We start from the raw sequence: 115343 nt of genomic DNA, 5'->3' as shown, positions 1-115343 counted from the left end.
CGTAGCCGAAGGAGACCAGTTTCAAGCGCAGCGGCGAGCGTCGGTTCACCTTGCCAGGCTAGTCGACGAGCGTCGCGGTGGCGTGTCAGCGGCCTCGCGGCGCGGGGCGACCACGTTCACCGGGGGCGTGCGGGCCGCGTCGTTCTGGTTGTCGACGCTGGCGATGAGCTGGTCGACGATGGTGTCCGCGGACACCCGGTGTTCGGCGACGGCGATCAGCAGCGTGTCGAGGTCGGGGTAGTCCAGCGCCTGGGCGAGGCTGATCAGGCGCTGCTCGTCGGCCAGCGCCCGGTCCCGGCGGCGCAGGGCCAGCCCGATCGCGGCCCGGCCCAGCTGCAGCCGGTCGCTGACGGTGCCCGCGGCGACCTCGGGCTCGGTGAAGCGGCGGCTGAGCCGCAGCCGCGCGTTGGGCGCCTTGACGAACTCCAGCCACTCCCGGCGCGGGCCGGGATGGTTGCGTGCCCGGCTGACCAGGATGTCCACCACGTCACCGTCGGTCAGCGTCGCGTTGAGCGGGGTCAGCACCCCGTTCACGGTCGCCGCGACACAGCGGTCGCCGGTGCGGGTGCCCAGCTCGTACGCCACGTCGACCGGGCTCGCGCCCTCGGGCAGCAGCAGCTGGCGTCCCCAGGCGAAGACCTGGATCTGCTGCTCGGCCAGGTCGCAGCGCAGCGTCTCGACGAACTGCACCGCGTCCGGGGCGGCCTGCTCCAGGTCCAGCGCGCGGCGCAGCCAGGCGTGCTCGCCGTGCTGGCGCGGGGCGGGCGCGACCTCCCGGGGGGCGGTGCGGCCGTTGAAGACCCGCAGCGCCCCGCTGCGCCGCGACGGGCGGACCGGGTAGCGGAACGGGGCGACCACGCCGTACTCCACCGCGCGGTGCATCTGCTCGGTGCGGATCAGCACCTCGACCATCTGGTCGCCGGGGCCCAGCACCGTGGTGTGCAGCGAGCGGTAGAGGTTGTTCTTGGGCGCGGCGATGAAGTCCTTGAACCGGCCGGGGATCGGCTTCCACTGCTGGTGCACCGCGCACAGGGCGGCGTAGCAGTCGGGGTCGTCGCCGTCGAGGATCACCACGATGCGGGGCAGGTCCATCGGCACCGGGCTGCCCGCCTGCTGGGTGTCCTTCCAGATGGAGTAGTAGTGCCGCGGGCGCGGCTTCACCCGGCCGTCGAGCTTCTCCCGGCGCAGCGCGCCGCCGCCCAGGGTGACCAGGTTCTGCACGTAGTCGTTCCAGTCCGGCCGGTTGGAGACCATGCCGTCGATGCGCTCGTATTCCTCCGGGTCGAGGAAGAGCAGCACCTTGTCCTCGAGTTCGCGCTTGAGCGCCTGGATGCCGAGCCGGTCGCACAGCGGCACCAGCACCTCGCGGGTCGCCCCGGCGATGCGGGCGCGCGAGGCCGCCGAGCGGGCGTCGAGGGTCTGCATGTTGTGCAGCCGGTCGGCGAGCTTGATGACGAGCACCCGGATGTCCTGCCCCGCGGCGACGATCATCTTGCGGATGGTCTCGGCCTCCGCGCGGGCGCCGAAGTGCGCCTTGTCGAACTTGGTGACCCCGTCGACCAGGTGCGCGACGTCCGGGCCGAAGTCCGCGCGCAGCTGGGCCAGGGTGTAGCTGGTGTCCTCGACCGTGTCGTGCAGCAGCGCCGCGGCCAGCGTGGTGCCGTCCATGCCGAGGTGGGCCAGGATCTCCGCGACGGCCAGCGGGTGCGTGATGTAAGGATCGCCGCTCTTGCGCATCTGGCCGCGGTGCATGCGCTCGGCGACCAGGTAGGCGCGGCGCAGCAGGGCGACGTCGGAGCCGGCATGCACCTGGTGGTGCGCCTTGATCAGGGCGGTGACCGGGTCGACGGGCGCGGCGGACCGCTCCCGCGCGTTCGGCCAGCTGAGCATCGCTCGGAGCCGGGTGGTGAGCATGCTCTCACCGGCCCGGCCGGTTACCGGAATCCCCGCTGCCACCGTGGCGGCTTCCGCGTCCACTGAGGACACCCCCCTCACCGCGTGGAGGTGGAGCGCCGTGTGGCACGTACGCGGCTCCGACGCCCCGTCACGACTGCCCACTTCCGAGAGATCTCTGGATATCGCTCCATAGCCTAGTAACGAACGTCGTGGCCGAATGGTCAAGACCTTTCATGCGTTCGGTCAAGTAATGGCCGAACGGGCATGCCGACAGTACCGTCGCGGGGGCTAGCGTGCCGTCTGGAGGAGCATCTTCCAGCGGGCCGCGCCGCGGGCCGGGGAGGCCCAGCCCGACGTGGCCTCCACCAGGCGGGTCTCCGGGCGTTCGAGCCAGTCCAGGATCCGCTCGGTCTCCTCAGGCGTGGCCGCGGGCGTCGGGCCGGGCGCGGCGAGCACCGTCTCGGCGGTCGGCCGCAGCACGTCGAGGGTCCGTCGCGGATGGACGCCCGGCTCCGCGGTCGCCGCGGCGGCCAGCCGGCCCCGCCGCACGATGGCGATCTCCCACGCGTTGCGCTCCGTGCGCCGGGCCGCGATCAGCTCCTCGATCGAGGTGAGGGCGGACAGGCGCTGCATGCGCACGGCCGCGCGCAGGAACGCGGCGAGCCGGTCGCGCACCGCGGCGGCGTCCTCGTAGCGCTGGGCGTCGGACAGCTTGCGGATGCGGGCCAGCAGCGGGTCCACCACCGCGTCCGGGTCGCCGTCGAACGCGGCCCGCAGCGGGGCGGCAGCCTGCGCGTCGTACTCCTCGACGCTGATCGCCAACTGGCAGGGGGCCGGGCACTTGCCCAGCTCGGCGAGCGCGCACGCGGGCGAGGCCTTACGCGCCGACAGCTTCGGCGTGCACTGGCGCAGCGGCAGCGCCTCGTGGATCGCGTCCACCGCGGCCTGGGCCGTGGCCCGCCCGGCGAACGGCCCCAGGTAGGACGCGCCGTCGGCGGTCAGCTGCCGGACCACGGACAGCCGGGGGAAGGCCTCCGCGGTCAGCTTCAGCCACTGCACCCGCTCCGGGTGCTTGGAACGCCGGTTGTACGGCGGCGCGTGCGCCGCGATCAGCCGCAGCTCGCGTACCTGCGCCTCCAGCGCGTGGGCGCACTCGACGGCGTCCACCCGCACTGCCGCGCCGAGCATCTCCTTGATCCGGGCGCGCCGCTCGGCGGCGGTGAAGTAGCTGCGCACCCGGGTGGCGATGTCGTTCGAGGTGCCCACGTAGAGCGGGCGGTCGTCGGCGGCCCGGAACAGATACACCCCCGGCGCGTGCGGGAGGTTCTCGGCCAGGTGCTTCTTGGCGCGCTGGACGGGCGCGACCGCCTTGACGAACTCGATGGTGTCGCCCAGCGTGTGCACCTTGTGCCCGCCGAGCCGGGCGATCAGCGCGTGCAGCACCCCGACGGTGGCCCGCGCGTCGTCCATCGCCCGGTGGTTGGGCTGGTCGCCGACCCGGAAGTAGGCGGCCAGGGTGCCCAGCTTGTTGTTGGGCACCTCGTCGCGCAGCAGCACCCGGCGGGCCAGCGCGACCGTGTCCACCACGCGCGGGTTGGGCCACCGGTAGCCGTGCGCGGCGCAGGCCGCCTTGAGGAAACCGGTGTCGTACGGCGCGTTGTGGGCGACCAGGACCGCGCCGGCCAGGAACTCCAGCAGCGAGGGCAGCACGGCCTCGATCGGGGGCGCCTCGATCGTCATCGCGGTGGTGATGCCGGTCAGCACGGTGATGAACGGCGGGATCGGCACTCCGGGGTTGATCAGCGTGCCGAAGGAGCCCAGCTCCTCGCCGCCGCGGACCTTGACCGCGCCGATCTCGGTGATGCCGCCGCCGTCGGGCGCGCCGCCGGTGGTCTCCAGGTCGAGCACCACGAACGTGGTGTGCCGCAGGTCCAGCTGCAGTGGATCGGCCAGCATGCCGTCGAGGGTCGGCTGTTCGAATCGGTCACTCGGCGCGGCGGGGCGCGCGGACGGCACCTGGGACGGGGACGGCACAGACGGGACGCTAAACGTCCGGTACGACATGGGTGGTCGGCGAGGACGCCGAGCCGCGAACCTGAGCGACAAGATCGGCAAGTCGGTGGAACACTAGGACCATGTCAGCCGCTGAACTTTCGTTCGATGCCTCCTCCGGGGACCCGGTGGGGGCGGCTGACTTCGTGCCCGAGCCGATCCTGCCCGAGCCCATCCGCCAGCGGGTGGTCACCCTGGCCGCGGCGGTGCTGACCGCACTGCCCAACGACGAGATGCCGATCGCGCTACGCAAGGTCGCGAAATTCGCGCCCAACCGCCGGGCGCGGCTGGGCGGGGCGGCGATCGCGGCGCAGCTCACCGCCGACTCGGTGTTCCGGCAGCGGATCAGCACCCGGGTGCTGGCCGAGGCAGGCGAGCTGGGCACGGCGGTGCTCGGCGGCATGGCGCCGGCCGCCGCCGACCCGATCGAGGTCGCCGCGCTGGCCTACCTGGCCCGGCCGGAGGGCTGGCGCGAACTGCTCGACGCCGCCGGCCAGGCGGTCGTCGCCGAGGCGGAGAGCACGGCCGTCGCCGAGCACATCCGCGACGCCGAGACGCGGGCCGCCCGCGCCGAACACGACCGGGCCGTGGCCCGGGTCGAGGCCGACAAGCTGCGCGACGAGCTGGCCCGGGTACGCGACGAGCTGGGCCAGCTGCGCGAGGAGGCCCGCGCGAGCGGCAAGGCGCTGCGCGACACGCAGGCCCAGTTGAAACGCGCCAACGAGCTGCTCTCGGTGGAGAAGGGCCGGGCCGCCAAGGGCCACGGCGACCACGAGGCCGAGTTGCGCCGGTTGCGGGCCAGGCTGTCCGACGCCGAGGCGGCGGCGGGCGACGCGCGCCAGGCGGCCCGCGACACCCGGGCCGTCGACGAGGCGCGGCTGTGGCTGCTGCTGGAGACCATCGGGCAGGCCGCCGTGGGGCTGCGCCGCGAGCTTGCCCTGGACCCGGCGAAGGTGCTGCCGGGCGACACGGTCGCGGCGGCGTACGCCGACATGGCCGGCGCTCCCACCGCGACCAACCGGGCCCAGGACGCCGACGACCCGGCCCGGCTGGCCCAACTGCTGGCCCTGCCCAAGGCGCACCTGGTCGTCGACGGCTACAACGTGACCAAGCGCGGCTTCGCCGAGATGTCCCTGGAGCAGCAGCGCAACCGGCTCGTCACCGGCATGGGCGGGGTGGCCGCGCAGACCGGGGCCGAGGTGACCGTCGTCTTCGACGGGGCCGAGCGGGTGCACGGCCTGCCCGCCCCGCCGCGCGGCGTGCGCGTGCTCTTCTCCCGCAAGGGCGAGACCGCCGACGAGGTGATCCGCCGCCTGGTCCGCGCCGAACCGCCGGGCCGCCCCATCGTCGTGGTCTCCTCCGACCGCGAGGTCGCCGACGGCGTACGCCGCCACGGCGCCTACCCCATGAACTCCGAATCCCTCGTCCGCCGCCTCACCCGCAGCTGACCCGGGTCCGTCCGTCCGGCCGTGCCCGGCCTGCAGTTTCGGGGAAAGTGCCGGAATGCAGGCTTCGATTCGAGCAGTTTCCCCGAAACTGCAGCAAGCCGAGTGGGTGCTGCCCCGGTGGGAGGCGCGGGGTCGGGGTCGTCGGCGGGGGCGGGCTTAGGATCGGGCGATGACGGTGCGGGGTTGGGCCTGGCTGGCGTTGGTCGTCCTATGTGCGGCGTTGGCCGTGGCGGTGCTGGTGCCGTGGCACCGGCCGCCCGCGCCGCGGGCCGACCAGCTCGCCGCGCTCGCCGAGCTGCCCGCGGACCGGGTCGCCAAGGCGCGCGAGCTGCGGGGCGAGCTGCGCTGGATCACGTACCCGGCGATGCTGGTCGGGCTGGCGGTGGCGCTCGTGCTGGGGCTGACCCCGCTCGGCTCCTGGCTGGTGGGGCTGGTGCCCGGACCGTGGCTGGCCAAGGTGCTCGGCGGCGGGCTGCTGGTGCTGCTGACCGCGGATCTGATCACGCTGCCGTTCGCGGCGTGGCGGCACACCGTCGCCGTCCGCTACGGGCTGTCCACACAGGACTGGGCCGGCTGGGCCGTCGACCTGCTCAAGGGGTACGCCGTCGGCGCGGTGCTCGGCGCGGTCGCCCTGCTGGGCTTCTACGGCCTGACCAGACTGGCGCCGAACTGGTGGTGGGCGTTCGGCGCGGTCGGCGCGGCCGCGCTCGTGGTGCTGCTCAGCTTCGTGTTCCCGGTGCTGGTCGAGCCGGTCTTCAACAAGTTCACGCCGATGGCCGACGGGCCGCTGCGCACCGAGCTGATGGAACTTGCCCAGCGCGACGGGGTGCCGGTGCGCGACGTGCTCGTCGCCGACGCGTCCCGGCGCACCACCGCGCTCAACGCGTACGTCAGCGGTATCGGCCCGACCCGGCGCATCGTCGTCTACGACACGCTGCTGCGCGAGGCCCCGCAGTCGGAGGTGGTCGCGGTCGCCGCGCACGAGCTGGGGCACGCGAAACGCGGTGACGTGGTGATCGGCACGGTCATCGGCGCGCTCGGTGCCGCGATCTTCGTGGTCGGGTTGTACCTTCTCGGCGCGTGGACCTGGTTGCTGCACCGGGCCGGGGTCGAGTCGATCGCCGAACCGCGGGCCATCGGGCTGCTGCTGGCGATCGCCACGGTGGGCGGGCTGCTGGCGGGGCCGGCGCAGGCGTACGTGTCCCGATTGATCGAGGCGCGGGCCGACGAGCACGCGCTGGAGCTGACCGGCGACCCGGCCGGGTTCGAGCAGATGCAGGGCAGGCTGTCCCTGGTCAACCTCGGCGACCCGGACCCGCCCACCTGGGAGCAGGCCCTGTTCGGCAGCCACCCCACCACCGTGGAACGCATGGCCGCGGCCCGCGCCTACGCCCGCGACCACGGCCGCTGACCGACCGGTCCGCGCCGCGCTCGCGGGTCTGCGCCGCGCTCGCGGGTCTGCGCCGCGCTCGCGGGTCTGCGCCGCGCTCGCGGGTCTGCGCCGCGCTCGCGGGTCTGCGCCGCGCTCGCGGGTCTGCGCCGCGCTCGCGGGTCTGCACGCGCGCGGGTCTGCACGCGCGCCGGTCTGCACTGCGCTCGCCGGGCCGCATGGCGCTCGCCGGTCGGCGTCTGCTGGGCCGGGGTTGGCGGGGCCGGTTCAAGATCGGCGTTTGGTGTCATGATCTGCGGTCCGGCCGCAGATCATGACACCAAACCGCGATCTCGGCGTTGCCGGGCGGCGATCGCAGGCCCGGTAGGCTGCGCGGATGCGCACGCTGCTGGTGACCAACGACTTCCCGCCCCGCCCCGGGGGCATCCAGCAGTTCCTGCACAACCTCGCGATCCGCCAGCCCGACGGCGAGCTCGTCGTCTACGCCTCGACCTGGCGCGACCCGAAGCCGTTCGACGCCGAGCAGCCGTACCCGGTGGTCCGGGACCGGACCGGGGTGCTGCTGCCCACACCGCGGGTGGCCCGACGGGTCGCCGAACTGGCCCGGGCTGAGGGCTGCGACCGGGTCTGGTTCGGCGCGGCCGCACCGCTCGGGCTGCTGGCCCAGGGCCTGCGCAGGCGGGCCGGGGTGCAGCGGGCGGTGGGCATCACCCACGGACACGAGATCGGCTGGGCGGCGCTGCCCGGTGCCCGCAGCGCGCTGCGCCGGATCGCCGACGGCAACGACGTGCTCACCTACCTCGGCGAGTACCAGCGGGTGCGGCTCGCGAAGGCGCTGGGGGAGCGGACCAGCCTGCAGCGGCTCGCGCCGGGCGTCGACTCGGCGATGTACCACCCCGACGTGGACGGCGCGTCCGTGCGGGCCAGGCACGGGCTCACCGGCCGTCCGGTGATCGTGTGCGTGTCCCGGCTGGTGCCGCGCAAGGGCCAGGACACGCTGGTACGCGCGCTTCCCCTGGTCCGCAAGGCGATCCCGGACGCGGCCCTGCTACTGGTCGGCGGGGGACCGCACCGGCCGACAGTGCAGCGGCTGGCCCGTGAGCTGGACGTGGCCGACCACGTGGTGCTGACCGGCTCGGTGCCGTGGGCGGAGCTGCCCATGCACTACGCGGCCGGGGACGTCTTCGCGATGCCGTGCCGCACCCGCAACGGCGGACTCGACGTGGAAGGGCTCGGCATCGTCTACCTGGAGGCGTCCGCGGTGGGCCTGCCGGTGATCGCCGGCGACTCCGGCGGCGCGCCGGACGCGGTCCGCGAGGGCGAGACCGGCTTCGTGGTGCCCGGCCGCGACGTGGACGTGCTCGCCGCGCGGCTGGTCGAGCTGCTGTCTGACGAGGCGCTGCGGGCCAAGATGGGCGCGGCGGGCCGGGCCTGGGTCGAGCAGGAGTGGGGCTGGGACCTCCAGGCCCGCCGCCTGCGCACTCTGCTCGCCGGAACCGAGGACTAGCCGCCGTCACGACGCGGCAGCCCTCGAAGCGCCGCGCCGAAACCAGCCCGGTGACGCCCGCCAACCCAGCGCCCGCCAACCCAGCGCCCGCCAACCCAGCGCCCGCCAACCCAGCGCCCGCCAACCCAGCGCCCGTCGCCCCGTCCGGCGAGCCGTCCTACCTGCCGCAACTCTTAACGAGTCGCGCCTTCCCGGCACGCCGGAGGCCGCAACTCTTTAAAAGTTGCGGCCTCTGGGGCGGGTGGGCGGTCCGGGCGGGCGGGGTCAGGCGGCGACGTACTCGGCGAGGTGCTTGGCGGTGAGGGTGGTGCGGGCGGCGACGAGGTCGGCGGGGGTGCCTTCGAAGACGATCTTGCCGCCGTCGTGGCCTGCGCCGGGGCCGAGGTCGATGATCCAGTCGGCGTGGGCCATGACCGCCTGGTGGTGCTCGATGACGATGACCGACTTGCCGGAGTCGACGATCCGGTCGAGCAGGCTGAGCAGGTGCTCGACGTCGGCCAGGTGCAGGCCCGTGGTCGGCTCGTCGAGCACGTACACGCCGCCCTTCTCGGCCATGTGCGTGGCCAGCTTGAGCCGCTGGCGCTCGCCGCCGGACAGCGTGGTCAGCGGCTGGCCGAGGCTGAGGTAGCCGAGCCCGACGTCGGCGAGCCGGGCGAGGATGGCGTGCGCGGCCGGGGTGCGGGCCTCGCCGTCGCCGAAGAACGCCTCGGCCTCGGTCACCGACATCGCGAGCACCTCGCTGATGTCGCGGCCGCCGAAGCGGTACTCCAGCACCGAGGCGTCGAACCGCTTGCCCTCGCACTCCTCGCAGACGGTGGCCACCCCGGCCATGATCGCCAGGTCGGTGTAGATGACCCCGGCGCCGTTGCAGGTGGGGCATGCGCCGTCGGAGTTGGCGCTGAACAGCGCCGGCTTCACGCCGTTGGCCTTCGCGAACGCCTTGCGGATCGGCTCCAGCAGGCCGGTGTAGGTCGCCGGGTTGCTGCGCCGCGAGCCGCGGATCGCGCCCTGGTCGATCGACACCACGCCCGCGTCGGCCGGGATCGAGCCGTGTACCAGGGAACTCTTGCCGGAGCCGGCCACGCCCGTGATGACGGTGAGCACGCCGAGCGGCAGGTCGACGTCGACGTCGCGCAGGTTGTTGGCCTTCGCGCCGCGGATGGGGAGGCTGCCGGTGGCGGTGCGCACCTTCTCCTTGAGGGTGGCCCGGTCGTCGAGGTGGCGGCCGGTGAGGGTGTCGCTGGCCCGCAGCTCCGCCACGGTGCCCTCGAAGCAGACGGTGCCGCCGCCGGTGCCCGCGCCGGGGCCGAGGTCGACGACGTGGTCGGCGATGGCGATCGCCTCCGGCTTGTGCTCGACGACGAGCACCGTGTTGCCCTTGTCGCGCAGGCGCAGCAGCAGGCTGTTCATGCGCTGGATGTCGTGCGGGTGCAGGCCGATGGTGGGCTCGTCGAAGACGTACGTGACGTCGGTGAGCGAGGAGCCGAGGTGGCGGATCATCTTGGTGCGCTGCGCCTCGCCGCCCGACAGCGTGCCCGCGGGCCGGTCCAGGGACAGGTAGCCCAGGCCGATCTCCACGAACGAGTCGAGGGTGTGCTGCAGCTTGGCCAGCAGCGGGGCGACCGACGGCTCCTTGAGGCCGCGGACCCAGTCGGCCAGGTCGCTGATCTGCATCGCGCAGGCGTCGGCGATGTTGACCTTGCCGATCTTGGACGAGCGCGCCGCGGCGCTCAGTCGGGTGCCCTCGCAGTCGGGGCAGGTGCCGAACGTGATCACCCGTTCCACGAAGGCACGGATGTGCGGCTGCATCGCCTCGACGTCCTTGGCCAGCATCGACTTCTGGATCTTCGGGATCAGGCCCTCGTACGTCAGGTTGATGCCCTCGACCTTGATCTTGGTCGGCTCCCGGTGCAGCAGGTCGTGCAGTTCCTTCTTGGTGAACTTGCGGATCGGCTTGTCCATGTCGAAGTAGCCGCTGCCGCTGAAGATGCGGCCGAACCAGCCGTCCATGCTGTAGCCGGGGATGGTCAGCGCGCCCTCGTTGAGCGACTTGCTGTCGTCGTACATCGCGGACAGGTCGAAGTCGCTGACCCGGCCCATGCCCTCGCAGCGCGGGCACATGCCGCCGGTGATGCTGAAGCTGCGCCGCTCCTTGGTGGTGGTGCCGCCCTTCTCGATGGTGACCGCGCCCGCGCCGCTGATCGACGCGACGTTGAACGAGAACGCCTGCGGGGAGCCGATGTGCGGCTTGCCGAGCCGGCTGAACAGGATGCGCAGCATCGCGTTGGCGTCGGTGGCGGTGCCGACGGTCGAGCGGGCGTTGGCACCCATCCGCTCCTGGTCGACGATGATCGCGGTGGTCAGCCCGTCGAGCACGTCGACGTCGGGCCGGGCCTGCGTCGGCATGAAGCCCTGCACGAAGGTGCTGTAGGTCTCATTGATCATCCGCTGCGACTCGGCGGCGATGGTGCCGAAGACCAGCGAGCTCTTGCCGGAGCCGGACACGCCGGTGAACACCGTGAGGCGGCGCTTGGGCAGCTCGACGCTGACGTCCTTGAGGTTGTTCACGCGCGCGCCGTGCACGCGGATCAGGTCATGGCTGTCGGCGGCGTGCAGCTCAGACGACGGCGTGTCCGCCTTCTTGGCCTTGCTCATCGTGTCTCCATCTGTCGGGGGCGGGCCGCCTGCGCGGCCGTGGTCGGCGTCACCGGGCTCGATCCCACCGGCGTCGAGCAGCGCGCCTGATCGTCCTCAGCCGCAGACCATACGGCCTGCGGCTGACGGTTTCCGTGAGGCGCTCAGCTGTCCTGGAGCAGCCCGAGCACGTTGCCGTCGGGGTCGGTGACGGTGGCCACCAGCCGGCCGCCGCCCACGTCGTGCGCGGCCTCCTTCAGCGTCGCGCCCGCCGCGGTCACCTCGGCCAGTTTGGCTTCGATGTCGGCCACGTGCCAATAGGCCACCGGCGAGGTCATGCCCTGGGGCCCGCCGCCCGGCACCAGCCCGATCTGCTGACCGGCGGCCTCGAAACCGACGTAGTAGGGCGAATCGGCCGTCGGCTCCATGCCGAGCAACGCGGAGTACACGGCTTTGGCCGCCGCGAGGTCCGACACGGGGTGCAACACGGTCATGATTCCCTGGGTGGGCGAGCCGGTCATGGCATCTCCTGAAGTCGAGGCAGTGCTTACGTCGGTCACTCTAAGTGACCTCGTGGGCGGGCTGCTTCTCGAAACGTGACCGGTTCGGCCCGGCTCACTCCTCGCGGGGCCACTCGTGCACGGGGATGTTCTCGTGCATGTGGCGCATGTAACGCAGCAGCATCTCGCGCAGCGCCTCCGGCCGGTCCATGCCGCCGCGCTCCAGCCGGTGCACGGTGTCGATCTGCCAGGTCGCGCCGTTGCGGCGGAGCAGGCAGCGCTGCTCGATGATGCCCAGCAGCCGGTCGCGCTCGCGCGAGTCGACGCCCCAGCTCTCCAGGCCCTGGTGGGCCAGCGGCAGCAGCCGCCGCAGCACCAGCTCGTACGCGCTGACGTAACCGAGGTCGGGCCAGAACAGGTGGGCGCCGATGCCCTGCCGAGCGCCGGTGTAGAAGTTCTGGTCGGCCTGCCGGAACGGCATCCGGGACCACACCGGCAGCCCGCCCTCGGCCAGCGTGCGCACCAGGCCGAACCAGAACGCGGCGTTGGCCATGGTGTCGACGACGGTGGGGCCGGCCGGCAGCACCCGGTTCTCGACGCGCACGTGCGGCATGCCGTCGGACACGTCGTACACGGGGCGGTTCCAGCGGTAGATGGTGCCGTTGTGCAGGCGCAGCTCGGTCAGCTCGGGCACCTCGCCACCGGCGAGCTGATCGGCGGGGTCGTCCTCGGTGCTGATCGGCAGCAGCGCGGGGAAGTAGCGGACGTTCTCCTCGAACAGGTCGAACACCGAGGTGATCCAGCGCTCGCCGAACCAGACCCGGGGGCGTACCCCCTGGGTCTTGATCTCCTCGGGGCGGGTGTCGGTGGCCTGCTTGAACAGGGGGATGCGGGTCTCGTGCCACAGTTCGTGCCCGAACAGGAACGGCGAGTTGGCCGCGATGGCCAGCTGCACCCCGGCGATGGCCTGGGCGGCGTTCCAGTACGCCCCGAACTGCGCCGGGCTGACCTGCAGGTGCAGCTGGGCGCTGGTGCAGGCGGCCTCGGGGGCGATGGTGTCCGCGGTGACGGTGAGCGGGTCCGGCCCGTCGATGCTGATCCGCAGGTCCTCCCCGCGGGCGGCGAACACCTGCTCGTTGATGAGCGCGTAGCGGGGGTTGGCCGACAGCGACGCCTCGGTCAGGTGCTCCGGCCGCAGCGTCGGCAGGATCCCGATCATCGCGGTGTGCGCGCCGACCGTGCGGGCCTTGCCCTCGGCGGCGTTCAGGCTGGCCCGGATCTGCTCCTCGTACGCGGTCAGCCCGCCTCCGGCCAGCTCCCGCGGCGGGATGTTGATCTCGATGTTGAACTGGCCGAGTTCGGTGACGAAGGCCGGGTCGGCGATGGCGGCGAGCACGTCGGCGTTGCGCATGGACGGGTGGCCGGTCGCGTCGACGAGGTTGAGTTCGATCTCCAGCCCGGTGAGCGGTCGCTCGAACTCGAACTGGGACTCGCCCAGCATCAGCGCGAACACGTCCAGGCACCGGCGGACCTTCTCCCGGTACTGCGCGCGGTCCGCGCGGGTGAAGACGTGCTGCTGCACCTTCTCGCCCATCGGGCGCTCACCGCCCCTCAGGATCTTTCGCTAATGTCCCACAGATCCCTGCCCGGCGGGAGCAGGACGGAAACATGCGGAGCCCGCTGCTGACACGAAAGGGGCCCGGCCGCAGCGCGGTCGGGCCCCTTTCGGGCGTATCGGCTCAGGCCAGGCGGGCCAGTTCGGCCGTGATGGCCTCGCGGAGCTGGTCGTACTCCTCCGCCTTCGGGGAGACGAGGGTGTCGTGCTCCTCGGCGAAGCGCACCTCGTTCGGGTACCTCCACACGGGAGCGTCGCGGAACTCGCGCGCCTCCCACGAGTAGCGGGGGTGGATGTGCGCGTGCAGGTGGTGCAGCGAGTTGCCGAGGATCTCGTAGTTGAGCCGGCGGAACGCGGGGTCGAAACCGTTGCAGGCGGCGAAGACCGCCTCACCGAGCAGGCCCATGTCGGCCAGGAAGTCCGCCCGCTGGGTGCGGGTCAGGTCGGTGAGGTGGTCGGCGCCGTCCACGTCGGACAGCAGCACGCAGTAGCCCGGCAGGTGCTGCGTGTCGCCGAAGACGGCGTACCCGCTGTTGAGCTTGGCCATGACGAGGGGGTTGTCGCCGCGCCGGGCAGCACCCAGCCGGTCGGTCCGCCAGTCGGTGAGCAGCTCGTCGCCGCTGGCGTGGGCGTGCCGCCCCATCAGGACAGGTTCGGGGCGTCGGGCGCCTGCAGCAGGCCGAGGCGCAGCGCGGTCATCAGGGCCTGGGCGCGGTTGGCGGCGCCCAGCTTCTCGTAGAGCTTCGAGATGTGCGTCTTGGCCGTCGACTCGCTGACGAACAGCTGCTTGGCGATGCCGGACACGCTCATGCCCTCGGCGAGCAGCTTGAGCACCTGGCCCTCACGGGGGCTCAGCTGCGGGCCGCTCGGGGTCAGCCGGCGCTTCATGGCCTCGGCCAGGTCCGCGGCGGTGAACGCGCTGGGCGCGCTGGCCGCGTGGCGGGCCGCCGCGACGACCTCGTCGGCCGGGGCGGTCTTGGGCACGAACGCGCTGGCACCGGCCTCCAGCGCACCGAAGAGCTGGTCGTCGCCGGCGTACATGGTCAGCACCACGATGCCCATGGTCGAGCTGGACTTGCGCAGCGTGCGGGTGGCCTCCAGGCCGCTGCCGTCGGGCAGGCGGAGGTCCATGATCACCACGTCGGGGTGCAGGGCGCCGGCCTGGCGAACCGCCTCGGCCGCGGTGCTGGCCTCGCCGACGACCTCGAACTGGCGGTCCCGCTCGAATGCGTGGCGAAGCCCCTTGCGGATCAGGTCATGATCATCGACGAGCAGGACTTTGGTGCGCCCTGTCGGCACAGTACTGGTAGACATGCCCGCTTTTCTCCCCTTCTGGCACCCGCGCTCTGGCTGTGCGGGTGACACACGTTATCGCGCCGCCCGGCCCTCTTGTCGAGAGGAACCGCCCACGACCACGGCGACGGTGGTGCCCACCGGGTCTCGAGGCCTGATCTCGAGTCGGCCCCGGATACGTTCCGCCCTCTCTGCCATGATCGCAAGACCGTAGCGTCCGTCCGTACGCTCATCGGGTATGCCCTTGCCGTCGTCGGACACTTCGATCAGGCCGTACGGCGGGTCAACGGTGCAGGTCACCCATAGATTCGCGGCATTCGCATGCTTTCGGGCGTTGGTGATCGCCTCCTGGGCGATCCGCAGCAGTTCGGACTCGATCGAGGCCGGCAGCCGGCCCGCCTCGTCCAACGACAGGTTCACCTTCAGCCCGGCCTGGTTGCCCGAGATCCGGGCGAACTCCGCGATGGCCGCGGTGAGCCCGCCGTGCCGGTCCACCTCGCTGCGCAGCTCGAACAGGCTCAGCCGCAGCTCGGTGATCACCCGGGTGATCTCAGCCCGGAGCACGCGCAGCTCCTCGGCGGTGTCCTCGGCCCCCTCGGGCAGCATGGCCTTGGCGTTGTCCACGCCGTACCCGATCATCACGAGTTCCTGGGCCACGCCGTCGTGGATCTCGCGGGCCAGCCGCTGGCGCTCCTCGTTCGTGGCGATCGAGCGGACCTCCTCGAACAGCAGCGCGGCCTCCAGCCGCAGCGCCGCCGGGGTGGCCGCGGAGACGATCCGGCCGGTCAGCGCCGGCGGGTAGCCGTTCGTGCCGTCGCGTTCCAGGGCCACCAGGCCCACCGTGCGCACCCCGGCGATCAGGGGCACCACCAGGGCCGAGACCGGCCCGGTCTGGTCGAAGGAGCGCAGCTGGGAGCGCCCGGAGACCTGCGGCTGCTGGCTGGCCCACGCGTCGGCGATGGCCGAGTCGGCGTCGAGGCTGGTCTCCCAGGCGGCCCGGGTCGAGGTGTCGTCGGCCTCCACGCCGAACTGGGCGAGCACCACCAGGCGGCCCGCGCCGCTGGCGGCCAGCACCGCGGCCCGCTGGGGCCGCCCGATCGGGCGCAGCTCCTCCAGCAGGTGCTCGGCGATGCTGCCCGGGTCCAGGGTCGCGCCGGGCAGCTGGCGGGCCACCTGGCGCAGCTGGGTGAGCAGGCGGGTGGCCTCCGCGTACGGCTGGGGGGTGCGGCGGATCAGCGCGGCCCGCTGCATGGCGCCGGTGGTGATGGTGCCGACCGCGGCCAGGATCAGCCACTGCGCGCAGGCCGCCAGGTAGCCGAAGTGGCTCAGCTGCCGGGTGCCGTCCGGCAGCACGGTCAGCCAGCCCGCCACGGCCAGCGTCAGCGCGGCGGCGCTGAGCAGCCCCGCCGACTCCAGCGGGCGGTGGTTGAGCATCGCCGCGGTGATCGGCACGGCCAGGTAGGGCAGGATCGCCGAGGCGCCCGCGCCGTCCGAAAGCGAGTACATCTGGTCGGCGGCCAGCGCGACGGCGCTCGCGCCCAGGCCGACCAGCACCGTCTCGGCGAACCGGCCCAGCGGTGCGAGCACGTTGTGCCGGGGCGTGAGCACGCCCGGCAGCCCGGCCAGCGCCAGCAGGGCGACCCAGCGCAGCTCGGACCAGTCCTTGGTGGCCGCCATGATCAGCACGCCCACCAGCAGCAGCATGGTGCCGCGCACGGCGACCGCGATCAGCTGTGAGGCCGGGATGCGCCGCAGGCGGCGCTTCGGGCGCTCAGCGGTGGTAGATGTCATTGATCTCCTCCGCGTACTCCTTCATCACGACCGCGCGCTTGACCTTCAGCGACGGGGTCAGTTCGCCGGTTGCCTCGGTGAAGTCACGGGGCAGGATCGTGAAGACCTTAATGCCCTCGGCCGCCGACACGGCCTTGTTGGCGTCGGTGACCGCGGCCTGGATCTCGGCGCGCAGGTCGGCGTCGTCGACCAGGTCCGAAACGGGCGTGTCCGGACGGTCGCGTGCGGACAGCCAGCCCGGCAGCGCCTCGGGGTCGATGGTGACCAGCGCGGCGATGAACGGCTGCCGGTCACCGACCACCATGCACTGGCTGACCAGCGCGTGGGCGCGGACCCGGTCCTCCAGCACGGCCGGCGCGACGTTCTTGCCGCCCGCCGTCACGATGATCTCTTTCTTGCGCCCGGTGATGCGCAGGAAGCCGTCGTCGTCCAGCGAGCCCAGGTCTCCGGTGTGGAACCAGCCGTCGGCGTCGATCGCCTCGGCGGTGGCCGCCGGGTTGTTCCAGTAACCGGGGAAGATGACCTCGCCGCGGGCGAGGATCTCGCCGTCGTCGGCGATGGCGACGGTCACCCCGGGCAGCGGCTGGCCGACGGTGCCGATGCGCTGCGCGTTCGCCCGGTTGAAGGTGATCGCGGGCGAGGTCTCGGTCAGCCCGTACCCCTCCAGCACGTTGAGCCCGACGCCGCGGAAGAAGTGGCCCAGCCGGTCGCCCAGCGGCGCGCCGCCGGAGATCGCGCTGTGGCAGCGCCCGCCCAGGGCGGCCCGCAGCTTGCCGTAGACCAGCTTGTCGAAGACCGTGTGCTTGATCTTCAGGCCCACACCGGGGCCGGAGGGCGTCTCCAGGGCCTGGCTGTACGCGATCGCGACGGCCTCGGCCCGGTCGAAGATCGCGCCCTTGCCGGAGCCGTGCGCCTTCTGCCGCGCGCTGTTGTAGACCTTCTCGAACACCCGCGGCACGCTCAGCAGGAACGTCGGCTGGAACGCGCCCAGGTCCTCGACCAGGTTCTTCACGTCGGCGGTGTGGCTGGTGCGCACCCGGCCCTGCACCACGCCGATCTGCAGCAGCCGGGCGAACGCGTGCGCCAGCGGCAGGAACAGCACCGTCGAGGAGCCCGGCTGGAACAGGATGTCCAGGGCCGGGATGGCGTTGCCGATGTCGGAGAGCATGTTGCGGTGCGTCAGCACGCAGCCCTTGGGCCGGCCGGTGGTCCCGGAGGTGTAGACGATGGTCGCCGGGTCGTCGGCGCTGCCCGACTTGCGCCGCGTCTCGATCTCGGCCGCGTCGACGCTCTCACCCCGGGTGACCAGCGTGGACAGGTCCCCACCCTCGATCTGCCACAGCCGCAGCAGGCCAGGGGCCGCCTCGCGCACCGTGGCGGTGTGCGCCGCGGTCTCGGTGAAGCAGGCCACCGCGCCGGAGTCGGCCAGGATCCACTGCACCTGCTCGGCGCTGGAGGTCTCGTAGATCGGCACGGTGACCGCGCCGCACGCCCAGATCGCGTAGTCGATCAGCGTCCACTCGAACCGGGTGCGGCTCATCAGCGCCACCCGCTCGCCGGGCTGCACACCCGCGGCGACCAGGCCGCGCGCCATGGCCACCACCTCGGCGTGGAACTCCGCACAGGTGACGTCCGCCCAGCCGGTCCCCGCGCGGCGGGAGAACTGCACCAGCTGGGGCGTCTGTGCCGCGTTGTCCCACACCGGGTCGGTCAAGCGGTCGGTGTCGTCGACGATCACCGCCGGGGCCTGCGAAAACTGCCGCACCAAACGCTCCTTGAGCTGCTCGTTCGGGCATCTGGCGCGTCCGCGCCGCCCGGCGGCAAGCGCCGCTGCCGCCCCCGGCACTGTAGAACGTCGTCCCGGTCCCACTGCAAACGCTGTCCCTGTTCCGACCGGTTGCCACGCGTCCGTCGTGGCGGGTCGGCTATGCCCCGGCCGCTACGGGTAGCCTGCTGTTCATGGCGGAATCCTCCTCCCAGTCGATCGTGATCAACGCCGACCCGGCTCGCATCGCCGAGGTCATCTGCGACTACCCCTCGTATCCCCGGTGGACCCAGGCCATCAAGGCCGCTGAGGTGCTCGAGGAGTACGAGGACGGTTATCCGGCCACCGTGCGCTTCGTCATCGACGCGGGCATCGTGCAGGACGAGTACACGCTGCACTACGACTACGCCGAGGACATCTCGCGGATCGAGTGGCACCTGGTCGCGCCGTCCAAGATGCAGAAGGCGCAGGACGGGTCCTATGACATCACCGACAACGGCGACGGCACCTGCACGGTGACCTACACGCTGTCGGTGGACCTCTCGATCGGCATGCTCGGCATGTTCAAGAAGAAGGCCGAGAAGGCGATCATGGATACCGCCCTGAAGGAGCTCAAGAAGCAGGTCGAGGCGGCCTGAGCATGGACATCTCACCGGGCACGGCCCGAGAGGAGGCGGAGCGGCTGGTGGCGGCGGTGCTCGCCGCCGCGACGCTGGCTGCCAACGCCAATCCGCACCTGGCCACGGGCTCGCCCGAGTGCTGCGTGTGTCCACTCTGCAAGGTGATCGCGGCGGTCCGCGACCCCGATCCGGAACTGGTGGAGCGGGTCGCGACCGGAGCCGGCGACCTGGCCGCCGGCCTGGCCAGCTTCATGCGCAGCGTGTCCACGCACCGTCCCGGCGATGCGGCATGGCGCGACGCCACGGCGCACCCGGGCGCGGGTGAGGGCGCACCTGCGGGCGGGAGCGCAGCCGCGGATGAGGGTCCGGAGGGTGCCGCCTCGGCGGACGCCCCGCCTGCCCGGCCGATGGCCAAGAAGGCGGTCAAGAAGATCGTCAAGAAAGTTGTCACTAACCCGACACCGTCTGTTTCCGAACCCGAAACACCCCCGTCACCCGTACGGGTTAAAGCAGCAAAAAAGGCCGTTCGCAAGGCTGAGCCGCACCCGCCGCCGGAGTTGTGAGACCGATCTTCGGCGGGCGACGCTCGCCGGGGGTCCTTCCGGCGTTAGGGTGTTGCCCAAGTAGCACGGCGTGGCTCCCCAAAAGCGTCACCGCCGGCAAGCCCAGCAAGAAAGGGTTCGGCCGTGGCACTCACCATCGGCGTGGACATCGGTGGCACGAAGGTGCTCGGCGGTGTGGTCGATCCTGACGGCACCGTGATCGCGACATGCCGTCGCGACACCCCGGCCGGCGACGTCGCCGCGACCCGGGACGTGATCATCGATGTGGTGAAGGATCTGTCCGCCGAGCATTCGGTGGACGCGGTCGGCATCGGCGCCGCCGGATGGATTGACGCGACCCGGTCGACGGTGCTCTTCGCACCGAATCTGGCCTGGCGTGACGAGCCGCTGCGCGACTATGTCGCCAAGGCGGTGAACCTGCCCGTCGTGGTGGAGAACGACGCGAACGTGGCGGCGTGGGCGGAGTTCCGCTACGGCGCGGCGGCCGACGCCGAGGACTCGATGGTGATGTTCACCGTCGGCACCGGCATCGGCGGCGGCATCGTGCTCGGCGGCGCACTCGTGCGCGGCGCGCACGGCATCGCAGCCGAGATCGGGCACATGCTCGCGGTGCCCGACGGTCACGTCTGCGGGTGCGGCCGGCACGGCTGCATCGAGCAGTACGCCAGCGGCAACGCCCTGGTCCGTTTCGCCCGCGCGGGTGCGCAGGCCGAGCCGGAGCGGGCGGCCCTGCTGCTGGGCAAGGCCGACGGCAAGGTGGAGAACATCACCGGTCCGATCGTCACCGCGGCGGCCCAGGCCGGCGACGAGATCGCGATCGACGCGTTCACGCAGATCGGCTACTGGCTCGGCCAGGGCCTGGCTGACCTGGTCCAGATCCTGGACCCGCAGGTCCTCGTGGTCGGCGGCGGCGTCATCGACGCCGGCGACCTCCTGATGACCCCCGCCCGCCAGTCCTACCTCGACAGCCTCGCCCAACGAGGCCGCCTCCCGGTGGCCGAACTCCGCGCCGCCAAGATGGGCAACGTGGCCGGCCTGGTCGGCGCCGCGGATCTGGCGCGCCTGTAGCCGCTTCACCGCGATGATCATGAACTTATGGCAAGGCTCGACGGCGTGTCGTAGCCATAACTTCATGATCATCGTGGCGGGGGTGGGGCATGCTGGGCGGCATGTCGCTGCGGGTTGTGTCGTACAACGTGCATTCGCTGCGGGATGATCTGTCTGCGCTGTCGGCGGTGGTGCGGGAGCTGGCCCCGGACGTGCTGATCGTGCAGGAGGCGCCCCGGCGCTGGCGGTGGCGGACCAAGTGCGCCGAGCTGGCCGCGTCGTTCGGGATGTACATGGCCGCCGGGGGTATGCCCAGCCTGGGTAACGTGATCATGACCAGTCTGCGGGTGCGGGTGCTGGAGCAGTGGTGCATGCGTTATCCGCTGACCCCGGGCCGGCACATGCGGGGGGCGTGCTTCGCGCGGCTGGAGGTGCCGGGGCGGGCGCCGTTCGTGGTGGTCGGGTCGCACCTGTCGACCGACGACGCCGAGCGACCGGCCCAGGCGGCGCTGCTCAAGCCGGCGCTGGCGCTCGACGACCCGGTGATCGTGGGGCTGGACCTCAACGAGACCCCCGACGGCGACTCCTGGCAGCTGCTCACCGATCGGCTGGCCGACGCCGCGGCGCTGGCCGACCTGGAGGACCGGCACACCTTCCCGACCCCGAACCCGAACCGGCGGATCGACGCGATCCTCCTCGACCCGCGCCTGGAGCTGCGGCGATACCAGGTCGACACGTCGGACGCGGCGGACCGGGCCAGCGACCATTACCCCCTGGTCGTCGACATCGTCTAGGAATCCGCGCTTTACAACCTCTGCCGCAAACGGGAAAGATGCTCAGCGTCTTACCTAGTGGTGGAGGTCGTGGGTGACGTATTCGGCCGGTTACGGCGATCCCGAGCAGGGTGCCCCCGCGACGGCGTGGCGGGACGGCTGGCCGGTCTACGACCGCAGCGGCACGGTCTGCGTCATCGGCGCGGGGCCCAGCGGGTTGACCGCGATGAAGAACCTCAAGGAGCACGGGTTCGGCGTCGACTGCTACGAGCGCGACACCAGCGTCGGCGGCGCCTGGAACTGGCGGCACGACCGCAGCCCGGTGTACTCCAGCACGCACCTGATCTCCTCGAAGCCGTTCAGCCAGTTCCCGGACTTCCCGATGCCGGACAGCTGGCCGGACTACCCCAAGCACACCCAGGTGCTGGAGTACCTGGAGCACTACGCCGACCACTTCGACCTCAAGCCGCACATCTGGTTCGGCACCGAGGTCGTCAAGGTCGAGCCGGCCGAGGGCGAGCGCTGGGACGTGACCACGCGCAGCACCGGCGGCTACGGCGGCGAGCGCATCCACCGGTACGCGGCGGTGGTCATCGCCAACGGCCACAACTGGTCCCCGAAGCGCCCCGAGTACGAGGGCCTGGAGGACTTCAAGGGCGAGGTCATCCACGCCGCCCAGTTCAAGGACGCCGCTCAGCTGCGCAACAAGAAGGTCCTGGTCATCGGGGCCGGCAACACCGGTTGCGACATCGCGGTGGAGGCGGCCCAGCAGGCCGCCCGCTGCTGGCACTCGACCCGGCGCGGTTACTGGTACACCCCGAAGTACACCCTGGGCCGCCCGGCCGACCAGGTGAACGACCTGATGCTGTGGCTGAAGCTGCCGCTGCGGGCCCGGCAGTTCCTGGCCCACCGGACGCTGAAGTCGACCGTCGGCGACCTGACCCGGTTCGGCCTGCCCAAGCCCGACCACAAGATCTACGAGACGCACACCATCGTCAACAGCCAGCTGGTCTACCACCTGGGCCACGGCGCGGTCTCGCCGGTCGGCGACGTGGCGCGCTTCCACCGCCACAGCGTGGAGCTCAAGGGCGGCGAGGTGATCGAGCCGGACCTGGTCGTGCTGGCCACCGGCTACCACCCGTCGTTCGAGTTCATCGACGGCAGCCTGCTCGGCGTCGACGCGCAGGGCCGCCCGCGGCTGGCCATGCACGCCTTCCCCAGGCGCCAGCCGACGCTGGCCGTGGCCGGGCTGCTGCAGCCGGACTCGGGGCTGTTCCCGCTGGTGCATTGGCAGATGGTGGCGTTCGCCCGGATGCTGCGGGTGCGCGAGGCGGCCCCGGCGAAGGCGGTCGCGGTGCAGCGCCGCCTGGAGTCGGAGCTGGACCGCCGGTGGACCTCGGCGAAGGTGAAGGACTCGACCCGGCACTGGTTCGAGATCAGCCACACCACCTACCTCAAGGCCATCCAGCGCCTGCTCGACGAACTCAGCCTGGAGGGGGCGAAGTGAAGGTCCTGCGCGCCCGCGAGTGGGCGTTCCCGATCGCGCCGGTACGCCGTGAGGTGCGCCGCGCCACCCCCGAGCTGGACGAGGGCAAGCCGCCCGTGCTGTTCGTGCCCGGGTTCGGCCACGGCGCGTGGGCGTTCGCCGAGCACTGGCTGGAGCACACCGCCGACCGCGGCTTCCCGGCGTACGCGGTGAGCCTGCGCGGCCACGGCGACAGCGCGAAGGCGCCGAAGGCCACGCTGCGGGCGTACGCCCACGATGTGGCTCAGGTCGCGGCCTCCCTGCCGCGCCGCGCGGTGATCGTGGGGCACGGGGCCGGCGCGCTGGTCACCGCGCATGCGCTGGCGCGTTACCCGGCGCGGGCCGCGGTGCTGCTGTCGCCGGTCTTCGGCGGGGCGGGCACCGCGCTGCGCAACCCGATGCTCAGCCTGCCGGCGCTGTTCGGCGGGGGCCTGCGCCTGCCCGCCGGGCAGCTGTTCAGCCGCGAGCTGCCGGCCAACGCCGCCCGCGGGTACGCCGCCCGCCTGGGCCGGGCCTCGACCCGTGCCCAGTGGCAGCTGCTGCGCGGGCGCACCCCGCAGCCGCCGGTGGGCGACCCGCCGGTGCTGGTGGTGGGCAGCCCTGACGACCGCATCGTGTCCGACACCGCGCTGCGCCGGGTGGCCCGCGGCTACGGCGGCGCGCCGCTGCTGTTCCCGGGCATGGGCCACGACCTGATGCTGGACACCCGCTGGCGCGAGCCGATCGACGCGATCCTGGACTGGCTGGAGAAGTCGGCCTGAGGCTGACTTGTTCGAAAAGCCCGCTCCACCACGGAGCGGGCTTTTCGACCTAGACCACAGCGCCGTCGTCGGGCGGCAGCTCGTCGTCCTCGTCGCCGGGGCGCAGCCGCATGATCAGCGCGGTCGCCCCGCCGAGGATGCAGACCAGGGCGAACAGCATGCTCACCCGCTCGTTGAAGGGCAGCAGCCGGGTGTCGAAGAAGAGCACGAACCCGAAGATGATCGACAGCACGGCCACGATCGCGGCGAACGGCACCCGCGGCAGCGGCGGGGGCGGCGGCGGCACGAACTCCTCCGGCGTGTCGTCGGGCAGCCCGCTGCCGAACGAGTCCAGCGAGTCGAGCAGCGACGGGTCGCCGGGGGAGATCCCTCGGGGGTCGCCGGTCAGCGCGGCGCGGTTGAGGACCGGGCCGCCCGCTGGCCACACCGGGCCGGTCGGCGCGGCCGGGGCGGCGGGCGGCTCCTCGCCGGCGGGCCAGGGCCGGGCGGTCAATGGCGTGTCGAAACCGGCGACGATGCGGGCGAACTCCGCATCCACCTGTTCGGGCGTCGCGTCGTTGCCGGACGGCCCGGGACGCGCAGGTTCGGCCGGCGTGCGGTCCGGATCGTCCGTGGCTGGCACCTGGCACACTCCTTGGCGGGATAGGGGCTCGTCGTGGGGCCGGTGGGCATCGCTTCAAATCCTGACACGTGACACCCGTGTTCCGGCAGTAGGCTCTGCGATGCATGCCACAAACACGGTATGTCCCGGCCGGCCCCTCCGAGCCGGATCGTCAAGCGCCACACCACGTTCGCCGATCGACTTGGACGGGACTCAGTGCTCTACTGGCTGCTGAAATACATCATCCTCGGCCCCCTGCTGCGGTTGATCTTCAGGCCGCAGGTCGAGGGACTCGAACATGTGCCGGACCGGGGCCCGGCGATCCTCGCCAGCAACCATCTCTCGTTCTCCGACTCCATCTTCATGCCCCTGGTGGTCAAGCGGAAGGTCACATTCGTGGCCAAAGCGGAATACTTCACCGGCAAGGGCGTCAAGGGCTGGCTGACGAAGATGTTCTTCGTCGGCACCGGCACCATCCCGGTGGACCGCTCCGGCGGGCGGGCCGCGCAGGCGGCCCTGGACACCCAGCTGCGCGTGCTGCGCGCGGGCGGCCTGGCCGGCATCTACCCGGAGGGCACCCGCTCGCCGGACGGGCGGCTGTTCCGGGGCAAGACCGGGGTGGCCCGGCTGGCGCTGGAGAGCGGTGCGACGGTGGTGCCGGTGGCGATGCTCAACTCCGACGTGGTGCAGCCCACCGGCAAGCTCATCCCCAAGGTGATGCGGGTGCGGATCCGTTTCGGGGCGCCGCTGGACTTCTCCCGGTACGCCGGCATGGCCGGCGACCGGTTCGTCGAGCGCGCGATCACCGACGAGATCATGTACGACGTGATGGAGCTCTCCGGCCGCGAGTACGTCGACACGTACGCCGTGAAGATCAAGAACGTCGCGGCGGCCGCGGCTTAACCCAGCAGCCCCTGTGCCCGGTTGCGGGCGGCGAACTCGCGCAGCTCGGCCAGGCCGCCTTCGTCGAGCGTGCCCGCGCGGGCGGCCCAGGCCAGCGAGAGCATCCGGTTGCTGGCGTCGCCGATGCCGGCGAAGATCCCGGCCGCCTCGACGTGCTCGCCCGCGACGGTGGCCAGGGCCGCCCGGACCCACGGCGTACGCCGCGGCGAGCGGGCCAGCATCGCCCGCACCCGCTCCTGCTCGACGGTGCCGAGCAGCGCGGCCGCGTGCCCGGCGGCCGCCACCCACTCGCCGAACGGCAGCATCACCCGGGCCTGCCAGTCCCGCTCCAGCTCGCCGAGCAGCGAGGCGGCCTCCTCGGCGCGGCCCTGCAGCGCCCGGCACAGCGCGGCGGGGGCGGTGGCGCCCCGCAGCACCCGGTGGAAGCCGCTGCGGCGGGCGAAGTAGAGCAGCTTCTCGATGGCGTCGTCGTCGGGCTCCTCGCCGCGCAGCACCCGGATCCAGGACGAGGTGAGCACCGACATGGCGTCCCACTCGGCCGCGTTGGAGCGCATCGTCTCGCTGATCGCCCGCACCTGGGTGTCCCAGTCCCCGGCGAAGAAGGCGTCGGCCGCCTCCCGGTGGAAGTTGGTGGCCAGGCTCAGGCCGCCCGCGATGTCCACCGTGCGCTGCTCGGTCAGCAGCCGGTGGTGCCGGGCCAGGTCGCCCTCCTCCAGGCAGGCCCAGGCGTAGTTCTGCACCGCCCGGCGGCGGCTGGTCAGCCGGTGCTCGCGGCAGTGCTCGGTGAGCAGCTCCAGCTCGCTGAACCCGATCGGGTCGCCCGCGATGTAGCGCGCGGTGGCCGACGTGATGCGGGCGTTGGCGTGCACCTCGGCCAGGCCGAGCCGGTCGGCGATGTCGGCGGCCGCCTCGGCGGCGGCGATCGCCGGCTCGGCCTCGTAGTTCATCATGTGCACCCGGGCCAGCTCCAGCAGCGCCTCGGCCTTCTCCAGGGTCTCCGGCAGCTCCTCGTAGCGCTCGACCGCGGCGTCCAGGTGCGCCAGGGTCGCGGCCCGGTCCGCGCGGCTCCAGGCGACCGTGCCGAGCAGCGTCAGCGCGCGGGCCGCCCCGGCGCGCTCGCCGAGGCGGTCCAGCTCCTCGGCCAGCTCGGCCAGCCGCTGCGGGCCGCCGCTGTCGCCGAACGAGTCCGCGGCGCGGAACAGCTGCAGCTCGGCGGCGAACAGGTCCAGTAGCGGGTCGTTGTCCAGCTTGAGGCTGAACGCGCGGTCCAGCAGCGTCGCCGCGGCGTCCAGGGCGTGCAGGGCGTACGCGCGCCGCGCAGCCCGGTGCAGGGCGGTCCGCGCCGCCGGGGCGTACGGCTCGGGGTCCATGCCCAGCGTCCGGGCGATCTCGTGGGCGGCCCAGCGGTGGTTGGCCAGCACCTCGGCCAGGTCGGTCACCCGGTTGTCGGCGATCTGCTCCAGCCAGTCGGCGGTGCGCTGGTGGCGGGTGACCCGCTCGGCGCGCGGCAGCCGCTGGTAGCAGACGTCGCGGACCAGCACGTGGCGGAACGCGTACTCCGGCTGCCCGGCCATCGCCGAGGTCGGGTGCTCGGCGACCAGGTCGCGCTGCTGGAGCCGCTGCAGCGACCGGATCACCACGTCGGCGGCCAGGCCCAGCGCGCCCGCCACCGCCCCCGGCCAGAACTGGGTGCCCACCACCGCGGCGGCCTGCAGCACCGACCGGTCGGTCGGGTCCAGCAGGTCGAGCCGGTTGGCGATGACCGCCTGCACCGTCTGCGGCATCGGGGTCGCGTCGCCGTCGGCCAGCGCCCAGTTGCCGCCGACCGGGCGCAGCTCGCCCCGCTCGACCAGCATGCGGACGAACTCGTGGGCGTAGAGCGGGTTGCCGCCGGCCAGCTCCACCAGCGGGGCGACCCCGGTGGCGGGGAAGACGGCCTGGCCGAACATCAGCCGGTACATGGCCGCGATGTGCTCGTCGTGCATCGGGCCCAGCGACACCGAGACCGCGCCGCTGACCGCGCTGGTCCAGCCCGGCCGGCGCTCGCGCAGCTCGGGCCGGGCGGTGGCGACCACCAGCAGCGGCACCCCGGGGCCGATGCTGCCGAGCATCTCCACGAAGCGCAGCATGGCCTCGTCGGCCCAGTGCATGTCCTCGAAGACCAGCACGGTCGGGTTGGCCGTGGTCATCGCCAGCAGGAAGCGCCGCCAGGCCGACTCGGTCTCACCCGGGCTCAGCCCGGCGCCGGGCAGGCCCACCAGCGGGCCCAGGGCGTCGCCCAGCCTGGCCGCCTCCAGCTCGCCGCACATGGCCCGCAGCGCGCTCTCCAGCCGGTTGCGGGCGGTCGGCTCGTCGTCGGTGTCGAGGATGCCGACCTGCGCCTTGACGATCTCGGCCAGCGCCGCGTAGGTCACGTTCTCGCCGAACGGCGGGCAGTGCCCGACCCGCCAGCACACGGTGGTCTCCGGGATGCGCTCGGCGTGCCGGGCCAGCTCGCGCAGCAGCCGGCTCTTGCCGATGCCGGCCGGCCCGAACACGGTGACCAGTTGCGGGCTGCGGTCGCGGATGGTCCGGTGCAGCGCGGTGACCAGCAGCCCCCGCTCGTGGTCGCGGTTGACCATCGGGGTGGACTCGTCCCGGTCGCGCCGCTGCAGCCGGGCCGACACCGCCAGGAAGACCCGGCTGCTGGTGCTGCGGCCCTTGAGCGTCTGCGGGGCCTGCTCGTCGTACTCGATGTCGTCGGCGCTGGCACGGGCCGTCTCCGCGCACACCAGCACGGCCCCGGGCATGGCGGCCGACTGCAGCCGCGACGCCGTGTTGACCACGTCGCCGGCCACGATGGCCTGCCCGCCGTCGCGGGCCGCGTCGACGTCGACCAGCGCCTCGCCGGTGGCCACCCCGGCCCGGAAGGTCGCCGCGTCGGCCAGGCTGCCGCGGCCTAGCACCCGCTGCGCCTCCAGCCCGGCCCGCACCGCGCGCAGCGCGTCGGTCTCGGTGGCGACCGGGGCACCGAAGATGGCCATCACCGCGTCGCCGATGTACTTCTCCACCACGCCGCCGAACTGGCGGACCACCTGGCGCACCGCGCTGAAATACTCCTGCTGCAGGGTGCGCACCTGCTCCGGGTCGGACTGCTCGGCGTACGCGGTGAAGCCGACCATGTCGACGAACAGCACGCTGACCTGACGCCGGTCCTCCCGGGCGGGCGGGCCCTGCGCCGCGGCCAGCGGGTTGCCGCAGCCGGTGCAGAAGAGGTCGCCGAAAGCCACCGTACGTCCGCAGTGGACGCATGGTGGCGTGAGGTTAGCCCCGCAGCCGCCGCAGAACCTGTCGTCCGGGCCGGCCGCGCGGGAGCAGTGCGCGCAGGTTGGGGTCTTCACGTCTCCGCCAGGTCGCCGGAGGTCCAGTATGGCCTGACCGCCCGGGTCGTTTCCTTACCGCTGTAGCTAACGCGACAAGGGGTCCGCGCCAACACCGCCGCGCGGCTACAGTTTCGTGCACTGAACAGACCGCGGCAGGTGTGCCGGGGTCTCGTGTGGCGCTGGTGGCGAGTGGTCGGGGGTCCCGCCGGAGGTGGGCCGCCGGTGCGCGTCGCCAGCGGACGCTAGCCAATCGATGGTCGTGCGTGGGAGGCCGAACGATGTTGGTGCGACTGGCGCTCGCCTGGACCGATCCCTTCGGGGTCGCGCACGGCGTGGGCGAGCTTGTGGACATCGACGCGATCACCCTCGCCGAGCTCGAAGAACAGGGAGTGGTGGAGAACATGACCGAAATCCAGCCGACGCCCGACCAGCCGCAGAAGGCATGGGTCGGCCCTGGTGCCCCGCCCGCCGGTGACAAGGCGTGGGTCGGCCCCGGGTCGCCGCCCGCCGAGGAGAAGGCCTGGGTGGGCCCTGGTGCGCCGCCCGCCGACGAGCCGGACACGGAGCCGGACGACCAGCCGTGACCGTCTGACGGCGGCGTCAACGCACCGCCGCCCGGCGGGCGGATCGGATGCGACGACGTGACGCGGAGGGCGGGCCGGGTGATCCGGCCCGCCCTCCGCCGTGTGTTCAGCTCGCGGTGCAGGCCACCCCGTTGAGCTTCACGTTGCTCGGCGCGGTGGACGGGCCGGAGCCGGTGAAGCTGACCGTCCAGCTCTGTCCGGGCGCCAGGTTCGGGGCCCAGCCCGGCGCGGTGACCGTCACCGTGCTGCCGCTGATGGTGAAGGTGCCGTTCCAGCCGTTGACGATCACCTGGCCGCTGCCGAGCGTGAAGGTCAGCACCCAGTTGGTGAACGTGGTGCTGCCGGTGTTGGTCACCACCAGCGAGGCGTTGTAGCCGTTGGGCCAGGAGTTGTCGACCCGGTACACCGCCCGGCAGCTCGTCCCGGCGTTCGGACTGGGACTCGCGCTCGGGCTGGGCGACGCGCTCGGCGACGGGCTGGCGCTGCGGCTCGGGCTCGGGCTGGCACTGCGGCTGGGGCTCGGGCTGGCGCTGGGGCTCACCGACGGCGACGGGCTCGCCGAGCGGGACGGGCTGACGCTCGGCGACGGGTCGACGACTCCGCTCTTGGCCTTCATGTTCAGCGAGTGCTGCCGGAACACGGCGTGCTCGGGGCAGCCCTGGCCGGAGTCGAAGCCGCCGCAGCTGCTGTTCGCGGGGAACCACCAGAACGCGTCGCCGTCGCCGCCGGAGGCCTCCATCTCGGCGTACATCTCGGTCCACCAGGTGGTCTTGTCGTCGTGCACGTTCCACTCGCCGAGGAAGAACGGCTTGCCGACGACCGTGTGCGAGTCGCTGATCCACCGGCGCAGCAGGGCGCGGGCCGTGGCGAAGTTCAGGCCCGCCCAGCCCTCGGTCGGGTACATGTGCCCCGAGGTGAAGTCGATGTACGGCGAGGACTGGATGTACGTCCACGGGCCGCCGGAGTCGCCGCCGTAGCCGTACTTCGTCTCCTGGCCCTCCTGACCGGTGCCCAGCAGGTGGTTCGGGTCCAGGCTCTTGACCAGCGCGCCCATCTCGTCGACCCAGGCCCGCAGGGTCGTGCCGGTGGTGTTCTCGTTGGGCGTGGCGTCGGGGTAGCGGGGCTCGTTCATCAGCTCCCAGGCCAGGATCGTGGGGTCGTTCTTCCAGGCCACGCCGGTGAACGAGTTCGTCCTGGTCAGCGCCTTGGTGACGTAGTTGCGGTACTGCGTGAAGCAGCCGGGGCAGGCGGTCTTGTTGAAGAAGCGCCAGCGGTTGGCGTACCCGGTGGGCAGGCCCTCCCAGGCCAGGCGCTTGTCGATGCCGCCGTACGCCTCCCAGAAGTTCTCGAACACGGGGATGAGCCGGATGTTGTGGTCCCGGGCCGACTTCATGACGTAGTCGAAGAGGATGAACGCCTCCTCGGTGTAGACGCCCTCGGCCGCCTCGAAGCCCATCCAGTCCTCGTGGCTGAACATCCACAGTCGCAGTACCGACACGTTGTCGCTCTGCAGCCGGGTCATGTGGGCGTCGATCTTGGCCTTGTCGACGTACTGCTCACCGGGCAGCCAGTCGTAGCCGAAGGTGAACACGTCGTAGGTGTTGGTGCCGGCGTGGTAGTAGGGCTTGCCGTCCAGGCAGAAGCGGATGCCGCAGCGGGTGACGAAGCTGTCGCGCGGGTCGGCCGCCTGGGCGGCGGGGGAGCCGACGAACGGCAGGGCCAGGGCCAGCGTGGCCGTGACCGCCGCCAGCGCGGCCAGCAGGGCACGCCGTGGGGAACGGGACATGGGGACTCCTTGGGAACGCGGCCGCTCCCAGCGATGCGGGCACATCGCGGGCGATGGGAACAACCGTCAATGGAAGCGCTCCCATAGTAGGGCCGGGCCTCGCTCAGGTAAAGCGGTTCAGTAGAGGCCGAACCCGTTGCGCCGCAACGGCGGGCCGGCTTCCGGGTGCCCGCTTCCGGCCGGGTCGCCGGCGCACCGCGCATGATCTGTTTTTGTGGACGCTGGACGTCGCCATGACCACGTCCAGCGTCCGCAAAAACAGATCAAGGCTCCGTCCCGGGGTGGGCGGAGCCTTGATCCGACGATCTGTGACGTCAGCGGTCCTGCATACCCGCGCGACGGCGCAGGGCGGGAACGTCCATCACCACGATCCGGCGGCCCTCGGTGCGCAGCCATCCCCGGCTGGCGAAGGACCCGATCGCCTGGTTCACGCTCTGGCGCGAGCCGCCCGCCATCTCGGCCAGCTGGCTCTGGTTCAGCTCGATGGTGATCATCGGAGCCTGGCTCTCCCCGGCCAGCCGCACCAGCGTCTTGGCGACGCGGCCGGGCAGGTCGAGGAACACATGGTCGGCGTTCTGCTCGGTCAGCCGGCGGATCAGCGCGCCCAGCGAGCGCATGACCGCGTCGAGGATGCGCGGGTTCGAGTGCACCAGCTCCATGAACGCGCCCCGCGACAGCGCCAGCGCGGTGCAGTCCTCCAGCGCCTCGCACGACGCCGAGCGGGCCGAACCGTCCAGAAGGGACACCTCACCCAGCACGTCCGGCGGGCGCAGCACGGACAGCACCGCCCGCTCGCCGGTCGGGGACGTGCGGAAGATGGCCACCGATCCCCGCTTGAGCACGATGAGGGACTCGCCGGGGTCGTTCTCGACGAACAGCAGCTGCCCCTTGCGGAAGGTGCGCGGCACCGCCGCGGCGATCACCCGTTGCCGTACCTCAGGCTCCAGACCAGCGAACATGTCCACCCCGGTGAGCGCGTCCGCAGCTTCCGGAATGCGAATCTCCACCGCCTACCCCTTCCGTTTCCCACCCCCACCGACGCACACGGTCGTGGCGGTCGGTGCAACCCTGGACAGATCATCGCGTGCGTGAGCCGCCACGTCCACTCCGTGCGTCGCCATCGGAGGCTGTCCATTGACAGATCTGCCGTAACGCAGACACCTCCGACGGATACGACAGCGTGCTGCCACATGTGATAATCCGCCCGTGCTGGCTGACGATACGATCCGCACGACACTTCGTACGGCATGGCACCTTCAGCCGGATGGCTGCACTCCGCTGGACGGTGAGCCGACGACATCGACCAGGACGGTTGCCGCGGGTGACCGGCGGTACCTGGCGGTCCTGGTAGAGGGCGCGGAACGGCCTAGGTTCGAGGCTGGGCTGGCCGCCGCCGAACATCTCGACCGGCGGGGCTTTGGCACGGGCGCCCCGGTGCGCGCCGCGGACGGCGCGCTGTGCGTGCCCGTCGGCGAGCACGTGCTCGCCCTGCTCGACTTCGTCCCCGGCCGTCCACTCGACGGCGCGGACCCGGTGGACCAGCAGTGGTGGGGTGACCGGCTCGGCGCGGCGCACCGCGGGCTCGCCGGGTTCCGGCACCCGGGCCTGCCCGCCTGGCATCCGCTGCGTCCGGACGCGCCGCATCTGTCCGTCGCGGCCTGGCTACGGCCCGCGCTCACCGGCGCGGTCACCGCGCTGACGAAACTGCAGATCACCGACCGGCTCACGGTCGGCCCGCTGCACGGCGACCCGCGCCCGGCGGCGTTCCTGCTGGACCACGGGACCGGCCGCATCGGGCTGGTCAGCTGGGGCCGCGCGCGGTTCGGCCCGCTGATGTACGACGTGGCCTCGGCGGTCCGGCACGCCGGCGGTCCGGGGCAGGCGCGGGAGCTGCTGGCGGCGTACGAGGACAGCGGCCCGGTGCCGGTCGCGGAGATCGAGGGCAGCCTGGAAACCCTGCTGCGCTTCCGCTGGGCGATGGAGGCCGACGCCTGCGCCCGCGCCCTGGCCGCCGGGACCCTCGACCAGCCTGCGGCCGACCGCTGCCGCGCCGCCCTCGACGAGGCCCGCACCGCCCTACTGGACTGATCCACCTCGCCCGTCCGGTCGCGTGCGCCTTTCCGGTCGTGCGTGCGCCCGTCCGTCCTGCCATGCGTCTGTCCGTCCGGCCGTGCGCCCGTCCGTGCGCCCGTGCGCCCGTCCGCGATCCGCCCGCCCGCGCGGGCGGTCAGGAGGCGCGGAGGTGGGCGAGGACCAGGGGGTCGATGTGGCCGGGGACCATGCGCTCCTCGAGGTTCTCGATGCCGGCCCAGCCGGACAGGGCGGCGTCGAGATCGGACGAGGTGTGGCCGCGGGCGGCCAGGAGCGTGTGCACCTCGTCGGCCAGGGTGTCGCGCAGCGGCAGCAGGGTCGCCGGGTCGGGTTTGCCGAACAGCAGCGTGTGGATGTCGAGCAGGCGGGCCAGCTCGGCGCACGGGTCGGGGTGGTCGTCGACGCGCAGGTCGACCACGATGTCGCTGGTGCCGCCGTAGCCCTGGCCGGGGGCGACGACATACAGCGCCGCGCTCTGCCGCCCGCGCTTGTCGCCGCCTGCCCCGTCGCCCGCGCGCAGCGCCGCGAGCAGCCGTCGCGCCAGCTCCGCCGTGGGGTCGCTCGCCAGCCAGGCGGCCTCCATGGCGGCCACCACCTCGGGTCCGGCGAGGATGTTGCCCTGGATCGCGTACCCGTCGCCGGTGCGGCCACCGGCCCAGCCGTGGCAGTCCGCCCCGGTGTACGTCGCGCCGTCGCCGCTGCGGCCCACCACGCCGAGCTGGCGCGAGTCGCGTCCCGGGTCGGCGGCGGTCAGCCCGGCCACCACGTCGGCCGCGGCGGTGCCGGTGCGCAGCAGGGCGAGTCCCTGCGGCCGGTAGGCCAGGTTGGCGTAGGACTGGGTGGCCAGCGCGCCGACGGCGGCCTCCGCGGCGGGCACGGCAGCTCCCACGGCCAGGAACTTGCTGGCTACGGCGACCCCGTGTGCGACCCCGTCGGCCGAACGCGCGACGATCGAGAACGTCATGGCGCTCAGGGTAGGGGCCCGTAGCGCCGGGCGTACAGGAGAGATCCTCACGACAGGGGAAGACGTGGCCTACCGATATTTCTACGACTGCGAGTTCATCGAGGACGGAGTCACCATCGACCTGGTCTCGATCGGCGTGGTCGACGAGTTCGGCCGGGAGTTCTACGCCGTCTCCACCGAGTTCGACCCGACCCGGGCCATCCCGTGGGTGCGCGACAACGTGCTGAACCTGCTCCCGTCCCCGGCGGACAAGGCGTGGCGCTCACGCGAGCGCATCCGCACCGAGCTGCTGGAGTTCCTGACCGAGCCGTTGGCCGGCAAGCCTCAGGAGACCATCGAGCTGTGGGCCTGGTACGGCGCGTACGACCACGTGTGCCTGGCGCAGCTGTGGGGGGCGATGGTGACGCTGCCGCGGGCCATCCCGCGCTTCACCAAGGAGCTGCGCCAGCTGTGGGACGACAAGGGGCGTCCGGTGCTGCCCGAGGCGGCGACGGCCCGGCACGACGCGCTCGTGGACGCCCGCCACAACCTGGCCCGCTTCCGGGCGATGACGGCGCGTAAGCGCAAGGACGCCAAACCGCCCGTGGTGGACGCCGGGTGAAGTGCCGGTGACAGGCCGGGACGGCACGCCCCGGCCTGCCGCGGGCCTGTCACGCACGGGTAACCTTGCCATTGCGACACTGTTGCGCTCGCCTGGTGAGCGCCGTCAGGCCCCGACATGTGGACAGCGGCGGGGCGTGCTGGCCTAAGCCTGGTGATCCCAGTACAGTGCGCATTTGCGGCCCGCCCCGGCCGGCAACGTAGCCGTGATCACTCGTCTCCCGGGGCCCGGCAACTGACTACCCGTAATCGGGAGGACGAGAAAATGCGTATCGGCGTACTCACCGGCGGCGGCGACTGCCCCGGTCTCAACGCGGTCATCCGCGCCGTGGTCCGCAAGGGCGTGGGCACCTACGGGCACGAGTTCGTCGGGTTCCGCGACGGCTGGAAGGGACCGCTGGAGGGCATCACCCGCCCGCTGGGCATCCCGGAGGTCCGCGGCATCCTGCCGCGCGGCGGCACGATCCTGGGCTCGTCCCGCACCAACCCCTTCAAGATCGAAGGCGGCGTGGAGCGGATCAAGCAGAACCTGGCCGACATGGGCGTGGACGCGCTCGTGGCGATCGGCGGCGAGGACACCCTCGGGGTGGCCACCAAGCTGACCGAGCTGGGCGTGAACGTCGTCGGCGTGCCGAAGACGATCGACAACGACCTGGGCGCGACCGACTTCACGTTCGGTTTCGACACCGCGGTCAACATCGCCATGGAGGCGATCGACCGGCTGCACACCACGGCCGAGTCGCACCATCGCACCGTGGTCGTCGAGGTCATGGGCCGCCACGCGGGCTGGATCGCGCTGCACGCGGGCCTGGCCGGCGGCGCGAACGTGATCCTGCTCCCCGAGCAGAAGTTCGACCTGGACAAGGTCGTCGAGCACGTGGAGACCCGGTTCAAGACCAACTACTCGCCGATCATCGTGATCTCCGAGGGCGCCATGCCGACCGACGGTGACATGATCACCCTCAACGGCGAGCTGGACGCGTTCGGCCACGTGCGCCTCGGCGGCATCGGCAACTGGCTGGCCGACCAGCTGGAGAAGCGCACCGGCAAGGAGGCGCGCGCGGTCGTGCTGGGCCACACCCAGCGCGGTGGCACGCCCACCGCCTTCGACCGGGTGCTGGCCACCCGCTTCGGCCTGCACGCGATCGACGCCGTGCACGAGGGCGACTTCGGCAAGATGGTCGCCCTGCGCAGCACGGAGATCGTCCGCGTTCCGCTGGCCGACGCCACCCGCGAGCTCAAGACCGTCCCCCCGCACCGCTACGCCGAGGCTGAGGCCTTCTTCGGCTGAGCCACGACCAACCCTTGAGCGGGTTGATCATGAACTTATGGCACGGTTCGACGGAGTGTCGCGTCCATAACTTCATGATCAACCCGCTTTTCCGTACGTGCAGGAGGGAACAGGGATGTACACCGTTGCGGTGGTCGGGGCGGGGAAGATCGGGGAGGTGCTGCTGTCCGGGCTGGTGAAGGCCGGGTGGCCGGTTGACCAGATCGTCGCGACGGCGCGGCGCGAGGAGCGGGCCGAGCAGCTGCGCAACCGGTACGGCATCAGGGTGCTGGACAACGCCGCGGCGGTGGCCGCCGCCGACGTGGTGGCGATCGCGGTCAAGCCGCAGGACGCCGGCGCGCTGATGGCGGAGCTGGGGCCGCAGATCCCGGCCGGGAAGCTGGTCATCTCGCTCTGCGCCGGCCTGCCCACGGGGTTCTTCACCAAGTGGCTGGCCGAGGGCACGCCCGTGGTGCGGGTCATGACGAACACGCCCGCCCTGGTAGACGAGGCGATGACGGCGATCTCGGCCGGTCCGCACGCGACCGCGCACCACCTGGCCATCGCGGAGGAGCTGTTCTCGCCGCTGGGCCGCACCATCCGGGTCCCGGAGAGCCAGCAGGACGCGGTCACCGCGCTGTCCGGCTCCGGCCCGGCGTACTTCTACTTCCTGGTCGAGGCGATGACCGACGCGGGCATCCTGCTCGGCCTGCCGCGCCAGGTGGCGCACGACCTCATCGTGCAGACCGCGATCGGCTCGGCCATCATGCTGCGCGACTCGGGGGAGCACCCGGTGAAGCTGCGCGAGGCGGTCACCTCGCCCGCGGGCACCACCATCTCCGCCATCCGCGAGCTGGAGAACCACGGCGTGCGCGCCGCGTTCCTGGCCGCGCTGGAGGCCGCCCGCGACCGGGCGAAGGAGATCGCCGACCAGGCCGCGTGACCACGAAGGCGTGACCGCATACCCCCGCAGGATCATTCACGCCTGCGGGGGTTCCTGCTGTTCGGACTGTCGCCTTAGGCTCGGAGCAGGGAGTTTGAGCCGAACCCCCGGCCCCGTAGCTCCGCCCTCGGAGCCACACGCAAGGAGACGGCCATGCGACGCGCCGCAACAGTCATCGGGACCACCCTCGCCGCCCTCATGATCTCCGCCCCGGCCTACGCCTACGCCCACGACAAGGTCACCAACCCCGTGCTGCACGCGATCCTCGACGTGCTCACCCTCGCGGTCGTCACCGCTCCGGTGTGGACCGCCTTCACCTGGTCCCGCGGGCGCCGCTCGGCAGGGCTGATGCTGCTGATCGGGCTGGTGCAGGTCCCCGCGGGCGTGCTGGCGTTCGTGCCCATCCCCGACCCCGTGCTGCACGCGACGGCCCTGGTGACCAGCCTCGCCATCACCGTCACGTCGATCGTCTACGTACGGCGCGAGGCCGAGGTCGCCGCGGCCGTCGAAACGGCCGGCTGAGAGACCCGCTGCCGGGGAGACCCGGCGGACGGAGCGAACCCGCTGTCGGCTGTGTGCGACGAGTCGCGGACGGCCGGCGGCGGTACCGCACAACCGCCCGATCCGGCGCTGCCGGGTCGGGCGGCCGTGCGCAGGGCCACCCGTTCGCCGTCGAGGTCCAGCTCCAGGTGCTCGCCGCGGTGGCGCACCCGCGGGCAGCCCGGGTGCGCCGCGCCCCAGCCCGCGTCGGCACGCCGGTACGCCGTCCACCGGCAGTGCTCCTCGCCGACGTACCCCCAGGCCATGAACAGCTCGACGCCCAGGTAGCGGTAGAGCCCCACGGTGGCGGTGCGCCCGTCCTCGGGCCGGCGGAAGAACTCCCCGGTCAGCCCCGGCACCACGTGCCCTTCGAGGTCGATGTCGGACACGATCCGGTGCGGCGTGTACTCCGCCAGCCGCGGCAGTGAGGTCATATCTGATCAACGAGGCCATCGCCTGGCGGCGACACGTTCGCGCAGGGTGATCTCAGCGGGCGGAATGCGCGACGTCGGCTGCGGCCCGTCGGCGGCGCGGCCTTACCCTTGACGCCATGCGCCATGAATGGCATGAGCTCAGGCACCCCGGTCTCGAACTGGGCGACAACCGGCAGCCCGGCGAGTCCGGCGTCACCATCGGACGGCCCACCAGCCTCGCCTCGGCGGGAGACCTCGGCCTGGACCACTGGCGCACCCTGCCCCGGGCGCAGATGCCGCCGTGGGAGGACTACAGCGAGGTGGAGCAGGTGTGCCGGGTGCTGGACTCGGTGCCCTCCATCGTCGCGCCCTACGAGGTCGACCAGCTGCGCCACCGCCTGGCCCAGGTCTGCGAGGGCAAGGCGTTCCTGCTCCAGGGCGGCGACTGCGCCGAGACGTTCGCCGACAACACCGAGCACCACCTGCTGGCCAACGCCCGCACCCTGCTGCAGATGGCGGTGGTGCTGACGTACGGCGCGAGCATGCCGGTGGTCAAGGTGGCCCGGGTGGCCGGCCAGTACACCAAGCCGCGCTCGCAGGCGCTGGACTCGCTGGGTCTGCCCGCGTACCGCGGCGACATGATCAACTCGTTGGAGCCGACGCCGGAGGCCCGCGTCGCCGACCCGCAGCGCATGATCCGGGCGTACGCCAACGCGGCCGCCGCGATGAACATGCTGCGCGCGTACCTCGGCGGTGGCCTGGGCGACCTGCACGCGGTGCACGACTGGAACCGCGACTTCGTGCGCACCTCCGCCTTCGGGGAGCGCTACGAGGCCATCGCCCGCGAGATCGACCGGGCGCTCGCGTTCATCAAAGCCTGCGGCATGACCGACGAGGAGGCGCTGCGCACCGTCACGCTCTACGCCTCGCACGAGGCGCTGGCGCTGGAGTACGACCGGGCGCTGACCCGCATCGCCGACGGGCGGGCGTACGGCCTGTCCGGCCACTTCCTGTGGGTCGGCGAGCGCACCCGCGACCTGGACGGCGCGCACCTGGACTTCATCTCCCGCATCGCCAACCCGATCGGCGTGAAGCTCGGCCCGACCACCACGCCCGAGTACGCGCTGCGCCTGTGCGAGATGCTCAACCCGGACAACATCCCGGGCAAGCTCACGCTGATCAGCCGGATGGGCAACCACCAGGTCCGCGACGCGCTGCCGAAGCTGGTCGAGACGGTGCGCGACAACGGCGCGAAGGTCGTCTGGCAGTGCGACCCGATGCACGGCAACACCCACGAGTCGTCCAACGGGTACAAGACCCGCCACTTCGACCGCATCGTCGACGAGGTGCTGGGCTACTTCGAGGTGCACAAGATGCTGGGCACCCACCCGGGCGGCATCCACATCGAGCTGACCGGCGAGGACGTCACCGAGTGCCTGGGCGGCGCGCAGGCCCTGGTCGACTCCGACCTGCCCGGCCGCTACGAGACCGCCTGCGACCCCCGCCTCAACACCCAGCAGTCCCTGGAGCTGGCGTTCCTCGTCGCGGAGATGCTGCGCGGCTAGCCTTCCGGCCCATGATCGCTGTTTCCGGTCATGATCTGCGCTCAGACCACAGATCATGACCGGAAACAGCGATCACCTCACGTCGTGCACCTGGGCGAGCGCAGGATGAGCGCCTGCGGGAGCTCCAGCTCGACGGCCTGCGTCAGGCCCAGCACGGTGCGGCGCACCCTGACGGTGCTCCACCAGACACGGGAGCAGGGAGCATCCGGCGCCGGGGCGGCTGAGTCCCCATCCCACGCGAAGGTGGCCAGTAGGACGAGTTCGCCGCCGGCGGGCAGGTCCGTCGGCTGGAACGGCACCGCGGTGGACGTGTCGCAGCAGGCCATGTCCGACGGTGTGGCCGGGATGACGGCGAGCCGTGCCAGCGGCAGGCCGAAGGGTTCGAGGCCCTCGATGCGCACCGGTAGCGGGCCGGTGTTGCGGATCGAGAAGTACAGGTCGTAGCTCCGGTCCATGGCGAACTCGTACTCGACGCCTCGTACATAGGGTTTCTCGTACCGACGCCCGTCCGGCCCGCCGCCACCGAGTGCTCCAGGCGCCAGCTCGTAGCCGACTGCCATGCTCTGCCAGCCGGCCAGCGCCACCACGGCGAGCGACACGACGCCCGCCACGACGAGCAGGGCGGGCCGCGGGCCACGTCGCGTCCGGCGGGGGTCCGGCCCGGCCCGCTCCGGCCGGGCGGGCCGGTCGTCGCGGAACGCGTCGTCGGCGGCTGCCGGGCTGTCGGCGAAGGTGGCGGTGCGCAACGCCTGGTCGGACGGGATAGGCAGGTCCGTCACGCCCCGCAGCGTAGATCCTGACGGCGACTTTCGCCGCCCGGCCCGTGGCCGCCTCATACGCTGCGCCGCGTCGGGGGCCGTCGGTTCTCACGCACGGACGAGTACGCAGGGCCGGTCGGCGTCCGTCCTGCGTGATGCGGTAGGAACGAGGAATGACGCAACTGGTTGATCTTCGCAGCGACACCGTGACCAAGCCGACCGCCGCCATGCGGGCGGCGATGGCCGCCGCCGAGGTCGGCGACGACGTGTACGCCGAGGACCCGACCGTCAACGCGCTGGAGCGCAAGGTCGCCGCGCTGTTCGGGCATGAGGCCGCCCTGTTCGCCCCGACCGGCTCGATGGCCAACCAGATCGCGCTGCAGCTGGTCGTGCCGCCCGCGCAGGAACTGCTGTGCGACGCGAACGCGCACGTGGTGACGTACGAGATCGGCGCGGCCGCGGCGATCGGCGGCATCTCCAGCCGCACCTGGCCCTTCGCGGGCGGCCTCATCGACGTGGAGCAGGTCGCCTCGATGATCCGCCCCGACGGGTATCACGCCGTGCCGACGCGGGCCCTGGCCGTCGAGCAGACCCACAACATGGCCGGCGGCGTCGTCATCGGGCTGGAGACGCTGCGCGGTCTGCGCGAGGTCGCCGACACCGCCGGGATCGCGATGCACTGCGACGGGGCGCGGATCTGGCACGCGCACATCGCCGACGGGGTGCCGCTGGCCGAGTACGGGGCGCTGTTCGACACGCTGTCGGTGTGCCTGTCCAAGGGCCTGGGTGCGCCGGTCGGCTCGCTGGTCGTGGGCAGCGCCGAGAAGATCGCCAAGGCGCGCTGGATCCGCAAGCGCATGGGCGGCGGGATGCGCCAGGCGGGCATCCTCGCCGCGGCCGGCCTGTACGCGCTGGACAATCACCTGGCGCGGCTCGCCGAGGACCACGTACGGGCACGGCGGCTCGCCGAGGCGCTGGCCGCGTACGGCGTGGTGGACCTGGACCGGGTGCGCACCAACCTGGTGATCCTCGACCTTGCCAAGACCGCCCTGGACGCGCCCACCCTGGCCGCCCGAGCCCGCGAGCAGGGAGTGCTGGTCAGCGCACTGGGACCGCGCACCGGCCGCCTCATCACCCACCTGGATGTCGACGACGCGGGTATCGACCGGGCGATCGACGTGCTGGCGGCGGCACTTCGCGCTTGATATCTTTGCGGGAGCTGATTTGATATCAACGTCAGGGGTGGGGCCATGCGCACTGTGATCGACATCGATGACGAGGCGCTGGCTGAGGCCTCGGCTGAACTGGGTACCACGACCAAGGTGGCCACGGTGAACGAGGCGCTGCGGCTCGCCGCGGCTCGCCGCCGCACTGAGGAGTACCTGCAGTTGCTGCGCGATCTCGACCTGACCGAGGAGGACCGCGCGCAGGCGTGGCGGAGCTGATGCTCTTCCTGGCGGACAAGTCTGCCCACGAGCTGGCACGTCGTGACGAGAAGGCGGGACGCGCCTTCGAGACGCTGGCCGTGACGGGACTGCTGGCCACCTGCGCCATGGTGGAACTCGAGATCTTGTACTCGGCGCGCAACCGGGCCGAGCACAAGATCCTCAGGGCCTATCTCCGTGAGCACTGCGTCTGGCTGGAGACGACCGACGCTGTGCTGGTCAAGGCCGTGGATCTGCAGGAGGGGCTGTTCGACCGCGGGATGGGCCGCAAGCCCCTGCCGGATCTGATCATCGCCTCGGTGGCCGTGCACCATGATGCGGTGCTGGTGCACAACGACCGCGATTTCGCGGACATCGCCACCGTCGTGCCGGCCCTGCGGCAGCGATGGATCGTGCCGCCCGGCTGAGCCGACTCACGATACGCGAACGGGCCGCCGCGCGATGCGGCGGCCCGTTCGCGTATCGGGTCAGGCTTCCGGGTGCTCCGTGACGTTCTGGAGGTAGAGGCCTTCGCCGAGGCTCGCGATCAGGCCGAGCTGGGTCTCCAGGTAGTCGATGTGGTGCTCCTCGTCCTTGAGGATGTCCTCGAAGATGTTGGCCGAGGTCACGTCACCGACCGAGCGCATGTACTCGATGCCGAGGCGCAGCCGCTCGACGGCCTCGACCTCGACCTTCATGTCGCACTCGAACTGCTCCTTGACGGTCTCGCCGATGCGCAGGGCGAAGAGCTTCTGGAAGTTCGGCAGTCCGTCGAGGAAGAGGATCCGCTCGGCGAGGCGGTCCGCGTGCTTCATCTCATCGATGGACTCGTGCCGGGTGTACTTCGCGAGCTTCGTGTAGCCCCAGTTCTCCTGCATGCGGTAGTGCAGCCAGTACTGGTTGATCGCGGTGAGCTCGGCGGTCAGCTGCTCGTTGAGGAACTCTATGACTCGGGCGTCGCCTTGCATGGTGAAGTAACCCCCCACGGGAACTCTCGTATAGGGGGTAAATCTACGCGGGTTGTCCGGTTATGCCGCGATTGCCACGAGCGTGTCGGCGTTCTCCTCGTCGATCAGGTCATAGATGCGGTCGATGCAGGAACCGCACCCGGTCCCCGCGCCACATGCCTCGCCGACGGAGTCCTCGCAGCGCGCGCCCGCGCGGATCACCGAGCGCACCTCGCACTCACGAACCCGTTCACAGATGCATACGAACACAGCAGGGACCCTTCGGCACTGGAGGAGTGAGGCTCCGGTCAAGCAAGCCTTGCCTCAGTAAGGGTGCCCTAAAGGAAATGCCTAGCGCAAGCCCCTGAGCAGGGAAATGTCTGCGGCATGGGTCTCACCCGGCGTCTCGACGATGATCGGAACCCCGCTGAGCGCGGGGTGGCGGAACATCTCGGCGAACGCCTCCGAGCCGATCGTGCCCTGGCCGATGGCCTCGTGCCGGTCGCGAGTGGACCCCACCGGGTCCTTGGAGTCGTTGGCGTGCACCAGACCCAGCCGGTCCGGACCGCACACCTGCACCAGGGTGTCCAGGGTCAGCGTCATGCCGCCCGGCTTGGCCAGGTCGTGCCCGGCAGCCCAGGCGTGGCACGTGTCGAAGCACACGCCCAGGCGCGGGTGGCGGTCCACCGCGTCCAGGTACGGCCCCAGGTCCTCCACCCGGGCCGCCAGCGAGCGCCCGCCGCCCGCGCTGGGCTCGACCAGCAGGCGGGGACCGTCGTCGGGCAGCGCGTCCAGCAGCGGCAGCAGCACCTCGCGCACCTGGCGCATGGCCGCTGGGGCGTGCTCGGCGTCGACCGCGGAGCCGGCGTGGAAGACGACCCCCCGGGCGCCGATCGCCGCGGCACGCAGCAGCGCGTGCGTCAGCACCTCGCGGGACTGCTCCACCGTCGCGGCGGTGGGGGAGCCGACGTTGACCAGCAGCGAGGCGTGCACGTACGCGGGGACGGAGCGGGTGTGGCAGCCGGCGGTGAACGCCTCGTCCTGGAGCGGGTCACCGGGCGGGCGGGCCCAGCCCCGCGGGTTGCCCACGTACACCTGCACCGCCGCGGCCGAGACCTTGTCGATGTAGGGCAGGGCGGCCTTGGCGAGCCCGCCGGCCACCGGCGCGTGCGCGCCGACCTGGTTCGTCATCCCAGCTGACATTCGATCACCACATGCTGTCCCGCCTGCACGGCCGTGTTCGGCGCGGGGTCCTGGTTCACGACCTTGAACCAGTTCTTGTCGCCGAGCACGCCGCGGACCTCGACCTGCAACCCCAGCGCGGCCAGGGCCCCCTCGGCGTCGCCGCAGCGCGCGTTGCGCACCTCCGGCATCGCTCTGACGTTCTGATTGTTGCTGACCTGCAGTTTCACCTCGTCATTGGCTTCCGCGCCGGTGCCGTTGGCAGGTGTCTGCTTCACCACGATGTCGTACGGTTTATCCGACTCGACCCGCTCGACGCTCACCCGCAGGCCCAGCTTCTGCAGGATGTCGGTCGCCTCGGCGACCGACTTGCCCTCGACGAACGGCACGCTCAGCGGAGCCTTGCCCTTGCTGACGACGACCTTGACCTCGCTGCCGGGCTTGACCTCCGTGTCGGCCTTGGGATCGGTCGACAGCACGGTCCCCTTCGGGGCGAGGTCGTCGTACTTCTCCCCGGCCTTGACCGGGTTCAGCTTCAGCGGCGCCGCCTGCAGGTCCGCGACGGCCAGCTCCCAGGACTTGCCGACCACGTCGGGCACCAGGTAGCGCTCGGGTCCGTTGGACAGGGTCAGCGTCACCTTGCCGCCGCGCACCACCCGCTCGCCGGGCGGCGGGTTCTGCACCAGCACCACGTCCTTGGGCACGTCCTCGCGGTACTGCGCCTCGGCGTAGACGACCTCCAGGCCGGCGGCCGTCAGGGTGGTCTCCGCCTGTTCCCGGGTCAGGTTGACCAGCTGCGGGGTCACCTCGTACCGGCCGAAGCCCAGCCACCAGCCGCCGGTCAGCACCAGCAGGACCAGCACGACCGCGCCCGCGGTCAGCGCCGTGCGTCCCCGCGGGTCGGCCATGAGCTGCTGGTACTTCGTCTTGATCCGGTCCAGCGGGCTCGTCGGAGCGGGCGCCGGGGCGCGGCGGCGCGAGCGCGGCGCGGGCTGCGCGTCGGGCAGCCGGGCCCAGGACGGGCGCTCGGCGGGCACCACATGGCTGACGATCACGGTCTCCTGCTCGACCGGCCGCATCCGCTGCGTGGTGGTGCTCGCGGTGACGTTCTCCCGGGCCGCCTGCACGGCGGCCAGCAGCGCACCGGCGTCGGTGGGGCGGCCGCCGGGGGAGCGGCGGGTCGCTGCGGCGACCAGCTCGTCCAGCACCGGGGGCAGGCCCGCGACGAAACGCGACGGCGGCGGCACGTCCCGGTCCACGTGCTGCCAGGCCACCTCGACGGGGCGCTCGGCGTCGTAGGGCACGCGGCCGGTGAGCACCTCGAACAGCACGATCCCGGCGCTGTACACGTCGCTGCGCGGGTCGGCGTGGCCGTCGGTGACCAGCTCCGGGGCCACGTAGGCGACGGTGGCCATGAGCTGGCCGCCGCTCGGGTCGTCGGCGCTGGCCTCGACGGCGCGGGCGAGGCCGAAGTCGGCCACCTTCGCGACGGCGTCGATGAGGTTGTGGCTGCCGCCGGTGGGCGCCTCGGCGACCAGCACGTTCTCGGGCTTGACGTCGCGGTGCACCAGGCCGGCGCGGTGCGCCGCGGCCAGCGCCGCCAGCACCTGCTCCATGACGGCCAGCGCTTCGACGGGGGTGAGCCGGCGGCGTTCGGCGAGGATGTCGCGCAGCGTGCGGCCCCGGACGTACTCCATCACCAGGTACGGCAGGCCGGCGTGGGTGCCCTGGTCGTAGACGGCGACGACGTTGGGATGGGTCAGCCGGGCGATGGTCTTGGCCTCGTCGGTGAAGCGGTCGAGGCTGAAGGCCTGGCCGGCGGCGTCGCGTACCTGCGCCGGGTGAATGATCTTCAGGGCGACGGTGCGCTCCAGGCGCTCGTCCACAGCCGTGTAGACGGTCGCCATGCCACCACGAGCCACGCGACCGCGGATGCGGTAGCGCCCGTCGACGAGTGTGCCGAGTAGTGGATCGGCGACCTGAGTGTCCATCGCAGCGCAGTCTAAGTCAGGCGGCGGCCGACGTCGTACACCCGCGCGTGCGACCGCGTCTCGATCGGGCGTTTCTGCAGCATGTCAGGGTGTCTCCGGGTCCTCGTGGGCGTCCGGCGGAACCGGGTCCACCGGCTGCGAGGTGTCCGGCATCACGATCGCGGACGCCGACGCCATCGCGGACGCCGACGCCGAGGGCGAGGCGGACTCGCTGGGGCTCGGCGACGGGCTCGGCGAGGGGGACGGGGTCGGCGAGGGCGACGGGGTCGGCGACGACTCGCAGTCGCACGGGGTCGGCGTGGGTTTCGGCGAGGGCGTACGCCGCGGGCTGGGACCCGGCGTGACCAGCCGGCCCGCCGGGACGTCCTTCACCCGATCGGTGGGACTCGCCGTCGAGTTCGTCTGCCGCCACGGCACCGGCTCCGCCGAGCCCGGAGGCGCCGGCACCCGCGGCAGGCCCCCGGGCGCGCGCTCGTCGCCGACCAGGGCGTCCACCCCGGCCGCGACCGCGTAGTAGCCGCCGACGCCGACCGAGGCGAGCACCAGCGCACCGGCGGCGAGCACGACGCGGTGGCGGGCCCGGGGCGGCTGCGGGTCAGGCCCGCCGCCGACCGCGGGCATCACCGTCGTGTCGTCGTTCATCTTTCGCCGGGCGAGGTCATAGCGCAGCGACCGGCGTGCGCCGTCGATCTCCCGCTTGATCGTCTGCCAGGGATTCATCAAAGGCTCCTCTGCTCGGCCGCCACGGCGGCCGGGACGGGGATGCGGTGGTGGGCCCGGTCGGCGACGTGGCAAGGTGTGGAGGTGGCCGAAACTTCGCACTCGACGACCGACGCACCCACGACCTGGCTGCCCCTGCCGGACGTGGCCGAGCGCCTCGGCCTGTCGATCCTCAAGGTGCACCAGTTGATCAAGGACGGCGCGCTGCTGGCCGTACGCCATGAGGGCGTGCGCCAGGTGCCCGCGGAGCTGGTGGCCAACGACATCGTGCTCAAGCACCTCCCCGGCGTGCTGACGTTGCTGCGCGACGCCGGGTTCAACGACGATGAGGCCGTGCGGTGGCTCTACACCGCCGACGACACGCTTCCGGGCACGCCCGCAGCGGCGCTCGGCGGCGACAAGGCCCGCGAGGTGAAGCGCCGGGCCCAGGCCGTGGCCTTCTGACGGTGTACGCGTACCTGGCGGTGCTGCTCGGCTGCCTGCTGTGCGCGCTGTGGCTGGAGCCGGCGCTGCGGGTCGGGGTGCTGCGCCAGTGGCGGCGGCTGCTCCTGGTCGCGGTGCCCGTGGTGCTGGTGTTCGGTGCGTGGGACCTGCTCGCGATCGCGGCCGGGCACTGGACCTTCGACCACGACCAGGTGCTGGGCGTCTGGCTGCCCGGCGGGATGCCCCTGGAGGAGCTGCTGTTCTTCCTGGTGGTGCCGCTGTGCGCGATCCTCGGCTTCGAGGCCGTGCGCAAGGTGCTGGACCGGGCCGGACGCTCGTGACGTACACCACGGCCGCCGTGCTCGGCCTGGCCGCCGCGGTGGCCGTCGACCTGCTGGTGCTGCGGACCCGGGTGCTGCTGAGCCTCGCCTTCTGGGCGACGTACCCGATCGTGCTGCTGTTCCAGCTGCTCAGCAACGGGGTGCTCACGGGCCGCGGGGTGGTCCGCTACGCGCCCGAGGAGATCACGGGCCTGCGCATCGCGTACGCCCCGGTCGAGGATCTGGTGTTCGGTTTCGCCCTGGTGCTGTTCACCCTGTCGCTCTGGGTCTGGACCGGACGGCGGCGACGATCAGCGCGGCCGTGACCGCGAACGCCCCGACCGCCTTGGTCAGCACCGGCACCCCGAGCCCGTTGGGCAACGTCAGGAATGCGCAGGCCACGGCCCCGATGGCGAGCCACCGCCGACGGCGCGGGTCGGTATCCGCGGCGGCCAGCACCGCCAGCGGCGCGAGCGCGTACCAGGGATAGAACACCGGCCCGAGCAGCGCCGTCGCCACCATCAGCCACCCGCATGCCCGCACCACCGCCCCCGTGTCGTGTCGCCGTCGCCACGCATGCAGCAGCGCCCAGACCCCGGCCGCCGCCAGCGCCACCAGCCCCAGCGCCCGCCCGACGGCCACCGCCGCGTCGACCCACTCGTCCCGCCCGGCCAGCCGCAGCACATACCCCGCGGCCATGCCCACCGCCGTCGGCGGCGAACTCCACTGCACCAGCTCCCCGGTCCCGCGCAGCGCCGCGATCCACCCGAGCCCCAGCCCGCTCACCGCACTGACCCCGACGAACGCGCCAATCCCCGCCGCAGCCGCCGCCCACCACCGCCGCCCCAGCAGCACCAGCACGAACGGCACCGCCACCACCGCCGTCACCTTGACCCCGACCGCCCCCGCCACGACAACCCCGGCCCCGACCGCCCCCCACCACCCCGCCCCCGCCGCCCCACCCCCACCGCGACGATCTTGCGCGGACCGTGGGGACGACACGCCTGAAGCGGGCAAAAGGGCACCAGTTTGCGCAAGATCGTTGGGATCTTGGGCGGCGCGGTGGGCCACGGCCAGGGTCAGGGCGGTGATCACGAGGGTGGCGACCAGGGCGTCGTTGTGGAGCGCGGAGAGGGCGTGGACGGCGGTCAAGGGGGTGAGCAGGGCCAGCCAGTAGGCGGCGGGGACGGGGACGCCGCAGGCGCGGGCCAGGGGCGGCAGGGCGACGGCGAGCACGGCCACCGCGGCGAGGGTGAGCAGGCGCAGGCCCGCCAGCGCGCCGAGCAGGCCGCCGAGGCCGGTCACCGCGCCGGTGAGCAGCACCGCGACCGGGCCGTAGGGCGTCGGCGTGTGCCACCACAGCTCGGGCACCGACGTGGTCCAGGGGCAGCCGCCGTCGGCGACACCCATCGCGTACGGGTCCAGGCCAACGCGCCACAGCCAACCCTGGCAGGCGTACGCGTACGCGTCCCGGCTGCCCAGCGGCGGTGCGACCAGCAGCGGCGCGGCCCACGCCGCCCCGATCGCCAGCACCCGCCACGCCGCGCCGTTGCGTTTCGCGGCCCCGGCGGGGTCCGCTGCCTGCCGGCCGGCGATCATGCCGTCGGCGCGGCCGAGCCGCCACCACGCGGCGGTCCAGCCGGCCATGCCGGCCAGCCAGCAGACCAGTCCCAGCACGAAACTCCCCCGCACCGCGCCGAACCCGCCCAGCCGCAGCCCAGGGCCAGGGTCGCCGCTGGGCAACGCGCCCGCCAGGTATGCCGAGACGGCCAGCAGCACGCCCGAGACGCAGCCCAGGGCGACGGTGGCACGGGTGGCGGCATGGGGGAGCACCCGTTGATGATTCCACGGTCCTTGATCGCGCCCCCGCGACACCGCACACTGCCTGATGTGGACAGGTTCGCGACGCGGCGCAACATCGCGATCACCGCCGTGGTGGCGGTGCTGCTGATCGCGCTCATGGCGCTGGTGGGGTACTGCGCGCGTACCGCCATGGCGCCGTCCGGTGAGAGCGGCCCGCCCGCGGCGTCGGCGGGTGCGACCCCGGTGTCGGGGCTGCCCACGGTGCCCCTGCGCGACCTGCCCAAGGAGGCGGTCGCCACGGTCGCGCTGATCGACGCGAACGGGCCGTTCCCGTACGACAAGGACGGCACCGTGTTCGGCAACCTGGAGGGCATCCTGCCCCGGCAGCCGCGCGGCTACTACCGGGAGTACACGGTGCCCACGCCGGGTTCACGCGACCGCGGCGCGCGGCGGCTGGTGGCCGGCCGCGACGGGGACCTCTACTACACCGGCGACCACTACGAGAGCTTCCGCCAGGTGCTGCGGTAGTTCAGGCGGCCCGGTGCACCGAGGCGTCGGCCAGCTCGCGCAGCATCTCGGCCGCCTCGGGCTCGACCGGTGCGGCTTCCAGCGCGGCGAGCGCCGTCGAGGTCAGCTCGGCGATGTACGCCTCCGTGCGGGCCAGCGCGCCCGACTCCGTGATGATCCGGCGCAGCTGTGCGACACCGGCCTCGTCGAGGTCGGGGGTGCCCAGCGCGGCGGCGAGCGTGTCGCGGTCCGCGGGGGCTGCGTGGGCAAGTGCCATCACGATGAGGTAGGTGCGTTTGCCCTCGCGCAGGTCGTCGCCGGCCGGCTTGCCCGTCGCGACCGGGTCGCCGAACACCCCGAGCACGTCGTCACGCAGCTGGAACGCCTCACCCAGCGGCAGCCCGAAGGCCGAGTACGCCTGGCTCAGCGCGGCGGGCGCGTCGGCCAGCGCCGCCCCCAGCAGCAGCGGGTGCTCGACGGTGTACTTGGCCGACTTGAACCGGGCCACCTGCGACGCCCGCTCCACCGAGGTGTCCGCCGAGGCCTGGGTGAGCACGTCGAGGTACTGCCCGATCATGACCTCGGTGCGCATCAGGTCGAAGACCGGCCGCGCCCGCGCCACGGTCACCGGGTCGAGCCCGGTCGTGTGCAACATCTCGTCCGACCAGACCAGGCACAGGTCGCCGAGCAGGATCGCCGCCGCGGCGCCGAACCCGGCCGCCCCGCCCTGCCAGCGCTCGCGGTCGTGCAGCATCGCGAACCGGCGGTGCACCGCGGGCTCGCCGCGGCGGGTGTCGGAGGCGTCCATCAGGTCGTCGTGCATCAGCGCGCTGGCCTGCACCAGCTCCAGCGCGGCCAGCGCGGACACCACGTCGTCGCGGTCGTCGCCGCCCGCGCCGCGGTAGCCCCAGTAGGCGAAGGCCGGGCGCAGGCGCTTGCCACCGCCCAGCACGAACGCCTCCACGGCGTCGGCCAGCGGGCCCAGGCCGGCGTCGATGCCCGCCATGTGCGCCCGGCGGTCGGCCAGGAAGACCGCCAGGGCCTTCTCGACCCGCGGACGCAGCGCGGCCCGGTCCACCGGGTGAATGGTCATGGGACGAACTTAGTTCACTCCCAGCCGGGTGGATGACCCCGGTAGGTATGACGTGAGCTGGGTGATCAGTTCACTCAACTCACGTACCGCGCGGGTCTGCGGGCGGGCCGCCAGCCGCACCGACAGTTCACGGGTCTGCTCGGCCGCCCGCACCGACCCGGCGCGCACCGCCTCGACCGCCGCGTCCGCGCCGACCGCGCAGGCCTGCTCCACCTCGCCGACGCCGAGCAGGGCACGCGCCAGCCAGCCCGCATAGACCGCCCGGGTACGCGGTTGACCGCGCCGCGGCCGCCGCAGGCCCGGCTGCTCCAGCAACGGCAGCGCCCGCGCCGGCCGGTCCAGCGCGACCAGGCACCGGCCCGCCATCGCGGCCAGTTCCGCCTGGTCCAGCCAGTACAGCCAGGACGGTTCGTGCTCCGGGCGCACCCGGTCGCCGAGCCGCCGGGCGACCAGCAGCCCGTCGGCCGCGGCCCGACCGTCCCCGGCCCGCGCCGCGGCCAGCGCCGCCCGGTGCGCGAGCAGCGCCCGCAGCCCGAAACTGCCCGCGCGGCGCGTGCCCGCCGCGGCGATCCGGGCCAGCCGCCAGGCCGCCCGCGGATCGGCGTCGCAGAGCAGGTGGCTGGCCGCGCCCAGCACGTGCCCGCCCAACGCCGGGTCGTCCGCCTCCATCGCCAGTACCAGCCCCTCCCGGTACGCCCCCAGCGCCGTCGCCCGGTCCCCGGCGTCGGCGGCGGTCCACCCGGCGAGCTGCGCCAACTCCGTCACCGGCCGCAGCAGGCGTCGCCGTTGCGCGCCGTGGGCACGGTGCAGCCGGTCGGCCGCCTGGGACCAGCGCCGGTGCGCCACCGGGGCCAGATCGGCACCGCCGATGAGATCGTCCATCCACCGCAGTTCGGCGATGAGCCGGTCGAGCTGCGCGGACTCCGCGTCGCCAGGCCCCGCGAAGAACCGGCCGACCCCGGGGTGCGCCGATCCGGCGGCATCGCCGGAACCGGTGAGCCGGCGAGCGGCGTGCCACTCCGACAAGTTCCGGGACTCGCCCGGCACGACGTCGCTGTGCACGGTGTGGCGCAGCCACTGCTCGGCGAGCCGGTGCAGCCGGGTGACGCCATCGGCGGGAGCCGGGTGCCCGACCGGCCGCGCAGCGGCGGCCAGCCACGCGGGCGGCAGGTCCAGCACCAGCGCCAGCCAGGCCAGCCACTGCGCGCCAGGCAGCCGGTCACCGCGCTCCCAGCGGCTCACCTCGTGCCTGGTCACCGTGGTGACGCCGGCGGCGGCGCAGAGCAGCGCGGCGAGCCTGGTCTGGCTGTACCCGCGTCGTCGTCGGGTCTCGGCGATCAGTCTGCCCAGCGGCGGACGGGACACAGCGGCCTCCAGGCTCGTCCCACGGCAATACCGGAACAACACCCGACCCCCGGCGCAGGCCCCCAAGCGCCGACCTGATTTCTACCGCCCCTGTACGACACCGCCGCCGCCGCCGACCCGCCGCCGGTCCAAGATCGCTAGTTGGTGTCAGAAAGTGAGGTCAGACCACAGTTTTCGACACGAAACAGCGATCTTTCCTCAGCCGAGCCGGGCGGCGGCGGCCTGGCGGATCTCCGGGGCCTCGGTCGGGTCGTCTTTTCGGGTGGTCAGTGCCTGGCGGGTGAACTTGGAGTCGGGTGCGTGGGCCACCGCGAGGCTGCGGACGTCCTGCTCGCAGTCGAGCAGGCCCAGTGCGAGGGGGCCTTCCGCGCCGACCGGGTCGATTGCCAGTAGTGCGCGCAGGCAGGCGGTGCGTTCGTACGAGTGCGGCGTCTGCCGGATCACCGCTCGCAGCCGCGGGGCGGCGTCGGCGGCCAGGGCCCCGAAGCGCGCGAACCCGTCGGCGAGCCGGTCGAAGCCGCACCAGTCGTCGCTGTCCCACAGCCGGTCCCATACGGCGAGCAGCCGGGGAATGTCGCGTTCTGTGCCGTGGGCCGCCAGCAGGCTGCCGCCCAGCCAGACCAGCCGGTCGCCCGTCACCCACGCGCGGGCATGGTCCAGCGCGGCCGGTCCGAGCGCCATCACCGCGTCGGAGAGGCCAGGGATACCACGCAGTTCCTCGGCCAACCCGAGGAGTCTGCGGTCCGATCCGGAACGGGCCAGGTCGCGCAGGGCGCTTCGCTTGTCGGCCCGCGGCTGCGCGGGGTCGGCCAGCAACGCCAGCAGCTGGTCGGCGTCGGGTGCCAGAGCGGGGGCCGGGCGCGGGGGGCGCGCAGACCGGCGCTGGGCCAGCCGAGCCACCCGTGCGTGGCGTGCCGCCCAGCCGAGCCAGGGCTGCCTGCTGGCGAAGACTTCGTCCGCCATGGCCGGGGTCAGCCGGGCGAGCGCGATGCCGTCCAGGTCGTCCCACGTCGCCCGCGGCCACCGCCGGGCGATCGCCTCCAGCACCTCCAGCCAGCGCACACCGTGGATCACGTAGTGCCGAAGTGCCCGTACGACCTGCTCGTCGCCCGCGAAGCCGAGTGTCTCCAGCACACCGAGTGCCATATCGAAGGTGTTGTCGTCGTCGGATTCGAGGTCCTCGGCAGCGTGCAGCAGGGCGACCACCGCGGTCGGATCCATCCGCAGCTTGAGCATGAGCCTGGCCAGGTACTCCGGCCGCTCGTCGAGCCACCACCATCGGTGGTCGCGCTGGACGCAGGCGAAGACGGCGTCCGGGCCGGCCGCTTCGGCGTGCGCCTTCACCACACCCATGCCGTGCCCTCGCTGGAGGTCCCCGGCAAGAGTGCGGACGGGGTCGTATTGCCAGCGCGGTGCGTCGTCGGCGTCACTCATCACCGCCCAGCCTGGTCATCTGCCCCACCGCTGCCAAATGGTTTACGGCATCGCTCCCTCCGGACGGTGATCGCTGTTTCAGGTCAAAACCTGAGGTCTCGCCTCACTTTTTGCGGCGAAGCAGCGATCTTCGCAACGAGTGGTCCGGGCGACCGCATCTTCCGGCAGTCCGGGGCATTGACGGTCGGTGACCTGCTCCGGCAGGTGGCTCCGGATTCCTGTTGCGGGGATCGTCGCTGCTCACCGCCGTGTAAGGACTCAAGTCCCTCTGGCCCCTCCACATTTCTGCGCTGGCCCCTCCCAGGGCACGGAATCTTCGCTGTGATGGACGGGCTCGCGCTGGTCGACGGCACTCCCAAGGCCGGTGTGAGCCGCCGGGGCGGCGCGTCATCTCCCATGGCCTGCGCCGCCCCGGTGCCCCTCGTCGCGTACACCCTGGAGGGTTTGATGGACCTGCCCCCGATCGACTGGGAGAACCCGCCGCTGGAGCCGCCGGAGCAGGTGGTGCAGCCGCTGATGTGGCGGCTGGCGGCGCGGCTGCTGCACGACCACGTGCCGGGTGCGGGGTTCCGGCCGCCGGTGCACCGCTGCCGGGTGTGCGAGCTGCCGTGGCCCTGCCCGCCGCGGCGGTATGCCGAACGCGGGCTGCTCGCCGCCTGCCGCCATCCGGCGGTGGGACGCGGGTCGGCCGCGTTCACGGACTGGTTCCTCACCGACGAGGAGCCGCGGTGAGCACGGCGGCTGGGGCGGAAGGGACGGGTGAGCACGGTCACGTGCGCGGGGCGCACCACGCACTGGGACGAAACCGCTCTTCAGACCGGTCGGCCGATAGAGTCGGCAGGGTGACGCTGCGTGCTCCATCGACCATGCCGGGACCCCGGCCGACCGTCCGCGAGCTGCTGGCATCGGGGGAGCCGACGTTCTCGTTCGAGTTCTTCCCGCCCAAGACCGCCGACGGCGAACGCCTGCTGTGGCAGTCGATCCGGGAGCTGGAGTCGCTGCAGCCGTCCTTCGTCTCCATCACGTACGGCGCCGGCGGCAGCACCCGGGACACCACGGTGCAGCTCACCGAGCGGATCGCGACCGAGACCACGCTGCTGCCACTGGGTCACCTGACCGCGGTCAACCACTCGATCGGCGAGCTGCGCAACGTCATCGGGCACTACTCGGACGCAGGCGTGCGCAACATGCTGGCCCTGCGCGGCGACCCGCCGGGCAGCGACCCGCAGGCCGACTGGGTCGCCCACCCGCAGGGGCTGCACTATGCCGAAGAGCTGGTGCGGCTGCTGAAGGACAGCGGCGACTACTGCGTCGGCGTGGCCGCGTTCCCGGAGAAGCACCCGCGCTCGGCCGACTTCGCCTCGGACGTGCACCACTTCATCCGCAAGTGCCGGGCGGGCGCCGATTACGCGATCACGCAGTTCTTCTTCGACTGGCAGGACTGGGCCCGGCTGCGCGACGCCACCGCCGCGGCGGGCTGCGACGTGCCGATCATCCCGGGCGTCATGCCGGTGACCAACGTCAGCCAGATCGAGCGGATGGCCCAGCTGTCCGGCGCGGCGTTCCCGCCGGACCTGGCCGAGCGGCTGCGCGCCGTCGCCGACGACCCCCAGGCGGTGCGCGCCATCGGCGTCGAGGTGGCCACCGAGCTGAGCGCGAAGCTGCTGGCCGAGGGCGCACCCGGCCTGCACTTCATCACGTTGAACCGGTCGACGGCCACCCGTGAGGTGTGGCAGCGGCTACGGGTGGGCGCCGCGGTGTAGCTCCCACCCGAGTGGCCTGCCGAGGCAGGCGGACCGGGAGTGGGGCATGGCGGCGCCGACGACGAACACGAGCTGGGACGGTTACGTCTCCGGCTGGTCGAACTCGCACGACGGGTACGACCCGCGCCATGCGGGTCCGCTGCTGCGCAAGTGGCTGCGGGCCGCGTTCACGGTGAGTGGGGTGCTGGCCCGGTTCGGCGCGCGGCCCGCGTACGCGATGACGGCCGCCGCGGCCTGCGCGGTGCTGGTGCCGGTCATCGCGGCCCGGGGCGGTTCATGGCCCGCGCTGGCGGTCCCGGTCCTGGTGCTTGGCCTGGCCGCGGACACGGTCGGGCAGACGCTGGCGGTGCTGCTGGGCCGGACCTCCCGGCTCGCCTCGTTCTACCGCACCATGCTCGACCGGATGAGCGAGGTGTGCTGGCTGGTCGCGCTCGGGGCGCTCGGCGCGCAGCAGACGCTGCTGCTGGCCTGCGGGGCGATGGTGTGGCTGCACGAGTATGTCCGGGCGCGGGCCGGGGCGGTCGGGCTGCGCGCGGCGGGTTCGGCGACCATCGGCGACCGGCCCACCCGGGCTTGGCTGACGCTGCTGTCGCTGCTGCTGGCGGCCACGGCGACCGCGCAGGTCGGCCCCGATCTCGCGGCCGGCGTGGTGACGATGGTCCTGGTCCTGTGGTTCTCCCTGGCCGTGCTGGGCCTCGGCCAGCTCCTCACCGTGGTCCGCAAGGTGCTGACCTGAGGGTCAGTGGGTCATCGGCAGGGGGCGGCCGAGGACGGCGAAGGGGCGGGGGTCGCCGGGGAAGAGCAGGTGGCGGGAGACGTCGACGAAGCCGGTGCGGCGGTAGAGGCGCCAGGCGCGGGAGGCCTGCTCGTCGGCCTCGGGGGTGGACAGCAGCGTGGTCGCCGCGCCGGTCATCGCCAGCAGCGCCCGTAGCTGCGCCTCGCCGAGGCCGTGGCCCTGCGCGGCGGGGCGCACGTGCAGCTCGACCACCTCGAAGCAGTCGGTCAGCCAGCGCTGCCGCGCGCCGGGGTCGAGCACCGCGCTGACCTGGTCGTGCCACCACTGGCCGGGTTCGGAGTGGTAGCCGTAGGCGAAGCCGAGCAGCTGGCCCTGGTCGCTCAGGCTGGCGATCGCCCGGAAGTACGGGCGCTGCAGGTGCGTGGTGATGTAGCCGCGCCGCACGGCCAGGGCCTGGGGGTGGTACGACATGGCCTCGCCGAACACGGTCAGCACGTCGTCCATGCGCCGGCCGAGGTCGTCGGAGGTCCAGGGGACCAGCCTCATGCGACCTCCGCCGGTGTCGCCGAGGTGACCCTCAGCAGCTCCGGGTAGGTGATCGGGAAGACGGCCCGGGGCACCCCGCCGGCCGCCCAGATCTCGCCGTAACCGGCGAGCGCGGTGTCGATGAGGGTGCGCACCGGCTTGGGGTGGCCGAGCGGGGCGACGCCGCCGATGACCTGGCCGGTGTGCTCGCGTACGAACTCGGGTGTGGCCCGGCGCAGTTTGGCGACGCCGAGGTCGGCGGCGACCTTGGCGGTGTCCACCCGGTGCCCGCCGGAGGTCAGCACCAGCAGCGGCTCGCCGTCGACCTCGAAGATCAGCGAGTTGGCGATCTGGGCGGCCTCGACGCCCAGGGCGGCCGCGGCCGCGGCGGCGGTGTGCACGCCGTCGTCCAGGACGATCACGCGGCAGCCGGCGCCGGTGTGGTCCCGGGCGTCGGCGGCGTCAAGCGCGTGCTGGACTGCGATCACGTTCGGGTGCGACAACATCACTCGATCCATGTCTGCCGTTGGGGCGCGGTCGGTCAACGGGCGGTGTGCACGCGGTCGCGTTCGGGCGCGACCGCACGGTCCTCATTCTGCCCCAGCGGCACCGGCTCGATCAGCGCCGCCACGGGTACCCGGGCGGTCTCGGCCAGCGCCACGCCGATCAGCAGCAGCGTGCCGCCGGCCAGCTGCGCCGGGTTGAGCAGCTCGCCCAGGGTGATCCAGGCCACGGCGGCGGCGAGCACCGGCTCGATCATGCCGAGGATGCCGACGCTGGTCGCGGGCAGGTGCCGCAGCGAGCCGGCGATCAGCAGGTACGGCACGATGGTGCCGAGGATCAGCAGGTAGGCGCAGAGCAGCCAGAGCGGTGTGCCGCCGGTGGTGTGCCCGCCGAGTGCGCTCCAGTCGGGGGCGGAGCCGGACAGCGCCCGCAGGAGCAGGCCCGCCACGGCCGACACGCCGAACGCCCAGCCGGTCAGCGAGACCGTGTCGCGGCTGGCCACCCCCTTCGCGCCGAGGACGAAGTACGTGGCGAGCAGCACCGCCGCGCCGAGCCCGGCGAGCACGCCCACGCCGTCCAGGCTCAGGTCGCCCCAGACCTCGGCGACGCAGGCGAGGCCGAGCAGGCACAGCGCCAGACCGGCCCACAGCCGCGGGCGCACCGGTTTGCGCTGGCCGAAGCGGGCCCACAGCGCGACGAACAGCGGAGCGGTGTATTCGAACAGCAGCGCGACGCCGACGGGCATGCGGGCGATGGCCACGAAGTAGAGCATCGGCACGGCGAGGAAACCGGTGATGCCGTACGCGATGAGCAGCGGCAACTGCCGTGCGGTGAGGGCGAACCGGCGCAGTCCGGGGCGCAGCGCCGCGCCCAGCGCGATGAGCCCGGCGCAGGCGCCCAGGGCCCGCAGCGTGGTGAGGTCGGGCGCGCTGACCCCGGCGCGCAGGATCAGCTTGGAGACGGTGCCGTTGACGGCGAACAGCAGGCTGGCCAGCGTGACCATGGCGATGCCCAGGGCGGGACGGGGACGGAACGGCACTGCTCGAGGCTACCTGTTGTCATGTGCAGATTTGAATCTGGTCCTTACCTTTTCGGTCCGGGTGGCGACACGGCGTGGGTCAGGGTTTACAACGCGATTTTTTCGAACTAACGTTCTACTCGTTGTTCGGACAAGTGTTCGATCATGTCTCGGGGGGAGCGGTTCGCAACCGCGAACCCCGGGCCGGTGTTCGCGGCACCGACCCAGGTCAACGGAGATTCGCGGCTCCGGCGACCTACCAGGCGGGTGCCACTCGCTGCCCAACGACCCCCGGGCAGCGGGTGGCCGCCCGACCGGCGAGCCGGTCCGGGCGTGGCGTGGGGAAGCTCCACGCCCGGCCGGCAAGCGCTACACCACGACTTCCTCCGTGGCTCGGAAAGCGGGCGGTCGCCCGGCCCGGAACGAACCGGGCGCGACGTGACAGCCCTGGGCTCGGCCGGGTATAGGCCGACGATGGAGGGAGCCGCCGACATGAACGCCACGACGAAGGTGCCGGCCCATCTGCTGCCGCACCGCACGCCGATCGAGCTGATCGTCCTCGCCCGCCGCGGGCTCGCCGAAGCCCGGGAGACCGAGAGCCCGGCACAGCGCTACGCCGTCGCCCATCTCGCCGCCCTGCGCGCCGCAGCCGCCGTGATCGCCGCCCGTGCGCTGCCCGCACCCGCCCGGCGACGCCAGATCACCAGCGTATGGGTGCTGCTGGCCAAGGTCGCCCCCGAGATGAGCGCCTGGTCGTCGCTGTTCTCGTCCGGCGCGGCCAAGAGGTCCGCCGCCGAGGCGGGCATCGCCCGGGTCACCGCCCAGGAGGCCGACACCCTGCTGCTGCAGGCCGTTCACTTCACCGACGAGGTGCAGGAGGCGCTGGATCTCGCGATCCGGCCCGCGCTCGCCGGGTGAGTTCGGGGCCCGCGGGGGCGGGCCCACCGCGCCCGCCGGGCGCACCCCGGACAGCTCGTCCCCGGCGCCGCCCGCCCGCGGCCCGCCGGGGACGGGCTCCGGGGATCACGACGACGGAATATCCAGGTACGACGGGGGGATGACCGCCATGACGGGGCTGAGCCAGGCCCGGTCAATGGAGTTGCAGCACGCTTCGGTGCGGCGCGCCAGCGACCTCACCGACGAGCACGCCGGCCTGGGCACGGACCGCATGCTGCCGGTGCTGCCCGAGCTGCGCGAGCTGCTGCCCGGCCGAGGGCTGCGCCGGGGCAGCACGATCGCGGTCGCCTCGACCGATGCGCCCGGCTGCGGCGGCACCACCTCGCTGCTGCTGGCCCTGCTGTCCGCCGCCTCGTCCGCGGGTTCCTGGTGCGCCGTGGTCGGGCTGCCGACCCTGGGCATGGCCGCCGCCGCCGAGCTGGGCATCGCCCTGGACCGGCTGGCCCTCGTGCCGCATCCCGGCCCGCAGTGGACCGCAGTCGTCGGCGCGCTGCTCGACGGGTTCGACGTGGTGGTGGCCGCCCCGACCGGGCCGGTCGCCGCGTCCGTACGCCAGCAGCTCGCCGCCCGCGCCCGCCAGCGCGGCAGCGTGCTGGTGCCGTTCGGCGGCGAGTGGGAGGGCGCCGACGTCGTGCTCTCCCCGGTCGAGGGCATGTGGCTCGGGCTGGGGCAGGGACACGGCCGGCTGCGCGCCCGCGAACTGACCGTCTCGGCCCGAGGCCGCGGTGCCGCCGGTCGCCCGCGCCGGGTCACCATGTGGCTGCCCGCACCGTCCGGGCCGGCCGTGCCCGCGTCCGAACCCGTGATCGTCTCGCCGCCGCGCCCGTCGCCGCACGCCGAGGGGCAGAACCGGTCCCACCTGCGGGTGGTGCGCGGGTGACCGCGACGGCGCACCCGCCGGCGGTGCGCTGATGGGCGACGCCGCCCAGCGCACCATGCTCGTCTGGTGTCCGGACTGGCCGGTCATCGCCGCCGACCTGCTGGACGGGGTGCCCGCGCACCGGCCGGTCGCGGTGCTGCACGCCAACCGGGTCGTCGCCTCCTCCGCCGCCGCCCGCGCCGAGGGCGTACGCCGTGGCCTGCGCAAACGTGAGGCGCAGAGCAGGTGCCCGCAGGTGATCGTGATCGACTACGACCCGGTCCGCGACGTACGGGCCTTCGAACCCGTGGTCGCCGCCGTCGAGGAGATCGCCGCCTCGGTCGCGGTGCTGCGGGCGGGCGTCTGCGCGTTCGCCGCCCGCGGCCCGGCCCGCTACTTCGGCGGCGAGGAGGCCGCCGCCGAGCGCATCGTCGAGCAGGTCGCGCAGGAATGCGGGGTGGAGGCCCAGATCGGCGTCGCCGACGGCACGTTCGCCGCGCTGCTGGCGGCCCGCGCCGGGCGGATCATCACCCCCGGGCAGACTGCCGCCTTCCTGGCCGCGATGCCGGTGACGACCCTGGACCGGCCCGCGCTGACCAGCCTGCTGCGGCGGCTCGGGGTGCATACCCTCGGGGCCTTCGCCGACCTGCCGCCCAGCGACGTGCTGGCCCGCTTCGGGCTCGACGCCGCACTCGCGCAGCGGCTGGCCGCCGGTCGCGACGACCGGCCGCTCGCGGTCCGCCAGGCCCCGCCCGAGCTGGAGGTCGAGGAGCGCTACGACGAGCCGGTGGACCGGGTCGACAGCGCCGCCTTCGCAGCCCGTGCGCTGGCGGAGCGGCTGCACGAACGGCTTGCCGGATACGGCATGGCGGCAACCCGGCTGGCCATCGGCGCGGTCACCGCCGACGGCCGTGAGCTGCACCGGGTATGGCGGCACGACGGCGTGCTCACCGCCCAGGCCATCGCCGACCGCACCCGCTGGCAGCTGGAGGGGTGGATCACCCAGCGCCGGATGACCGCCGGGATCATCGCGCTGCGGCTCATCCCCGACGGCCTCGTCCAGCAGGCCGGACTGCAGGCCGGGCTGTGGGGCGACGTCGGGCAGGAACGCGACCGGGCCCACCGGGCGCTGCACCGGGTGCAGGGCATCCTCGGCCCCGAGGCGGTGCTGACCGCGGTGCTCGGTGGCGGGCGCGACCCCGGCGCGCAGGCCACCCTGGTGCCCTGGGGCGACGAGCGGGTGCCGCAGCGGCCCGCCGGCCCGTGGCCCGGCCGGCTGCCGCCGCCGTCCCCGGCCGTGGTGCTGCCCGAGCCGCAGCCCGTGCAGTTGCTCGACGAGTCCGGCAAGGGGCTGCGCGTCAGCGCCCGGCTGGAGCTCAGCGCCCCGCCCGCCCAGCTGGTCTGGGAGGGCCGGAAGATCGAGGTGACCGGCTGGGCGGGTCCCTGGCCGGTGGAGGAGCAGTGGTGGGACGGCCGCCGCACCCACCGCTCCGCCCGCCTCCAGGTCCTCCTCTCCACCGGCCGCGCCCTCCTCCTGACCCTCAACGCCGGCCAATGGTCCACCACCCTCCACTTCGACTGACCCCGCCCTCCCTCCAGGTTGATCATGAACTTATGGCACGGCTCGACGGTGTGTCGCCGCCACAACTTCATGATCAACAGGTTGCGTGGCCGCCTGGGCCGTTGGCGGGGGCCGGGGTTGATCCGTTTGTGTGGACGCTGGAAGTCGCCGGGCGGCACCTGGCGTCAACACAAACGGATCAAGGAAGCGTCACCCGCGGCAGCCCGTCGCCGCGTCACCTCAGGAGAGGTGATCATGAAGTTGTGGCAATGACACGCCGTCGAGCCGTGCCATAAGTTCATGATCAACCGGGACCCGGGATGACCTGGTGAGCTGGGGGTTAGTACAGTTGTTCGAGTGGGGTTCGATAGTCAGGGGCAGTTGCCGTGGGCGGAGCTGGAGCGGCGGATGCGGGGCGGCCAGGTGGTCGATCCGCTGGTGGCCGACGGGGGTGACGCGCCGGGGTTCTCGCGGAAGCGGGAGCCTTATCGGGCCGAGCCGGTCGAGCGGCCGCGCACCACGGTGCCGTATGCGGAGCTGCACTGTCATACGAACTTCAGCTTCCTCGACGGGGCCAGTGATCCGGAGGAGCTGGTAGCCGAGGCGGTGCGGCTGGGGCTGGAGGCGCTGGCGATCACCGATCATGACGGGTTCTACGGGGTGGTGCGGTTCGCGGAGGCGGCGCGGGAGCACGGGTTGCCGACCGTGTTCGGGGCGGAGCTGAACCTGGCCGGACTGCCGCGCGGCGGGGGAGCGCCGGACCCGGCGGGCACCCACCTGCTGGCCCTGGCCAGAGGGCCGCAGGGGTATGCGAACCTGGCCCGCACCCTGTCCGAGGCGCACCTGTTGGGCGGCGAAAAGGGCAGGCCGTCCTACCGGCTGGAGAAGATCGCCGAGACGCTGGACGGGCAGGCGGTGATCCTGACCGGGTGCCGCAAGGGCGCGGTGCCGCACGCCCTGCTCACCGAGGGGGTGGACGCGGCAGCGCGCGAACTGGACCGGCTGAAGGCGCTGTTCGGGGCGGAGAACGTGGTGGTGGAGCTGACCGACCACGCCGACCCGTCCGACACCGACCGCAACGAGATCCTGGCGTTTCTGGCGCAGCGGGCCGGGCTGCCCGTGGTGGCCAGCAACAACGTGCACTACCACGCCCCGGCGCGGCGGCGGCTCGCCACGGTGACCGCGGCGGTGCGTGCCCGCACCAGCCTGGATCAGATCGACGGCTACCTGCCCGCGGCGGCGACCGCCCACCTGCGTTCGGGCGCGGAGATGGCGGCCCGGTTCGCGGCGATGCCGTATCCGGGCGCGGACCGCGCGGTGGCGTACGCCGCGGAGCTGGGTAGGGAGCTGGCCTTCGACCTGCGGCTGGTCGCCCCGAAGCTGCCGCCGTTCACCGATGAGCACGGCAACCGGGTCGACGAGGTGGCTTACCTGCGCGAGCGCACCTACGAGGGGGCCGCGCAACGCTACGGGCCCCGTCAGGCGTACCCGGAGGCGTACGAGCGGATCGACCACGAACTGAAGATGATCGAGCAGTTGGAGTTCCCGGGCTACTTCCTGGTGGTGTGGGACATCGTCGAGTTCTGCCGCCAAAACAAGATCTACTGCCAGGGGCGGGGGTCGGCGGCGAACTCGGCGGTCTGCTACGCGCTGCGGATCACCAACGTGGACCCAGTCGGCGGCGAGGGCGGCCTGCTGTTCGAGCGGTTCCTGGCCCCGGAGCGCGACGGCCCGCCCGACATCGACGTGGACATCGAGTCCGACCGGCGCGAGGAGGTCATCCAGTACGTCTACCGGCGCTACGACCGGCAGCACACCGCGCAGGTCGCCAACGTGATCTCGTACCGGCCGCGCTCGGCGGTGCGCGACGTGGCCCGCGCGTTCGGCTTCTCGGCCGGGCAGCAGGACGCCTGGAGCAAGCAGATCGACCGCTGGCACGGGGTGTCGGCCAAGGACGTCGATGGCATCCCGGAGCACGTGCTGGAGTACGCCAACGAGCTGCTGAACGCCCCGCGGCACCTGGGCATCCACTCCGGTGGCATGGTCATCTGCGACCGGCCGGTGATCGAGGTGTGCCCGGTGGAGTGGGCGCGCATGCCCGGCCGCACCGTGCTGCAGTGGGACAAGGACGACTGCGCGGCGGTGGACCTGGTCAAGTTCGACCTGCTGGGGCTGGGCATGCTGTCGGCGCTGCACTACGCGTTCGACTTCCTCGGCCAGGAGCTGGACCTCGGCGATCTGAAGCCGGACGACCCCGAGGTGTACGAGATGCTGTGCCGCGCCGACACCGTCGGGGTGTTCCAGGTGGAGAGCCGGGCGCAGATGTCGACGCTGCCCCGGCTGCGCCCCGAGCGCTTCTACGACCTGGTGGTGGAGGTGGCGCTGATCCGGCCCGGACCGATCCAGGGCGGCTCGGTGCACCCGTTCATCCGGCGCAAGAACGGGCTGGAGCCGGTCGACATCCCGCACCCGCGCATGCACAACTCGCTGGCCCGGACCCTGGGCGTGCCGCTGTTCCAGGAGCAGATGATGCAGCTGGCCATCGACGTGGCCGACTTCACCCCGGTGGAGGCCGACCAGCTGCGCCGGGCGATGGGCTCCAAGCGGTCCATGGACAAGATGGAGCGGCTGCGCGAGCGGCTGTACGAGGGCATGGCCGGCAACGGGATCGGGCCGGAGCTGGCCGACGACATCTTCGCCAAGCTCGCCGCGTTCGCCAACTACGGCTTCCCGGAGAGCCACGCGATCAGCTTCGCCTACCTGGTGTACGCCAGCGCCTGGCTCAAGCGCTACCACCCGGCCGCGTTCTGCGCGGCGCTGCTCGGCGCGCAGCCGATGGGCTTCTACTCGCCGCAGTCGCTGGTCGACGACGCCCGCCGGCACGGGGTGCGGGTGCGCCGCCCGGACGTCAACGCGAGCCTGGTCAAAGCGAACCTGGAATGGGCGCCGGGGGAGGACCGCGCGGGCAGCCTGCCGGGGGAGCAGCCGTCGCAGTGGGGGCTGGGCGGCCCGGCCGTCCGGCTGGGCCTGGACAGCGTGCGCACGCTGGGGGAGGACGTCGCGACACGGATTGTCGAGGAGCGCGAGCGCGGTGGGGCGTACGCCGACATGACCGATCTGGCCCGGCGGGCCGGCCTGCCCGCGGCCCAGCTGGAGGCGCTGGCCACCGCGGACGCCTTCGCCTGTTTCGGCCTGGACCGGCGGGCGGCGCTGTGGGCGGCGGGCGCCGCCGCCACCGACACCCCGGACCGGCTGCCCGGGACTGTCGTCGGCGTGCACGCGCCGACCCTGCCCGGCATGGACGCGGTGGACAAGCTGGTGGCCGACGTGTGGGCGACCGGGCTGTCCCCGGACGACCACCCGATCCGGCTGGCACGCGAGCGGCTGACGGCGGCGGGGGCGCTGCCGATCTCCCGGCTCACCGGGGTCGAGCACGGGTCCCGGGTGCTGGTCGGCGGGCTGGTCACGCACCGGCAGCGGCCCGCCACCGCGGGCGGGGTGACCTTCCTCAACCTGGAGGACGAGACCGGGATGCTCAACGTGGTCTGCTCGCCCGGCCTGTGGCTGCGATACCGCAGGGTGGCCCGGGGCAGTGCCGCGCTGCTGGTCCGGGGGCGGCTGGAGTCGTCGTCGGGAGTGCGCAACCTGGTCGCGGATCAGCTGGAGACACTGACCGTGGCGACCCCGGTCGCCTCGCGGGATTTCCGTTAGTAGCGTACCGATTACTCGCGGTCCATAAAGGACGACCGTACGTCTTGTGTGGACGAGAAACTGCCGATAGCGTTCGCTCGACCCATCACCCCTGGGACGAACGGACAGCAGATGCGGAAATCGTCGTCGATCGTGGCGAGTTGCGGCCTCTTGCTGGCCACGCTGGTCGCCTCCCTGCCCGCGCAAGCGGCGCCGGACCTCACCGTGGACTGCCAGGTGGCCACCCCTGCCGCCGGGCTCGGCGCGGGCCTGACCGCCGACCGGGCACCCGCCTACGGCCAGTGGCTCGACACCGAATCGGGCCGCCGGGCCAACGAGGCCGTCCAGCTGGCCGCGCGGCAGGCCCTCGGCGTCACCGGGGGCAAGGAGCGGATCGCCGACCAGGTGCGGCGCGGATACATCGGCACCGCGCTCGACCACAACACGCAGACGGTGACCATCGTGGTGACCCCGGAGCAGCGCACCCGCGGAGCCGTCCTCGACAACAGCCTCGCCGCGGCCTCGCCGGCCGCCGACGGGACCACCGGGATCAAGTCGGCCGTCAAGGTCGGCTGCTTCTCGGCCGAGCGCCTGGCCGCCGCCGACGAGCTGCTCACCGGCCGCGCCTGGCACCCCGACGCGGCGCGGGCGACGTTCAGCTACAGCCTGCGCGCGGCGGACTCCCGCTACCAGGTCACCTTCGACCCGCGCTACCCGGCGGCCGCGCAGGCGCTGCGGGACGCGCTGGGCGAGGTCGCCGAGGTCACCCTCGGCGCCACCGCGCGCACCGGCCGGCTCAACGACGGCGAGGCGCACTTCGGCGGAGCCGGCGTACGGGTCAACTCCGGTGCGACGAACACCTGCACCACCGCGTTCGTCGCCAAGCGCAAGTCGGTCACCGGCGACACGGCGGTGTACAGCGGCGGCATCAGCGCCGGGCACTGCTTCGCCAACGGCAACAAGATCTACTCGTCGACGCAGTACTGGGGCGCCGCCTCGCGGGAGAGCGACTACCCGGCGTACGACATGATCTTCGTGGGCTCCTCCGCGGAGACCTACGACAACGTCATCCACACCGACCCGTGCTGCCCGACCCAGCGCAACATCACCGCCAAGCGCAATCCGCTGGTCGGTGACGTGGTCTGCCTGTCCGGCATGGCCACCAAGGCCACCTGCGGCATCACCGTGTTCAGCCTGAACACCGCGATCTGCGACGACGCGGGCTGCACCTACGGGCTCATGGAGGGCGGCCGCGGCGGCGACGTCATCGTGCGCACCGGCGACTCCGGCGGCCCGGTCTACATCAGATCCGGGACCAGCAACGCCATCGCCCTCGGGATGATCATCGGCTGCACCAGCGAATGCCGCGGGGTCGTCGCCGAGCAGCTGACCAACATCGAGTCCCACCTCAACGCCACCATCCTCACCTCGTGAGGCCGGGCCTTCGCCACGGATGAAAGGCTGAACATGAGCGGACAGCGGAGCCGGTCGGCGCGGATCGCCGCGCTCGTGCTCGCCGGCGCGGCCGTCGGGGCGATCACCGGGTGCGCCGCGCGCAACCTGCCGCCCGCGGCCGTGCCGGAGCCCTCGGTCGACGCGGTCGTCGTCACGACGCGGGTGCCGCAGGTGGTGGACCGCGCCATCGGGCTGCTGGACAAGGAGTTCGGCAAGGCCGGGCTGGTGCCGCTGGTCAAGTACGAGCCGGGCCTGCTGCTGGAGCGCGGCGTCGTCGCGGTGACCGACCCGCCCGGCGGCACCACCCTGCCCCGGGGCAGCGTGGTGCGGGTCGTGGTGGCCGGTGAGCCGGCCAGCCTCGACGAGTACGTCCGCGGGCACTGGGAGACGTTCGTCGGCACCGGGGCCGACCCGAAGGGCACCGTCGTGCTCGGCGTGCACGAGGGAAACGGGCTGCCCGGGGTCGTCGAGGGCGTCGAGAGGTACCTGAAGGGCAAGCCCTACCGGCTGGTCACCTGCCCGCATTCGCGGGTCGAGCTGGAGAAGGTCGTCGTCGAACTGGGCGAGCGCCGGTTCCTGCCCACCGCCGCCACGCTGAAGTTCACGCTGAGCATCGACGGGGGAGCGTGCGCCGTGCAGATGCGCGCCGACCTCACCGACGAGGAGACGGCCCAGCTGATGGAGCGTTTCGGCGCGAAGCTCGTGATCGAGCGCGGCCCCGTCGAAGGCAGGCTGCGCGGCTAGACCGGCCGCCGCCGGCGGTCCGTCCCGGCGGGCCGCCCGGACGGCGTGCCCCGACGGCCGTCCACCGGCGGCCGCTAGGCTCGGCGACGTGGAGCGAACTGTGGCGACAGCCCGCATTGCCGGACCCCGTACCGCCGTGATCTGGTCGGTGCTGCGCGGTGAGCTGGCCGGACAGGACGGCCGCCCGCTCAGCATCGTCGACGTGGGCGGCGGCACCGGCGGGTTCGCCGTGCCGCTGGCCGAGGCCGGGCACACCGTGACCGTCGTCGACCCCAGCCCCGACGCGCTGGCGTCGCTGCTGCGCCGGGCCACCGACGCGGGCGTCGCCGACCGGGTACGCGCGCTGCAGGGCGACGCCGACTCGCTCGGCGACCTCGTCCCGCCCGCCGCGGCCGACCTGGTGCTGTGCCACGCCGTGTTCGAGTTCGTCGACGACCCGGACGCGGTCGCCCAGGCGCTGCACGACGCGCTGCGGCCGGGCGGCGCGGCCAGCGTCCTGGTCGCCAACCGGGCCGCCGCGGTGCTGTCCCGGGCGGTCGCCGGGCAGTGGCAGGCCGCGACCGCGCTGCTGGCGGACGCGCAGGCCCGGGTCACCGGGCGGGACACGGTGCGCCGCCGGTTCGACCTCATCGGCGCGGAGGCGCTGCTGGCCGAGGCCGGGCTGCACGTCGAGCAGGCACATGGCGTGCGCGTGGTCGCCGACCTGGTGCCGGGTGTCGTCGCCGACGCCGACCCGGAGGCGCTGCTGGCCTTCGAGCTGGCCGCGGCCGCCGTGCCGCCGTACCGGGACGTGGCCACCCAGCTGCACCTGCTGGCCCGCCGCGGGCACGCCGACAACTGACCTGCCCCCGGGAGGACTTCGTGTTCGTCGCGCCGAGATATGACCAGGGCACGCTCGCCGACGTGCTGCCCGGGGCGCTGGCCGCGCTGGGGGCGCCCGGCGTCACCGACAGGCTGGGCCTGGCCGCCCGGCTCGACGGCGTACGCCGGGTCGCGGTGCTGCTCGTCGACGGCATGGGCCGGCACCAGCTGCCGGCGATGGCCCCGGTCGCCCCGGTGATCGCGGCGACGCTGCGCGGCGAACTCGGCCTGGCGCTGTCGACGACCTGCGGCTTCCCGTCGACGACGCCGACCAGCCTGGTCGGCCTCGCCACCGGGGCGCTGCCGGGCGCCCACGGCGTGCTCGCCTTCAACACCATCGTGCCGGGCACCGACCGGGTGCTCAACCACACCCAGTGGGCTGACGATCCGCCGCCGCGGGAGTGGGTGCCGGTGCCGCCGCTGTACGCCGCCGCGGCCGCCGCCGGCATCGACACCGTGGTGGTGAACCGGCCCGAGTACGCCGGCAGCGGCCTGACCACCGCGACCAGCGCGGGCGCGCGGTACGTGCCCGCAGTCGACGTCGAGGAGCTCGCCACCGGCATGCTCACGGCGCTGAAGGAGGCCCCGGCCCGCGCCCTGGTGTACGGCTACCACCCGCAGCTGGACAAGGCGGGCCACGCGCACGGCCTCACCTCGGCCGAGTGGACCGAAGCCGCCGCCGAGGTGGACGGCCTGTTGGCCCGGCTCGTCGGCGGCCTGCCCGAGGACGCCGCGCTGCTGGTCACCGCCGATCACGGCCAGCTCGACGTGCCCGCGGACCGCCGCATCGACGTGCACGCCGACCCGGCGCTGGCGGCCGGGGTGCGGGTGGTGACCGGTGAGCCGCGGGTGCGCTACCTGCACACCGCGCCCGGCGCGACCGCGGACGTGCTCGCCGCCTGGCAGGCCCGGGCCGGGCACGCCGCCTGGATCGGCACCCGCGACGAGGCGATCGCCACCGGCTGGTACGGCCCGATGGGCGAACGCCACGCCGCCCGCCTCGGCGACGTGGTCGTGGTCTGCCGCGACGACTGGGCCATCCTCGCCACCGCGACGGACGCACCCTCGGTCGCCCGCCTGGTCGCCATGCACGGCTCCCTCACCGAGCCCGAGATGCGCATCCCCCTGCTCATCTACCGCCCCTGACCCCCTCCCCGGGCCGACCTACCCCTTCGCCCACGGACCCCCACCCCCACCCCCACCCTCCACCACCTCCCCGACGCCGAGCCCGCCGAACGCCGAGCTCGGCGTTCGGCCCGCAGTTTCGGGGAAAGTGCGGGAAACGGGGCGCCGGTTCGTGCAGTTTCCCCGAAACTGCAGGACACACCGGGCGGTGGGCCGGGTGAGGGTGTCTTACCCGGGCGGTAGCGTCGCGGGTTGTGGGACGTGCTTCCGGGGGTGGGGCGCCGAAGGGCTTCGGGCCTGACGGCGACGATTCGGGCTGCCCGTTCCTGCACATCGACATGGACGCCTTCTTCGCCTCGGTCGAGGTGCGCCGCCGCCCCGAGCTGCGTGGGCTGCCGGTGGTGGTCGGCGGCACCGGCGGGCGCGGCGTGGTGTCCTCGGCCAGCTACGAGGCGCGGGCCTACGGCGTGCGCAGCGCGATGCCCACCGCGATCGCCCGCAGCCGCTGCCCGCAGGCGATCTTCATCCCGCCCGACATGAACGCGTACGCCGAGGCCTCGCGGGCCGTGATGGCGGTGTTCCGCGACATCACGCCCATGGTCGAGCAGCTGTCGGTGGACGAGGCGTTCCTCGACGTGTCCGGCAGCCGCCGCCTGTTCGGCCCGCCCGCCGAGATCGCCCGGCTGATCCGCCGCCGCATCTCCGAGGAGCAGCAGCTCACCTGCTCGATCGGGGTCGCGCCGAACAAGTTCCTGGCCAAGCTCGGCTCCACCCGGGCCAAGCCGGACGGGCTGCTGGTCATCCCCGCGGACAGGACGCTGAAGTTCCTGCGCCCGCTGCCGGTGTCGGTGCTGTGGGGCGTCGGCGAGCGCACCGAGGAGGCGCTGCACCGGCTGGGCCTGCGCACCGTCGCCGACGTCGCGGACGCCACCCCGAGCCTGCTGCGGGCCGCGGTGGGGCAGTCCCTGGCCGCGCACCTGCACGAGCTGGCCTGGGGCCGCGACCCGCGCCAGGTCAACACCGAGCACCAGGAGAAGTCGATCGGCGCCGAGGTGACCTTCGACGTCGACCTGGGCGATCCGGAGGCGCTGCGCCGGACGTTGCTGACGCTGGCGCAGAAGGTGGCGGGCCGGGCCCGTGCCGCCGGGCAGGCCGGGCGCACCGTGTCGATCAAGGTGCGGTTCGCCGACTTCCGGACCATCTCCCGCTCGCGCACGCTGTCCGGCCCGACCGACGTGGCGCACGAGATCCTCGCCACCGCCTGGGAGCTGTTCGAGGCGGTGCGGGCCCAGCAGCGCATCCGGCTGGTGGGGGTGCGGCTGGAGGGGCTGCTGGCAGCCGAGGGGGCGGTGCGGCAGCTGGCACTCGGCGAGGAGGAGGACGGCTGGCGGGAGGCCGAGGTGGCCAGCGATGCGGTCATCGCCCGGTTCGGCCGCGGGGCCGTCCGTCCGGCCAGTCTTCTCGGTACGACCCGGCGTTCTGGGGGTGCGACGGGGCCGCTGCCACAAAATCCCGCTCCGGGCATGGTCGTCCCGCTTTCCGACCCGCCACCGCCCTCGTAGACTGACGGGTAGCAGTCGTCCGGCTGCAACACGTATTCACGGTTTGGCGATCTTCATCTGGGGAATCGGCGCTCTGTCGCACCCTGGATAAGGGGAACGCCGACCTGGCGGACCGGGGAGGAGAGCCGTGCCGCTATCCGAGCACGAGCAGAGGCTGTTCGAGCAGATCGAACGGTCGCTGTCCGAAGACCCGAAGTTCGCTTCGGCCGTCCGCCACAGCGACCCCAAGTTCCACGCCCGCCGGCGGATCATCATCTCCGCCGTGCTCATCCTCGCCGGACTGGGCCTGGTGGTCTACGGCGTCGCCGACAGCGCGAAGCTGTGGCTGGGCGTCGTCGGCTTCGTGCTGATGCTCGGGGCTGCGGCGTTCTGGATGCTGGCGCACAAGCGCAGCCAGACCGCTGAGCTGCGTTCCGTGGGCGGCACCGCGACCCGCCGCACCCGGGGTGGCCGCAGCGGCCGCAGCGGCGGCTTCATCGACCGCCTCGAGAATCGCTGGCGCGACCGCGGAGATTTCGACCGCTGACCCCTCCACCGGCGCGACCGCCGGTGCCATGACTACGACGAGCGCCGCCCCTGGACGGGGGCGGCGCTCGTCACCTCCGTGCGCGCGACCAGGCGCGCCGTGCCACCGGAAGTGCGGTGGCACCCGGACCTGCAGTGCGTCACCGAACCAGCAGTGCCACCGGACCTGCAGACGGCTCCGGCCCCGCCGCGGGAAGCAGCGGGGCCGGAGCCGTCATCGAATCAGCGTCAGCGCAGCAGCCGCCGGGGTCGCAGTGGCCGCAGCACCCGCACCAGCACCCCGCTGAGCCGGGTCATCCCCGACGACAGTGCGGTCAACCCGGCGTACGCCGCGTTGCGCCACCGCAGCAGCACCGACGGCGGCATCAGCAGCGCCGCCAGGCGCACTCCCCGGTCCGCCTCGCCGGCGATGGCCAGGCGGACCTCGCGCACGGCCGGGGCGAGGCGCTCGGCCGACAGCGGCACCGGGGCGTACCGGGCCCGCTCCTCGGCCAGCCCGAGCAGCCGTGCCTGCTCCACCGCCGCCGTCGCGGGCAGCGCGGTGCCGATCAGCCGCTCGATCGTGGCCCGCGGGGTCTCCGACGGGTCGACCACCAGCCGGTAGTCGATCATCGTGTCGATGAGCTCGTCCCAGGCCGCATGTGCCTGCCGCCGGGCCGCGTCGGCGTCGCCGACCACGGTCATGGCGAGGTCCGCCGCGGACACGCCGACCTCGGCGAAACCACCGCCGGAGGTTGCCGCCACGGCCCGCACGCGCCGCCGCCGGCGCAGCGTCAACCGCCGCAGCGCCGGGGTGATCAGCAGCGCCAGCGCCAGTACCCCGCCGCCGGTCGCCACCCACACCCAGGTGGGTATCTCCTCGGTGATATCGATCGGGCCGATCAGCCCGCCCTCGGGATCGACCGGGTCACGCGACGGTCCGCCGGGACCGTCCGGACCACCGCTCGCGTTGGCGCTCAGCGAGGGTCGCGGCCCGCCCGGGGTCTCCTCCGGGGCGTCCACATCGGGCGCCCACGCCGTGGGGGCCGAGCCCACCACGTACGTGGACGGAGTCGCGTCGAACGGCACCCAGCCGAAACCGGAGAAGTAGACCTCGGTCCAGGCGTGCAGGTTGCGGTTGGTGAGGGTACGCACGCCGTTGTCCGACGAACTGCCCAGCGTGAAGCCGAACGCGACCCGGGCCGGGATGTTCGCGGTGCGCACCATCCAGGCCAGCGCCGCGGCGTACTGCTCGCAGAAGCCCCGCTTGTTGTTCAGGAAGTCGACGATGGCCGCGCCGGAGGTGCCCGCCGGGGCGGCCACGTCGTACTTGAAGCCGTTCTTGGCGGAGAAGTAGTCGTAGAGCGCGCGGACCCGGTCGTAGTTGTTCGCCTTGCCCTCGATCAGCTCGTCCACCAGGGCGCGCACCTCGGGCACCTCCGGGACCCGGCTGTAGTCGCGCTGGTTGGAGTCGGACGTGGCCATGGTCGGCGCGGTGCGCAGTTGGTCGGCCGTGAACTCGGCGCGCACGTAGTCGAACTCGTACGACTGCTCGGCGGAGTTGGCCCGCTGCGAGTACACGATCTGCAGCGTGGGGTCGTACGACCACGCGGCGTCGAGCCCGCGGACCGCCGTCGGCGCCGAGTAGACCGGCAGCAGCGGCATCGCGAAGCTGTCGGTGATCTCGACGCGGGCCGTCGCGGCCTGCGTGCGTACCGCGCTCAGGTCGAGCCCGGACGGGTCGGGCAGGCTGTCGCTGACCGGCTGCCCGGTGGGCTGGTGGCTGGCGAAGCCGCCGCCGCTGATCTGGTCGGCGACGCCGAAGCGCATGTAGAACGGGTCCGGGTCGTTGGTGGTGACCTTCACCATGTCCTGCACGCCGGCCTGCTTGAGCCGTCCGCTCAGCTCGGCGAACAGGTCCACCCGGCCGTTGCCGCGCGGGCCCTTGCCGGCCTGGCCCAGGCCGTCGCCGCTGCCGAACTCGCCGAGGAAGCCGGCGCTCATCGCGGGCACGGCCAGCGGCAGGGCCACCGCCACCAGCACGCCGACCACGGCCAGCCGCCGTCCGGCCGACGCCAGCGGGGACGGTTCCCACACGTCGACGCCGCGGCCCTCGCCGGTGAACCGGCGGCCGAACCGGCGTACCCGGTCGACGTTGTCGCTGACCAGCAGCCACAGGAAGCCGATCGAGCCGACGACGAACGGGATCGGCGACAGCGAGTCCACGTAGACCGCGACCGGCACCGAGTAGATGGCCAGCATCGGCAGGCCCGCCAGCGCCGGGCGGCGCAGCCCGACCGCGCACAGGTCCACCAGGATCGCGACCGCGCCCATGCCCAGCGCGCTGACGAACAGCAGCCCTTCCAGGTCGGGCACCGGCACGTAGCTCTTCTGGACCTCCTCGCCGGCCAGCGCGAACAGGGAGCCGAAGTGCGCGAACGTGTCGGGCGTGGGGATCAGCCCGAGAATGGCGGTGTCCCCGCCGAACAGCCAGGTCAGGCCGATCAGCAGCGCGGCCAGCATGGCCAGCAGCTGGGCCCAGAGCCGTCCGCGCAGCGAGCGCGCGCCCAGCGCGGCCCCGGCCACCATCGCGACCATGAGCCCGCCCTCGAACAGCCAGCTCCAGCCGGCGAAGATGTCCGAGATCGGAGCCGAGGCGAGCACCGTGGCCGCGGCCGCGACCAGGCCCAGATGACGTCGTGAGTTCATCGGCCGCCTCCCATGGTGACCGTCTCGGCCATCGCCGCGCGTACCGCGAAGCCCTGCTGGCCCCGGGCCGCCTGCGGCCACAGCGCGGGCAGCTGGTCGCCGTGCTTGACCCGCACCACCCGCCAGCCGCTCTGCATCAGCGACAGCGCCGCCGCCGCGTGTTCGTGCTCGGCGGCCTCGCGGGCCTGCGCGGGCAGGTTGAGCCAGGTGCTGGCGTCCAGGAAGAACGCCACGCAGGTGGTGCCGCTGCTGCGCAGCGCCGACAGCAGGCGCGCCTCCTCGGCGCTGAGCAGGCCCAGCACCGCGATGATCAGGCCGCCGTCGGCGCGGCGCCGGGTGTGCTCCACCAGGCTGCCGACGTCGCCGCGCGGCGACGACTTCACCTCGGCCAGGTGGTCGAGCAGCATGCCGTCGCCGACGCCCTCGGTGGCGTCGATGTCCGCGCCGGTGTCGGTGACCAGGCGCAGCCGGTATCCGGCCTGGCGCAGGTGCACCGCGATGCTGGCCGAGGCCGACACCGCCCACTCGAAACTGGCCGTCGGGCCCTCGCCGCGGTGCGCGCCCAGCCGCGTGTCGAGCAGGACGGTGGCCCGGCTCTCCCACGGCTGCTCCTCGCGGCGCACCATCAGCTCGCCGACGCGCGCGGTCGAACGCCAGTGCACCCGGCGCAGGTCGTCGCCGCGGCGGTACTCCCGGGTCGCGGCGTCGTCCTCGCCGTGCACGGCCACCGAGCGGGCGCGGCTGTCGCCGGTGCCGGAGTACTCCCCGGCCAGGCGCACCAGCTGCAGCGGCGACACGTTCGGGATGACGGTGAGCTTGTCGGCGCTGGGGAACGAGCGGGTCAGCTCGCACAGCCCGAACGGGTCGGTCATGCGCAGCGTCAGCGGGCCGACCTCGTACCGGCCGCGCAGCTCGGCGCGCACCGTGTACGCCACGGAGCTGGCCTGCTGCGCGCCGAGGCGCTCCAGCACCAGCCGGGGGCGGCTGCCCAGCGCGTACGGCAGCCGGTCCTCCAGCAGCAGGGTTCCGGTGGGCAGGCGGGACATGTTCTGCAGCCGCAGCAGCACCCGCGCGCTGCCCCCGGCCTGCACCCGGTACGGGTCGAGGCTGCGCGTGCAGGCGAGCTTGTAGCGCGCCCGGCCGACGTACGCCGCCGCCATCAGCGGCAGCGCCACCAGCAGCACCGCCACCCGCATCAGGTCCTTCTCGCCGAGGGCGAGCGCGCACAGCAGCGCGGCCGCCCCCGCGGCGAGGAACGAGCGACCGCGGGTGGTGAGCCCGCGCAGCGCCTCACGCATCGCCTCAGCCCCGCCGGTCGTAGAAGGAGTTCGGCGGCGTCGCCGGGCGGGTGTCGTAGGGGGAGCGCCCGCCGCGGTCGTGCGGCACCGGCAGGCGGTGCACCAGCTCGGACAGGATCGCGTCGGTGGTGCGCCGGGCCAGCTGGGCGTCGGCGGTGGGGATGACGCGGTGCGCGAGCACCGGCACCGCGAGGGTCTGCAGGTCGTCGGGCACGACGTAGTCGCGGCCGTCCAGCGCGGCGACGGCCTTGGCCGTGCGCAGCAGCTGCAGCGTGGACCGGGGGGACGCGCCCAGGCGCAGCTCGGGGGCCTCGCGGGTGGCGGTGACCAGCTCCACGGCGTAGCGCTTGACGGCCTCGGCCACGTGCACGCTGCGCACCGTGGCGATGAGCCGGCGTACGGTGCCGCCGTCGACGACCGAGGTGAGGTCCTCGAGGGGGTCGTGGGAGTGGTAGCCGTCGAGCATGGCGTACTCGGCCGCGGCGTCGGGGTAGCCCATCGCGATGCGGGCGGTGAACCGGTCGCGCTGGGCCTCGGGCAGCGGGTACGTGCCCTCCATCTCGATCGGGTTCTGGGTCGCGATCACCATGAACGGGATCTCCATGGTGTACGTGACGCCGTCCACCGTGACCTGGTGTTCCTCCATGCACTCGAGCAGCGCCGACTGGGTCTTCGGCGAGGCCCGGTTGATCTCGTCGCCGACCACCAGGTTGGCGAAGACGGCGCCCGGCTTGAACTCGAAGTCGCGCGTCTCCTGGTTGTAGACGCTGACCCCGGTGACGTCGCTGGGCAGCAGGTCGGGGGTGAACTGGATACGCCGCACGGAGCAGTCGATGGACCGTGCGAGGGCCTTGGCCAGCTTGGTCTTGCCGACGCCGGGCACGTCCTCGATGAGCAGGTGGCCCTCGGCCAGCAGCACGGCCAGGGCCAGCCGCACGGTGGCGGTCTTGCCCTCGATGACCTGCTCGATGTTGGCCACGATGGCATTCGTCGTGGCACGGAACTCGTCGACCGTCATGGGGTCGGTGAGTTCGCCCCCACTGCGTTGCGTGGTCACATGTCCTCCTGTAGTTCGCAACTGCGGGGCCTGGCCCCCGTGGGACGGGCGCTTCCTGCGCTCACCCGGGCCTCCCACCATTCTGCTGATCACTCGCGCCCCGACAGAACGCCGACCTCCGTCGGGGAGGTTGCTTCGCAGGGCAAGTACCTGGGCCGGACGCCCGGCACGACGGGCCGGGCGGCTCGCATGGGAGTGAGAGCCTTGTCCGCAAGTGTTCCGTAGGCGCGCCGCATGCGGCAATGGCGGGATCCGGCCGCCGGGTGGCGTACGGGATCAGCCGGTGTGCGAGCTATGCGAGATGCGGGGCTCGCGCGGCCGGGGGTATCATGCGGTCATGGCTTGGGCCCCGCTGCTCCTTAGTGAGCCGTGCTGACGCGACAGAGCGCGCGTGAGCACGGCGACCCCTCCTGCGTGAGGGGCTTTTTTGTGCCCGCTTGCGGCACGAGACGACGGCTCTGTGTGCCTGGAGCACGCCGCCGACGCGCTGAGGCGTCCGCATACCGCCCGATGACTTTGATCTTGATCTGACTCGTGAGGACCTGGACATGAGCGAGCACGCCGAGACCCCGGCCGACATTCCCCCGTATCGCTACACCGCCGCCACCGCGAACGCGATCGAGGCGCACTGGCAGGACTTCTGGCAGGAGCAGGGCACCTTCCACGCGCCCAACCCGGTCGGCCCGCTGGCCGACCCGGCCCACCCGCGCTCGGGCGCCCCGAAGCAGTTCGTGCTGGACATGTTCCCGTACCCGTCCGGGGCCGGCCTGCACGTGGGCCACCCGCTGGGCTTCATCGGCACCGACGTGTTCGCCCGCTTCCAGCGCATGGCGGGCTTCAACGTGCTGCACACGATGGGCTTCGACTCGTTCGGCCTGCCGGCCGAGCAGTACGCGGTGCAGACCGGCACCCACCCGCGCATCACCACCGAGCGCAACGTCGAGCGCTACCGCGCCCAGCTGCGCATGCTGGGCCTGGGTCACGACGACCGGCGCTCGGTGGCCACCACCGACGTCGAGTTCTACCGCTGGACCCAGTGGATCTTCCTGCAGGTCTTCAACTCCTGGTACGACGCCGAGCAGGGCAAGGCGCGGCCGATCAGCGAGCTGGTCGAGAAGCTGGCCGCCGACCCGGCCTGGGCCGCGAAGTCCGCCACCGAGCAGCGCGCGATCATCAACGAGCACCGGCTGGCGTACGTCTCCGAGGCGCCCGTGAACTGGTGCCCCGGCCTGGGCACGGTGCTGGCCAACGAGGAGGTCACCTCCGACGGGCGCAGCGAGCGCGGCAACTTCCCGGTCTTCAAGCGCAGCCTGAAGCAGTGGATGATGCGCATCACCGCGTACGGCGACCGCCTGATCGACGACCTGGACACGCTGGACTGGCCCGAGCCGATCAAGGCGATGCAGCGGAACTGGATCGGCCGCTCCACCGGCGCGCACATCGCGTTCCCGGTCGACGGCGCGGACCCGATCCGCGTGTTCACCACGCGCCCCGACACCCTGTACGGCGCGACCTACATGGTCGTCGCGCCCGAGCACGAGCTGGTCGACGGCATCGTGCCGGCGGCCTGGCCCGAGGGCACCCACGAGGTGTGGACCGGCGGTCACGACACCCCGGCCGCGGCCGTCGCCGCCTACCGCGCCGAGGCTGCGGCGAAGACCGAGGTCGAGCGCCAGGCCGACGCCAAGGTCAAGACCGGCGTCTTCACGGGGGCGTACGCGACCAACCCGGTCAACGGCGCGCGCGTGCCGGTGTTCATCGCCGACTACGTGCTGGCCGGCTACGGCACCGGCGCGATCATGGCGGTGCCCGGCCAGGACGAGCGCGACTGGGAGTTCGCCGAGGTCTTCGAGCTGCCCATCATCCGCACCGTGCAGCCGACCGAGGGCTTCGACGGCAAGGCGTTCACCGGCGAGGGCCCGGCGATCAACTCCGGCATGCTGGACGGCCTGGGCATCGCCGAGGCCAAGGAGAAGATCATCGCCTGGCTGGAGGCCGAGGGCCACGGCCAGGGCGCGGTGACCTACCGCCTGCGCGACTGGCTGTTCAGCCGCCAGCGCTACTGGGGCGAGCCGTTCCCGATCGTGTACGGCGCCGACGGCCAGGCGATCGCGCTGCCCGAGTCGATGCTGCCGCTGGAGCTGCCCGAGGTCGACGACTTCTCGCCGAAGACCTTCGAGCCCGACGACGCCACCTCGTCGCCGGAGACGCCGCTGTCGCGCGCCAAGGAGTGGGTCGAGGTCGAGCTGGACCTGGGCAACGGCCCGCAGACCTACATCCGTGAGACCAACACCATGCCCCAGTGGGCCGGCTCCTGCTGGTACCAGCTGCGCTACCTGGACCCGACCAACGAGCAGGCCTTCGTCGACCCGGCCAACGAGGCCTACTGGGTCGGGCCGCAGTCGGCCGGCGACTCCGGCGGCGTCGACCTGTACGTCGGCGGCGTCGAGCACGCCGTGCTGCACCTGCTGTACGCCCGCTTCTGGCACAAGGTGCTGTTCGACCTGGGCCACGTCAGCAGCTTCGAGCCGTACCACCGCCTGTTCAACCAGGGTTACATCCAGGCGTACGCGTACAAGGACGACCGGGGCGCCTACATCCCGGCCGAGGAGGTCGCCGAGGAGCAGCCGACCGTCTTCACCTGGAACGGGGAGAAGGTCAACCGCGAGTACGGCAAGATGGGCAAGTCGCTGAAGAACGTCGTCACGCCCGACGAGATGTGCGAGCGGTACGGCGCCGACACCTTCCGCGTGTACGAGATGTCCATGGGCCCGCTGGAGGTGTCCCGCCCCTGGGAGACCCGGGCCGTCGTCGGCGCGTACCGCTTCCTGCAGCGGGTCTGGCGCACCGTCGTCGACGAGCAGACCGGCGGCGTCGCCGTGGTCGACGCTCCGGCCTCCGACGACCTGCGCCGCCTGCTGCACCGCACCGTCGCCGGCGTCCGCGAGGACATGGCCGCGCTGCGCTTCAACACCGCGATCGCGAAGCTGATCGAGCTGACCAACGCGCTGACCAAGGCCGGGGCCACCCCGCGCGAGATCGCCGAGCCGCTGGTGCTGATGCTGGCCCCGATCGCCCCGCACATCGCCGAGGAGCTGTGGTCCAAGCTGGGCCACGACGGCTCGCTGACCTTCGTCGACTTCCCGGTCGCCGACCCGGCGCTGCTGACCGCCGACCTGGTCACCTACCCGGTCCAGGTCAACGGCAAGGTCCGTGGCCGGATCGAGGTGGCCGCCGACGCCGCCGAGGCCGACATCCGCACGGCCGCCCTGGCCGAGGTCGCCGCCACGCTGGCCGGCAAGGACCCCAAAAAGGTCATCGTCGTCCCCAACCGCCTGGTCAGCATCGTCGCCTGACGTTTCGAGAAAGGAAGGGCACCTTCTTAACGCTCCGCGTTCAAGAAGGTGCCCTTCCTTTAGTTGCGCTGGTTGATGATCTGTTTTTGTGGACGCTGGGTGCCCCCATAAGGGCCGTCAGCGTCCACAAAAACAGATCATCAACCGGTCCAGCCTGCGGCCCGCAGGGCGGCACGGACCGTTTCGAGGACTTCGTCCGGATGGTTGCGTATCGCCCAAGCCGGGAACCGCAGCACCCGCTCGCCGCGCACCCACAACGCGTTCTGCCGCTGCATGTCCGCCCAGTACGCCCGCACATCGAGGTGCTGCGCGCCGTCGATCTCGGCGTGGACGCCGTACTGCTCGAACAGGGCGTCCAGGTAGCGCTGCCGCCCGGTTCCGTCACGGCGGCTCACCTGCAGCTTCGGCCGTGGCAGGCCGCCTCGGCGGCACAGCGCCAGGAACTGCGCCTCGGGCAGCGACCCTGCTCCGGCTGCCGCGTCGTTCACCGCCAAAGTGATCACCGGACGCCGCCGTACGGAACTCAGCCGGGCGAGCACGGCGCGCAGGTCCGCGGCGTCCACCAGCCGCTGCTGCACCGCGGCCGCGACGACCGACCGGGCCTCGTCGTCGGAGCGTGCCCACTGTGCCGCGTCGATGACCGAGCGTGGGGGCATCGTGCAGGGCGGGCTGCCGAGATCGTGCACGTCCGACGGCTCCAGTCGTCGGGTGCGGTGGGTGATCACGTCGTGCGGTGTGTCGCGGTCGCGGGCGGCCGACGGCATGAGCAGGTGTATCGCGTGTACGTGAAAGCCTCGCAGGCCGAGCTGAGCCAGCGCGGTGCGGCCCGCGGTCACCGTGCCCGGCGGCCCGGCCAGTACAGCGACCCAGCGCCGCTGGTCGTCGTCATCGGGCGCGTCGCGCAGGACGTAGACGCCGCGCCGCGGCCGTCGCCAGCGGCCGGTGTCCAGCCGATGACGGATGGCTTTCTCGGAGAAATGGGCCAGCGCCTGCGCCCGGGTGAGCACGTCGCTCTGCCGGAACAGCAGGAAGTCGAGATCGGACGAGTCGTCCCGCGGCAGCGCACGCACGCCCGCAGAGCCTAGACCGGCGGCGCAAGATCTGTTTTTGTGGACGCCGACGGCCCCTGGAGGGGCATTCATCGTCCACAAAAACAGATCTTCACTGCCGGCTCCGCCGCGGATGCGGCATCTGTCCAGCCGGATGATCCGCCGCCCGATGCCGGGGCACTGTCAGGCCCTGACGCCGGACATGTCAAGCGGTGGCGGGGCGGCCCGTGTGGCGGGTCTGGTGGCGCCAGTGCAGGGCGGCGGCGGCGCTGATCAGGATGCCGGTCGCGGCCGGGATGAAGGTCAGCCAGCTCAGCGAGTGCGGCGCGATGGCGGCCGCGCCGATGGTGGCGTAGCTGAACGAGGACGGCAGCCCGCCCAGCGCGGTGCCCAGCAGGTAGTGCCGGAAGCGCACCGAGCTGGTCCCGTACGCGTACCCCACCAGCCCGAACGGGGCGATCGGCTGCAACCGCACCACGATGACGGCCAGCAGGCCGCGCCGGGCCAGCCAGCGGTCGAGCCGGGCCAGCCGGTCACCGGCGTGCGCGGCGACGAAGTCGCGCCCCGCCCAGCGGCCCGCGGCATACGTGATGGTCGCGGCCAGCAGCGCGGCGGTGAGCGACCAGGCGGCCCCCGCGACCGCGCCGAACAGGGCGCCGCAGCCCAGCGAGATCGCGGTACGCGGCACCAGCGCGCACAGCAGCACCGCGCAGACCAGCACGGCGACCACGGGCGCGGCCGGGCCGAGCTGGTCCACCCAGGCGGGCAGCTTGTCCAGCGGCAGTTTCCACGCGGCGAAGCCCGCCAGCCCGACCAGCAGGGCGAGCGCGGCCAGTCGCGGCCAGTGCGTGCCCGTCCCAGGTCCGGCCGGTGCCGGCGCGGGCTGGACCGGATCCGCCGACACGGAGTCGACGGAGGGCGAGCCTGAGTCGGGGGAGGGCGAGCCTGCCGCGCCGGGCCGGGGCGGCGCGGCAGGCGTGGCGCCGGTCGGTGCGCTGTCGGGCTCGGTCGAGGTCGAGACCTCGGACGACGCGGTCACACGAGTCCCACGGCGCCGAGGCGCTCGCCGCGCAGCCGGGTGTGCCAGGTGTCGTCGGGGGCGGCCAGGGACTCCTCGCCGGTCGCCCAGCGCAGCAGCAGGTCGGCCAGGGCCGGGTTGCGGGACAGGGCGGGGCCGTGCGAGTACGTGCCGATGACGGTGCCGGACCAGGCGCCCTCGGTCGCGCCGTCGTTGCCGATGCCGGCCCGGACCTTGGCCAGCGGCTTCACCTCGGGACCGAGGTGGGTGCGGCCGCCGTGGTTCTCGAAGCCGGTGAGCATGGGCAGGCCCAGCGCCGGGTCGATGTCGCCGGCCAGCTCGCCGACGGCGCGGGTGGGGCCGCGGTCGGAGTGCAGGTCGAGCAGGCCCAGGCCGTCGCACTTGGCGCCCTTGGCGAAGAAGCTGTTGCCGAGCAGCTGGTATCCGGCGCACACGGCGAAGACCACGGCGCGGCGGTCGACGGCGCGGTGCAGGCCGCGGTCGGCGGCCAGCCGCTGGGCGGCCAGGGCCTGCGGGCCGTCCTCGCCGCCGCCGATGAGGTAGATGTCGCCGTAGGGCAGGGCCTGGTCGGAGCGCACCTCGAGGGTGTCGACGGGGATGCCGCGCAGCTTGGCGCGGTGCGCCAGGATCAGCATGTTGCCGCGGTCGCCGTAGGTGGACAGCAGGTCGGGGTAGACCCAGACGATCTGGAGTGCGCTAGACAACTCGATCCAACTCCGCTCGGATGTCCTGGAACGCGGTGTAGTTCGCGATCACTTCCAGGCGGCCGGGCGGCACCGCCGCGACGGCCTCGTCGAATGACTTCACATGGGTGAAGGGCACGTCGTTGACCTGCAGCCGGACGGCGAGGTCGTACGCCCGGTCGCCGGTGATCAGGACCTGGCGGCCGCGCAGCGGGGCGAAGTCGACGTCGAACAGCCAGCTGGTGTCGAAGCCGTCGGGGTCCCGCGCGTTGATCGACAGCAGGGTGGGCTGCTCCTCGGCCATGTCGAAGGCCTCCAGCCAGCTGGCCGGGTTCTTGGCCAGCAGCAGGCGGATGTTGCGCCCGTCCCGGTCGACCTGGGCGTAGCGGCCGGCCACGCTGGCGACCTCGGCCAGCTTGGGGGCGGCGTCGGCGGGGGAGACCCCGAACCGGTGCGCCACGGCCAGCGCGGTCGCCGCGTTGCCGACGTTGACCTTGCCGGGGAGCTGGAGCTTGACCTCGTGGCGTACGCCCTCGGGGTCGATCACGGCGGACTCGTCGACCGTCCACTGCGGGGCCGGGCGGGCCAGGTCGCCGGTGGCGCAGCGCCAGGCGTCGGCGTCGGTCTCGTCGCGCTCGATGTGCGCGCCGCAGGCGGGGCAGACGTGCGCGTCCTCGCGCCAGCGCTGGCCCGCGGAGAACCAGGTCACCTTGCCTTCGCCGGAGGCGGCGTGCGCGGCGGCGGCGTATACGACCATCGGGTCGTCGGCGTTGGCGACCACGTGCACGTCGGGGTGGTCGGCGAGGGCGTCGCGCCACAGCTGCGCCATCATCGCCACCTCCTTGGCCCGGTCGAGCTGGTCGCGGGACAGGTTCAGCAGCGCCACCACCAGCGGCGTGGTGGCTCGCAGCACCTGCGCGAGGTAGTGCTCGTCGACTTCCAGCACGGCGTACGGCGTGGCGCCGGCGCGGGCCAGGGCGGAGGTGTGGCCGGTGGGCATGTTCGCGCCGAACGAGTTCGTCGCGACGTCGCCGAGCACGCCGACCGCCGCCGCGGTGAACCGCGTGGTGGTGGTCTTGCCGTTGGTGCCGGAGACCAGGGCTATGCGTCGCCCGGCCGCCAGGTGGGCCAGCAGGTCCGGGTCGATCATCATGCCCAGGCGCCCGCCGATGACCGATCCGTCGCCCCGGCCGGTGGCGCGCGAGAGCGCCGCGGCGGTGCGCGAGACCGATGCCGCGAGCGAGGCCCGCAGCGGCAGCTTGTTCTCCGTCACGCGGGAGAGGCTACCTGACTCCCGGACCGCGTCAGGCCTGTGGCGTGAACCACTGCCTCGCCTCCTGTTTTCCCAGCGTATTGCGCGAATCGGGTCCGAAGGGGTAAAACGATACAGCGGCCGTGCGCGAATGCGCACCACGTGCCGGGTGGCGAGCACTTGGCACAGTGGTGGGCCGCACCCCTGGAAGGACATCGCTGTGCTCGAACTCCCCGAGCGGCGCCCGGCCCGTCTGCTGCTGGGCCTGGGCGCCGGTATCGCCGCGGTCAGCCTGCTCGGCGCCCCGGCCGCCAAACCCGCCCCCACCGCCGCCAAGACCTCCGCGAGCGCGTCCGCCCAGCCTGACGGGCAGGCCCGCCGCGACCAGCGCCGCCCGTCCGGCGAGGATCCGCAGGCAGAGCCCGAGGCCGCCGCGACAGACGCCCGGTCCGAGGACGACGCCGACGACGCCGATACGGACGCCGCCGACAACTGAGCGGGCAAACCCCTCCACCGATCGACGGTCATATAACTGAGTAGCACCAAGAGAGAGCTGTCAAGCACCCTCTGTCATCGCATAACCACCTCCGGGTGACCGTGCGGAGACGGAGGGTGCTTTTTGCTGGGGTAAACCCGGGTGTCAAAAAGATGACCTTGGTAACGCGCCGCGCCGCCCTCCACCGGTCGTTTACGGCCATGAGCTGCGCCTATGTGGAGCGAAACCGCACCCGGAAGGCTGAATCCGCATTGACCGTGGAGGGAAGTGGAGTAAAGTGGGGCGCAATGGCGGGCCGGATGGTCCGCCGGCCCCGGAGGCAACGCACGGCGACTCGTCCGCGAAACGAGACGGCGGCGGTGTCGGCGCTGGAGGGGGTGGGGGCCGATGTTCCTGGGCACCCATACTCCCCGGCTCGACGACAAGGGCCGGCTGATCCTGCCCGCTCGGTTCCGTGACGAGCTGGCAGGAGGTGTCGTGATCACCAAAGGGCAGGAGCGCTGTCTCTACGTCTTTCCGACGCCGGAGTTCCAGCGCATCGCGGGCCAGTTGGCCGAGGCTCCGATGACGCACAAGGCGGCCCGCGCTTACAGCCGGGTCTTCTTCGCCAGCGCGCACGACGAGATCCCCGACAAGCAGGGCCGGGTCACCATCCCGAGCCACCTGCGGGAGTACGCGGGACTGGACCGTGACCTCGTGGTCATCGGCGCCAGCACCCGGGTCGAGGTCTGGGACAGGCAGGCGTGGGACGCCTACCTCGAGGCGAACGAAGACGAGTTCGCCGGCATCGAGGAGGGGGTGCTGCCCGGCGGTCTGTGAGGACGGGGGTCCGGCAACCGTTCACGGCCGGGCTCGACAGTCGTACCGCGAGATCTCCACCCGCTCCGGCACCTGGCGTCACTTCCCCGACGCCAGGCGCATCGCTCCCATCCTCGGCCGCGACGAGGGTGGGAACGGGGAAGCGGTTGGGGATCTGGCGGTACGACGAGGCACAGCGAAAACAGGGGGGTCGAAGTGGTGGAGCCGCGTGGCGTACACGTGCCGGTTCTGCTTGATCGATGCCTGGAGTTGCTGGCCCCCGCCCTGGACCGGCCCGGACACGCACCCGGCGGCCGCACGGTCTACGTCGACGGCACCACCGGGCTCGGCGGCCACGCCGAGGCGGTGCTGCTGGCGCACCCGGAGACCATCCTCGTCGGGCTCGACCGCGACACCGAGGCGCTGGCGCACTCGCAGCGCCGGCTGGAGCGGTTCGGCGACCGGGTGCACCTGGTGCACGCCGTCTACGACGAGCTGCCGCTGGTGCTGAGCAAGCTCGGCCTGGAGAAGGTCGACGGCGTGCTGTTCGACCTCGGCGTGTCGTCGCTGCAGCTGGACGAGGCGGACCGCGGGTTCGCGTACGCCCAGGACGCGCCGCTCGACATGCGCATGGACCAGACCAGGGGCGTCACCGCCCAGGAGATCGTCAACAGCTACTCCCACCCGGAGCTGACCCGGATCCTGCGGGTCTACGGGGAGGAGAAGTTCGCGTCCAGGATCGCGGCGGCGATCCTGCGCGAACGTGCCAAGGCGCCGATCACGTCATCGGCCCTGCTGGCCGAGCTGGTGCGGGACTCGATCCCGGCGCCGGCCCGGCGTACCGGGGGACATCCGGCCAAGCGGACGTTCCAAGCGCTGCGCATCGAGGTCAACGGCGAGCTCTCCACGTGGGAGCGTGCGCTGCCCGCCGCGATCGACGTGCTGGCGCCCGGGGGACGGGTGGTGGTGCTGTCGTACCACTCGCTCGAGGACCGGATCACCAAGCAGGCCTTCGCGGCCCGCGCCCGCAGCACCGGACCGGTGGACCTGCCGGTCGAGCTGCCGGGCACCGGGCCGACGCTGCGCCTGCTGACCAGGGGCGGGGCCGAGATGGCGTCGGAGGCCGAGGTGGCCCGCAATCCGCGGGCGGCGTCGGTGCGCCTGCGGGCCGTGCAACTGATCGAGGAACCGGGCACCAGCCGGAGCGAACCGAAGGCCGGCCGCCCGTTCAAGGCCGCGGAGCGGGCTCCGCATGACAGACACCAGGGTCCCTGACCGGGGCCCGGCAGGCTGCGAGCAAAGGGGGTAGGGATGAACGTGACACCGCTGCGGGCATCGCGCCGCAGCACAGCGTCCTCGCAGGAGGCGTCGCGACCGGGGGGTCGGGCCGTGACGAACGAAGCGAAGGCGCGTGAGGAAGGCCGTTCCGGGGACCGTTACCGGACGAGGGGCAGTGCCGCGCTGGCGGTGCAGCCGGAGCCTGTGACGTCGCCGGAGGCACGGCGACCGCGGCTGCGGCTGGCTCCGCCGGTGCCGGTGGCGGCGCCGCGAACGCCGTTTGTGCTGCTCATCGTGCTGGTCGTGGTCGCCGGGGTGCTCGGCATCCTGGTGCTCAACACCAAGATCGCCGAGAGCGGTATCCAGCTGACCGATCTGAAGAAGCAGCAGGCGCAACTCGACCTGCGCGAGCAGCAGATCACCCAGGAGATCACGGAGGCGGAGTCGCCGGGTCGCCTGGAGGCGGCGGCCAAGCGGCTGGGCCTGGTGCCGGCGGGCGCGCCCGCCTTCATCCGGCTCCCCGACGGCAAGATCATCGGGGTGCCGCAGCCGGCCACCGGCAAGCCGAGCATCACCAGCCAGTGAGCATCGGGCTCCGGCATGGCTCCCCACGCGGAGCCGTGCCGGAGCCTGCCTGCGTGAAGGCGTAGAAGGGGCGACGATGGCGCGACGCGACACCGACGAGCCGGAGGACCGGGGCCGCAACCGCCGCAGCGGTATCGGCGACGCGCGCGCGTTCACCCCGCGCGGCCGGACCACCCGCGACGGCGGCTCCGGCGACGGCGCGGAGTCCGCGCCGGACCCGCAGGCCGAGGCCGAGCTGCAGCGCCGCCGGGCCGAGCTGCGCATGGTGCGCGGCGGCCGGGCCGAGGAGGGCCGCCCGCCCCAGCGCCTGGGCCGGGTCACGGGCGCCTCCGCGGGCCGTCGCCCGCGCCGGGCCGACGACGGCGGGGACGTCGGCGGCGGCGACTTCGACGTCGAGGAGACCCCGCGCCGCCGGACCGCGCCCGCGGGCCGTGGCCGTCCCGTGGTCCGTGGCGACCGCGAATTCATCGGTCGTACGCAGGCCGCCCGTGCCCGGGAGCCGCGCCGCGGGGACCGGCTGCCCGCCGGCCGTGGCCGTGGCCAGGATCGGCGGCAGCGCCCGGTCGCCCCGCCGCCCGACCCGCCGAAGATGGGCGAGCCGCGCCGCCGGCTGCGCCTGGCCACCGCCCTGTCACTGCTGCTGTTCGCCGCGATCGGGGTGCGGCTGGTGCAGTTCCAGCTCGCCGACGCGCCCGCGTTCGCCGCCCAGGGACTGCAGGACCGGCTCGACAAGATCGTGCTGCCCGCGCAGCGCGGCGCCATCTTCGACAGCACCGGCAAGGTGCTCGCGCACAGCGTGGAGGCGCGCTTCGTGGCCGTCGACCCGGAGCTGGTCAAAGACCCCAGGGCGACTGCGGTGGCGCTCGCGCCGCTGCTGGGCAAGGCCCCGTCCGAGCTGGAGCCGCTGCTGCAGAAGGGCAAGCAGGAGGTCAGCGGCGCGCCGATCCGGTTCCGCTGGCTGCTGCGCGGGCTGAGCGTGCAGACCGCGGAGATGGTGCGCGCGCTGAACCTGGCGGGTGTCATCGTCAAGCGCGACGAGCGGCGCGACATGCCCGGCGACGACCTCGCCGCGAACCTCATCGGGTTCACCGGCACCGACCTCAACGGCCTGGCCGGCATCGAGGCGCGCTACGACCAGCTGCTGCGCGGCCGCAACGGCGAGCTGCAGTACGAGACCGGCAACGGGCAGCTGAACAAGCCCATCCCGGGCGGCTACCGCCGCGAGGTCGTGGCGCAGCCGGGCAGCTCGCTGATGCTCACGATCGACCGTGACGTGCAGTGGCAGGCGCAGCACATCCTGTACACGAGCATGGAGAAGGTCAAGGCGGTGTGGGGCGCGGCCGTGGTGCTGGACGCCCGGACCGGCGACGTGGTCGCGCAGGCCACGTACCCGACGTTCAACCCGGCGAACCCGGGTGCGGCCAAGCCGGAGCAGCTGGCCGACAACGCCACCTCGGTGGTGGTCGACCCCGGCTCGGTGCACAAGGCGATCGTGCTGTCGGCGGCGCTGCAGGAGGGCGTGATCGAGCCCGACTCGACGATCAAGATCGGCCCGTCGATCAAGAAGGGCGACCAGGTCTACTGGGACACCCACCAGTTCGCCGAGGGCACGAAGATCACGCTGCCGGGGCTGATGGCGTTCTCGTCGAACGTGGCCACCATCAAGGTCGCCGAGAAGCTCGGCGCGGAGAAGCTGTACGAGTACCAGAAGCTCTTCGGGCTCGGCCAGCCCACCGGCATCGGGGTGCCCGGTGAGTCGTCCGGCCAGCTCCAGGCGCCGGAGGACTGGAGCGGCACGTCGCACGGCTCGATCCCGATCGGGCACGAGATGGCGGTGACCCCGCTGCAGATGGCGGCGGCGTACGCGGCGATCGCCAACGACGGCACCTGGGTGCAGCCGCACCTGATCAAGCAGACCATCGCGCCCGACGGCAAGGTGACCCGGCCGGCCCCGGCCAAGTCGCACCGGGTCATCAGCGCCGAGAACGCCGCGGCGCTGCGCGAGATCATGGAGGCGGTGACCACCGTCGACCAGGCCACCGGCCGCTCGGCCGCGCTGCCCGGATACCGCATCTCCGGCAAGACCGGCACCGGCTCGCAGGTCGTCAACGGCAAGTACGTCAAGGGCGAGGTCGGCTCGTTCATCGGCATGGCACCCGCGGAGAACCCGCGCTACGTCATCGCCGTGTTCGTCAAGACGCCGGGCGTCGGCGCGGGCGGCAAGGTGGCGGGCCCGGCGTTCCGCGACATCATGGCGTTCACGCTGCGGCACTTCAAGGTGCTGCCGAGCACCGTCAAGTCGCCCACGTTCGTGACGCATTACTGATCAATGTCATTAGAAGTCAGACACAGCGGGCACAGGTGTGCGGCGGGTCATGGGCCAGCGGGTAAGGTCTGACGCCGTGCCAGGGAAACTCAGCTCCACCGCCGCGCCCCTGCGGCCGGCCCGCGTGACGCCGGTCGGCCTAGCCACGCTCGCGGCCCTTGTCGGAGCGGACTGCGCGGCATCGCCGGAGGCGCTCACGGTCGAGGTCACCGGCATCACCCACGCCGGCGACCAGGTGCGCCCCGGCGACCTGTACGCGGCGCTGCCGGGCGCGCGCCGCCACGGCGCGGAGTTCGTCCCCGGCGCGCTGGCCGCGGGCGCGGTCGCCGTGCTGACCGACGCCGCAGGAGCCGCCCACCCGGCGCTCGCACCCGCGCTCGCGGCAGGGGTGCCCGTGCTCGTCGTCGCGGACGCCCGGGAGGCGCTGGGGCCGGTCGCCGACGCCGTCTACGGCTCGCCCACCTCCGCGCTGACCGTCATCGGGCTGACCGGCACCGCCGGCAAGACCTCCACCGCGTACCTCGTCGAGTCCGGGCTGCGCGCCGCGGGCCACAAGACCGGCCTGATCGGCACCGTGGAGACCCGCCTGGGCGACCTGACCGTGACCAGCGTGCGCACCACCCCCGAGGCGACCGACCTGCACGCCCTGTTCGCGCTGGCCCGGGAGAACGGCGTCACCGCGGTGGTGATGGAGGTGTCCAGCCACGCGCTGGTGATGGGCCGCGTCGGCGGGGTGCGCTTCGCGGTCGGCGGCTACACCAACTTCGGCTCGGACCACCTGGACTTCCACACCGACTCCGACGACTACTTCCAGGCCAAGGCGCGGCTGTTCGACGGCCGCTGCCGGGTCGAGGTGCTCAACTTCGACGACCCGGCGCTGCTGCCGCTGCGCCGCCCGGCCACCGTCACCTACTCGGCCCTCGGCGACCCCGCCGCCACCTGGCACGCCGCGGACGTCGTCGAGCGGGACTTCGGCCAGCGCTTCACCGCGCTCGGCCCGGCCGGCCCGGTGCCCGCCGGAGTGCGCCTGCCCGGCCGCCACAACGTGGCCAACGCGCTGCTGGCGCTGGCCTGCCTGACCGCGGTCGGGGTGGCTCCGCGCACCGCCGCCGACGGCATCGCCGCCTGTCCGGGCGTGCCCGGCCGGCTGGAGCAGGTCGACGCGCCCGGCCCGGTGGTCGGCGTCGTCGACTACGCGCACAAGGTCGGCGCGATCGAGGCCGCGCTGCTCGCGCTGCGCTCGCTGGCCGACGTCCGGGGCGGCCGCCTCATCTGCGTGCTGGGTGCGGGCGGCGACCGGGACACCGGCAAGCGCCCGCTCATGGGCGCGGCCGGTGCACACGGCTCCGACCTGCTCATCGTCACCGACGACAACCCGCGCACCGAGGACCCGGCAGCCGTCCGGCAGGGCGTGCTCGCGGGCACTGCGGGCGCGGCTGCCGAGGTGGTCGAGATCGCCGGGCGCCGGGCCGCCATCGCCGAGGCGGTGGAGCGGGCCAAGGACGGCGACGTGATCGCGCTGCTCGGCAAGGGCCACGAGACCGGCCAGGAGATCAACGGCCAGGTGCTGCCCTTCGACGACCGCGTCGAGCTGGCGGCCGCGCTGATCGCCCGCTTCGGCCCCGCCGGCGACGCCGGGCCGGGAGCCGGGCAACGGAACCAGGCCGCTACGGCCGCCGAGCAGGAGGAGGGCCGATGATCCCGCTGAGCCTGGCCGAGATCGCCGCCGCCGTCGACGGCACGCTGCACGGCGGCGACCCGCAGACCCTGGTGACCGGCACCGTGGAGTTCGACTCCCGCAAGCTCGGGACGGGCGGGCTGTTCGTCGCATTCGCAGGCGAGAAGGCCGACGGGCACGACTTCGCCCCGGCCGCCGCGGCCGCCGGCGCGGTGGCCGTGCTCGGCACGCGCCCGGTCGCGGAGCTGCCGACGATCGTGGTCGCCGACCCGCTGGCCGCGATGGCCCGGCTGGCCCGCGCGGTGCTGGACCGCCTCGACACCACCGTCGTGGCGATCACCGGCTCGTCGGGCAAGACGACCACCAAGGACCTGATCGGCGGGCTGCTCAGCGGGCTCGGCCCGACCGTGGCGCCACCCGGCACGTTCAACAACGAGCTGGGGCTGCCGTACACGGCGCTGAAGGCCGACGCGGACACCCGTTTCCTGGTGCTGGAGATGGGCGCGCGCGGCATCGGGCACATCAAGGACCTCTGCGAGATCGCCCCGCCGCACATCGGCGTGGTGGTCAACGTCGGGGTGGCGCACATCGGCGAGTTCGGCTCGGTGGAGGGCATCGCCCTGGCCAAGTCCGAGATCGTGCAGGCGCTGCCCGCGGACGGGCTCGCCGTGCTCAACGGTGACGATCACCGGGTGGCGGCGATGGCGGGCGTCACCGCCGCGCCGTCGGTGCTGGTGGGACAGGCCGACAACGCGGACCTGCGGGCCGTGGACGTGGAGCTGGACGGGCGCGGGCGTCCCTCGTACACCGTGGTGCGAGGAACCGAGTCCGCGCGGGTGGAGCTGGGGCTGACCGGGGCGCACCAGGTGGGCAACACGCTGCTGGCGGCCGCGGTCGCCCTGCGCTGCGGCCTGCCGTGGGCCGAACTGCCCGCGGCGCTGGCCCGGTTGCGCGCCGTCTCGACCCGAAGGATGGATGTTTTCGACCGTGCCGACGGTGTCACGGTCATCGACGACTCGTACAACGCGAATCCGGCCTCGACCGCGACGGCGCTGCGCGCGCTGCACACCCTCGGCGGCGCAGGTCAGGACGAGCGGCGCACCGTGGCGGTGCTCGGCTACCACGCCGAGCTCGGTCCGGCGGAGCGTGACGGCCATGCCGAGGTGGGAGCGCTGGCGGCTACGCTCGGCGTCGGCCTGCTCATCGTGGTGGGCGAGTCAGCCGCGCCGATCCTCGACGGCGCGGCCTCGGTGCGGCATTGGGAAGGTGAGTCGGTGCTGGTCAGCGATCAGGCCGCGGCGATCGGCGTGCTGCGGGAGCGGCTGCGGTCCGCAGACGTCGTGCTGGTGAAGGGTTCGCGTTACCGAACCTGGGACGTGGTGGACGCACTGCGCGAGACACGCGCCCTCGCGGGCGCGAGTGACGGAGACGGCCACCGATGAGATCGATCATCGTCGCGATCCTGGTGGCGTTCGCGGTATCCCTCTTCGGCACCCCCATTGCCATCAAAGCCTTCACCCGGCTCAAGGCGGGCCAGCCCATCCGCACGGACGGGCCGCAGACCCACCTGTCCAAGAAGGGCACGCCCACGATGGGCGGCGTGGTGTTCATCTTCGGCACGGTCATCGCGTACGTGGTGGCCCACCTGAGCCTGACCACGCTGCCCGAGAAGCAGATCGCCCAGATCACGCCGACCATCACCGCACTGGTGCTGCTGGGCCTGTTCGTGTTCTCCGGCGCGGTCGGCTTCATCGACGACTTCCTCAAGGTCCGCCGGCGCAACAGCGGCGGCCTGAACAAGCGCGGCAAGCTGCTCGGGCAGCTGCTGGTGGGCGCGGCGTTCGGCATCATCGCGCTGAGCGACCCCGGCTCGAACACCGAGACCGTCGGCTCCACCAAGCTCTCGTTCATCCGCGACATCGACTGGCTGGACATCGGCAAGGTCGGCGCGATCATCCTGTTCGTGGCGGTGGTGCTCGGCGCCACCAACGGCGTGAACCTGACCGACGGCCTGGACGGCCTGGCCACCGGCACCTCGGTGATGGTGCTGGGGGCGTACAGCTTCATCGCGGCCTGGCAGTACCAGCACTGGTGCGCGGACACGTCCGGCTACGCGTCCAACGCCAACAACTACTGCTACGCGGTGCGGGATCCACTCGAGGTGGCGATGATCGCCGCCGCGGCGGCCGGTGCGCTCGTCGGCTTCCTGTGGTGGAACACCTCGCCGGCCCGCATCTTCATGGGCGACACCGGCTCGATGGCGCTGGGCGGCCTGATCGCGGGCCTGGCCATGTCGACGCGCACCCTGCTGCTGCTGCTCATCATCGGCGGCCTGTTCGTGATCATCACGATGTCGGTGGTGATCCAGGTGATCTCGTTCCGGACCACCGGAAAACGTGTCTTCCGCATGTCGCCGCTCCAGCACCACTTCGAGTTGGCAGGCTGGAGCGAGGTCAACATCGTCGTCCGCTTCTGGATCGTCGGCGGCATCGGGGTGGCGATCGGCCTGGGCATCTTCTACAGCGACTTCCTGCGCGTGATGGGGTGACACCGATGTACGAGGGCCGTTCGGTGCTGGTGGCCGGGGCGCGGGTGGCCGGAGCCGCCTGCGCCACCGCCCTGGCGGGCCTCGGCGCCAAGGTGACCGTGGTCGACCGGGCGGCTTCGGCCGAGACCGAGCGGCTCGCGGGCCTGGGCGTCAACGTGGTGATCGGCGAGCCCGACCCCGGGCAGTTGCTGTCCGGGGTCGACGACCTGGTCGTCTCCCCGGGCTTCCCGCCGCACCACCCCCTCGCCCTGGCCGCCGCGGCCGCGGGCATCGAGGTGTACAGCGAGCCGGAGCTGGCCTGGCGGCTGCGCAAGCCGGACGGGCCCCGCTGGCTGGCGGTCACCGGCACCAACGGCAAGACCACCACGGTCACCATGCTGGCCGCCATCCTGGGCGCGGCCGGGCTGCGCACGGCGGCGCTGGGCAACATCGGCATGCCGCTGGTCGACGCGCAGGCCGGCGGGCCCGGCGGATACGAGGTGCTGGCCGTCGAGCTGTCCAGCTTCCAGCTGCACTGGTCCTCGACGCTGGCCCCGCACGGCGGCGCGCTGCTCAACCTCGCCGACGACCACCTGGACTGGCACGGCGGCTTCGACCATTACGCGACGGCCAAGACGGCCGTGTGGCGTTCGGCGGCCACCGGGGGCACCGCGGTCGGCAATCTCGACGATCCGCGCGTCAGGGCGCTGCTGGAGGGGCTGTACGCGGCCGGGCCGCCCGGACGGGTGGTCGGGTTCACCCTGGACGTGCCGCCGCGCGGCTGCGTCGGCGTGGTCGAGGACGTGCTCGTCGACCGCACCGGCGACGGCGACGCCCACGAGCTGGCCACCCTGGCCGACATCCACCCGGTCGGCGCGCACAACGTGGCCAACGCGCTCGCGGCAGCCGCACTCGCGCTGTCGGTGGGCGTGCCGCACGAGGCGATCCGGCGCGGCCTGGCCGGGTACGTGCCCGAGCCGCACCGCAACGCGCACGTGGCCACGGTCAACGGTGTGACCTGGGTCGACGACAGCAAGGCGACCAACCCGCACGCCGCCCAGGCGTCGCTGACCTCGTACGAGCGGATCGTGTGGGTGGCCGGCGGCCAGCTCAAGGGTGTCGACATCGACGAGCTGACGGCGCGCGTCGCGCCCCGGCTGGCCGGGGCGGTGCTGCTCGGCGTGGACCGGGCCGAGATCGCCGCGGCACTGGCGCGACACGCGCCGCACCTGCCCGTGGTGGACGTGGCTCGCACGGATGATGGGGCGATGGCGGAGGTGGTGCAGGCGGCAGCCCGGTTGGCCGAGCCGGGCGACACCGTGCTGCTCGCGCCGGCCGCCGCGTCCCTGGACATGTTCCCCAGCTACGCCCGCCGTGGCGACGCATTCGCCGAGGCGGTCCGCGCCCTGCCCGCCTGACCCCGCGCCGGGCGCGCCGGACACGGCACAACAGAACAGCACCCCCCGTCCGCAGCGGCCGAGATCGGAGTCCTCTCGATGACCGGTGACGCCCGTACGGCTGCCCCGCCCGAGCAGGCGGGCCCGCCGGCGCCCCGCGTGCTGCGGGTGGACCTGTTCACCTGGCTCGCCGCCCTGCGCGGGCTGCTGTCGAGGCCGCTGGCCTCGTACTACCTGCTGCTGGCAAGCGCCGGCCTGCTCCTGGTGATCGGCCTGGCGATGGTGTACTCGGCGACCAGCGTCGCGGCGTACAGCGCCAGCGGCAGCGCGTTCACGGTCATCGCGCAGCAGGTCATCGCCGCGGTGGTGGGCCTGGCCGCGTTCTGGGTCTGCCAGCGGCTGCCGCGGCGCACCTTCCGGGCGATGGCCCCGGTGGCGCTGACGGTGTCGATCGTGCTGCTCTTGCTGATGGACGGCATCGCGCTGCTGCACGCCTCCAAGGCGCTGCCCAAGCCGCAGATCGGCTTCATCCACTCCGAGACGCTGTGGCTCTACATCGGCCCGGTCCAGCTGCAGCCCTCCGAGCTGGCGAAGTTCGCGCTGGTGCTGTGGGGCGCGGACGTGCTGACCCGCAAGGGCAACTCGATCGTGCGGCTGAAGGAGCTGTTCACGCCGCTGTTCCCGCTGGTGGGCCTGCTGTTCGTGCTGGTCGGCTACACCGACCTGGGCACCATGCTGTGCCTGCTGATCCTGTTCATCGGCCTGCTCTGGGCCGCCGGCACGCCGATGCGTTACTTCGGCATGCTGATCGGCACCGGCCTGGCCGGCATCGCGCTGCTCATCGTCGCGCCGGGCCTGGGCGGCTACCGCTCGGACCGGTTCGGCGCGTTCTTCCAGACCGACGCCGAAATCATCAGCTGCGCGGCCAACGACGACACCTGCTACCAGTCCAAGCAGGGGCTGCTGGCGATCTCCGACGGCGGCTGGTTCGGGGTCGGGCTGGGCAAGTCCAGCCTGAAGTGGAACTGGCTGCCCAGCGCGCACAACGACTTCATCTTCGCGGTCATCGCCGAGGAACTCGGCGTGGTCGGCTGCCTGGTGGTGCTGTCGCTGTTCGCCGTGCTGACCTTCACCGGCCTGCGCATCGCCCGCCGGGTCAACGACCCGTTCCGCCGGATGGCGGCCTGCGCGGTGACGCTGTGGCTGGTGGCACAGGCGGTCATCAACATCGGCGGGGTGGTCAAGCTGCTGCCGATCACCGGCCTGCCGCTGCCGTTCATCTCCGACGGCGGCACGGCCCTGGTGGTGACCCTGGCGGCGGTCGGCATGCTGGCGTCGTTCGCCCGCGCGGAGCCGGACGCGGCCCGAGCCCTGCATGCCCGTCCGGCCCCGAAGTGGGCCCAGCTAGTGTGGGCGCCGTTGCCACCTTTGCCGTCACCGGCGCGACCCGCCGACACGGCGGCGTCCGCGACCGCGGCGGCACCGGTGGCGAAGGCGCGCGAGCCGCAGGCGAAGGAGCCGGCGTCGCGCACTGCCGGACAGTCTCCGGGGGACCGCCGTTCGGGCGGGTCACCGGGACGGTCGGGCAATGCAGGTGGTCCGGGTGAGAGGAGACGGTGATGGTGTCAGGTGACGGCCGGTTGCGGTCGGTGGTGCTGGCCGGTGGTGGCACCGGCGGGCACATCTACCCGCTGCTGGCGTTCGCGGACTGTCTGCGCCGCCACGACCCCGAGGTCCGGATCACCTGCCTGGGCACGCCCCGTGGCCTGGAGACGGAACTGATCCCGGCGGCGGGCTACGACCTGCGGCACATCCCGGCGTACCAGCTGCCCCGCTCGGTGAACCTGAACCTGCTGCGCACCCCGGACCGGATGTTCCGGTCCACCAAGGCGGCGCGGGCGGTCATGGACGAGGTCGAGGCGGACGCGGTCGTCGGCTTCGGCGGGTACGTCTCCGTCCCGGCCTACCTGGCCGCGTGGCGGCGGCACACGCCGATCGTGATCCACGAGGTGAACGTGCCTGCCGGGGTGGCCAACAAGCTGGGCATGCGCTTCACCGAGAACATCGCGGTGGGCTTCCCGCACCAGCCGCGCCAGGACGAGTCGCTGCGCGGCGCGACCGTGGTCGGCGTGCCGCTGCGCCAGTCCATCACCACGCTGGACCGGGTCGCGCTGCGCGAGCGGGCCCGCGCCCACTTCGGGCTGGACCCGCACCGGCCGACCCTGTTCGTCTTCGGCGCGTCGCAGGGCGCCCGCTCGATCAACCTGGCCGTGGCCGCCTCGGCGAAGGCGCTGACCTCGGCGGGCGTGCAGGTGCTGCACGTGATCGGGGCCCGCAACGACGACGTCGAGGTGCCCAGCGACCTGGCCGCGCCGTACGTGCGGGTCAAGTTCATCAACGAGATGGAGCTCGGCTACGCCGCCGCCGACCTGGCGCTGTGCCGCGGTGGCGCGCTGACCTGCGCGGAGACCGCCGCGCTCGGGGTGCCCGCGATCTACGTCCCGCTGCCGTACGGCAACGGCGAGCAGCGGCGCAACGCGCTCCCGGTCGTTGAGGCTGGTGGTGGACTTATCGTGGACGACGGCGAGCTGACCCCGCAGTGGATCGAGCAGAACGTGCTGCCGCTGGTGACGGACCCGGCCCGGCTGGCCACGATGGGCTACGCGGCGGCGGCGTACGGCCGGCGGGACGGTGACGAGCAGTTGCGCTCGTTCCTGCTGAACGCGCTGGCGACGGCGAAGCGAAACTAGGGAGGCGTGCAGTGGAGACGGCAGAGATGATCCCGGCGGGTGTGCTCACCGCGGAGGACCTGGGCCGGGTGCACATGATCGGCGTCGGTGGCGTCGGCATGAGCGGACTGGCCCGCCTGCTGCTGACCCGCGGCGTGCCGGTGTCCGGTTCGGAGCTGCGCGAGTGGCCCGCGCTGGCGGCGCTGCGGGCGCTGGGCGGCACGATCTACATGAGCCACGACGTGTCGAACCTGGACGGCGTCGACACGGTCATCTACTCGACCGCGATCCCGGCCGACCACGTGGAGCTGGCCGAGGCGCGCAAGCGCGGGCTGCGCGTGCTGCACCGCTCGGAGGCCCTGGCCGCGGCGATGACCGGGCGGCGCACCATCGCGGTGGCCGGCACGCACGGCAAGACGACCACCACCTCGATGATCACCCTGATCATGCAGCAGGCCGGGCTGGCCCCGTCCTTCGTGATCGGCGGGGAGATCTCCGAGGTCGGTTCGAACGCCCACCACGGCACGGGGGAGTACTTCGTCGCCGAGGCCGACGAGAGCGACCGGTCCTTCCTGCTCTACCGGCCGCACGTGTCGATCATCACGAACGTGGAGGAGGACCACCTCAACACGTACGGCACGCTGGCCAATCTGGAGGACGCCTTCGTCGAGTTCGGCACGCTGGTCGAGCCGGACGGCTTCGTGGTCACCTGCGCCGACGACCCGGGCGCGATGCGGGTCACGGCCCGGCTGCGCGAGCTGGGCCGCACGGTGTTCACCTACGGCGAGTCGCCCGAGGCGGACCTGCGGCTGACCGACATCACCACCACCGCCGCGGGCGTGCGCTACCTGGCCTCGCTCAACGGGCAGGAGCTGGGCGAGTTCTCCATGCCGGTGCCCGGCCGGCACCTCGGCCTCAACAGCGCCTCGGCCGTGCTGACCGCGCTCAAGCTGGGCGTGGACCCCGAGGTGGTGGCCGCCGGGCTGGCCTCGCACCCGGGCGTGCGGCGGCGCTTCGAACTCAAGGGCATCGTGCAGGGGGTACGGGTGTACGACGAGTACGCCTACCACCCGACCTCGATGACCGCGGCCCTGCACACGCTGCGCGAGGTGGCCGGGGACGGCCGCCTGGTGGTGGTGTTCCAGCCCTACCGCATGTACCGCACCCGGGACCTGCAGGAGGAGATGGCCACCGCGCTGGCGCTCGCCGACGAGGCCGTGATCATGGAGGTGTTCGGCCCCGGCGAGGTGCGCGAGCCGGGTGAGGGCGGGGTCGCGCTGACCGCGGCCGTGCCGCTGCCGCCCGAGCAGAAGGTCTTCGTGCCGTCCTGGGAGGACGTGCCGGGCGAGGTGGTCCGCCGGGTCCGCGAGGGCGACGTGGTGGTGACCATGGGCGCGCCGCCGATCTCGCTGATGGGCGACGAGCTGATGGCGGCCCTGGCCGAGCGCGCCGACCCGGTCTCCCCGAACGGGTACGTCGCCCGCCACGCCTCGCCGGACGCGCGAGAGCCGGCCTGATGCCCGAGGGCCCCGACGACGGATCGCGGCGGCGGTGGCGGCTCGTACGGGCCGGCACCGACGCCGTGCCGCCGTGGGTCCGGCAGTTCATGCGGCGTACCCGGATCCCGCTGTCGCGGGCCGGCCGGGTGCGCCGCAACCGGCAGATCGTGGCCCGGCTGGGCCTGGCCGCCGGTGCGCTGCTGGTGCTGGGCGCGCTGGGCTGGCTGATCTTCGTCTCGCCGGTGCTCGGCGTGCGCGAGGTGTTCGTGTCCGGCGCCCTGATCCTGGAGCCGGACCAGGTGCGCACCGCCGCGGCGGTGCCCGACGGCACCCCGCTGGCCAGGGTGGACACCGACGCGGTGCGCGCCCGGGTGGCGGCGCTGGCGCCGGCCCGCGAGGTCACCGTCACCCGCAGCTGGCCGTCCACTCTGGTCATCGAGGTGGTCGAGCGCACTCCGGTCGGCGCGGTGCCCAACGGAAAGAAGTATGATCTTTTTGATGATCATGGTGTGATCTACCGTACGGTCTCCAGCGTCCCGTCCGGTGTCGTGCGGGTGCAGTTGGCCACGCCTGGTCCCCAGGACGTCTCCACCCAGTCCGCGCTGGCGGTGCTGCGGTCGCTGACCGAGCGGCTGCGGTCCCAACTGGCCACCCTGGTCGTGGAGGGGCCCGCCCGGATCCGGCTGGAGCTGGCCGGCGACCGGGTCGTGACCTGGGGCGACGCTGAGGGCAGTGAGCTGAAGGCGAAGGCGGCGGATGCTCTGCTGGCCAAGCCGGACAAGCGCATCGACGTCAGCGGCGTGCCGGAGGTCGTGACCCTCGGCTGAGCCCGTGGACGGCCCGCGGCGGTGGTCGCGTGCGCGAGGTCTCCATAGTGGAGTGCGAGACACGCCGCAGTGGTCCTTGGATCACAGCGTGCCGACGCTTACGTTTCCGTACAAGACAATGATTGACATAACCGTAAGGCTCTAGTAGAGGTTTAGGGTTCCCGCCCCGAACCGCTGCGGAGCGGCAATGACCGGAGGTCCGCCTCCGCCGTTGCGGCAAGCTAGGCCGGGTGGGGGCGCAGCCCTCGCCCTTGTGGCACAAGAGCCTCGAAGGAAGGGTCCGATGACACCTCCGCACAATTACCTCGCGGTCATCAAGGTCGTCGGCATCGGCGGCGGTGGCGTCAATGCCGTCAACCGCATGATCGAGGTCGGCCTCAAGGGCGTGGAGTTCATCGCCATCAACACCGACGCGCAGGCGCTGCTGATGAGCGACGCCGACGTGAAGCTCGACGTGGGCCGGGAGCTGACCCGCGGGCTCGGCGCCGGGGCCAACCCGGATGTCGGCAAGAACGCCGCCGAGGACCACCGCGACGAGATCGAGGAGGTGCTCAAGGGCGCCGACATGGTCTTCGTCACGTGCGGCGAGGGCGGCGGCACCGGCACCGGCGGCGCGCCCGTGGTGGCCAACATCGCCCGCAAGCTGGGCGCGCTCACCATCGGCGTGGTCACCCGGCCGTTCTCGTTCGAGGGCAAGCGCCGCCAGGTCCAGGCCGAGTCCGGGATCGAGGAGCTGCGCAACCAGTGCGACACGCTCATCGTCATCCCCAACGACCGGCTGCTGGCGCTCGGCGACCGCGGCATCACCATGATGGACGCGTTCCGCCAGGCCGACCAGGTGCTGCTGTCCGGTGTCCAGGGCATCACCGACCTGATCACCACGCCGGGTCTGATCAACCTCGACTTCGCCGACGTCAAGAGCGTCATGAGCGGCGCCGGCAGCGCGCTGATGGGCATCGGCAGCGCCCGCGGCGACAACCGCGCGGTGGAGGCGGCCGAGCGCGCCATCTCCAGCCCGCTGCTGGAGCAGAGCATGGACGGCGCGCGCGGCGTGCTGCTGTCCATCGCGGGCGGTTCCGACCTGGGCCTGTTCGAGATCAATGACGCGGCGCAGCTGGTCACCGACGCGGCCCACCCGGACGCGAACATCATCTTCGGCGCGGTCATCGACGACGCGCTCGGCGACGAGGTGCGGGTGACCGTGATCGCGGCCGGCTTCGACGGCGGCTCGCCGTCCTACAAGCCGGTCGAGATCCCGCGCAAGGTCACCCCGCCGGTGGAGGCGCCCACCCTGCGCCACCCGACGCCGACCAACACTCCGCCCACGCAGTCCCAGCGCAAGGTGCTCTTCGACGACGTGGACGTCCCTGACTTCCTGAAGAACGGCTCGTAGCCGGAAGATCGCTGTTTCGGGTCGTAAGGTGCGGTCAGACCGCAGATCTCGGCACAGCGATCTTCGCGGCCGACGGCGCGGCCTGCCCGTCGTGAGCAAGCTCCGGTCATGCGGTAAGAACAGCATGATCGGAGCTTTCTTCTTGGTTGGAGTGGATCTTGACTGACCAGCAGCGGCGCGAGCAGATCGCGGCGAACCTGGCAGCGGTGCGCGAGCGCATCGCCGCCGCCGCAGGCAAGGCGCGGCGCGCCCCGGGCGAGATCACCCTGGTCGCGGTGACCAAGACCTACCCCGCCTCCGACGTGCTGCACCTGGCCGCGCTCGGGGTGGCCGACGTGGGGGAGAACCGCGACCAGGAGGCGGCCCCCAAAGCCGCGGAGACCGCCGCCGCAGGGGTGGACCTGCGCTGGCACTTCATCGGGCAGCTGCAGCGCAACAAGGCCCGCTCCGTGGCCTCGTACGCGGCGATGGTGCACTCGGTCGACTCGGTGCGGCTGGCGACGGCGCTGGGGGCCGCGGCGGCGCGGGCGGCCGACGAGGGCCGGCCGGGGCAGCTCGACGCGCTGGTGCAGCTCAGTGTGGACGGTGACCCGGAGCGCGGCGGCGCGCTGGCGGCCGGCGACGATCCTGATCGGGCGCTGCTGCGCGTGGCGCAGGCCGTGGCCGCCGCGCCCGCGCTGCGGCTGCGGGGGGTGATGGCGGTGGCGCCGCTGGACTGGGCGCCCGAGCGCGCCTTCGCGGAGGTGGCCCGATGCGCCGCGCTGATCCGGGCGGCGCATCCTGATGCGACGGTGGTCTCCGCGGGCATGAGCGACGATCTGGACGAGGCCGTGGCGTGCGGCGCGACACATGTGCGCATCGGCAGCGCATTGCTCGGAATGCGACCACCCCTGCGGTAGCCTGGCGGCTGCACCGAAATTACACGAGTGTGGTTAACCCACGTGAGTGAAGATGAAGTGCGGCAGGCACTGGCTCGGTGGCGGGCTTTGACGGAGAGCTGGTGTCTGCGCGAGAGCGGCACAGGCACGGGGGTTTGTGCCGCACGGCGGACGGAGGGGCGCGGCAATGGGCGCACTGCGGAAGGCGGGTGTCTGGCTCGGGCTGGTCGAGGACGATGACGAGCACGAGTACGACGAGCCTGCCTACGACAAGGGGTATTCCTCCGGTTACCGCGACCGCGGGGGTCGCCGCGGCGACCGGGCGGAGGACCGCTACTCGCGTGACGGGGGCCGGTACAACGACGACTTCGAGGACGACGACGACCTCGACGAGGCGCCGTCGGTCCCGCGTACCCGGATGGCGGCGGACCGCAGCGGTTCGGCCCGGCTGGAGGCGGCGCGCGAGTCGGCGCGGGCGGAGGCCACCCGGCTGAACGTGGAGGCACGCCTGGAGGCGGCGCGGGCCGAGCGGGCCACGGTCCGCCCGATCACCCGTCCGCTGACCGCGGCGCCTAGCACGGCGTCGTCGACCACCACCGCAACGCGCGACAACCTGGCGCTGGCGCCCCAGGTGCAGCCGCAGCAGCGGGTGGCGGCGACGGCCGAGGACGACCGGCGGCCGCAGATCACCACGCTGCATCCCACCACGTACAACGAGGCGCGGCAGATCGGGGAGCGGTTCCGGGACGGCACACCGGTGATCATGAACCTGACGGAGATGGACGAGGCGGACGCCAAGCGTCTGGTTGACTTCGCTGCGGGACTCGCATTCGGGTTGCGGGGTACGATCGAGCGCGTCACCAACCGGGTGTTTCTGCTCTCACCGGCCAACGTCCAGGTAACCGCCGAGGACAAGGCCAAGATCGCCGAGGGCGGGTACCTCAACCAGAGTTAGTCCTACCGAGGGACTCCGACTGTCGTGTTTTCACCTGTGCTGCAGGTCGCGTACCTCGCGATCTACGTGTTCTACCTGGTGCTCCTGGCCAGGTTCGTGATGGGTACCGTGCTCTCGTACAGTCGGCGCTGGCAGCCGGCGCGGGGGTCGGCCGCCGCGCTCGAGGTGGTGTGGAGCGTCACTGATCCGCCTCTCAAAGCGTTGAGGCGTGTGATCCCACCGTTGCGCATTGGTACCGTGAGCATCGACCTGAGCTCCATCGTCCTGTTGATTATCCTTTACGTGCTGATGATTATCGTCGGAGGACTGATCCCCGGGTGACCCCCACCTGAGGACCGGTCCCCCAACGCGGCCGCGACTGACCCGAGGAGTTTCGATGCCGCTCACCCCGGCCGACGTGCACAACGTCGCCTTTAAAAAGCCTCCGATCGGCAAGCGGGGGTACGACGAGGAGGAGGTCGACGCCTTCCTCGATGAGGTCGAGCGCGAACTCGCCCGTCTGATCGAAGAGAACAGCGAACTGCGCATGCAGGTCGAGCGCGGCGGCGGTGGCCGTCAGCCGGTCGGCCCCGGCGGGCCCGACCCGCGCCTGGCGGCCGAGCTGAACGAGATGAAGGCTCAGCTCGACCGCATGCAGCGCGACAAGTCGGCCGCCGAGCAGGCTGCCCGCGCCATGCAGAACGAGCTGGAGCAGCTGCGCGGCGGTGGCATGGCGGCCGCGGCGGCGATGTCCGGCCCCGAGGGCGAGCAGCAGGCCCTGCGCGTGCTGATGATGGCCCAGCGCACCGCCGACGACCACGTGTCCGACGCGCGCCGCGAGGCCGACAAGGTGCTGTCCGAGGCCCGTTCCAAGGCCGAGGAGGTCACCCGGGACGCGCGGGCGAAGGCCGACGCGCTGGAGCGTGACGCCCGCCAGCGCCACCAGGAGGCGATCAGCGGCCTGGACGCCAAGCGCACCGCCCTGCAGCAGCACATCGACACGCTCAAGCAGTTCGAGCGGGAGTACCGCACGCGCCTGAAGGCGTACCTGGAGAGCCAGCTGCGCGACCTCGAAGGCCGCGGCCAGAGCCTGGAGGCCGAGATCGGCCGCGAGGACCGGCCGGCCGGCGGTGGCCTGGCCGCCGCGGGCTCCGGCTCGGGCTCCTTCAACGGTCGCTGACCCGACCCGGCCACGTCCCCTGGCGGTCCGCATCGGCGGACCGCCCGGGACGCGCCGAGTCCGGGCTGTCTGACCACCAGAGTTTCACCCCTCACGCACAGCCAGAGTCACCGCGGCAGCCTCCCCCCTCGTCGCTGCCGTCGCACCGCAGATAGAAAACGAGCCTGGGTGCCTCCGAGCCGTGAAACGGCTTGGCGCCCCGGGTTCGCCGGTGCGGGACCCTCCCGCGCCGGTAGCGAGACGGCCGGTTCGTGCGCGCCTCCCCCCGGGTGATGCCCAGGAGCGTGTCCCGGACCAGCCGAGACCTGGATCTAGCCGACGCGGCGGGGGTGAGCTGTGATAGTCGCAAGTCTGCTGCTCATCCTCGTTGCCGTTGTGCTGCTCGTGCTGGGGCTCACGGACGGATCGAGCGGGTTGCTCGTCGGTTCGATTGGCACCAGTCTGCTGGCCGCGGTCGCCCTTGTGGTGGGCGCACGCCAGGCTGCCGCCGCGCGTGCCGCGGCCGGGCTCCTCGACGATGACGAGGACGAGCAGTTCGACGGTGACGAGGATGACGAACCGGCCGGCCGGCGTGCCGGCGGCCGGGCTGTGGTGCCGCCCCGGGTTCCCGAACGGGACGACTGGGACGACGAGCCGGCGCGCCAGCCGGTGCTCGGCCGCACCGACACCGAACCGATGTCAGCCGGATATCAGCAGACCGAGGTCATGCTGCCGGCGCAGGGGGCCGGCGGGCGGGCCGACGATTTCGACGACGAGGATCCGCCGGACGAGCCGGTGGCGCAGCGCGTCTCCCCGGCCGACGCGGCGCGGATCGCCCGGATGTCGTCGGACGTGCTGGTCATCGACGGACGGCCGCGCTACCACGTGGCCGGGTGCGTGCACCTGCTGGGACGGCCGTACGAGCCGCTCCCGGTGTCCGAAGCCGTGGACCTCGGCTTCAGCCCCTGCGGTCTCTGCGAGCCGGACAGCGCGCTGCTGGCCGACGCACGCCGGGTCTGACCGGCCTCGGTCCTCCGGTGCTCCCGCCGCCGGTCTCGGGCGGGGACACGGACCGCCTGGCGCGCCGCCTGAACCGGTGGCGCGCCGGGGCGGTCCACCGCACCCGGACGGGACACCGGAGGTCCGCCACATGGCCGCGAGAGGCTTCCGGCACAATGGGTCATGGCACGTGATGGGTCCTCGTCGGTGACGGAACCTGCGGTCGTCGCGGTCCGGGTCAAGCCGGGCGCGGGCCGGACCAGGGTCGGCGGCGTCTACCCGGGCCCGCACGGCACCGCCCTGATCGTGGCGGTGCAGGCCCCCGCGGTCGACGGCAGGGCGACCGAGGCGGCCCGCCGGGCGCTGGCCGAGGCGCTGCTCCTGCCCGCCGCCACGGTCTCTCTGCGGACGGGCCTGGCCAGCCGCGACAAGCTCTTCCTGATCGAGACGCCGCCCGCCGACCTGGCGGACCGCCTGACCGCGCTGCACGAGGCGGGTCGGTGATCGCGCACCTCGACATGGCCCTGCTGATCGGGGCCGCGGTGCTGCTCGTCGCGGTGGCCGCCGTGCGCTGGTCCACCCGGCTGGGGGTGCCCAGTCTCCTGGTCTACCTGGCCCTCGGTGTGCTGCTGGGGTCGGTCTTCGGCCTGCGGTTCGACAACGCCGAGCTGGTGCGCCTGCTGGGCACCTGCGCGCTGGTGCTGATCATCGCCGAGGGCGGCCTCACCGCCCGCTGGACCACGCTGCGTCCGGTGCTGGGGCTGGCCTCCACGCTCGCCACGCTCGGCGTGCTGGTCAGCGTGGTGGTGGTCACCGTGGTCTGCCATTTCCTGCTGGGCTGGGACTGGCGCACCGCGGCGCTGATCGGGGCGGTGCTGTCGTCCACCGACGCGGCCGCCGTCTTCTCCACGCTGCGCCGGCTGCGGCTGCGCCCGCGGCTGGTCGCCACGCTGGAAGCGGAGTCGGGCATCAACGACGCCCCGGTGGTGCTGCTGGTGATCCTGCTGTCGAGCCCGGCGGGCATCGGGCCGTGGTGGCAGGAGACGCTGCTGATCGCGTACGAGCTGGCCGCCGGTGCGGTGATCGGCCTGCTCGTCGGCGTGGTGGGCCGGGAGCTGCTGCGCCGGGCGGCGCTGCCCGCGGCGGGCCTGTACCCGCTGGCCGCGGTGGGCCTGACGGTGCTGGCGTACGCCGGCGGTGCGGTCGCGCACGCCTCCGGCTTCCTGGCCGTCTACGCCGCCGGGGTGGTGCTCGGCAACTCGCGGCTGCCGCACCGCCAGGCGATCCTCGGCTTCGCCGACGGTCTGGCCTGGCTGTCCCAGATCGGCCTGTTCGTCCTGCTCGGCCTGCTGGTGTCGCCGCCCGGCCTGGTCCAGATGCTGGTGCCCGCGGTGCTGGTGGGGGTGGTGCTGACCTTCGTCGCCCGCCCGCTGTCGGTGCTGGCCAGCGCGACCCCGTTCGGGGTGGGCTGGCGCGAGCAGCTGTTCCTGTCCTGGGCGGGGCTGCGCGGGGCGGTGCCGATCGTGCTGGCCACGATTCCGCTCGCGCAGGGCGTGCCGGGCGCCGAGGCGCTGTTCAACATCGTGTTCGTGCTGGTGGTGGTGTTCACCATGGTGCAGGCGGGCACGCTGCCGGTGGTGGCCCTGCGGCTCGGGGTGACCGCCCCGGGGGAGGCCACCGAGCTGCGGGTGGAGACCGCCCCGCTGGACCGGATGCACGCCGAGCTGCTGCAGATCGAGGTGCCGCCGGGGTCCGGCCTGGCCGGGGTGCACCTCGACGAGTTGCGGCTGCCGGTGGGCGCCTCGGTGACGCTGGTGCTGCGCGACGGCGTCGGTTTCGTGCCCGATCGCGACACACGGTTGCGATTGGGTGACAGTCTGCTGATTGTCGCCACCGAAGCGGTACGCGACGAAGCCGAACGGCGGTTGCGGGCGGTGAGCCGGCGGGGCCGGCTGGCCCACTGGTTCGGAGAGGACGGCCGGGAACACGGGGACTAGGTGATATTGTCCCTTTTGCCAAATTCACCAGAAAGGGACGGTCGCGCGGCAATGTCCGGCATGACCGCGATGATCGGTGCCTTTCCTGCGGATACTTCGGGTGGTTCCGGGGTACTCACAGGAATTCGACAGGCAGTGCGTGGCATGTTTGTGGACCGTCCATACGTTCCGTATTCTTGCCAGCCTATTGGAGTGCGCGGCGTGAGCCGCGCGCCCGTTTTGCATCTGGGGGACGCCATGGCCGAAAGGGCAGGCGGGAGCAAGACCGGAGCGGCGGCGAAGAAGGCCGTCGCGAAGACCACCGCGGCGCCGAAACGCTCCGTGAAGACAGTGGCCGCGGGGGCGGCCACGGCGAAGGGGGAGACGGTGACGGCTACCTCGGACACCACTGCCCGCAAGCGCGCGCCCGGCTCGGCCGAGCCCGCGCGCAAGACGGCGGCCAAGCCCGCCGCGGCCGCCGCCGACGCCAAGAAGTCGACGCGCGCCACCCCGACCACCCGGCGGCACGCCGCCGGGACGGAAGAGAATCCCCCCGCCCAGGCAACGCCGAGCGCCGCCACGACCGCGGCCGAGGGAGCGACCATGGTCAAACCTGCCGAGTCCAAGACCGCCAGCCGTACGGCCGCCAAGGCGACCGCGGCGAAGAAGGGTGATCGCAGCGCCGCGGAGACCGAGAAGATCCGGGTGGCGCTCACCGCGCGCCGTGACGAGCTGCAGGAGGAGTACGACCACACGCTCGTCGAGATCGCCGAACTGCAGCGCGACCGGCTCACCGACTCGGCCGGCGACGATCAGGCCGACACCGGTACCAAGACGTTCGAGCGCGAGCAGGAGATCACGCTGGCGAACAACATCCTGGAGCGGATCACCCAGGTCGAGCGCGCACTGGAGCGCCTCGACGAGGGCAGCTACGGCTGGTGCGAGAAGTGCGGCAACCCGATCCCGGTGGAGCGGCTGGCCGCGTTCCCGTCCGCCACGCTGTGCGTGACCTGCAAGCAGCTGGAAGAGCGCCGCTAGGGCCGGTGCCCGGCCGGGCAGGCCGACCCGGCATGATCGTACGAAGGGCGCGTCCGGCGCCCGAGACTTGGGGAGTGTGTCGGTGGACCAGGACAGTCAGCGGGAACCGGAGCACTCCCCACCTCGGATCAGCCGCGGTAAGGCTGTGTCCGTCTTCGCGGGGATGGCCGTGTTCGCCCTGGCGCTGGACGTGGTCACCAAGGAGTGGGCGACGAAGCTGGACCCGCAGGAGCCGGTCAAGGTGCTCGGCGGCGCGGTCTACATGTCGCTGACCCGCAACAGCGGGGCGGCGTTCAGCCTGCTCGAGGACTACACCTTCATCTTCCCGATCATCGCCCTGGTCGTACTCACCTGGATCGGCTTCATGGTCCGCCGGCTGCGCTCGCTGCCGTGGGCGATCTCGCTGGGCATGATCCTCGGTGGCGTGTTCGGCAACCTGATCGACCGCATCTTCCGCGCGCCGGCCCCGTTCCACGGGCACGTGGTCGACTTCATCAGCGTGTTCGACCCGCACGGCCGGGCCTTCCCGATCTTCAACGTCGCGGACATGGCCCTGGTCGGCGGCGTGTGCCTGGCCGTGCTGCTGGAGATCCAGGGCCGCCAGCGCGACGGCAGCCGCATCACGTCCGAGAAGAAGACCGACGCCGACGCGGCGCCGGGCGACTCGCGTGCCGCCGCCTCCGTCTCCTCGGACCGAGGTTCGCGGTGATGGGCCTGAAGGGGGAGACCCGCTCCCTGCCGGTCCCCGACGGGCTGGACGGGATGCGGCTGGACCAGGCGGTCTCCCGGCTGTTCGGGCTGTCGCGCACCGCGGCGGCCACCCTCGTCGAAGCCGGTGACGCCACGGTCGACGGCGTGCCCCGCGGCAAGTCGGACAAGGTCACCGGCGGCAGCTGGCTGGAGGTGACCCTGCCCGCCCCGCCCACGGCCCCCGTCGTGGTGGCCGAGCAGGTCGACGGCCTGCGGATCATCCACAGTGACGACGACATCGTGGTGGTGGACAAGCCGGTCGGCGTCGCGGCCCACCCCAGCCCCGGCTGGACCGGCCCGACCGTGATCGGCGGCCTGGCCGGGATGGGGCAGACCGTCGCCACCAGCGGCGCCGCCGAGCGCCAGGGCGTCGTGCACCGGCTCGACGTGGGCACCACCGGGCTCATGGTCGTCGCCAAGAGCGAGACCGCGTACAGCGCGCTGAAGTGGGCCTTCAAGCACCGCGAGGTGGACAAGCGCTACCACGCGGTGGTGCAGGGCCACCTCGACCCACTGCGGGGCACGGTCGACGCCCCCATCGACCGGCACCCCACGCACGACTGGAAGTTCGCGGTGATGTCGGGCGGCAAGCCCAGCATCACCCACTACGACACGCTGGAGGCCTTCCCCTCCGCCAGCCTCGTCGACATCAGACTGGAGACCGGTCGCACCCACCAGATCCGGGTGCACTTCTCCGCTCTGCGGCACCCCTGCGTAGGCGACCTGACCTACGGCGCCGACCCGACGCTCTCCGCCCGCCTCGGCCTGCACCGGCAGTGGCTGCACGCGCGTGAGCTCAGCTTCAACCACCCCGGCACCGGACAAGAGGTCCGGTTCGTCAGCGAGTACCCGCCAGACCTCGCGCAAGCGCTCGAACGGCTGCGCGAGGCTGGTTGACACGCGCTCGCGCCCCCCGCGCGAGGCCGGATGAGAGGAACGCCGGATGCGCCCGCAAAGGTTCTTGCGGCATCTGGATCAGGTCATAGTGCCGCGGCTCGCGGGCGGTTTCGTCCGCATCGGGCGCGGGCGGCTGCGGTCGCGGCTGCTCACCGGGGCTGCCCTGCTCGGGGTCACCGGGGTGCTGCTGGCCGTGGTGTGGACCGCGCACCGCGGGACCACGGCCACCCCGGAGGCCACCCTCGGCGAGACCGTGCAGGTCGGCGTCGTGCAGGGGCAGTCGGTGCCGCTGTACGCCAAACAGGCCCGCTCCGAGCTGGCCGGTCTGCTCAAGCGCCCGGCGGCCACCCCGGTGGAGACGTACGCGCTGGTCAGCCTCAAGGCGTACCTGGCACCCGAGCGGCTCACGCCGGTGCTCGGCGGCGTCTCGGTGGTCGAGGTCTACGCCCGCGTGCCGCTGGGCAGGACGCCGACGACGTCGGTGCGCATCCCGGCCTTCCAGATCCCTGATGACGTGGTGGCCGGCATGAAGCAGGTCGCCGCGCGCAAGGACGCCGACGCCACGGACTTCCGGGGCCTGGCCGGCAAGCTGACCACCGCGGACGCGGAGGAGGAGCGGCTGCGCGACACGTACCTGGGCGGCTCGGCGGTCGCGCAGGCCGAGGCCGAGGCCTACCGCACGGGCTGCACCTGCGTGTACGCGGCGGTGGTGCGGGCGACCCCGGCGGCGCTGGACCAGATCGCGTCCCGTCCCGAGGTGCGGGCTGTCGACCCCGCGCCCGAGGTGCGGCGGCTGGACCGGGCGGTGTTCCTGCCCCCGCTGCCGGAGCAGGTGGGCCAGCTCGACCCGTCCGCCACGGCGAGTGCCAAGCCGAGCGCGCAGCCGAGCGCCACGCCCGCCGCTGAGCCCAGTGCCACGCCGAGCGAGCGGCCGGAGCCGAGCGATCCCGCGTCGGCCGGTCCGGGTTCGGGCCCGGCGTCGCCGCGCGTCTCGCCGGCGGCGGAGACGAGCCCGTCCGAGGACGGCACGGCTCCGGCATCCCCGGCGCACGCCCCCTCGGCGGCGGCGTCCGACGCCGGGGAGGCGGGCTGAGCCGGTGGGCGTCCCCCGCGGGTGTCCGCACCCTGCATCGAGTGACGTCGTTGAGCAGGTGGAGGCCCGGTTCGTTAGACGTCTTCACCTCTTCTCCGCGGCAATCGGCCGTCAGGGTCTGGAGGTGTGGGTGCCGGAACACATAGGGTGGTCAAGCTGGTGTCGAGGTGCGTAGCCTGGCACCGCATTGATCATTGATCACTCTGGCAGGGCGGGGAGGGCGCACACCGTGGAGCGCAACGGCCAGCGGGGCGACGGTCCCACGGCTTGGGGCCGACCCGGCGAGCTGACGCCCGCCGAGGCGACCTCACGCTGGCGGGTGCTGCTCGACCGGGCCCGCGCCGCGCCGCCCCGTGAGCCTGCGCCCGCCGAGCCGGCCCACCCGACCGGCCCGGCCACCGCCACCCCGGCGGGGCCCGCGTACGGCGCGCCGGCCGGACGGATCGAGTGGCGTCCCTCGGCCCGGGCCGACGACGTCGACCACGCCGTCTCGGTGCTGCGCCGGGAACTGGGCGGCCCGAAGGTGCTGGCCTTCGCCAACCCCAAGGGCGGGGTGCACAAGACCACCGCCACCGTGCTCGCCGCGGCCACCATCGGCAGCGTGCGCGGCCGGGGCGTGCTGGCCTGGGACGACAACGAGTTGCGCGGCACGCTGGGCCTGCGGGCGGGCAGCGCGCGGCACGCGCGCACCATCCGGCACCTGCTCAGCGACCTGCTGGAGATCGAGAACGCGCCGCTGCCCGAGCTGAAGGACCGGCTCGACGACTACCTGCGGCACGCCTCCGACGGGTCGTACGACGTGCTGGCCGGCGAGGAGAACCCGCGCTTCGCCCAGCGCCTGGACCAGCACACCGTGCGCCGGGTGCTGGACCTGCTGTGCCGCACCCACGACATCGTCTGCGTGGACACCGGCAACAACGTGGAGAGCGCCAACTGGCAGACGGTGATCCGCGCCGCGGACCAGCTCGTCATCACGACGGTGCCCCGCGAGGATGCCGCGTTCACCGCGGACTGGATGATCGACCTGCTGCACGAGGTCGGCCTGGGCAAGCTGGCCGAGAACGCGGTGACGCTGCTGTCGTGCGCCACCCCGGGCACCTCGCCGCTGCTGGAGGACCTGCGCAAGCACTTCGCCACGCGGACCCGCGCGGTGGTCGTGGTGCCCTTCGACCCGGCCCTGGAGACCGGCTCGTCGATCGAGTACGGCGCGCTCCAGCAGACCACGAAGCGGGCCTGGCTGAACGCCGCATCGGTGATGGTGGAACCCTTCGCCCGGTGACGCCCGGCACCCGGGGAGCGGCGGGTGGAACGCGTCGGAGCGCAGGACTAGGCTGAGCGGTACCGTCGACAAGCTGGGGGTGGGTACGCCGTGGGCGACTCTTTTGTGCATCTTCACGTGCACACGGAGTATTCGATGCTCGACGGCGCGGCCCGGTTGAAGGAGCTGTTCAAGGAGGCCAATCGCCTCGAGATGCCGGCTCTGGCGATGACCGACCACGGCAACATGTTCGGCGCGTACGACTTCTACAAGCAGGCCACCGCCGCCGGCATCAAGCCGATCATCGGCGTCGAGTCCTACGTGACCCCGAACACGGCCCGGCAGGAGCGCGTGCGCGTCCGCTGGGCCGACGGCGGCGAGAACGACGTCTCCGGCGGTGGCGCGTACACCCACATGACGATGCTGGCGGCCGACGCCGACGGGCTGCGCAACCTGTTCCGGATGCAGTCGAAGGCGAGCCTGGAGGGCTACTTCTACAAGCCCCGCGCCGACCGCGAGCTGCTGCACCAGTACGGCAAGGGCGTCATCGCGACGACAGGCTGCCCCTCGGGCGAGATCCAGACCTGGCTGCGGATCGGCGACTTCGACAAGGCCGTGGCGTCGGCGGGCGAGTTCCAGGACATCTTCGGCAAGGAGAACTTCTACCTGGAGCTGATGGACCACGGCATCGGCATCGAGAAGGCCGCCCGCGACGGGCTGGACCGGCTGCGCAAGCACATGAACCTCAAGCCGCTGGTCACCAACGACCTGCACTACACGTACGCGGCCGACGCCGACGCGCACGAGGTGCTGCTGTGCGTGCAGTCCGGCTCGACGATGGCCGACCCGAAGCGCTTCAAGTTCGACGCCCGCGACTTCTACCTGAAGTCGGCCGAGGAGATGCGCCGCCAGTGGGACGACCTGGTGCCGGGCGCGTGCGACAACACTTTGGAGATCGCCGAGCGGATCGGCGACTACAAGGAGGTGTTCGCGCACCGCAACCTGATGCCGTCGTTCCCGGTGCCCGAAGGCTTCACCGAGGAGTCGTGGCTGCGTGCCGAGGTGCACCGGGGCCTGCGCGACCGCTTCCCGAACGGGGTGCCCGAGGACCGGCTGCGCCAGGCCGACTACGAACTCGACGTCATCTGCAAGATGGGCTTCCCGGGCTACTTCCTGGTGACCGCCGACCTGTGCGCGTACGCGCGGCAGGAGGGCATCCGGGTGGGTCCGGGGCGTGGTTCGGCGGCCGGCGCGCTGATCGCGTACGCGCTGCGCATCACCGAGCTGGACCCGATGTCGCACGGCCTGCTGTTCGAGCGGTTCCTGAACCCCGACCGCGTCTCCATGCCCGATATCGACATGGACTTCGACGAGCGCCGGCGCGGTGACATGATCCGCTACGCGACCCAGCGCTGGGGCGAGGAGCGGGTCGCGCAGATCATCACGTACGGCACCATCAAGGCCAAGGCCGCGATCAAGGACGCGGCCCGGGTGCTGGGGTACCCGTTCGCGGTCGGCGACAAGATCACCAAGGCCATGCCGCCCGCGGTGATGGGCAAGGACATCCCGCTGTCGGGCATCTTCGACAGCAACCACCCGCGCTACCAGGAGGCGCAGGAGTTCCGGTCGCTTTACGACACCGATCCGGACACCAAGAAGGTCGTCGACACCGCCAAGGGCATCGAGGGCCTCAAGCGCCAGTGGGGCGTGCACGCGGCCGGTGTGATCCTGTCCGGCGAGCCGCTGATGGACGTGCTGCCGATCCAGAAGCGCGAGCAGGACGGCGCCATCATCACCCAGTGGGACATGGGCGCGTGCGAGTCCATCGGCCTGCTCAAGATGGACTTCCTCGGCCTGCGCAACCTCACCGTGATGGACGACTGCCTGGAGGGCATCAAGCTCAACCGCGGCATCGACGTGGTGCTCGAAGAGCTGCCGCTGGCGGACAAGCCCACCTACGAGCTGCTGGCCCGCGGCGACACCCTGGGCGTGTTCCAGCTCGACGGCGGCCCGATGCGCGCACTGCTGCGCTCGATGATCCCCGACGGCTTCGAGGACATCTCCGCGGTGCTGGCGCTCTACCGCCCCGGCCCGATGGGCGCGAACGCGCACAACGACTACGCCGACCGCAAGAACGGCCGCAAGCCGGTGGTGCCGATCCACCCCGAGCTGGCCGAGCCGCTGTCGGAGATCCTCGGCGACACCTACGGCCTGATCGTGTACCAGGAGCAGGTCATGGCCATCGCGCAGAAGCTGGCCGGGTACACCCTCGGCCAGGCCGACCTGTTGCGCCGCGCCATGGGCAAGAAGAAGAAGGAGATCCTCGACAAGGAGTACGTGCCGTTCTCCGGTGGCATGAAGGACAACGGCTACTCCGACGCGGCGATCAAGACGCTGTGGGACATCCTGGTCCCGTTCTCCGACTACGCCTTCAACAAGGCGCACACCGCCGGCTACGGCCTGGTCTCCTTCTGGACCGCCTACCTCAAGGCCAACTACCCGGCCGAGTACATGGCGGCGCTGCTCACCTCCGTCGGCGACGACAAGGACAAGTCCGCGGTCTACCTGGCCGAGTGCCGCCGCATGGGCATCAAGGTGCTGCCGCCGGACGTCAACGCCTCCACCGCCCGGTTCACCCCGGTCGGCGACGAGATCCGGTTCGGCCTGGGCGCGGTGCGCAACGTCGGCGGCAACGTCGTCGAGGCGATCGTGCGCGGGCGCAAGGAGCAGGGCGCGTTCACCGACTTCTACGACTTCCTGCGCAAGGTCGACGCGGTGGCCTGCAACAAGCGCACCATCGAGTCCCTGATCAAGGCGGGGGCTTTCGACTCGATGGACCACCCCCGCAAGGGGCTGCTGTCGGTGCACGCCGACGCCATCGACTCGTTCATGGGCGTCAAGAAGAACGAGGCCATCGGCCAGTTCGACCTGTTCGGCTCGGCGTTCGCCGACACCGACTCGACCGGCGCCGGCATGATCGTCACGCCGCCCATCCCGCCGGGCGAGTGGGACAAGACCGACCTGCTCGTCTTCGAGCGCGAGATGCTCGGCCTGTACGTCTCCGACCACCCGCTGTTCGGCCTGCAGCACGTGCTGAGCAAGGCCGCCGACATGTCGATCGCGGCGCTCAACGAGGAGGGCGGCGTTGCCGACGGGCAGATCGTCACCCTGGCCGGCATCCTGTCCGGCGTGCAGCGGCGCATCACCAAGCAGGGCAAGGCCTGGGCCTCGGCGACGCTGGAGGACCTGGACGGCGCGGTCGAGGTGCTGTTCTTCCCGAACACCTACGACCTGGTCGGGCAGTACATCGCCGAGGACGCCATCGTCGTGATCAAGGGCCGCGCGGACCGCCGCGACGACCAGGCCAAGCTCATGGCGATGGACATGTCCATCCCGGACACCAGTGCGCCCGACGACGCCAAGCCGGTCGTGCTCGCACTGCAGGTCAACCGGTGCACGCCGCCGCTGGTCGAGCGCCTGCGCGAGGTGCTGTCCACCCACCCCGGCCCGGCCGAGGTGCACGTACGCCTCACCAACGGCCAGAAGTCGTCGACCTACCGTCTGGGCCCGATGCGCGTGTCACCGGTCCCCGCCCTGATGGCCGACCTGAAGGCGCTGCTCGGCCCGTCCGCGCTGGCCGGCTGAGCCGGGCCCGCTCGGGGCGCCTGCCGCGGCACGGCGCCCGAGCGGGGTGCGGCGCGCCGAGCGGGGTGCGGCGCGCCGAGCGGGGTGCGGCGCGGGGCGCGGGGTGC

100 protein-coding genes and 1 pseudogene (1 of these 101 running past the window's edge) are annotated in these 115343 nt (G+C 72.5%); 65 read left to right on the top strand and 36 right to left on the bottom strand.

Annotation, left to right across the window (positions count from 1 at the left end):
- The 3 genes from F6W97_RS26355 to F6W97_RS26345 all read right to left on the bottom strand — a co-directional run.
- Positions 1-49: the beginning of an NUDIX hydrolase gene (locus tag F6W97_RS26355; RefSeq protein WP_155373209.1), read on the bottom strand. Its footprint begins 497 nt before the window's first position; the window shows 49 of its 546 coding nt (coding positions 1-49); its start codon is at positions 47-49; its stop codon lies off the left edge, out of view.
- Positions 46-1986, bottom strand: coding sequence for a RelA/SpoT family protein (locus F6W97_RS26350; RefSeq protein ID WP_407924609.1), 1941 nt, complete (start codon positions 1984-1986; stop codon positions 46-48). The genes F6W97_RS26355 and F6W97_RS26350 overlap by 4 nt, the downstream gene beginning before the upstream one ends.
- Before the next feature lie 198 nt (positions 1987-2184).
- The gene (locus F6W97_RS26345; RefSeq protein ID WP_407924612.1) at positions 2185-3912 is read right to left on the bottom strand and encodes a DEDD exonuclease domain-containing protein; all 1728 of its coding nucleotides are present in this window, start codon (positions 3910-3912) and stop codon (positions 2185-2187) included.
- Positions 3913-4031: 119 nt separating this feature from the next.
- Between F6W97_RS26345 and F6W97_RS26340 the strand changes: the two genes are divergently transcribed.
- The 3 genes from F6W97_RS26340 (at position 4032) to F6W97_RS26330 (ending at position 8293) form a co-directional block, all read left to right on the top strand.
- Positions 4032-5396 carry an NYN domain-containing protein gene (locus F6W97_RS26340; protein WP_155373207.1) on the top strand — a complete coding sequence of 455 codons (1365 nt, stop codon included), beginning with the start codon at positions 4032-4034 and terminating at the stop codon, positions 5394-5396.
- 169 nt (positions 5397-5565) lie between these two features.
- Complete coding sequence (locus F6W97_RS26335; RefSeq protein ID WP_155373206.1) at positions 5566-6807, top strand: M48 family metallopeptidase; 1242 nt, start codon at positions 5566-5568, stop codon at positions 6805-6807.
- Between the two features lie 355 nt (positions 6808-7162).
- A complete protein-coding gene (locus F6W97_RS26330) occupies positions 7163-8293 on the top strand; it encodes a glycosyltransferase family 4 protein (RefSeq protein ID WP_155373205.1) in 1131 nt (376 codons plus the stop codon).
- 264 nt (positions 8294-8557) lie between these two features.
- Here the strand turns inward: F6W97_RS26330 and F6W97_RS26325 are convergent, their stop codons facing one another.
- The 7 genes from F6W97_RS26325 to F6W97_RS26295 form a co-directional block, all read right to left on the bottom strand.
- Positions 8558-10948 carry an ATP-binding cassette domain-containing protein gene (locus F6W97_RS26325; RefSeq protein WP_155373204.1) on the bottom strand — a complete coding sequence of 797 codons (2391 nt, stop codon included), beginning with the start codon at positions 10946-10948 and terminating at the stop codon, positions 8558-8560.
- Between the two features lie 143 nt (positions 10949-11091).
- Positions 11092-11448: a VOC family protein gene (locus tag F6W97_RS26320; RefSeq protein ID WP_155373203.1), complete on the bottom strand. Its 357-nt coding sequence runs from the start codon at positions 11446-11448 to the stop codon at positions 11092-11094.
- 94 nt (positions 11449-11542) lie between these two features.
- Positions 11543-13021 (bottom strand): glutamate--cysteine ligase, encoded by a 1479-nt coding sequence (locus F6W97_RS26315; RefSeq protein ID WP_155373202.1) that lies wholly within the window; start codon positions 13019-13021, stop codon positions 11543-11545.
- A gap of 145 nt (positions 13022-13166) precedes the next feature.
- On the bottom strand, positions 13167-13685 hold the full coding sequence (locus F6W97_RS26310) for an HIT family protein (protein WP_155373201.1): 519 nt from the start codon (positions 13683-13685) through the stop codon (positions 13167-13169).
- Positions 13685-14356 (bottom strand): response regulator transcription factor, encoded by a 672-nt coding sequence (locus tag F6W97_RS26305; protein ID WP_120316171.1) that lies wholly within the window; start codon positions 14354-14356, stop codon positions 13685-13687. The genes F6W97_RS26310 and F6W97_RS26305 overlap by 1 nt, the downstream gene beginning before the upstream one ends.
- Before the next feature lie 54 nt (positions 14357-14410).
- Entirely contained in the window at positions 14411-16126 is a 1716-nt protein-coding gene (locus tag F6W97_RS26300; protein ID WP_155373200.1) for a sensor histidine kinase, read from the bottom strand.
- A complete protein-coding gene (locus F6W97_RS26295; protein WP_155373199.1) occupies positions 16107-17891 on the bottom strand; it encodes an AMP-dependent synthetase/ligase in 1785 nt (594 codons plus the stop codon). Before F6W97_RS26295 ends, F6W97_RS26300 begins: the two co-directional genes overlap by 20 nt.
- Before the next feature lie 194 nt (positions 17892-18085).
- Between F6W97_RS26295 and F6W97_RS26290 the strand changes: the two genes are divergently transcribed.
- The 6 genes from F6W97_RS26290 (at position 18086) to F6W97_RS26265 (ending at position 23180) form a co-directional block, all read left to right on the top strand.
- Entirely contained in the window at positions 18086-18529 is a 444-nt protein-coding gene (locus F6W97_RS26290; protein ID WP_155373198.1) for an SRPBCC family protein, read from the top strand.
- 2 nt (positions 18530-18531) lie between these two features.
- The gene (locus F6W97_RS26285; protein ID WP_155373197.1) at positions 18532-19074 is read left to right on the top strand and encodes a hypothetical protein; all 543 of its coding nucleotides are present in this window, start codon (positions 18532-18534) and stop codon (positions 19072-19074) included.
- A gap of 123 nt (positions 19075-19197) precedes the next feature.
- Complete coding sequence (locus F6W97_RS26280) at positions 19198-20142, top strand: ROK family glucokinase (RefSeq protein ID WP_155373196.1); 945 nt, start codon at positions 19198-19200, stop codon at positions 20140-20142.
- Between the two features lie 101 nt (positions 20143-20243).
- Positions 20244-20915, top strand: coding sequence for an endonuclease/exonuclease/phosphatase family protein (locus F6W97_RS26275; RefSeq protein WP_155373195.1), 672 nt, complete (start codon positions 20244-20246; stop codon positions 20913-20915).
- Positions 20916-20988: 73 nt separating this feature from the next.
- The gene (locus F6W97_RS26270; RefSeq protein ID WP_230687003.1) at positions 20989-22401 is read left to right on the top strand and encodes a flavin-containing monooxygenase; all 1413 of its coding nucleotides are present in this window, start codon (positions 20989-20991) and stop codon (positions 22399-22401) included.
- Positions 22398-23180 carry an alpha/beta hydrolase gene (locus tag F6W97_RS26265; protein ID WP_155373194.1) on the top strand — a complete coding sequence of 261 codons (783 nt, stop codon included), beginning with the start codon at positions 22398-22400 and terminating at the stop codon, positions 23178-23180. Before F6W97_RS26270 ends, F6W97_RS26265 begins: the two co-directional genes overlap by 4 nt.
- A 49-nt stretch (positions 23181-23229) precedes the next feature.
- Here the strand turns inward: F6W97_RS26265 and F6W97_RS26260 are convergent, their stop codons facing one another.
- Positions 23230-23802 carry a DUF308 domain-containing protein gene (locus F6W97_RS26260; RefSeq protein ID WP_155373193.1) on the bottom strand — a complete coding sequence of 191 codons (573 nt, stop codon included), beginning with the start codon at positions 23800-23802 and terminating at the stop codon, positions 23230-23232.
- A gap of 195 nt (positions 23803-23997) precedes the next feature.
- Here F6W97_RS26260 and F6W97_RS26255 point away from each other — a divergent pair, with 195 nt between their 5' ends.
- Positions 23998-24684: a lysophospholipid acyltransferase family protein gene (locus tag F6W97_RS26255; RefSeq protein ID WP_155373192.1), complete on the top strand. Its 687-nt coding sequence runs from the start codon at positions 23998-24000 to the stop codon at positions 24682-24684.
- On the opposite strand, the gene F6W97_RS26250 is transcribed toward F6W97_RS26255, so the two are convergent.
- On the bottom strand, positions 24681-28064 hold the full coding sequence (locus tag F6W97_RS26250; RefSeq protein ID WP_155373191.1) for an AAA family ATPase: 3384 nt from the start codon (positions 28062-28064) through the stop codon (positions 24681-24683). The genes F6W97_RS26255 and F6W97_RS26250 overlap by 4 nt on opposite strands.
- A gap of 260 nt (positions 28065-28324) precedes the next feature.
- On the opposite strand from F6W97_RS26250, the gene F6W97_RS26245 reads away from it, so the two are divergent.
- Entirely contained in the window at positions 28325-28630 is a 306-nt protein-coding gene (locus F6W97_RS26245; RefSeq protein ID WP_155373190.1) for a hypothetical protein, read from the top strand.
- Positions 28631-28736: 106 nt separating this feature from the next.
- On the opposite strand, the gene F6W97_RS26240 is transcribed toward F6W97_RS26245, so the two are convergent.
- Both F6W97_RS26240 and F6W97_RS26235 read right to left on the bottom strand, forming a co-directional pair.
- Positions 28737-30416, bottom strand: coding sequence for a cellulose binding domain-containing protein (locus F6W97_RS26240; protein WP_155373189.1), 1680 nt, complete (start codon positions 30414-30416; stop codon positions 28737-28739).
- A 314-nt stretch (positions 30417-30730) separates the two neighbouring features.
- On the bottom strand, positions 30731-31423 hold the full coding sequence (locus tag F6W97_RS26235) for a Crp/Fnr family transcriptional regulator (protein ID WP_144121521.1): 693 nt from the start codon (positions 31421-31423) through the stop codon (positions 30731-30733).
- Between the two features lie 199 nt (positions 31424-31622).
- On the opposite strand from F6W97_RS26235, the gene F6W97_RS26230 reads away from it, so the two are divergent.
- On the top strand, positions 31623-32504 hold the full coding sequence (locus F6W97_RS26230; RefSeq protein WP_155373188.1) for a phosphotransferase enzyme family protein: 882 nt from the start codon (positions 31623-31625) through the stop codon (positions 32502-32504).
- Positions 32505-32643: 139 nt separating this feature from the next.
- Here the strand turns inward: F6W97_RS26230 and F6W97_RS26225 are convergent, their stop codons facing one another.
- The gene (locus F6W97_RS26225; protein WP_155373187.1) at positions 32644-33471 is read right to left on the bottom strand and encodes a DUF1028 domain-containing protein; all 828 of its coding nucleotides are present in this window, start codon (positions 33469-33471) and stop codon (positions 32644-32646) included.
- A gap of 64 nt (positions 33472-33535) precedes the next feature.
- Here F6W97_RS26225 and F6W97_RS26220 point away from each other — a divergent pair, with 64 nt between their 5' ends.
- The 4 genes from F6W97_RS26220 to F6W97_RS26205 all read left to right on the top strand — a co-directional run bounded on the left by F6W97_RS26220 (position 33536) and on the right by F6W97_RS26205 (position 36806).
- Complete coding sequence (locus tag F6W97_RS26220; RefSeq protein WP_155373186.1) at positions 33536-34072, top strand: polyadenylate-specific 3'-exoribonuclease AS; 537 nt, start codon at positions 33536-33538, stop codon at positions 34070-34072.
- Between the two features lie 264 nt (positions 34073-34336).
- The gene (locus F6W97_RS26215; protein ID WP_120316157.1) at positions 34337-35362 is read left to right on the top strand and encodes a 6-phosphofructokinase; all 1026 of its coding nucleotides are present in this window, start codon (positions 34337-34339) and stop codon (positions 35360-35362) included.
- Between the two features lie 115 nt (positions 35363-35477).
- On the top strand, positions 35478-36284 hold the full coding sequence (proC, locus tag F6W97_RS26210) for a pyrroline-5-carboxylate reductase (RefSeq protein ID WP_155373185.1): 807 nt from the start codon (positions 35478-35480) through the stop codon (positions 36282-36284).
- Positions 36285-36437: 153 nt separating this feature from the next.
- Positions 36438-36806, top strand: coding sequence for a hypothetical protein (locus tag F6W97_RS26205; protein ID WP_155373184.1), 369 nt, complete (start codon positions 36438-36440; stop codon positions 36804-36806).
- Here F6W97_RS26205 and F6W97_RS26200 read toward each other — a convergent pair.
- Positions 36755-37258 carry a hypothetical protein gene (locus F6W97_RS26200; RefSeq protein WP_155373183.1) on the bottom strand — a complete coding sequence of 168 codons (504 nt, stop codon included), beginning with the start codon at positions 37256-37258 and terminating at the stop codon, positions 36755-36757. The two genes, F6W97_RS26205 and F6W97_RS26200, sit on opposite strands and share 52 nt — an antisense overlap.
- Positions 37259-37374: 116 nt before the next feature.
- Here F6W97_RS26200 and F6W97_RS26195 point away from each other — a divergent pair, with 116 nt between their 5' ends.
- Positions 37375-38802: a class II 3-deoxy-7-phosphoheptulonate synthase gene (locus F6W97_RS26195; RefSeq protein WP_155373182.1), complete on the top strand. Its 1428-nt coding sequence runs from the start codon at positions 37375-37377 to the stop codon at positions 38800-38802.
- Positions 38803-38879: 77 nt separating this feature from the next.
- Here the strand turns inward: F6W97_RS26195 and F6W97_RS26190 are convergent, their stop codons facing one another.
- On the bottom strand, positions 38880-39581 hold the full coding sequence (locus F6W97_RS26190) for a hypothetical protein (protein WP_155373181.1): 702 nt from the start codon (positions 39579-39581) through the stop codon (positions 38880-38882).
- Positions 39582-39742: 161 nt separating this feature from the next.
- Between F6W97_RS26190 and F6W97_RS26185 the strand changes: the two genes are divergently transcribed.
- The 3 genes from F6W97_RS26185 to F6W97_RS26175 are packed head-to-tail and all read left to right on the top strand — an operon-like array spanning position 39743 to position 41412.
- Positions 39743-40765 carry a threonine aldolase family protein gene (locus F6W97_RS26185; protein ID WP_155373511.1) on the top strand — a complete coding sequence of 341 codons (1023 nt, stop codon included), beginning with the start codon at positions 39743-39745 and terminating at the stop codon, positions 40763-40765.
- A 45-nt stretch (positions 40766-40810) separates the two neighbouring features.
- Positions 40811-41005, top strand: coding sequence for a type II toxin-antitoxin system VapB family antitoxin (locus F6W97_RS26180; RefSeq protein ID WP_155373180.1), 195 nt, complete (start codon positions 40811-40813; stop codon positions 41003-41005).
- Positions 40993-41412, top strand: coding sequence for a PIN domain-containing protein (locus F6W97_RS26175; protein WP_155373179.1), 420 nt, complete (start codon positions 40993-40995; stop codon positions 41410-41412). The genes F6W97_RS26180 and F6W97_RS26175 overlap by 13 nt, the downstream gene beginning before the upstream one ends.
- A gap of 60 nt (positions 41413-41472) precedes the next feature.
- On the opposite strand, the gene bfr is transcribed toward F6W97_RS26175, so the two are convergent.
- The 5 genes from bfr to F6W97_RS26150 all read right to left on the bottom strand — a co-directional run bounded on the left by bfr (position 41473) and on the right by F6W97_RS26150 (position 45824).
- Entirely contained in the window at positions 41473-41952 is a 480-nt protein-coding gene (gene bfr / locus F6W97_RS26170; protein WP_155373510.1) for a bacterioferritin, read from the bottom strand.
- A gap of 60 nt (positions 41953-42012) precedes the next feature.
- A complete protein-coding gene (locus F6W97_RS26165; protein WP_155373178.1) occupies positions 42013-42201 on the bottom strand; it encodes a (2Fe-2S)-binding protein in 189 nt (62 codons plus the stop codon).
- A gap of 81 nt (positions 42202-42282) precedes the next feature.
- The gene (locus F6W97_RS26160) at positions 42283-43134 is read right to left on the bottom strand and encodes a deoxyribonuclease IV (RefSeq protein WP_155373177.1); all 852 of its coding nucleotides are present in this window, start codon (positions 43132-43134) and stop codon (positions 42283-42285) included.
- The gene (pknB, locus tag F6W97_RS26155) at positions 43119-45104 is read right to left on the bottom strand and encodes a Stk1 family PASTA domain-containing Ser/Thr kinase (protein ID WP_155373176.1); all 1986 of its coding nucleotides are present in this window, start codon (positions 45102-45104) and stop codon (positions 43119-43121) included. Before pknB ends, F6W97_RS26160 begins: the two co-directional genes overlap by 16 nt.
- Positions 45105-45188: 84 nt before the next feature.
- Complete coding sequence (locus F6W97_RS26150; RefSeq protein ID WP_155373175.1) at positions 45189-45824, bottom strand: hypothetical protein; 636 nt, start codon at positions 45822-45824, stop codon at positions 45189-45191.
- An 84-nt stretch (positions 45825-45908) separates the two neighbouring features.
- On the opposite strand from F6W97_RS26150, the gene F6W97_RS26145 reads away from it, so the two are divergent.
- Genes F6W97_RS26145 through F6W97_RS26135 form a run of 3 tightly spaced genes read left to right on the top strand, consistent with a single transcriptional unit; the run spans position 45909 to position 46893 of the window.
- Positions 45909-46268, top strand: coding sequence for an Rv2175c family DNA-binding protein (locus F6W97_RS26145; protein WP_155373174.1), 360 nt, complete (start codon positions 45909-45911; stop codon positions 46266-46268).
- Positions 46269-46270: 2 nt separating this feature from the next.
- Positions 46271-46588, top strand: coding sequence for a lycopene cyclase domain-containing protein (locus tag F6W97_RS26140; protein WP_230687000.1), 318 nt, complete (start codon positions 46271-46273; stop codon positions 46586-46588).
- Entirely contained in the window at positions 46585-46893 is a 309-nt protein-coding gene (locus F6W97_RS26135; protein WP_155373173.1) for a lycopene cyclase domain-containing protein, read from the top strand. The genes F6W97_RS26140 and F6W97_RS26135 overlap by 4 nt, the downstream gene beginning before the upstream one ends.
- Here F6W97_RS26135 and mptB read toward each other — a convergent pair.
- Positions 46838-48400, bottom strand: a complete 1563-nt coding sequence (gene mptB, locus F6W97_RS26130) for a polyprenol phosphomannose-dependent alpha 1,6 mannosyltransferase MptB (protein ID WP_155373172.1) — start codon at positions 48398-48400, stop codon at positions 46838-46840. The two genes, F6W97_RS26135 and mptB, sit on opposite strands and share 56 nt — an antisense overlap.
- A gap of 57 nt (positions 48401-48457) precedes the next feature.
- Between mptB and F6W97_RS26125 the strand changes: the two genes are divergently transcribed.
- Complete coding sequence (locus tag F6W97_RS26125) at positions 48458-48898, top strand: guanyl-specific ribonuclease (protein WP_230686999.1); 441 nt, start codon at positions 48458-48460, stop codon at positions 48896-48898.
- A gap of 1 nt (position 48899) precedes the next feature.
- Here the strand turns inward: F6W97_RS26125 and F6W97_RS26120 are convergent, their stop codons facing one another.
- The 3 genes from F6W97_RS26120 to F6W97_RS26110 all read right to left on the bottom strand — a co-directional run bounded on the left by F6W97_RS26120 (position 48900) and on the right by F6W97_RS26110 (position 52769).
- On the bottom strand, positions 48900-49970 hold the full coding sequence (locus tag F6W97_RS26120) for a polyprenyl synthetase family protein (protein WP_155373171.1): 1071 nt from the start codon (positions 49968-49970) through the stop codon (positions 48900-48902).
- A gap of 9 nt (positions 49971-49979) precedes the next feature.
- Positions 49980-51335: a helix-turn-helix domain-containing protein gene (locus F6W97_RS26115; protein ID WP_155373170.1), complete on the bottom strand. Its 1356-nt coding sequence runs from the start codon at positions 51333-51335 to the stop codon at positions 49980-49982.
- A gap of 198 nt (positions 51336-51533) precedes the next feature.
- Positions 51534-52769 (bottom strand): hypothetical protein, encoded by a 1236-nt coding sequence (locus F6W97_RS26110; protein ID WP_155373169.1) that lies wholly within the window; start codon positions 52767-52769, stop codon positions 51534-51536.
- 324 nt (positions 52770-53093) lie between these two features.
- Between F6W97_RS26110 and F6W97_RS26105 the strand changes: the two genes are divergently transcribed.
- The 3 genes from F6W97_RS26105 (at position 53094) to F6W97_RS26095 (ending at position 55268) form a co-directional block, all read left to right on the top strand.
- A complete protein-coding gene (locus tag F6W97_RS26105) occupies positions 53094-53501 on the top strand; it encodes a hypothetical protein (RefSeq protein ID WP_155373168.1) in 408 nt (135 codons plus the stop codon).
- 110 nt (positions 53502-53611) lie between these two features.
- A complete protein-coding gene (metF, locus tag F6W97_RS26100; protein WP_155373167.1) occupies positions 53612-54532 on the top strand; it encodes a methylenetetrahydrofolate reductase [NAD(P)H] in 921 nt (306 codons plus the stop codon).
- Between the two features lie 46 nt (positions 54533-54578).
- Positions 54579-55268, top strand: a complete 690-nt coding sequence (locus tag F6W97_RS26095) for a CDP-alcohol phosphatidyltransferase family protein (protein ID WP_155373166.1) — start codon at positions 54579-54581, stop codon at positions 55266-55268.
- A 3-nt stretch (positions 55269-55271) separates the two neighbouring features.
- Here the strand turns inward: F6W97_RS26095 and F6W97_RS26090 are convergent, their stop codons facing one another.
- Genes F6W97_RS26090 through F6W97_RS26080 form a run of 3 tightly spaced genes read right to left on the bottom strand, consistent with a single transcriptional unit; the run spans position 55272 to position 57336 of the window.
- Positions 55272-55814 (bottom strand): GNAT family N-acetyltransferase, encoded by a 543-nt coding sequence (locus F6W97_RS26090; RefSeq protein WP_155373165.1) that lies wholly within the window; start codon positions 55812-55814, stop codon positions 55272-55274.
- Positions 55811-56299, bottom strand: a complete 489-nt coding sequence (locus tag F6W97_RS26085; RefSeq protein WP_155373164.1) for a YbaK/EbsC family protein — start codon at positions 56297-56299, stop codon at positions 55811-55813. Before F6W97_RS26085 ends, F6W97_RS26090 begins: the two co-directional genes overlap by 4 nt.
- A 35-nt stretch (positions 56300-56334) precedes the next feature.
- Positions 56335-57336: an EamA family transporter gene (locus tag F6W97_RS26080; RefSeq protein ID WP_155373163.1), complete on the bottom strand. Its 1002-nt coding sequence runs from the start codon at positions 57334-57336 to the stop codon at positions 56335-56337.
- A gap of 471 nt (positions 57337-57807) precedes the next feature.
- On the opposite strand from F6W97_RS26080, the gene F6W97_RS26075 reads away from it, so the two are divergent.
- From F6W97_RS26075 to F6W97_RS26030, 10 genes are all read left to right on the top strand, one after another.
- The gene (locus F6W97_RS26075; RefSeq protein ID WP_155373162.1) at positions 57808-58233 is read left to right on the top strand and encodes an SAV_6107 family HEPN domain-containing protein; all 426 of its coding nucleotides are present in this window, start codon (positions 57808-57810) and stop codon (positions 58231-58233) included.
- A gap of 139 nt (positions 58234-58372) precedes the next feature.
- Positions 58373-59152, top strand: a complete 780-nt coding sequence (locus F6W97_RS26070; protein WP_196279335.1) for a hypothetical protein — start codon at positions 58373-58375, stop codon at positions 59150-59152.
- Positions 59153-59183: 31 nt separating this feature from the next.
- Complete coding sequence (locus tag F6W97_RS26065) at positions 59184-60713, top strand: DNA polymerase Y family protein (RefSeq protein WP_155373161.1); 1530 nt, start codon at positions 59184-59186, stop codon at positions 60711-60713.
- 387 nt (positions 60714-61100) lie between these two features.
- Complete coding sequence (locus F6W97_RS26060) at positions 61101-64403, top strand: error-prone DNA polymerase (protein ID WP_155373507.1); 3303 nt, start codon at positions 61101-61103, stop codon at positions 64401-64403.
- A gap of 111 nt (positions 64404-64514) precedes the next feature.
- On the top strand, positions 64515-65816 hold the full coding sequence (locus F6W97_RS26055; RefSeq protein WP_155373160.1) for a chymotrypsin family serine protease: 1302 nt from the start codon (positions 64515-64517) through the stop codon (positions 65814-65816).
- A gap of 33 nt (positions 65817-65849) precedes the next feature.
- Positions 65850-66581 (top strand): PASTA domain-containing protein, encoded by a 732-nt coding sequence (locus F6W97_RS26050; RefSeq protein WP_155373159.1) that lies wholly within the window; start codon positions 65850-65852, stop codon positions 66579-66581.
- Positions 66582-66669: 88 nt separating this feature from the next.
- The gene (locus tag F6W97_RS26045) at positions 66670-67422 is read left to right on the top strand and encodes a methyltransferase domain-containing protein (RefSeq protein WP_155373158.1); all 753 of its coding nucleotides are present in this window, start codon (positions 66670-66672) and stop codon (positions 67420-67422) included.
- Positions 67419-68588, top strand: a complete 1170-nt coding sequence (locus tag F6W97_RS26040) for an alkaline phosphatase family protein (protein ID WP_155373506.1) — start codon at positions 67419-67421, stop codon at positions 68586-68588. Before F6W97_RS26045 ends, F6W97_RS26040 begins: the two co-directional genes overlap by 4 nt.
- 233 nt (positions 68589-68821) lie before the next feature.
- Positions 68822-70129 (top strand): DNA polymerase IV, encoded by a 1308-nt coding sequence (locus F6W97_RS26035; RefSeq protein WP_269059712.1) that lies wholly within the window; start codon positions 68822-68824, stop codon positions 70127-70129.
- Between the two features lie 127 nt (positions 70130-70256).
- A complete protein-coding gene (locus F6W97_RS26030; protein WP_155373157.1) occupies positions 70257-70655 on the top strand; it encodes a DUF3040 domain-containing protein in 399 nt (132 codons plus the stop codon).
- 227 nt (positions 70656-70882) lie between these two features.
- Here F6W97_RS26030 and F6W97_RS26025 read toward each other — a convergent pair whose 3' ends face one another.
- From F6W97_RS26025 to F6W97_RS26015, 3 genes are read right to left on the bottom strand one after another with little or no spacing between them, the layout of a single operon-like run.
- Positions 70883-73342, bottom strand: coding sequence for a transglutaminase TgpA family protein (locus F6W97_RS26025; RefSeq protein ID WP_155373156.1), 2460 nt, complete (start codon positions 73340-73342; stop codon positions 70883-70885).
- Positions 73339-74640 carry a DUF58 domain-containing protein gene (locus tag F6W97_RS26020; protein ID WP_155373155.1) on the bottom strand — a complete coding sequence of 434 codons (1302 nt, stop codon included), beginning with the start codon at positions 74638-74640 and terminating at the stop codon, positions 73339-73341. Before F6W97_RS26020 ends, F6W97_RS26025 begins: the two co-directional genes overlap by 4 nt.
- 4 nt (positions 74641-74644) lie before the next feature.
- Positions 74645-75658, bottom strand: coding sequence for an AAA family ATPase (locus tag F6W97_RS26015; RefSeq protein ID WP_155373504.1), 1014 nt, complete (start codon positions 75656-75658; stop codon positions 74645-74647).
- 587 nt (positions 75659-76245) lie between these two features.
- Here F6W97_RS26015 and leuS point away from each other — a divergent pair.
- Complete coding sequence (gene leuS, locus F6W97_RS26010) at positions 76246-79053, top strand: leucine--tRNA ligase (protein ID WP_155373154.1); 2808 nt, start codon at positions 76246-76248, stop codon at positions 79051-79053.
- A 140-nt stretch (positions 79054-79193) separates the two neighbouring features.
- Here leuS and F6W97_RS26005 read toward each other — a convergent pair whose 3' ends face one another.
- From F6W97_RS26005 to F6W97_RS25990, 4 genes are all read right to left on the bottom strand, one after another.
- Positions 79194-80123 carry a type IV toxin-antitoxin system AbiEi family antitoxin domain-containing protein gene (locus F6W97_RS26005; RefSeq protein ID WP_230686997.1) on the bottom strand — a complete coding sequence of 310 codons (930 nt, stop codon included), beginning with the start codon at positions 80121-80123 and terminating at the stop codon, positions 79194-79196.
- Positions 80124-80307: 184 nt separating this feature from the next.
- Positions 80308-81141: a TVP38/TMEM64 family protein gene (locus tag F6W97_RS26000; RefSeq protein WP_230686996.1), complete on the bottom strand. Its 834-nt coding sequence runs from the start codon at positions 81139-81141 to the stop codon at positions 80308-80310.
- Positions 81138-81845: a type 1 glutamine amidotransferase gene (locus F6W97_RS25995; protein ID WP_407924608.1), complete on the bottom strand. Its 708-nt coding sequence runs from the start codon at positions 81843-81845 to the stop codon at positions 81138-81140. The genes F6W97_RS26000 and F6W97_RS25995 overlap by 4 nt, the downstream gene beginning before the upstream one ends.
- Positions 81838-83082 (bottom strand): MurT ligase domain-containing protein, encoded by a 1245-nt coding sequence (locus F6W97_RS25990; RefSeq protein ID WP_155373501.1) that lies wholly within the window; start codon positions 83080-83082, stop codon positions 81838-81840. The genes F6W97_RS25995 and F6W97_RS25990 overlap by 8 nt, the downstream gene beginning before the upstream one ends.
- A gap of 214 nt (positions 83083-83296) precedes the next feature.
- Here F6W97_RS25990 and F6W97_RS25985 point away from each other — a divergent pair, with 214 nt between their 5' ends.
- From F6W97_RS25985 to dnaE, 27 genes and pseudogenes are all read left to right on the top strand, one after another.
- Complete coding sequence (locus tag F6W97_RS25985) at positions 83297-83572, top strand: hypothetical protein (protein ID WP_155373152.1); 276 nt, start codon at positions 83297-83299, stop codon at positions 83570-83572.
- A gap of 387 nt (positions 83573-83959) precedes the next feature.
- Complete coding sequence (gene mraZ, locus F6W97_RS25980; protein WP_155373151.1) at positions 83960-84391, top strand: division/cell wall cluster transcriptional repressor MraZ; 432 nt, start codon at positions 83960-83962, stop codon at positions 84389-84391.
- 195 nt (positions 84392-84586) lie between these two features.
- Positions 84587-85645: a 16S rRNA (cytosine(1402)-N(4))-methyltransferase RsmH gene (rsmH, locus tag F6W97_RS25975; RefSeq protein WP_155373150.1), complete on the top strand. Its 1059-nt coding sequence runs from the start codon at positions 84587-84589 to the stop codon at positions 85643-85645.
- Positions 85646-85852: 207 nt separating this feature from the next.
- Entirely contained in the window at positions 85853-86233 is a 381-nt protein-coding gene (locus F6W97_RS25970; RefSeq protein ID WP_196279334.1) for a cell division protein FtsL, read from the top strand.
- A 76-nt stretch (positions 86234-86309) separates the two neighbouring features.
- Positions 86310-88559, top strand: coding sequence for a peptidoglycan D,D-transpeptidase FtsI family protein (locus F6W97_RS25965; RefSeq protein ID WP_230686995.1), 2250 nt, complete (start codon positions 86310-86312; stop codon positions 88557-88559).
- A 49-nt stretch (positions 88560-88608) separates the two neighbouring features.
- Positions 88609-90258 carry a UDP-N-acetylmuramoyl-L-alanyl-D-glutamate--2,6-diaminopimelate ligase gene (locus F6W97_RS25960; protein ID WP_155373148.1) on the top strand — a complete coding sequence of 550 codons (1650 nt, stop codon included), beginning with the start codon at positions 88609-88611 and terminating at the stop codon, positions 90256-90258.
- The gene (locus F6W97_RS25955) at positions 90255-91679 is read left to right on the top strand and encodes a UDP-N-acetylmuramoyl-tripeptide--D-alanyl-D-alanine ligase (RefSeq protein WP_155373147.1); all 1425 of its coding nucleotides are present in this window, start codon (positions 90255-90257) and stop codon (positions 91677-91679) included. The genes F6W97_RS25960 and F6W97_RS25955 overlap by 4 nt, the downstream gene beginning before the upstream one ends.
- The gene (mraY, locus tag F6W97_RS25950; protein WP_155373146.1) at positions 91676-92785 is read left to right on the top strand and encodes a phospho-N-acetylmuramoyl-pentapeptide-transferase; all 1110 of its coding nucleotides are present in this window, start codon (positions 91676-91678) and stop codon (positions 92783-92785) included. Before F6W97_RS25955 ends, mraY begins: the two co-directional genes overlap by 4 nt.
- Positions 92786-92790: 5 nt before the next feature.
- Positions 92791-94182, top strand: a complete 1392-nt coding sequence (murD, locus tag F6W97_RS25945) for a UDP-N-acetylmuramoyl-L-alanine--D-glutamate ligase (protein ID WP_155373145.1) — start codon at positions 92791-92793, stop codon at positions 94180-94182.
- Positions 94183-94260: 78 nt separating this feature from the next.
- The gene (locus tag F6W97_RS25940) at positions 94261-95781 is read left to right on the top strand and encodes an FtsW/RodA/SpoVE family cell cycle protein (protein ID WP_155373144.1); all 1521 of its coding nucleotides are present in this window, start codon (positions 94261-94263) and stop codon (positions 95779-95781) included.
- Complete coding sequence (gene murG, locus F6W97_RS25935; protein ID WP_155373143.1) at positions 95781-96911, top strand: undecaprenyldiphospho-muramoylpentapeptide beta-N-acetylglucosaminyltransferase; 1131 nt, start codon at positions 95781-95783, stop codon at positions 96909-96911. Before F6W97_RS25940 ends, murG begins: the two co-directional genes overlap by 1 nt.
- A gap of 26 nt (positions 96912-96937) precedes the next feature.
- Positions 96938-98407 (top strand): UDP-N-acetylmuramate--L-alanine ligase, encoded by a 1470-nt coding sequence (gene murC, locus F6W97_RS25930; protein WP_155373499.1) that lies wholly within the window; start codon positions 96938-96940, stop codon positions 98405-98407.
- Positions 98407-99216 carry a cell division protein FtsQ/DivIB gene (locus tag F6W97_RS25925; protein WP_155373142.1) on the top strand — a complete coding sequence of 270 codons (810 nt, stop codon included), beginning with the start codon at positions 98407-98409 and terminating at the stop codon, positions 99214-99216. Before murC ends, F6W97_RS25925 begins: the two co-directional genes overlap by 1 nt.
- Before the next feature lie 283 nt (positions 99217-99499).
- Positions 99500-100609 (top strand): cell division protein FtsZ, encoded by a 1110-nt coding sequence (gene ftsZ, locus F6W97_RS25920; RefSeq protein ID WP_120316113.1) that lies wholly within the window; start codon positions 99500-99502, stop codon positions 100607-100609.
- A 155-nt stretch (positions 100610-100764) separates the two neighbouring features.
- Entirely contained in the window at positions 100765-101508 is a 744-nt protein-coding gene (locus tag F6W97_RS25915) for a YggS family pyridoxal phosphate-dependent enzyme (RefSeq protein ID WP_155373498.1), read from the top strand.
- Positions 101509-101674: 166 nt separating this feature from the next.
- Positions 101675-102442, top strand: a complete 768-nt coding sequence (locus F6W97_RS25910; RefSeq protein ID WP_155373141.1) for a cell division protein SepF — start codon at positions 101675-101677, stop codon at positions 102440-102442.
- A gap of 24 nt (positions 102443-102466) precedes the next feature.
- On the top strand, positions 102467-102763 hold the full coding sequence (locus F6W97_RS25905) for a YggT family protein (RefSeq protein WP_155373140.1): 297 nt from the start codon (positions 102467-102469) through the stop codon (positions 102761-102763).
- A 55-nt stretch (positions 102764-102818) separates the two neighbouring features.
- Positions 102819-103601 (top strand): DivIVA domain-containing protein, encoded by a 783-nt coding sequence (locus F6W97_RS25900; protein WP_144121464.1) that lies wholly within the window; start codon positions 102819-102821, stop codon positions 103599-103601.
- 336 nt (positions 103602-103937) lie between these two features.
- On the top strand, positions 103938-104600 hold the full coding sequence (locus F6W97_RS25895) for a hypothetical protein (RefSeq protein ID WP_155373139.1): 663 nt from the start codon (positions 103938-103940) through the stop codon (positions 104598-104600).
- A gap of 162 nt (positions 104601-104762) precedes the next feature.
- A complete protein-coding gene (locus tag F6W97_RS25890; RefSeq protein ID WP_155373138.1) occupies positions 104763-105083 on the top strand; it encodes a DUF167 domain-containing protein in 321 nt (106 codons plus the stop codon).
- Positions 105084-105097: 14 nt separating this feature from the next.
- Positions 105098-106576, top strand: a complete 1479-nt coding sequence (locus F6W97_RS25885) for a potassium/proton antiporter (RefSeq protein WP_407924611.1) — start codon at positions 105098-105100, stop codon at positions 106574-106576.
- Positions 106577-107158: 582 nt separating this feature from the next.
- Entirely contained in the window at positions 107159-107593 is a 435-nt protein-coding gene (locus F6W97_RS25880) for a TraR/DksA family transcriptional regulator (protein ID WP_144121618.1), read from the top strand.
- A gap of 76 nt (positions 107594-107669) precedes the next feature.
- Positions 107670-108302: a signal peptidase II gene (locus F6W97_RS25875; protein WP_407924607.1), complete on the top strand. Its 633-nt coding sequence runs from the start codon at positions 107670-107672 to the stop codon at positions 108300-108302.
- Positions 108302-109240 (top strand): RluA family pseudouridine synthase, encoded by a 939-nt coding sequence (locus F6W97_RS25870; protein WP_155373136.1) that lies wholly within the window; start codon positions 108302-108304, stop codon positions 109238-109240. Before F6W97_RS25875 ends, F6W97_RS25870 begins: the two co-directional genes overlap by 1 nt.
- A 46-nt stretch (positions 109241-109286) precedes the next feature.
- Positions 109287-110333: a hypothetical protein gene (locus F6W97_RS25865; protein WP_155373135.1), complete on the top strand. Its 1047-nt coding sequence runs from the start codon at positions 109287-109289 to the stop codon at positions 110331-110333.
- 292 nt (positions 110334-110625) lie between these two features.
- Positions 110626-111612: pseudogene (locus F6W97_RS25860) on the top strand (MinD/ParA family ATP-binding protein); the annotation flags it as partial.
- Between the two features lie 90 nt (positions 111613-111702).
- Positions 111703-115236: a DNA polymerase III subunit alpha gene (gene dnaE, locus F6W97_RS25855; RefSeq protein WP_155373134.1), complete on the top strand. Its 3534-nt coding sequence runs from the start codon at positions 111703-111705 to the stop codon at positions 115234-115236.
- The last annotated feature ends 107 nt before the right edge of the window (positions 115237-115343 follow it).

Origin of the sequence: Catellatospora vulcania, assembly GCF_009720385.1 — a bacterium.
Classification (GTDB): Bacteria; Actinomycetota; Actinomycetes; order Mycobacteriales; family Micromonosporaceae; genus Catellatospora; species Catellatospora vulcania.
This window is presented reverse-complemented; position numbering and strand designations above follow the sequence as displayed.

Excerpts from the sequence above, each read along its gene's own strand:
- F6W97_RS26340 (WP_155373207.1), top strand. The coding sequence starts at position 4,032 with ATGTCAGCCGCTGAACTTTCGTTCGATGCCTCCTCCGGGGACCCGGTG.
- F6W97_RS26335 (WP_155373206.1), top strand. The coding sequence starts at position 5,566 with ATGACGGTGCGGGGTTGGGCCTGGCTGGCGTTGGTCGTCCTATGTGCG.
- F6W97_RS26330 (WP_155373205.1), top strand. The coding sequence starts at position 7,163 with ATGCGCACGCTGCTGGTGACCAACGACTTCCCGCCCCGCCCCGGGGGC.
- F6W97_RS26325 (WP_155373204.1), bottom strand. The coding sequence starts at position 10,948 with ATGAGCAAGGCCAAGAAGGCGGACACGCCGTCGTCTGAGCTGCACGCC.
- F6W97_RS26320 (WP_155373203.1), bottom strand. The coding sequence starts at position 11,448 with ATGACCGGCTCGCCCACCCAGGGAATCATGACCGTGTTGCACCCCGTG.
- F6W97_RS26315 (WP_155373202.1), bottom strand. The coding sequence starts at position 13,021 with ATGGGCGAGAAGGTGCAGCAGCACGTCTTCACCCGCGCGGACCGCGCG.
- F6W97_RS26310 (WP_155373201.1), bottom strand. The coding sequence starts at position 13,685 with ATGGGGCGGCACGCCCACGCCAGCGGCGACGAGCTGCTCACCGACTGG.
- F6W97_RS26305 (WP_120316171.1), bottom strand. The coding sequence starts at position 14,356 with ATGTCTACCAGTACTGTGCCGACAGGGCGCACCAAAGTCCTGCTCGTC.
- F6W97_RS26300 (WP_155373200.1), bottom strand. The coding sequence starts at position 16,126 with ATGACATCTACCACCGCTGAGCGCCCGAAGCGCCGCCTGCGGCGCATC.
- F6W97_RS26290 (WP_155373198.1), top strand. The coding sequence starts at position 18,086 with ATGGCGGAATCCTCCTCCCAGTCGATCGTGATCAACGCCGACCCGGCT.
- F6W97_RS26285 (WP_155373197.1), top strand. The coding sequence starts at position 18,532 with ATGGACATCTCACCGGGCACGGCCCGAGAGGAGGCGGAGCGGCTGGTG.
- F6W97_RS26275 (WP_155373195.1), top strand. The coding sequence starts at position 20,244 with ATGTCGCTGCGGGTTGTGTCGTACAACGTGCATTCGCTGCGGGATGAT.
- F6W97_RS26245 (WP_155373190.1), top strand. The coding sequence starts at position 28,325 with ATGTTGGTGCGACTGGCGCTCGCCTGGACCGATCCCTTCGGGGTCGCG.
- F6W97_RS26240 (WP_155373189.1), bottom strand. The coding sequence starts at position 30,416 with ATGTCCCGTTCCCCACGGCGTGCCCTGCTGGCCGCGCTGGCGGCGGTC.
- F6W97_RS26225 (WP_155373187.1), bottom strand. The coding sequence starts at position 33,471 with ATGACGTTCTCGATCGTCGCGCGTTCGGCCGACGGGGTCGCACACGGG.
- F6W97_RS26215 (WP_120316157.1), top strand. The coding sequence starts at position 34,337 with ATGCGTATCGGCGTACTCACCGGCGGCGGCGACTGCCCCGGTCTCAAC.
- proC (WP_155373185.1), top strand. The coding sequence starts at position 35,478 with ATGTACACCGTTGCGGTGGTCGGGGCGGGGAAGATCGGGGAGGTGCTG.
- F6W97_RS26205 (WP_155373184.1), top strand. The coding sequence starts at position 36,438 with ATGCGACGCGCCGCAACAGTCATCGGGACCACCCTCGCCGCCCTCATG.
- F6W97_RS26200 (WP_155373183.1), bottom strand. The coding sequence starts at position 37,258 with ATGACCTCACTGCCGCGGCTGGCGGAGTACACGCCGCACCGGATCGTG.
- F6W97_RS26195 (WP_155373182.1), top strand. The coding sequence starts at position 37,375 with ATGCGCCATGAATGGCATGAGCTCAGGCACCCCGGTCTCGAACTGGGC.
- F6W97_RS26180 (WP_155373180.1), top strand. The coding sequence starts at position 40,811 with ATGCGCACTGTGATCGACATCGATGACGAGGCGCTGGCTGAGGCCTCG.
- bfr (WP_155373510.1), bottom strand. The coding sequence starts at position 41,952 with ATGCAAGGCGACGCCCGAGTCATAGAGTTCCTCAACGAGCAGCTGACC.
- F6W97_RS26160 (WP_155373177.1), bottom strand. The coding sequence starts at position 43,134 with ATGTCAGCTGGGATGACGAACCAGGTCGGCGCGCACGCGCCGGTGGCC.
- pknB (WP_155373176.1), bottom strand. The coding sequence starts at position 45,104 with ATGGACACTCAGGTCGCCGATCCACTACTCGGCACACTCGTCGACGGG.
- F6W97_RS26150 (WP_155373175.1), bottom strand. The coding sequence starts at position 45,824 with ATGAATCCCTGGCAGACGATCAAGCGGGAGATCGACGGCGCACGCCGG.
- F6W97_RS26120 (WP_155373171.1), bottom strand. The coding sequence starts at position 49,970 with ATGACCATTCACCCGGTGGACCGGGCCGCGCTGCGTCCGCGGGTCGAG.
- F6W97_RS26110 (WP_155373169.1), bottom strand. The coding sequence starts at position 52,769 with ATGAGTGACGCCGACGACGCACCGCGCTGGCAATACGACCCCGTCCGC.
- F6W97_RS26105 (WP_155373168.1), top strand. The coding sequence starts at position 53,094 with ATGGACGGGCTCGCGCTGGTCGACGGCACTCCCAAGGCCGGTGTGAGC.
- F6W97_RS26095 (WP_155373166.1), top strand. The coding sequence starts at position 54,579 with ATGGCGGCGCCGACGACGAACACGAGCTGGGACGGTTACGTCTCCGGC.
- F6W97_RS26090 (WP_155373165.1), bottom strand. The coding sequence starts at position 55,814 with ATGAGGCTGGTCCCCTGGACCTCCGACGACCTCGGCCGGCGCATGGAC.
- F6W97_RS26085 (WP_155373164.1), bottom strand. The coding sequence starts at position 56,299 with ATGTTGTCGCACCCGAACGTGATCGCAGTCCAGCACGCGCTTGACGCC.
- F6W97_RS26075 (WP_155373162.1), top strand. The coding sequence starts at position 57,808 with ATGAACGCCACGACGAAGGTGCCGGCCCATCTGCTGCCGCACCGCACG.
- F6W97_RS26070 (WP_196279335.1), top strand. The coding sequence starts at position 58,373 with ATGACCGCCATGACGGGGCTGAGCCAGGCCCGGTCAATGGAGTTGCAG.
- F6W97_RS26065 (WP_155373161.1), top strand. The coding sequence starts at position 59,184 with ATGGGCGACGCCGCCCAGCGCACCATGCTCGTCTGGTGTCCGGACTGG.
- F6W97_RS26060 (WP_155373507.1), top strand. The coding sequence starts at position 61,101 with ATGCGGGGCGGCCAGGTGGTCGATCCGCTGGTGGCCGACGGGGGTGAC.
- F6W97_RS26055 (WP_155373160.1), top strand. The coding sequence starts at position 64,515 with ATGCGGAAATCGTCGTCGATCGTGGCGAGTTGCGGCCTCTTGCTGGCC.
- F6W97_RS26050 (WP_155373159.1), top strand. The coding sequence starts at position 65,850 with ATGAGCGGACAGCGGAGCCGGTCGGCGCGGATCGCCGCGCTCGTGCTC.
- F6W97_RS26025 (WP_155373156.1), bottom strand. The coding sequence starts at position 73,342 with ATGAACTCACGACGTCATCTGGGCCTGGTCGCGGCCGCGGCCACGGTG.
- F6W97_RS26020 (WP_155373155.1), bottom strand. The coding sequence starts at position 74,640 with ATGCGTGAGGCGCTGCGCGGGCTCACCACCCGCGGTCGCTCGTTCCTC.
- F6W97_RS26015 (WP_155373504.1), bottom strand. The coding sequence starts at position 75,658 with ATGACGGTCGACGAGTTCCGTGCCACGACGAATGCCATCGTGGCCAAC.
- leuS (WP_155373154.1), top strand. The coding sequence starts at position 76,246 with ATGAGCGAGCACGCCGAGACCCCGGCCGACATTCCCCCGTATCGCTAC.
- mraZ (WP_155373151.1), top strand. The coding sequence starts at position 83,960 with ATGTTCCTGGGCACCCATACTCCCCGGCTCGACGACAAGGGCCGGCTG.
- F6W97_RS25965 (WP_230686995.1), top strand. The coding sequence starts at position 86,310 with ATGGCGCGACGCGACACCGACGAGCCGGAGGACCGGGGCCGCAACCGC.
- F6W97_RS25960 (WP_155373148.1), top strand. The coding sequence starts at position 88,609 with ATGGGCCAGCGGGTAAGGTCTGACGCCGTGCCAGGGAAACTCAGCTCC.
- F6W97_RS25955 (WP_155373147.1), top strand. The coding sequence starts at position 90,255 with ATGATCCCGCTGAGCCTGGCCGAGATCGCCGCCGCCGTCGACGGCACG.
- mraY (WP_155373146.1), top strand. The coding sequence starts at position 91,676 with ATGAGATCGATCATCGTCGCGATCCTGGTGGCGTTCGCGGTATCCCTC.
- murD (WP_155373145.1), top strand. The coding sequence starts at position 92,791 with ATGTACGAGGGCCGTTCGGTGCTGGTGGCCGGGGCGCGGGTGGCCGGA.
- F6W97_RS25940 (WP_155373144.1), top strand. The coding sequence starts at position 94,261 with ATGACCGGTGACGCCCGTACGGCTGCCCCGCCCGAGCAGGCGGGCCCG.
- murG (WP_155373143.1), top strand. The coding sequence starts at position 95,781 with ATGGTGTCAGGTGACGGCCGGTTGCGGTCGGTGGTGCTGGCCGGTGGT.
- murC (WP_155373499.1), top strand. The coding sequence starts at position 96,938 with ATGATCCCGGCGGGTGTGCTCACCGCGGAGGACCTGGGCCGGGTGCAC.
- F6W97_RS25925 (WP_155373142.1), top strand. The coding sequence starts at position 98,407 with ATGCCCGAGGGCCCCGACGACGGATCGCGGCGGCGGTGGCGGCTCGTA.
- ftsZ (WP_120316113.1), top strand. The coding sequence starts at position 99,500 with ATGACACCTCCGCACAATTACCTCGCGGTCATCAAGGTCGTCGGCATC.
- F6W97_RS25910 (WP_155373141.1), top strand. The coding sequence starts at position 101,675 with ATGGGCGCACTGCGGAAGGCGGGTGTCTGGCTCGGGCTGGTCGAGGAC.
- F6W97_RS25900 (WP_144121464.1), top strand. The coding sequence starts at position 102,819 with ATGCCGCTCACCCCGGCCGACGTGCACAACGTCGCCTTTAAAAAGCCT.
- F6W97_RS25890 (WP_155373138.1), top strand. The coding sequence starts at position 104,763 with ATGGCACGTGATGGGTCCTCGTCGGTGACGGAACCTGCGGTCGTCGCG.
- F6W97_RS25885 (WP_407924611.1), top strand. The coding sequence starts at position 105,098 with ATGGCCCTGCTGATCGGGGCCGCGGTGCTGCTCGTCGCGGTGGCCGCC.
- F6W97_RS25880 (WP_144121618.1), top strand. The coding sequence starts at position 107,159 with ATGGTCAAACCTGCCGAGTCCAAGACCGCCAGCCGTACGGCCGCCAAG.
- F6W97_RS25870 (WP_155373136.1), top strand. The coding sequence starts at position 108,302 with ATGGGCCTGAAGGGGGAGACCCGCTCCCTGCCGGTCCCCGACGGGCTG.
- F6W97_RS25865 (WP_155373135.1), top strand. The coding sequence starts at position 109,287 with ATGCGCCCGCAAAGGTTCTTGCGGCATCTGGATCAGGTCATAGTGCCG.